Annotated in this window: 105 protein-coding genes and 6 pseudogenes (2 of these 111 running past the window's edge); 31 read left to right on the top strand and 80 right to left on the bottom strand. The window is 61.9% G+C overall.

Translation table 11 applies throughout. The features are described from left to right. Together ACFFDA_RS09555 and ACFFDA_RS09550 are read left to right on the top strand one after the other, a co-directional pair. A protein-coding gene (locus ACFFDA_RS09555; protein WP_404478456.1) for a sugar phosphate isomerase/epimerase family protein crosses the window boundary here: on the top strand, positions 1-64 show its 3' portion. 989 nt of this gene lie to the left of the window's left edge; the window shows 64 of its 1053 coding nt (coding positions 990-1053); its start codon lies beyond the left edge, outside the window; it ends in the stop codon at positions 62-64. A gap of 24 nt (positions 65-88) precedes the next feature. Then, positions 89-1285, top strand: coding sequence for a DUF1080 domain-containing protein (locus tag ACFFDA_RS09550; RefSeq protein ID WP_404478455.1), 1197 nt, complete (start codon positions 89-91; stop codon positions 1283-1285). A gap of 15 nt (positions 1286-1300) precedes the next feature. On the opposite strand, the gene ACFFDA_RS09545 is transcribed toward ACFFDA_RS09550, so the two are convergent. From ACFFDA_RS09545 to ACFFDA_RS09535, 3 genes are read right to left on the bottom strand one after another with little or no spacing between them, the layout of a single operon-like run. Then, positions 1301-2287, bottom strand: coding sequence for a DUF4432 family protein (locus tag ACFFDA_RS09545; protein ID WP_404478454.1), 987 nt, complete (start codon positions 2285-2287; stop codon positions 1301-1303). Between the two features lie 46 nt (positions 2288-2333). Further along, positions 2334-3101, bottom strand: coding sequence for an SDR family NAD(P)-dependent oxidoreductase (locus ACFFDA_RS09540; protein WP_404478453.1), 768 nt, complete (start codon positions 3099-3101; stop codon positions 2334-2336). Continuing rightward, positions 3098-3826, bottom strand: coding sequence for an SDR family oxidoreductase (locus ACFFDA_RS09535; protein WP_404478452.1), 729 nt, complete (start codon positions 3824-3826; stop codon positions 3098-3100). Before ACFFDA_RS09535 ends, ACFFDA_RS09540 begins: the two co-directional genes overlap by 4 nt. Before the next feature lie 130 nt (positions 3827-3956). On the opposite strand from ACFFDA_RS09535, the gene ACFFDA_RS09530 reads away from it, so the two are divergent. Next, positions 3957-4850 (top strand): SMP-30/gluconolactonase/LRE family protein, encoded by an 894-nt coding sequence (locus ACFFDA_RS09530; RefSeq protein WP_404478451.1) that lies wholly within the window; start codon positions 3957-3959, stop codon positions 4848-4850. 3 nt (positions 4851-4853) lie between these two features. On the opposite strand, the gene ACFFDA_RS09525 is transcribed toward ACFFDA_RS09530, so the two are convergent. The 3 genes from ACFFDA_RS09525 to ACFFDA_RS09515 all read right to left on the bottom strand — a co-directional run bounded on the left by ACFFDA_RS09525 (position 4854) and on the right by ACFFDA_RS09515 (position 6149). Beyond that, a complete protein-coding gene (locus tag ACFFDA_RS09525; protein WP_404478450.1) occupies positions 4854-5489 on the bottom strand; it encodes a hypothetical protein in 636 nt (211 codons plus the stop codon). Positions 5490-5583: 94 nt separating this feature from the next. Beyond that, positions 5584-5970, bottom strand: coding sequence for a hypothetical protein (locus ACFFDA_RS09520; RefSeq protein WP_404478449.1), 387 nt, complete (start codon positions 5968-5970; stop codon positions 5584-5586). Continuing rightward, a complete protein-coding gene (locus tag ACFFDA_RS09515) occupies positions 5970-6149 on the bottom strand; it encodes a hypothetical protein (RefSeq protein ID WP_404478448.1) in 180 nt (59 codons plus the stop codon). Before ACFFDA_RS09515 ends, ACFFDA_RS09520 begins: the two co-directional genes overlap by 1 nt. Before the next feature lie 126 nt (positions 6150-6275). On the opposite strand from ACFFDA_RS09515, the gene ACFFDA_RS09510 reads away from it, so the two are divergent. Both ACFFDA_RS09510 and ACFFDA_RS09505 read left to right on the top strand, forming a co-directional pair. After that, the gene (locus ACFFDA_RS09510) at positions 6276-7148 is read left to right on the top strand and encodes a fumarylacetoacetate hydrolase family protein (protein WP_404478447.1); all 873 of its coding nucleotides are present in this window, start codon (positions 6276-6278) and stop codon (positions 7146-7148) included. Further along, entirely contained in the window at positions 7145-7891 is a 747-nt protein-coding gene (locus ACFFDA_RS09505; RefSeq protein WP_404478446.1) for an SDR family NAD(P)-dependent oxidoreductase, read from the top strand. Before ACFFDA_RS09510 ends, ACFFDA_RS09505 begins: the two co-directional genes overlap by 4 nt. Here ACFFDA_RS09505 and glcF read toward each other — a convergent pair. The 19 genes from glcF to hisD form a co-directional block, all read right to left on the bottom strand. Next, positions 7885-9186: a glycolate oxidase subunit GlcF gene (glcF, locus tag ACFFDA_RS09500; protein ID WP_404478445.1), complete on the bottom strand. Its 1302-nt coding sequence runs from the start codon at positions 9184-9186 to the stop codon at positions 7885-7887. The two genes, ACFFDA_RS09505 and glcF, sit on opposite strands and share 7 nt — an antisense overlap. Before the next feature lies 1 nt (position 9187). Beyond that, the gene (locus ACFFDA_RS09495) at positions 9188-10294 is read right to left on the bottom strand and encodes an FAD-binding protein (protein ID WP_404478444.1); all 1107 of its coding nucleotides are present in this window, start codon (positions 10292-10294) and stop codon (positions 9188-9190) included. Positions 10295-10296: 2 nt separating this feature from the next. Beyond that, complete coding sequence (locus ACFFDA_RS09490) at positions 10297-11790, bottom strand: FAD-linked oxidase C-terminal domain-containing protein (RefSeq protein ID WP_404478443.1); 1494 nt, start codon at positions 11788-11790, stop codon at positions 10297-10299. A gap of 15 nt (positions 11791-11805) precedes the next feature. Next, on the bottom strand, positions 11806-13596 hold the full coding sequence (locus tag ACFFDA_RS09485) for an IlvD/Edd family dehydratase (RefSeq protein WP_404478442.1): 1791 nt from the start codon (positions 13594-13596) through the stop codon (positions 11806-11808). After that, a complete protein-coding gene (locus ACFFDA_RS09480; RefSeq protein ID WP_404478441.1) occupies positions 13593-14351 on the bottom strand; it encodes a FadR/GntR family transcriptional regulator in 759 nt (252 codons plus the stop codon). Before ACFFDA_RS09480 ends, ACFFDA_RS09485 begins: the two co-directional genes overlap by 4 nt. Positions 14352-14463: 112 nt before the next feature. Continuing rightward, positions 14464-15420 (bottom strand): DUF1080 domain-containing protein, encoded by a 957-nt coding sequence (locus ACFFDA_RS09475; protein WP_404478440.1) that lies wholly within the window; start codon positions 15418-15420, stop codon positions 14464-14466. 125 nt (positions 15421-15545) lie between these two features. Beyond that, positions 15546-16601 carry an alpha/beta hydrolase fold domain-containing protein gene (locus tag ACFFDA_RS09470; RefSeq protein ID WP_404478439.1) on the bottom strand — a complete coding sequence of 352 codons (1056 nt, stop codon included), beginning with the start codon at positions 16599-16601 and terminating at the stop codon, positions 15546-15548. Next, a complete protein-coding gene (locus ACFFDA_RS09465) occupies positions 16594-18192 on the bottom strand; it encodes an L-lactate permease (RefSeq protein WP_404478438.1) in 1599 nt (532 codons plus the stop codon). Before ACFFDA_RS09465 ends, ACFFDA_RS09470 begins: the two co-directional genes overlap by 8 nt. An 88-nt stretch (positions 18193-18280) precedes the next feature. Then, on the bottom strand, positions 18281-19066 hold the full coding sequence (otnI, locus tag ACFFDA_RS09460) for a 2-oxo-tetronate isomerase (protein ID WP_404478437.1): 786 nt from the start codon (positions 19064-19066) through the stop codon (positions 18281-18283). Between the two features lie 73 nt (positions 19067-19139). Continuing rightward, positions 19140-20021 (bottom strand): 2-hydroxy-3-oxopropionate reductase, encoded by an 882-nt coding sequence (locus ACFFDA_RS09455; RefSeq protein WP_404478436.1) that lies wholly within the window; start codon positions 20019-20021, stop codon positions 19140-19142. A gap of 45 nt (positions 20022-20066) precedes the next feature. Beyond that, a complete protein-coding gene (locus ACFFDA_RS09450; protein ID WP_404478435.1) occupies positions 20067-21377 on the bottom strand; it encodes a glycerate kinase in 1311 nt (436 codons plus the stop codon). Positions 21378-21715: 338 nt separating this feature from the next. Then, on the bottom strand, positions 21716-23983 hold the full coding sequence (locus tag ACFFDA_RS09445) for a TonB-dependent receptor (RefSeq protein ID WP_404478434.1): 2268 nt from the start codon (positions 23981-23983) through the stop codon (positions 21716-21718). A gap of 457 nt (positions 23984-24440) precedes the next feature. Next, positions 24441-24689, bottom strand: coding sequence for an antibiotic biosynthesis monooxygenase family protein (locus ACFFDA_RS09440; RefSeq protein WP_404478433.1), 249 nt, complete (start codon positions 24687-24689; stop codon positions 24441-24443). 51 nt (positions 24690-24740) lie between these two features. Next, positions 24741-25385 (bottom strand): O-methyltransferase, encoded by a 645-nt coding sequence (locus ACFFDA_RS09435; RefSeq protein ID WP_404478432.1) that lies wholly within the window; start codon positions 25383-25385, stop codon positions 24741-24743. Then, the gene (locus ACFFDA_RS09430; protein WP_404478431.1) at positions 25366-25788 is read right to left on the bottom strand and encodes a VOC family protein; all 423 of its coding nucleotides are present in this window, start codon (positions 25786-25788) and stop codon (positions 25366-25368) included. Before ACFFDA_RS09430 ends, ACFFDA_RS09435 begins: the two co-directional genes overlap by 20 nt. Beyond that, on the bottom strand, positions 25781-26812 hold the full coding sequence (locus tag ACFFDA_RS09425; RefSeq protein ID WP_404478430.1) for a Rieske 2Fe-2S domain-containing protein: 1032 nt from the start codon (positions 26810-26812) through the stop codon (positions 25781-25783). Before ACFFDA_RS09425 ends, ACFFDA_RS09430 begins: the two co-directional genes overlap by 8 nt. Further along, entirely contained in the window at positions 26812-27963 is a 1152-nt protein-coding gene (locus ACFFDA_RS09420) for an alpha/beta hydrolase (RefSeq protein WP_404478429.1), read from the bottom strand. Before ACFFDA_RS09420 ends, ACFFDA_RS09425 begins: the two co-directional genes overlap by 1 nt. Positions 27964-28032: 69 nt before the next feature. Continuing rightward, on the bottom strand, positions 28033-28794 hold the full coding sequence (locus ACFFDA_RS09415) for an SDR family NAD(P)-dependent oxidoreductase (protein ID WP_404478428.1): 762 nt from the start codon (positions 28792-28794) through the stop codon (positions 28033-28035). Further along, positions 28791-30122 (bottom strand): histidinol dehydrogenase, encoded by a 1332-nt coding sequence (gene hisD, locus ACFFDA_RS09410; protein WP_404478427.1) that lies wholly within the window; start codon positions 30120-30122, stop codon positions 28791-28793. The genes ACFFDA_RS09415 and hisD overlap by 4 nt, the downstream gene beginning before the upstream one ends. A gap of 160 nt (positions 30123-30282) precedes the next feature. Here hisD and ACFFDA_RS09405 point away from each other — a divergent pair. The 5 genes and pseudogenes from ACFFDA_RS09405 (at position 30283) to ACFFDA_RS09385 (ending at position 33035) form a co-directional block, all read left to right on the top strand. After that, positions 30283-31227: pseudogene (locus ACFFDA_RS09405) on the top strand (fumarylacetoacetate hydrolase family protein). After that, positions 31224-31772, top strand: a complete 549-nt coding sequence (locus ACFFDA_RS09400) for an amidohydrolase family protein (RefSeq protein WP_404478426.1) — start codon at positions 31224-31226, stop codon at positions 31770-31772. The pseudogene ACFFDA_RS09405 and the gene ACFFDA_RS09400 overlap by 4 nt, the downstream one beginning before the upstream one ends. After that, on the top strand, positions 31769-32284 hold the full coding sequence (locus ACFFDA_RS09395) for a cupin domain-containing protein (protein ID WP_404478425.1): 516 nt from the start codon (positions 31769-31771) through the stop codon (positions 32282-32284). The genes ACFFDA_RS09400 and ACFFDA_RS09395 overlap by 4 nt, the downstream gene beginning before the upstream one ends. Before the next feature lie 32 nt (positions 32285-32316). After that, positions 32317-32592 carry an SDR family NAD(P)-dependent oxidoreductase gene (locus ACFFDA_RS09390; protein WP_404478424.1) on the top strand — a complete coding sequence of 92 codons (276 nt, stop codon included), beginning with the start codon at positions 32317-32319 and terminating at the stop codon, positions 32590-32592. A 191-nt stretch (positions 32593-32783) separates the two neighbouring features. After that, positions 32784-33035: an SDR family oxidoreductase gene (locus ACFFDA_RS09385; protein WP_404478423.1), complete on the top strand. Its 252-nt coding sequence runs from the start codon at positions 32784-32786 to the stop codon at positions 33033-33035. A 35-nt stretch (positions 33036-33070) separates the two neighbouring features. Here the strand turns inward: ACFFDA_RS09385 and ACFFDA_RS09380 are convergent, their stop codons facing one another. From ACFFDA_RS09380 to ACFFDA_RS09370, 3 genes are all read right to left on the bottom strand, one after another. After that, positions 33071-33763 carry an alpha/beta fold hydrolase gene (locus ACFFDA_RS09380; protein WP_404478422.1) on the bottom strand — a complete coding sequence of 231 codons (693 nt, stop codon included), beginning with the start codon at positions 33761-33763 and terminating at the stop codon, positions 33071-33073. 101 nt (positions 33764-33864) lie between these two features. Further along, positions 33865-34647 carry an alpha/beta fold hydrolase gene (locus tag ACFFDA_RS09375; RefSeq protein WP_404478420.1) on the bottom strand — a complete coding sequence of 261 codons (783 nt, stop codon included), beginning with the start codon at positions 34645-34647 and terminating at the stop codon, positions 33865-33867. A gap of 97 nt (positions 34648-34744) precedes the next feature. Then, positions 34745-37000 (bottom strand): TonB-dependent receptor, encoded by a 2256-nt coding sequence (locus tag ACFFDA_RS09370; RefSeq protein ID WP_404478418.1) that lies wholly within the window; start codon positions 36998-37000, stop codon positions 34745-34747. 210 nt (positions 37001-37210) lie between these two features. Here ACFFDA_RS09370 and ACFFDA_RS09365 point away from each other — a divergent pair. After that, positions 37211-37345, top strand: a pseudogene (locus ACFFDA_RS09365) (DUF5131 family protein); the annotation flags it as partial. A gap of 133 nt (positions 37346-37478) precedes the next feature. On the opposite strand, the gene ACFFDA_RS09360 reads toward ACFFDA_RS09365, so the two are convergent. Continuing rightward, a complete protein-coding gene (locus ACFFDA_RS09360; protein WP_404478416.1) occupies positions 37479-37748 on the bottom strand; it encodes a hypothetical protein in 270 nt (89 codons plus the stop codon). A 110-nt stretch (positions 37749-37858) separates the two neighbouring features. Here ACFFDA_RS09360 and ACFFDA_RS09355 point away from each other — a divergent pair. From ACFFDA_RS09355 to ACFFDA_RS09345, 3 genes and pseudogenes are all read left to right on the top strand, one after another. After that, positions 37859-38101 (top strand): annotated as a pseudogene (locus tag ACFFDA_RS09355) (transposase); the annotation flags it as partial. A 219-nt stretch (positions 38102-38320) separates the two neighbouring features. Then, positions 38321-39301, top strand: a pseudogene (locus ACFFDA_RS09350) (IS110 family transposase); the annotation flags it as partial. Positions 39302-39335: 34 nt separating this feature from the next. Further along, complete coding sequence (locus tag ACFFDA_RS09345) at positions 39336-39971, top strand: hypothetical protein (RefSeq protein ID WP_404478414.1); 636 nt, start codon at positions 39336-39338, stop codon at positions 39969-39971. Between the two features lie 51 nt (positions 39972-40022). Here the strand turns inward: ACFFDA_RS09345 and ACFFDA_RS09340 are convergent, their stop codons facing one another. The 4 genes from ACFFDA_RS09340 to ACFFDA_RS09325 form a co-directional block, all read right to left on the bottom strand. Continuing rightward, the gene (locus ACFFDA_RS09340; RefSeq protein ID WP_404478413.1) at positions 40023-41570 is read right to left on the bottom strand and encodes an IMP dehydrogenase; all 1548 of its coding nucleotides are present in this window, start codon (positions 41568-41570) and stop codon (positions 40023-40025) included. Between the two features lie 40 nt (positions 41571-41610). Then, entirely contained in the window at positions 41611-41763 is a 153-nt protein-coding gene (locus ACFFDA_RS09335; RefSeq protein ID WP_404478412.1) for a hypothetical protein, read from the bottom strand. Between the two features lie 147 nt (positions 41764-41910). Continuing rightward, positions 41911-42624, bottom strand: a complete 714-nt coding sequence (locus tag ACFFDA_RS09330; protein ID WP_404478411.1) for a siderophore-interacting protein — start codon at positions 42622-42624, stop codon at positions 41911-41913. A gap of 127 nt (positions 42625-42751) precedes the next feature. Beyond that, a complete protein-coding gene (locus ACFFDA_RS09325) occupies positions 42752-43480 on the bottom strand; it encodes an AraC family transcriptional regulator (protein ID WP_404478410.1) in 729 nt (242 codons plus the stop codon). A 204-nt stretch (positions 43481-43684) separates the two neighbouring features. Between ACFFDA_RS09325 and ACFFDA_RS09320 the strand changes: the two genes are divergently transcribed. The 4 genes from ACFFDA_RS09320 (at position 43685) to ACFFDA_RS09305 (ending at position 46863) form a co-directional block, all read left to right on the top strand. Next, positions 43685-44077: a Fur family transcriptional regulator gene (locus ACFFDA_RS09320; RefSeq protein WP_404478409.1), complete on the top strand. Its 393-nt coding sequence runs from the start codon at positions 43685-43687 to the stop codon at positions 44075-44077. Positions 44078-44154: 77 nt separating this feature from the next. Further along, on the top strand, positions 44155-44967 hold the full coding sequence (locus ACFFDA_RS09315) for an aldo/keto reductase (RefSeq protein ID WP_404478408.1): 813 nt from the start codon (positions 44155-44157) through the stop codon (positions 44965-44967). 101 nt (positions 44968-45068) lie between these two features. Next, entirely contained in the window at positions 45069-45800 is a 732-nt protein-coding gene (locus ACFFDA_RS09310) for a 3-oxoacyl-ACP reductase family protein (RefSeq protein WP_404478407.1), read from the top strand. A gap of 28 nt (positions 45801-45828) precedes the next feature. After that, positions 45829-46863, top strand: a complete 1035-nt coding sequence (locus tag ACFFDA_RS09305) for an aldo/keto reductase (protein WP_404478406.1) — start codon at positions 45829-45831, stop codon at positions 46861-46863. An 85-nt stretch (positions 46864-46948) separates the two neighbouring features. Here ACFFDA_RS09305 and ACFFDA_RS09300 read toward each other — a convergent pair whose 3' ends face one another. The 7 genes from ACFFDA_RS09300 to ACFFDA_RS09270 all read right to left on the bottom strand — a co-directional run bounded on the left by ACFFDA_RS09300 (position 46949) and on the right by ACFFDA_RS09270 (position 52512). Continuing rightward, the gene (locus ACFFDA_RS09300) at positions 46949-47218 is read right to left on the bottom strand and encodes a DUF5661 family protein (RefSeq protein ID WP_404478405.1); all 270 of its coding nucleotides are present in this window, start codon (positions 47216-47218) and stop codon (positions 46949-46951) included. Positions 47219-47365: 147 nt separating this feature from the next. Further along, positions 47366-48103, bottom strand: a complete 738-nt coding sequence (locus ACFFDA_RS09295; protein WP_404478776.1) for a sulfite exporter TauE/SafE family protein — start codon at positions 48101-48103, stop codon at positions 47366-47368. Between the two features lie 93 nt (positions 48104-48196). After that, positions 48197-48976, bottom strand: a complete 780-nt coding sequence (locus ACFFDA_RS09290; protein WP_404478404.1) for a transporter — start codon at positions 48974-48976, stop codon at positions 48197-48199. Between the two features lie 156 nt (positions 48977-49132). Then, positions 49133-50410, bottom strand: coding sequence for an amidohydrolase family protein (locus ACFFDA_RS09285; protein ID WP_404478403.1), 1278 nt, complete (start codon positions 50408-50410; stop codon positions 49133-49135). Between the two features lie 59 nt (positions 50411-50469). Beyond that, complete coding sequence (locus ACFFDA_RS09280; RefSeq protein WP_404478402.1) at positions 50470-50853, bottom strand: DUF1636 family protein; 384 nt, start codon at positions 50851-50853, stop codon at positions 50470-50472. Between the two features lie 9 nt (positions 50854-50862). Beyond that, positions 50863-51630 carry an alpha/beta fold hydrolase gene (locus ACFFDA_RS09275; protein WP_404478401.1) on the bottom strand — a complete coding sequence of 256 codons (768 nt, stop codon included), beginning with the start codon at positions 51628-51630 and terminating at the stop codon, positions 50863-50865. Positions 51631-51633: 3 nt separating this feature from the next. Further along, positions 51634-52512: a fumarylacetoacetate hydrolase family protein gene (locus tag ACFFDA_RS09270; RefSeq protein WP_404478400.1), complete on the bottom strand. Its 879-nt coding sequence runs from the start codon at positions 52510-52512 to the stop codon at positions 51634-51636. 204 nt (positions 52513-52716) lie between these two features. Between ACFFDA_RS09270 and ACFFDA_RS09265 the strand changes: the two genes are divergently transcribed. Beyond that, a complete protein-coding gene (locus tag ACFFDA_RS09265; RefSeq protein WP_404478399.1) occupies positions 52717-53370 on the top strand; it encodes a FadR/GntR family transcriptional regulator in 654 nt (217 codons plus the stop codon). A 519-nt stretch (positions 53371-53889) separates the two neighbouring features. On the opposite strand, the gene ACFFDA_RS09260 is transcribed toward ACFFDA_RS09265, so the two are convergent. The 4 genes from ACFFDA_RS09260 to ACFFDA_RS09245 form a co-directional block, all read right to left on the bottom strand. Beyond that, on the bottom strand, positions 53890-55263 hold the full coding sequence (locus ACFFDA_RS09260; RefSeq protein WP_404478398.1) for a transposase: 1374 nt from the start codon (positions 55261-55263) through the stop codon (positions 53890-53892). Between the two features lie 178 nt (positions 55264-55441). Next, entirely contained in the window at positions 55442-56872 is a 1431-nt protein-coding gene (locus tag ACFFDA_RS09255) for an IS1182 family transposase (protein WP_404477461.1), read from the bottom strand. A gap of 75 nt (positions 56873-56947) precedes the next feature. Then, positions 56948-57343, bottom strand: a complete 396-nt coding sequence (locus ACFFDA_RS09250; RefSeq protein ID WP_404478397.1) for a ribonuclease E inhibitor RraB — start codon at positions 57341-57343, stop codon at positions 56948-56950. Positions 57344-57417: 74 nt separating this feature from the next. Then, entirely contained in the window at positions 57418-58338 is a 921-nt protein-coding gene (locus ACFFDA_RS09245; protein ID WP_404478396.1) for a recombinase family protein, read from the bottom strand. A gap of 3805 nt (positions 58339-62143) precedes the next feature. Between ACFFDA_RS09245 and ACFFDA_RS09240 the strand changes: the two genes are divergently transcribed. After that, positions 62144-62329, top strand: a complete 186-nt coding sequence (locus ACFFDA_RS09240) for a hypothetical protein (protein ID WP_404478395.1) — start codon at positions 62144-62146, stop codon at positions 62327-62329. Positions 62330-62832: 503 nt separating this feature from the next. Here ACFFDA_RS09240 and ACFFDA_RS09235 read toward each other — a convergent pair. From ACFFDA_RS09235 to ACFFDA_RS09225, 3 genes are all read right to left on the bottom strand, one after another. Then, the gene (locus tag ACFFDA_RS09235; RefSeq protein ID WP_404478394.1) at positions 62833-63969 is read right to left on the bottom strand and encodes a replication initiator protein A; all 1137 of its coding nucleotides are present in this window, start codon (positions 63967-63969) and stop codon (positions 62833-62835) included. A gap of 92 nt (positions 63970-64061) precedes the next feature. Further along, entirely contained in the window at positions 64062-65126 is a 1065-nt protein-coding gene (locus ACFFDA_RS09230; RefSeq protein WP_404478392.1) for a ParB/RepB/Spo0J family partition protein, read from the bottom strand. After that, positions 65123-66319, bottom strand: a complete 1197-nt coding sequence (locus tag ACFFDA_RS09225; RefSeq protein ID WP_404478391.1) for an AAA family ATPase — start codon at positions 66317-66319, stop codon at positions 65123-65125. Before ACFFDA_RS09225 ends, ACFFDA_RS09230 begins: the two co-directional genes overlap by 4 nt. 516 nt (positions 66320-66835) lie before the next feature. Between ACFFDA_RS09225 and ACFFDA_RS09220 the strand changes: the two genes are divergently transcribed. Both ACFFDA_RS09220 and ACFFDA_RS09215 read left to right on the top strand, forming a co-directional pair. Further along, on the top strand, positions 66836-67174 hold the full coding sequence (locus ACFFDA_RS09220; RefSeq protein WP_404478390.1) for a helix-turn-helix transcriptional regulator: 339 nt from the start codon (positions 66836-66838) through the stop codon (positions 67172-67174). Then, complete coding sequence (locus tag ACFFDA_RS09215) at positions 67164-68474, top strand: type II toxin-antitoxin system HipA family toxin (protein WP_404478389.1); 1311 nt, start codon at positions 67164-67166, stop codon at positions 68472-68474. Before ACFFDA_RS09220 ends, ACFFDA_RS09215 begins: the two co-directional genes overlap by 11 nt. Positions 68475-69076: 602 nt before the next feature. Here the strand turns inward: ACFFDA_RS09215 and ACFFDA_RS09210 are convergent. The 20 genes from ACFFDA_RS09210 to ACFFDA_RS09115 all read right to left on the bottom strand — a co-directional run bounded on the left by ACFFDA_RS09210 (position 69077) and on the right by ACFFDA_RS09115 (position 90364). After that, positions 69077-72748 (bottom strand): conjugal transfer protein TraG N-terminal domain-containing protein, encoded by a 3672-nt coding sequence (locus ACFFDA_RS09210; RefSeq protein ID WP_404478775.1) that lies wholly within the window; start codon positions 72746-72748, stop codon positions 69077-69079. A 76-nt stretch (positions 72749-72824) separates the two neighbouring features. After that, positions 72825-74252 carry a conjugal transfer protein TraH gene (locus ACFFDA_RS09205; protein WP_404478388.1) on the bottom strand — a complete coding sequence of 476 codons (1428 nt, stop codon included), beginning with the start codon at positions 74250-74252 and terminating at the stop codon, positions 72825-72827. A gap of 62 nt (positions 74253-74314) precedes the next feature. Next, entirely contained in the window at positions 74315-74779 is a 465-nt protein-coding gene (locus ACFFDA_RS09200) for a hypothetical protein (protein ID WP_404478387.1), read from the bottom strand. 134 nt (positions 74780-74913) lie between these two features. Next, positions 74914-75774 (bottom strand): conjugal transfer protein TraF, encoded by an 861-nt coding sequence (locus ACFFDA_RS09195; protein WP_404478774.1) that lies wholly within the window; start codon positions 75772-75774, stop codon positions 74914-74916. Positions 75775-75803: 29 nt separating this feature from the next. Further along, positions 75804-76400, bottom strand: coding sequence for a S26 family signal peptidase (locus ACFFDA_RS09190; protein WP_404478386.1), 597 nt, complete (start codon positions 76398-76400; stop codon positions 75804-75806). After that, positions 76372-77241 carry a type-F conjugative transfer system pilin assembly protein TrbC gene (locus ACFFDA_RS09185; RefSeq protein WP_404478385.1) on the bottom strand — a complete coding sequence of 290 codons (870 nt, stop codon included), beginning with the start codon at positions 77239-77241 and terminating at the stop codon, positions 76372-76374. Before ACFFDA_RS09185 ends, ACFFDA_RS09190 begins: the two co-directional genes overlap by 29 nt. Position 77242: 1 nt before the next feature. Then, positions 77243-78343: a conjugal transfer protein TraN gene (gene traN / locus ACFFDA_RS09180; RefSeq protein WP_404478384.1), complete on the bottom strand. Its 1101-nt coding sequence runs from the start codon at positions 78341-78343 to the stop codon at positions 77243-77245. Beyond that, positions 78340-80262: a hypothetical protein gene (locus ACFFDA_RS09175; protein ID WP_404478383.1), complete on the bottom strand. Its 1923-nt coding sequence runs from the start codon at positions 80260-80262 to the stop codon at positions 78340-78342. Before ACFFDA_RS09175 ends, traN begins: the two co-directional genes overlap by 4 nt. Before the next feature lie 284 nt (positions 80263-80546). Further along, complete coding sequence (locus tag ACFFDA_RS09170; protein WP_404478773.1) at positions 80547-81500, bottom strand: TraU family protein; 954 nt, start codon at positions 81498-81500, stop codon at positions 80547-80549. A gap of 59 nt (positions 81501-81559) precedes the next feature. Further along, entirely contained in the window at positions 81560-82207 is a 648-nt protein-coding gene (locus tag ACFFDA_RS09165; RefSeq protein ID WP_404478772.1) for a conjugal transfer protein TraW, read from the bottom strand. Next, positions 82197-82565 carry a hypothetical protein gene (locus tag ACFFDA_RS09160; RefSeq protein ID WP_404478382.1) on the bottom strand — a complete coding sequence of 123 codons (369 nt, stop codon included), beginning with the start codon at positions 82563-82565 and terminating at the stop codon, positions 82197-82199. Before ACFFDA_RS09160 ends, ACFFDA_RS09165 begins: the two co-directional genes overlap by 11 nt. Further along, positions 82562-85087, bottom strand: a complete 2526-nt coding sequence (locus ACFFDA_RS09155) for a TraC family protein (protein WP_404478381.1) — start codon at positions 85085-85087, stop codon at positions 82562-82564. The genes ACFFDA_RS09160 and ACFFDA_RS09155 overlap by 4 nt, the downstream gene beginning before the upstream one ends. Then, positions 85084-85707 carry a TraV family lipoprotein gene (locus ACFFDA_RS09150; RefSeq protein ID WP_404478380.1) on the bottom strand — a complete coding sequence of 208 codons (624 nt, stop codon included), beginning with the start codon at positions 85705-85707 and terminating at the stop codon, positions 85084-85086. Before ACFFDA_RS09150 ends, ACFFDA_RS09155 begins: the two co-directional genes overlap by 4 nt. Beyond that, positions 85707-87017, bottom strand: coding sequence for a TraB/VirB10 family protein (locus tag ACFFDA_RS09145; protein WP_404478379.1), 1311 nt, complete (start codon positions 87015-87017; stop codon positions 85707-85709). Before ACFFDA_RS09145 ends, ACFFDA_RS09150 begins: the two co-directional genes overlap by 1 nt. Further along, complete coding sequence (locus ACFFDA_RS09140) at positions 87014-87784, bottom strand: type-F conjugative transfer system secretin TraK (protein ID WP_404478378.1); 771 nt, start codon at positions 87782-87784, stop codon at positions 87014-87016. The genes ACFFDA_RS09145 and ACFFDA_RS09140 overlap by 4 nt, the downstream gene beginning before the upstream one ends. After that, positions 87771-88361: a TraE/TraK family type IV conjugative transfer system protein gene (locus ACFFDA_RS09135; RefSeq protein WP_404478377.1), complete on the bottom strand. Its 591-nt coding sequence runs from the start codon at positions 88359-88361 to the stop codon at positions 87771-87773. Before ACFFDA_RS09135 ends, ACFFDA_RS09140 begins: the two co-directional genes overlap by 14 nt. A 56-nt stretch (positions 88362-88417) precedes the next feature. After that, the gene (locus ACFFDA_RS09130; RefSeq protein WP_404478376.1) at positions 88418-88684 is read right to left on the bottom strand and encodes a type IV conjugative transfer system protein TraL; all 267 of its coding nucleotides are present in this window, start codon (positions 88682-88684) and stop codon (positions 88418-88420) included. A gap of 118 nt (positions 88685-88802) precedes the next feature. Beyond that, positions 88803-89117 (bottom strand): hypothetical protein, encoded by a 315-nt coding sequence (locus ACFFDA_RS09125; RefSeq protein WP_404478375.1) that lies wholly within the window; start codon positions 89115-89117, stop codon positions 88803-88805. A 180-nt stretch (positions 89118-89297) separates the two neighbouring features. Continuing rightward, entirely contained in the window at positions 89298-90095 is a 798-nt protein-coding gene (locus ACFFDA_RS09120; RefSeq protein WP_404478374.1) for a DsbC family protein, read from the bottom strand. Further along, on the bottom strand, positions 90092-90364 hold the full coding sequence (locus tag ACFFDA_RS09115) for a hypothetical protein (protein ID WP_404478373.1): 273 nt from the start codon (positions 90362-90364) through the stop codon (positions 90092-90094). Before ACFFDA_RS09115 ends, ACFFDA_RS09120 begins: the two co-directional genes overlap by 4 nt. A 385-nt stretch (positions 90365-90749) precedes the next feature. On the opposite strand from ACFFDA_RS09115, the gene ACFFDA_RS09110 reads away from it, so the two are divergent. Continuing rightward, positions 90750-91145: a transcriptional regulator gene (locus tag ACFFDA_RS09110; protein WP_404478372.1), complete on the top strand. Its 396-nt coding sequence runs from the start codon at positions 90750-90752 to the stop codon at positions 91143-91145. 390 nt (positions 91146-91535) lie between these two features. Beyond that, the gene (locus tag ACFFDA_RS09105) at positions 91536-91823 is read left to right on the top strand and encodes a MarR family transcriptional regulator (protein WP_404478371.1); all 288 of its coding nucleotides are present in this window, start codon (positions 91536-91538) and stop codon (positions 91821-91823) included. A gap of 101 nt (positions 91824-91924) precedes the next feature. Here ACFFDA_RS09105 and ACFFDA_RS09100 read toward each other — a convergent pair whose 3' ends face one another. Next, on the bottom strand, positions 91925-92284 hold the full coding sequence (locus ACFFDA_RS09100; RefSeq protein WP_404478370.1) for a hypothetical protein: 360 nt from the start codon (positions 92282-92284) through the stop codon (positions 91925-91927). Between the two features lie 559 nt (positions 92285-92843). Here ACFFDA_RS09100 and ACFFDA_RS09095 point away from each other — a divergent pair. From ACFFDA_RS09095 to ACFFDA_RS09075, 5 genes are all read left to right on the top strand, one after another. Further along, positions 92844-93155, top strand: a complete 312-nt coding sequence (locus ACFFDA_RS09095) for a sigma factor-like helix-turn-helix DNA-binding protein (protein WP_404478369.1) — start codon at positions 92844-92846, stop codon at positions 93153-93155. A gap of 378 nt (positions 93156-93533) precedes the next feature. Then, complete coding sequence (locus ACFFDA_RS09090) at positions 93534-94115, top strand: sigma-70 family RNA polymerase sigma factor (protein WP_404478368.1); 582 nt, start codon at positions 93534-93536, stop codon at positions 94113-94115. Then, a complete protein-coding gene (locus tag ACFFDA_RS09085; RefSeq protein ID WP_404478367.1) occupies positions 94108-95115 on the top strand; it encodes a FecR family protein in 1008 nt (335 codons plus the stop codon). The genes ACFFDA_RS09090 and ACFFDA_RS09085 overlap by 8 nt, the downstream gene beginning before the upstream one ends. 93 nt (positions 95116-95208) lie before the next feature. Next, positions 95209-97740: a TonB-dependent receptor domain-containing protein gene (locus ACFFDA_RS09080; protein WP_404478366.1), complete on the top strand. Its 2532-nt coding sequence runs from the start codon at positions 95209-95211 to the stop codon at positions 97738-97740. A gap of 10 nt (positions 97741-97750) precedes the next feature. Next, positions 97751-99910, top strand: coding sequence for an Atxe2 family lasso peptide isopeptidase (locus ACFFDA_RS09075; protein WP_404478365.1), 2160 nt, complete (start codon positions 97751-97753; stop codon positions 99908-99910). On the opposite strand, the gene ACFFDA_RS09070 is transcribed toward ACFFDA_RS09075, so the two are convergent. Genes ACFFDA_RS09070 through ACFFDA_RS09060 form a run of 3 tightly spaced genes read right to left on the bottom strand, consistent with a single transcriptional unit; the run spans position 99891 to position 102478 of the window. Continuing rightward, entirely contained in the window at positions 99891-101630 is a 1740-nt protein-coding gene (locus tag ACFFDA_RS09070) for an asparagine synthase-related protein (RefSeq protein WP_404478364.1), read from the bottom strand. The two genes, ACFFDA_RS09075 and ACFFDA_RS09070, sit on opposite strands and share 20 nt — an antisense overlap. After that, complete coding sequence (locus tag ACFFDA_RS09065) at positions 101630-102286, bottom strand: lasso peptide biosynthesis B2 protein (RefSeq protein WP_404478363.1); 657 nt, start codon at positions 102284-102286, stop codon at positions 101630-101632. The genes ACFFDA_RS09070 and ACFFDA_RS09065 overlap by 1 nt, the downstream gene beginning before the upstream one ends. A gap of 54 nt (positions 102287-102340) precedes the next feature. Beyond that, positions 102341-102478, bottom strand: a complete 138-nt coding sequence (locus ACFFDA_RS09060; RefSeq protein ID WP_404478362.1) for a benenodin family lasso peptide — start codon at positions 102476-102478, stop codon at positions 102341-102343. A gap of 337 nt (positions 102479-102815) precedes the next feature. Between ACFFDA_RS09060 and ACFFDA_RS09055 the strand changes: the two genes are divergently transcribed. Then, the gene (locus ACFFDA_RS09055) at positions 102816-103784 is read left to right on the top strand and encodes a nucleotidyltransferase and HEPN domain-containing protein (RefSeq protein ID WP_404478361.1); all 969 of its coding nucleotides are present in this window, start codon (positions 102816-102818) and stop codon (positions 103782-103784) included. 174 nt (positions 103785-103958) lie between these two features. On the opposite strand, the pseudogene ACFFDA_RS09050 reads toward ACFFDA_RS09055, so the two are convergent. The 3 genes and pseudogenes from ACFFDA_RS09050 to ACFFDA_RS09040 form a co-directional block, all read right to left on the bottom strand. Beyond that, positions 103959-104147 (bottom strand): annotated as a pseudogene (locus ACFFDA_RS09050) (IS701 family transposase); the annotation flags it as partial. Then, the gene (locus ACFFDA_RS09045; protein ID WP_404478771.1) at positions 104081-105043 is read right to left on the bottom strand and encodes an IS701 family transposase; all 963 of its coding nucleotides are present in this window, start codon (positions 105041-105043) and stop codon (positions 104081-104083) included. The pseudogene ACFFDA_RS09050 and the gene ACFFDA_RS09045, both read right to left, overlap by 67 nt. A 188-nt stretch (positions 105044-105231) precedes the next feature. Beyond that, positions 105232-105990, bottom strand: a pseudogene (locus ACFFDA_RS09040) (IS5 family transposase). A gap of 176 nt (positions 105991-106166) precedes the next feature. On the opposite strand from ACFFDA_RS09040, the gene ACFFDA_RS09035 reads away from it, so the two are divergent. After that, positions 106167-107975: an ATP-dependent nuclease gene (locus ACFFDA_RS09035; RefSeq protein ID WP_404478360.1), complete on the top strand. Its 1809-nt coding sequence runs from the start codon at positions 106167-106169 to the stop codon at positions 107973-107975. A gap of 56 nt (positions 107976-108031) precedes the next feature. Here the strand turns inward: ACFFDA_RS09035 and ACFFDA_RS09030 are convergent, their stop codons facing one another. From ACFFDA_RS09030 to ACFFDA_RS09005, 6 genes are all read right to left on the bottom strand, one after another. Further along, positions 108032-109243: a TIR domain-containing protein gene (locus ACFFDA_RS09030; RefSeq protein WP_404478359.1), complete on the bottom strand. Its 1212-nt coding sequence runs from the start codon at positions 109241-109243 to the stop codon at positions 108032-108034. 154 nt (positions 109244-109397) lie between these two features. Further along, a complete protein-coding gene (locus ACFFDA_RS09025; protein ID WP_404478358.1) occupies positions 109398-110060 on the bottom strand; it encodes a hypothetical protein in 663 nt (220 codons plus the stop codon). A gap of 424 nt (positions 110061-110484) precedes the next feature. After that, positions 110485-112731 (bottom strand): restriction endonuclease, encoded by a 2247-nt coding sequence (locus tag ACFFDA_RS09020; protein WP_404478357.1) that lies wholly within the window; start codon positions 112729-112731, stop codon positions 110485-110487. Between the two features lie 84 nt (positions 112732-112815). After that, the gene (locus ACFFDA_RS09015; protein ID WP_404478356.1) at positions 112816-113745 is read right to left on the bottom strand and encodes a nucleotidyltransferase and HEPN domain-containing protein; all 930 of its coding nucleotides are present in this window, start codon (positions 113743-113745) and stop codon (positions 112816-112818) included. A gap of 298 nt (positions 113746-114043) precedes the next feature. After that, on the bottom strand, positions 114044-115087 hold the full coding sequence (locus ACFFDA_RS09010; protein ID WP_404478355.1) for a tyrosine-type recombinase/integrase: 1044 nt from the start codon (positions 115085-115087) through the stop codon (positions 114044-114046). Between the two features lie 182 nt (positions 115088-115269). Continuing rightward, on the bottom strand, positions 115270-115343 hold the 3' portion of the coding sequence (locus ACFFDA_RS09005) for a site-specific integrase (RefSeq protein WP_404478354.1). The gene runs 400 nt beyond the window's last position; 74 of the gene's 474 nt are visible here — the last part of the coding sequence; its start codon lies beyond the right edge, outside the window; its stop codon occupies positions 115270-115272.

The following is a 115343-nucleotide window of genomic DNA, read 5'->3' as shown; positions in this document are numbered from 1 at the left end:
CTTCGATGATTTTGCCGACAGCGGCACCGATCATGCCGCTAACCGCGCCATGCTCGGTCTTTAAGAGGAATTCTCCATGCGTACCGCTTTGAAGGCGCTTGCCGCCGGAACCATTCTCGCATCGTCGCTGGTGGCGACCGCCCATGGCGAGGCGGCCCCCACCGCTCCTGCCCCCGCCGAACCTGCCCCCGAGGCACCTGCCCCCTCGCCGACAATGTCTATCGATACCCCCACCGGCGATATCTTCCGTTCGCCCGAAGCCACTGCCGTAGTGGCGCGCTACAGCCCGGAACTCGTCGCGGATAAACTGGTGCGCGCCAATCCGATGGTGTCGATCCGGTTCGTTCAACACTTCTTTCCCAACCTCACCGACGCCGCAATGAAGGAACTCAACGCCGAACTCGGCAAGTTCGCCGCTCCGCCGCCCGATCTCAGCGGCCCGCTGGGTGACCCCGCGTTCAAACCGCAAAAGCTGGTGCTGGCCAAGGTGCCCAAGCCCACTGGTCCGCGCACCGCGCTGTTCAACCGGCGCGACCTCGTTGGCTGGGACGTCTGGCTGGGTCCCAAGCAGCAGAACGTGATCACCGCCGGCGTCGCGGCGCAACGGCCGATCGGGCTAAACAAGGACACCTACGGCATCTTCACGGTCCGCTCGCTCGATGGCGGGCCGGTGATCCGCGCCGATGGCAGCATCTGGGGCACCCTGACCACCAAGCGCGAATTCGCGAATTACCACCTCCACCTGGAGTATAAATGGGGCGAAAAGCGCACCCCGGCGGATAATCCCAAGCCCCGCAATAACGGTGTGCTTTACCACTCGTACGGCCCGTTCGGCGCCCTAACGGACACGTGGATGAATTCGGTCGAACTCGAAATGGTCCCCGGTCAGGTCGGCGGGCTCAACCCGGCCGGCCTGGGCGTGAACTTCCGCACCTCGGTGGGCCGTGACATGTCCCTGCCCAGCCAGACCAAACGCCACTACATGTTCAATGGCCGCGATGTGAACATCGGCCTTGCCGGGTTCGAGTTCGTCCAGCAGGCCGGTGATCCTGAAAGCGCCATCGGCACCTGGAACAGCATCGATCTCTACGTCGTCGGCGATAGCGCGGTGCACGTGGTCAATGGCACGCCGGTCATGGCGGTACACGGTATCCGGTCGAACCCCGAAGGGGCCGTGCTCGACCGCGGCAAGATCCAGCTGCAAAGCGAAGGAGCGGAAACCTTCTTCCGCAACGTCACGATCGAACCGATCAAACGCTTGCCCGAAATCCGCGTGGCCAAATAGCCCGCAGGGCGAACCTCAGACCGACCAGTCGAGCGTCAGCGACTGGTCGTACCCGCGCACCTCACCGGCCCCCAGCATCGCCATCGGCAGATCGGCATGCTGGGTGGCCGGCTCGATCCCCAGTGCATAGATGCCGGGCTCGAACGCCTGCCATTTGTACAGCACCGGCAGCTGTTCCGCCCGATAGCGCAGCACCGCCGCCAGCCCCAGCTCAGGATTGCGCACGGTCACCGCCACACCGCCATCCATCCCGGCGGCAGGGTCATACGACTGGACCTGTTCCCCATACCCATCAACCGGCCCGCTGGCCGTCATCGGCGTGGCGCCCGGAATGGCGATCCGAGTCCCCTCGGCCAGCAGCGGCCAGCCGAAATTCCAGTGATACAGCAAGCCGTGCGGCGTCGGCCGGCTGCCGCGATTTTCCACCCGGTCCGCCACCCGCAAGGCGCTGCCGAACAACGGCAGCTCGATCCGCCGGATCAGCGCCAGGTGCTCACCGAACACCATGTGCTGGACCTGTTCGCCTTCTGCCCATACCACGCGTCCGGCGGCCGTCTCGGCAATCCCGTACCCGCGCAGCGTGGCCGGCAGGAATGCTGCCCGCCCGTGCATCGGATGCACCACCTCGGGCCGTACCGGATAACCGAAACCCGCCGCGCTTTCCCGGCTGGTCTTGCCGAAATGATCCAGCCCGCACGTCGCCAGCGCGCCCGAGAACGAGCGCAGGAACCCGCACTGATCGTCCTCGGCATGTTCGTGCAGCGCGGGCGAGCGCAGGTGCCCGGGCGATGCCCAGCCAACCGCCACGCCCCGGCTCGTGATCTCGGAGATTTCGAACCCACGGTCCACCGCGATCCGCACACTCAGGTCGGGCCCCGCCACCAGGTCCAGCACCCGCGTGCCCCGCGCGGCACCGTCCAGCCCTTGCAGCAATGTTGCGCCGTGCCCGGCTCCGCCATGCCGTCCGTGTCGCGCCAGCCAGGCTCTGCCGTAATCGTTCAAGGGAAACCTCGCGCACTGGAATGCTGCAGCTGTGCTGCGGGAAAATTCAGTCGTCCTGTTCGATATGCGGCCAGTTGGGCCGCGTAAAAGCGCCCCCGTCCACCCACAGCGTTTGCCCGGTCACGAACGACGCGGCCGGGCTGGCGAAGAAAAGCACCACGCCGACCACATCCTCGGGATTGCCCGGCCGGCGCAGCGGCGTGATGGGAGACCAGATCGCCGTATGATCGGGATCGTCACGCAACGTCCGCTCGGTGGCGATCGCACCCGGCGCGACGCAGTTCACTGTGATCCCGTTCGGCCCCAGTTCCACCGCGGCCACCTTGGTGAACTGCTCGATCCCGCCCTTGGACGCGGTGTAATCGACCAGCCGGGGGAACCCCAGCTTGTTGCAGCCCGAGCCGATATTGATGATGGAACCGCCGCGTCCGCCCTCGATCATCCACCGCGCCGCCGCCTGCGTGTTGAGGAAGCAGCCCTTCAGGTTCGTCCGGATGACGTTGTCCCAGCTTTCCTCGGAAAGGTCGACCAGCTTGGCATGGGTCTGGATGCCGGCGTTGTTCACCAGCACGTGCGGCGCTGCGGGATGCCATTTGGTGGCAGCGGCGAAAAACGCGTCGACCTGCGCTTTGACGCCCACATCGCACTCGATCCCCAGCACGGCCTCGCCCAGTTCGGCGGTCAGGCTTGCGGCCGCTTCCGGCGCGCCGCGATAGCTGAACGCCACCGCATAACCTTCCCCGACAAAGCGGGTCACCAGATGGCGGCCAATCCCGGTATTGCCCCCGGTGATGATCGCAAGCGGCTTGGTCACAGGCTCCACCCTCCGTCGATGATGATGTTGGTGCCGGTCATATACGATGCCTCGTCCGACGCGAGCAACACTGCGCTCCCGGCGATCTCGTCGGAGGTCGCCAGCCGGCCCATCGGCTGCCGCGCGACGAACGCCTTGCGCCCCGCCACCTCGTCGCCGGTCGCGAGGATGCGCTCCTGCAAGGACGGTGTCTCCACCGTGCCGGGGCTGATCGCGTTGCAGCGAATGCCATGCTCCAGGTAATCGCGCGCCACCGACATCGTCAGCCCAAGCACCGCCGCCTTGCTGGTGCCATAGGCGAACCGGTTGGGCGCGGATTTGATCGAAGACACGATCGACGCAATGTTGACGATGGAGCCGGCTTTGCGCGCAATCATCGCCGGCAGAAACGCCCCCGTGACGATCATCATCGACCGAACGTTGATCGTGATGCTGCGGTCGAAATCCTCCAGTGCGCAATCCAGCAGCGACCCGTTAACAACATACCCCACACAGTTGACCAGTACCGAAACTTCGGGATGTGCCGCAGCAGCAGCCGCAACAGCCGCCGGATCGCACGCATCCATAACCACACAGGTCAGCGCGGGATGGCTCGGCATTTCACCAAACCGCAAGTCCGCGCCGATCACGGCCGCGCCCTCCGCCAGGAACTGCTCCGTAATCGCGCGGCCAATCCCTTGCGCCGCGCCGGTCACAAAACACGTCTTGCCTTTAAGCCGGTCCATCTCTCACCCTGTCGTTGCGTCTGGTCTACCTTCGTGCAGCATGGCGCACGGCAGGCTATCCCCCCGGACTATCAGCCCCGCCGTGATAATCAATGAAAATGCTATTATATGATAATTTGATGAGCCTGAAATGGAATCACGCGTGAACCCCGCCGCACCTGCCCAATCAACCGTGAAAGTCATCGCCCGCCCGCAGCATGACCAGCTCGGCGAAGGCGTCTGTTGGTCGCCCCGGCTGGGCGCGGTGCTGTGGGTGGATATCATCGGCAAGGGACTGTTCCGCTATGACGTCGCCAGCCAGCACGTCGACCACTGGCCCCTGCCCGAAGCGACCGGTTGGATCATCGAACGCCGCCGGCGCGACGATTTCATCATCGGCATGAAAAGTGGCTTTGCCCGCCTGTCGCTCGATCCGTTTCAAATCGAACACATCGTTTCGCCCGAACCTGATCGTCCCGGCAACCGTCTCAACGATGCCAAGGTCGATCCGGCCGGGCGCATCTGGGCAGGCACGATGGATGCCAGCGAGGCCACGGTCTGCGGCGCACTCTACCGGCTCGATCCGGATTTCAACTGCTCGCGGCACGATGATGGTTACACAGTCACCAATCGCCCCACTTTCAGCGCCGATGGCCATACGCTCTACCACACCGACAGCGTGCGGCGCATCGTCAGCGCGTTCGATCTCTCCGCCGATGGCACATTGTCTAACAAGCGCACCTTCCTCACTTTCACCGACGACCAGGGCTACCCCGACGGGATGACCACCGATGCCGAAGGCGGCATCTGGATCGCGCACTGGGCAGGCGGCCGGGTTAGCCGGTTCTTGTCCGATGGAACGCTGGACCGGTCGATCGCGCTGCCCGCCTCGCAGATCACCAACTGCGCATTCGGCGGGCCAAACCTTGACCGGCTGTTCGTCACCTCGGCAGCCAAGGGCCTCGACGATGAGCCGCTGGCCGGAAGCCTGTTCGAAGTTGATCCCGGCGTTCGGGGGCTCCCGCCGATACCCTTCGCGGGCTAGGCATCACGCCGCAACGGCCCGCGCCGCGCCCACCGGAAAACGGCCGCACAGCCGCGCAAAGTGCAGCACGCAGACATAGCTTAGCAGTGGCAGCACGAACGCGATCCTGATCCCGAAACGGTCCGCCACCACGCCCTGCAGAACCGGCAGCAAGGCCCCGCCGGCAATCGCCATGATCAGCAGCGCCGATCCCCGCGCGGTCAACTTGCCCAGTCCCTCGATCGCCAACGTGAAGATCGTCGGAAACATGATCGAATTCATCAGGCCGACCAGCACGACCGACCACAGCGCCACCCATCCGGTGGTCAGGATCGTCGTCGCCAGCAGCGCGCCCGCGCCAATGGCCACGACTGCCAGCACCCGGGCCGGGGCGATCTCGCGCATCACTCCCGCGCCGATGAAACGCCCGGTCATCGCTCTGCCCCAGAACAGTGTGACATAGATCGCCGCATCCGCGTGCGAGATCACCACCACGCTGGGCGAGGTCAGGTAGTTGATCAGGAAGCTGCCAACCGAAATCTCGGCCCCTACGTAGAAGAAGATCGCGCCCAGCCCCCAGACTGGCCGGGGATGGTGCCATACGCCTGCCGCGCCCAGTTCCTGCCGTTCCGGCTTGGTTGAATGTCGGGCAGGCGCCACACGAAGATCACCAGCGCCAGCACCGCCAGGAACAGCGCAATCCCCATATAGGGCGCGCGCACCGCCAGGACATCCTGCATGCGCTCCGCCATCGTCAGCACCGCGCCGCCGTCCGTCGCGGTGCCGGACGCCGATTGCGACAGGATGAGCAGCCGCCGAACAGGGGCCGCACCGTGGTCCCGGCGGAATTCAGCACCTGCACGAGGTTGAGCCGGCTCGACGCCGTTTCCGGCGGACCCAGTAGCGCGACATAGGGATTGGCTGCCACCTGCAGCGAAGTGATCCCGGTCGCCAGCACGAACAGCGCGCTCAAGAACACGGCGTAGGAGGCGGTGTTGGCCGCCGGCACGAACATCGCGGCGCCGATCCCTGTAACCAGCAACCCGACCGCAATCGTGTTCTTGTAACCCAGCCATTCCAGCACCTTCGCCGCCGGCAGCGAAATCACGAAGGCCGTGCCGAAGAACACGAACTGGATCATCAACCTCTGGGTATATAATTCAGCTCGAACCCCGCCTTCAGGTGCGGGATCAGAATGTCGTTCAGGACCGTGATGAAGGCCCACATGAAAAACACCGTCGCCAAGATGGCGAGCGCGGCGTGGTGCTTGCCGCCAAGGGCTTCCGGCCCGTCCGGCGCTGGTGCTGACACGATGGCCATCTGCTTTCCCTACCCAAGTTTCGGCGGCTTGTCCGGGCGTTCACCGCACGATCCCGGTTGACCCTCAAAGGATAAGTAATATAATATGAAATAGAACAAAATCTTCCAAAGCCTGAAAGACAGTTGATGAAACTTCTCCGCTACGGTCCTCGAGGCCTTGAAAAGCCTGCCATTCTCGATGCTGACGGCGGCATCCGCGACTTGTCGGGTCATGTGGCCAGCATCACCCCCGACCTGCTTTCGCCCGCCGGCCTCGCCCGGCTCGCGGCGATCGACGTGGCGGTCCTGCCGCTCGTCACCGGCAGCCCGCGCATCGGCGTTCCGGTTGATGGCATTGGCAAGTTCATCGCCATCGGGCTCAACTATGCCGATCACGCGGCCGAATCGAACCTGGCGATCCCGTCGGAACCGGTCGTGTTCATGAAGGCCATCAGTTGCCTCAACGGCCCGGACGATGAAGTCATGCTCGCCAAGGGCTCGGTCAAGTCCGACTGGGAAGTCGAACTCGGCTTCGTCATCGGCAGCACCGCCCGCAACGTGACCGAGGACGCCGCGCTCGATCACGTCGCCGGTTACGTCCTGGTGAATGATGTGTCCGAACGCTATTACCAGCTCGAATGCGGCACCCAGTGGGACAAGGGCAAGGGCTGCGACACCTATGGCCCGGTCGGCCCGTGGCTCGTCACCGCTGACGAAGTGGCGGACCCGCAGGATCTGAACATGTGGCTCGACCTCAATGGCGTGCGCACCCAGACCGGCAACACCCGCACCATGATCTTCACCGTCAGCCAGATCATTGCCTACCTCAGCAAGTTCGTGACGCTGTATCCCGGCGATGTCGTCTGCACCGGCACGCCCCCGGGCGTGGGCATGGGAATGAAGCCGCCGCTCTACCTCAAGGCCGGCGACACCATGCGCCTCGGCATCAACGGCCTTGGCGAACAGACCCAGGTCGTCGTGCCCTACCGCGATCTTGGCGATGAGGTGTCCACGGCATGACCTTTGCCGGGCGTTTCACCGATAGATGCGCCGTCATTACCGGCGGCGCTTCGGGCGTCGGGCTCGACGTGGCCCGGCGCATTGTCGCAGAGGGCGGCCGCGTTGCCCTGTGGGACTGCAACGAGGCCACGCTCGCGGCTACCGGGGCGCTTCTGCCCGACGCCGTGCTGGTGCCGGTCGACGTAACCGACTGGTCCGCCGTGGCCGCCGCCGCGCAGACCACGTTCGACGCCTTTGGGCGGATCGATGTGCTGGTTGCCGGCGCCGGGATCACCGGACCGAACGAGACCGTGGCCGACTATCCGGTCAAAGATTGGGCGCTGGTCAACAACGTCAACCTGATCGGAATCTTCCACAGCTGCCGCGCGGTGGTGCCGTTCATGCAGCGCGCCGATTACGGCCGTATCGTCACGATCAGCTCGGTCGCCGGGAAGGAAGGCAATCCCAAGGCCTCGGCCTATTCGGCCGCCAAGGCCGGCGTGATCGCGTTGACCAAGTCGCTCGGCAAGGAACTGGCCACCACCGGCATCCGCGCCAACACCGTCACGCCGGCGGTGTTCCGCACGCCGCTGCTCGATCAGATGGGACAGGAGTTCAAGGACTACATGCTGTCCAAGATCCCGATGGGCCGGTTCGGCGAATCGGAGGAAATCGCCGCGCTGATCTGCTGGCTGTGCAGCGAAGAAGCATCGTTCAGCACCGCCGCCGTGTTTGACGCCTCGGGCGGCCGCTCGACCTACTGACTGCCCGCCGCCACGGTCGCCGCCAATGCGGCGGGCATGGCGCCGCCGGTCGCCCAGTCCAGTAGCTGCGCGATATGCACCACCGGCCGCGCCTGCGCCCGGCCGATCTGCACGATGCAGCCAATGTTGCCGGTCACGATCACGTCCGGTTCCAGGGCGCCCAGATTGGCCACCTTGCGCGCAGCCAACTGATCCGCCAGCTCCGGCTGCAGGATATTGTAAACCCCAGCGGAACCGCAGCACAGATGCGCCTCGGCCGGAATGCGCACGGCAAACCCGGCCTCTTCCAGCAGTTGCACCGGCGGGGTCTTAATCTTCTGGCCATGTTGCAGCGAACACGCCGCGTGATATCCCACGATCTCGCCGCGCGGCTGCGCCACCGGCGGCAGCCCGATGCGCGCGATCCACTCCGTTATGTCGCAAGTCCGCGCAGAAACCCGCGCCGCGCGCTCGGCATAGTCCGGATCGTCCGCCAGCATATGGCCGTAATCGCGGATAACCGTGCCGCAGCCCGAAGCCGTGATGATGATAGCGTCAAGGTCGCCCGCCTTGCTCCACCCGTCGACCACGCGGCGCGCCATCGCCAGCGCCTCCGCTTCGCGGCCCATGTGGTGCGACAGCGCCCCGCAGCAACCTTCGTGCGGCACCCGCACCACCTCGCAGCCGGCACGTGCCAACAGCCGTGCCGTGGCGGCCTGAATTTCCGGATCGACCACCGGCTCGACACAGCCTTGCGCCATGCCAACCCGGTAGCGCGTCGGCGACGTCGCTGCGGGATCCGCGGCACCCGCCCGGCTACGCCGCTCACCCATCCGGACCATCACGCCCAGCGGCCGCAGCGCCGGCACGGCATCGAACAGGTCCGCGAACGGACGCGCGATTGCCGCCAGCACCAGCGCCGCCCGCAGCCGGCCGGGATAGGGCAACACCCCTGCCAGCAGTGAACGCAGCGCCCGCTCCGCCACGGGCCGGCGGTAGTTGTCGGCAATGTAGACCCGCGCCTTGTCGATCACCCGGCGGTAGCTGACGCCCGATGGACAGGTCGTCTCGCACGCCAGGCATGACAGGCAGCGGTCGACATGCTTCACCACGTGCGCCGATGGTAGTGCCTGTTGCTCCAACATGCCCTTGGCCAGATAGATGCGCCCGCGCGGACTATCCAGTTCATCGCCGCGCAGTACGTATGTCGGGCAGGTCGCGGTGCAAAACCCGCAGTGCACGCAAGACCGGATGGCCTGCGCCGCGTCCGCCGTCGCTGGCTCTGCCAACTGCTCGGGAAGAAACCGCGTCTGCATCCTAAGCCGCTCCAGCCATATTGATTCCGGGGTTGAGTTTGCCCTGCGGATCGAATGCCAGCTTTACCCGCGCGTTCAGCGCGGCAAGCGCACCGCCACCCTCCGCCGCCACCGCCGGGCCATTCACGCGAACCGGCCTTGCGTGACCGCCGAACGAGCGTGCAATCCCTGCCACATCCGGCGCGGCCGGTCCCTCGACCCAGATCAACCCACCGCCCCAATCGTAAACCCTTCGCCCGCCCAGCGCAGCGCCCGCATCGGCTCCCGCTGCCGGCGGCACGATCACCCGCCACAGCGGTTGCGTCGGATCGCTCCACCCGAAGCTCGCCAGCCGCGCCCACCAGTCACGGCTCTCGCTCCCGGCGATGATCGTGCCCGGGCCAAATCCGGCCAGCGCCCGCCCCAGCGCCGCGATCCGCGCCACCACCGATGGTGCAAACCCTTCAATCCGCAGCGCCGCAACCCCGTCCATCAGCGCCGCACCCGAAACCGATGCCGGCAGGCTCAACGCCTGCCCCATCGCCGCAACCGCGCGCGCTTCGTCCAGCCCGGACAACAGCAGCGTCTGTTCCGCCTTTGCTGCTGGCAGCACCCGCAGCGTAATCTCGGTCAACACGGCCAGCGTGCCCCACGATCCTGCCAGCAGCTTGGGCAGGTCATAGCCGGTCACGTTCTTGACGACCTTGCCCCCGCCCTTGAACGCTTCGCCCTGGCCCGATACGGCCTCGAACCCCAACACATGGTCGCGCGCCGCGCCCGCGCTAACCCGGCGCGAACCGCTGACATTGGCCGCTACGATGCCGCCAATGGTGCTTGCCCCCGCCGCGCGCCCGAACAGCGGCCCGTGATCGAATGGTTCGAACGCCAGCATCTGGCCGCGCGCCGCCAGCACCTGCTCCACTTCGGCCAGCAGCGTCCCGGCGCGCACCGTGATGATCAGTTCATCGGGGTCGTGATCGATAATCCCGGCCATGCCCCGCATATCGAGTGCCGTCAGGTCAGGCGCCTCGCGCCACATGTCCTGCTTGGATCGGCCGCCATGAATGTTCAGCCCGGCCGATCCGGCCACGGCATCGATCACCTCGTCCACGGTTGTTGGCTGAACCATTGTCAGAACCGCGGCAGTTCGGGGTGCGGGAGGGCGCCGTCATGCACATGCATCCGGCCCAGTTCCGCGCAACGGTGCAGCGTGGGAAACATCTTGCCCGGATTGAGCAGCAGCCCCGGATCGAACGCACATTTCACCCGCTGCTGGTGCGCAAGGTCAACCTCGCTGAACATCGCCGGCATCAGGTCGCGCTTCTCCACGCCCACGCCGTGTTCGCCGGTCAGCACCCCGCCCAGCGCAACGCACAGCAGCAGGATTTCCTCGCCGATGGCTTCGGCTCGGGCCAGTTCTCCCGGCACGTTCGCATCGTACAGGATCATCGGGTGCAAGTTGCCATCCCCGGCATGAAAGACGTTGGCCACGCGCAAGCCGTGCGACTGGGCAATCTGCGCCATCGCCGTCAGCATTTCAGGCAGCTTGCGACGCGGTATCGTACCGTCCACACAGTAGTAATCCGGTGAAATCCGGCCGATCGCCGGAAATGCGGCCTTGCGCCCTGCCCAGAACGAAAGGCGCTCGTCCTCGCTGTTCGAAATGCGCGACGTCGTCGCCCCGTTGGCCAGCGAGATCTCCGCGATGAGATCGGTCAGGTAATCGCACTCGGCCGCCGGGCCGTCCACTTCCACGATCAGCAGCGCCTCCACATCGCGCGGATAGCCGATGTTCAGGAAATCCTCGGCGGCATTGATCGCCGGCTTATCCATCAGTTCCATGCCCGCTGGAATGATTCCGGCCGCCATCACTTCCGCCACGCAGCGCGCCGCCGCTTCCACCGATCCGAACCCAATCAGCACCGCCCGCGCACCTTCCGGGATTGGCAGCAGGCGCAACGTTGCCTCGGTCACCACCCCCAGCAGCCCCTCGGACCCGATCACCGTGCCCAGCAGATCGAGCCCGTCTGCTTCCAGTGCCTTGCCGGCAATCCGCACGACCTCGCCCGTCATCAGGACAATCTCCAGGCCCAGGACATTGTGCGCGGTCATGCCGTATTTCAGGCAGTGCACCCCGCCGCTGTTCTCGGCCACGTTGCCGCCGATGGTGCACGCAATCTGGCTGGACGGGTCAGGTGCGTAATAGAGCCCACGCGCCGCCACCGTCTGCGATACCGCCAGGTTGGTCACCCCCGGCTGCACCACAGCCACCCGGTTGGGATAGTCCAGCTCCAATATGCGGTTCAGCCTGGTCAAGACCAGCAGGATGCCGTCGGCCAGCGGCAGCGCCCCGCCCGATAGCGAAGTCCCGGCGCCGCGCGGCACCACCTTCACATCGTTGGCATTGCACCAGCGCAAGACCGCCGCCACCTGCGCCGTATTCTCCGGCAGCACGACCAGCATCGGCACCTGAGCATAGGCGGTCAGCCCGTCGGATTCGAAAGGTTGCAACTCGTCCGCATGGTCGATCACGCCCTCGCCCGGAACGATGGCACGCATCGCCTGCGCAATCTCGTGGCGGCGCGATAGCACGGCAGCATCGGGGGCGGGCATGCAGACGGACATCAAGTCAAACCCAGGTCAGTGATTGTCGCGCGGAACGCCGAATGTCTGGTCGATCCGCTGGAAAGATTCGGCCCCTTCCAGGATCGCCCCGGTGCTGAGCTGGCCCACGCGTGACCGCTGGATCGCCTGCCACGGCGTCTGCGAGGCAGGACAGGCATACCCGCCGGCCGCTTCGAGCGCGGCCCGCCGGTCCGCCAATGCGGCATCATCCAGCAGCACATCCACCCGGCCCGCGATCAGGTCCACCCGCAACCGGTCCCCGGTCCGCAGCAGCGCCAGGTTGCCGCCTGCAGCCGCCTCCGGCGATGCGTTGAGGATCGAGGGCGAGCCCGAAGTGCCGGATTGCCGGCCGTCGCCGATGCACGGCAGAGCCGATACCCCCTGCCGAATCAGGTAATCCGGCGGCTGCATGTTCACCACTTCAGCGGCACCCGGATAGCCGATCGGGCCGGTTCCGCGCATGATCAGGATATCCTCGGCGGTAATCCCCAACGCGGGATCGTTGATCCGCGCGTGATAGTCCTCCGGCCCGTCGAACACGATGGCGCGCCCTTCGAACGCGTCCGGGTCGCCGGGGGAAGAGAGGTACCGCTCGCGAAACTCAGGCGAAATCACGCTGGTCTTCATGATCGCGGAATCGAACAGGTTGCCACGCAGCACCAGGAACCCGGCTTTCTGCATTATCGGCTGGCCGAATTCGCGGATCATTTCGGGCAGCACGATCGGTACGTCGCGGCAATTCTCGCCGATGGTCCGCCCGTTCGCGGTCAGCGCGGTTTCATCGATCAGCCCCGCCCCGATCAGTTGCCCCACCACCGCAGGCACGCCGCCGGCATGGTGAAAGTCCTCGCCCAGATACTCGCCGGCTGGCTGCATGTTCACCAGCAAGGGCACGTCGTGGCCCTGTGCCTGCCAGTCCTCCAGCACCAGTTCCACCCCCATCTGCCGCGCGATTGCGGCCAGATGGATCGGCGCATTGGTCGATCCGCCCAGCGCGGAATTGACGACGATGGCGTTCAGGAACGCCGCCCGCGTCATGATCTGCGATGGCCGCAGATCTTCCTTGACCATTTCGACGATTCGCTTGCCCGTCGCATAAGCCATCTGCCCGCGCTCACGGTAGGGCGCGGGGATCGCCGCCGAACCTGGCAACTGCATTCCCAGCGCTTCCGCCAGCGAATTCATCGTCGTGGCGGTGCCCATCGTGTTGCAGAACCCGGTCGACGGATTGGACGAGGCGACCAGTTCGAGGAAGCCGGCATAATCGATCTCGCCGGCCGCCATCATCTGCCTGGCCTGCCACACGATCGTGCCGGAACCCGTACGCCGGCCCTTGTACCAGCCATTGAGCATCGGCCCGACCGACAGCGCGATCGCGGGAATATCCACCGTCGCGGCCGCCATCAGGCACGCAGGTGTGGTCTTGTCGCAACCGATGGTCAGCACTACGCCATCCAGCGGATAGCCGTAGAGCGATTCCACCAGGCTCAGGTACGCCAGGTTGCGATCAAGCGCGGCGGTCGGCCGCTTGCCGGTTTCCTGGATCGGGTGAATCGGAAATTCCATCGCGATTCCGCCAGCTTCGCGGATGCCTTCGCGCACCCGCTTGGCCAGTTCGATGTGGTGGCGGTTGCACGGCGTCAGGTCGCTGCCGGTCTGCGCGATGCCGATGATCGGCTTGCCCGATTGCAGTTCCTCGCGGGTCAGCCCGTAATTGAGATACCACCCCAGATACAGCGCGGTCATATCCGGGTTGGCGGGGTTATCGAACCACGCGCGCGATCGGAGGTTGGGTCTCTCGCTCATGCGTTTTTCGTCACGGCGGCGGTGATCCGGGCGGTGCCAAGGTCGATCACCCACAGCATCGCGGCGGCGGCGGCCTCAACGTCGCCGGCCTCGATCGCGTCGACAATCGCCTCGTGCTGGTCGAGGCTGGCGTTCAGCACATCCGGCTCCTCGACCGCGGAATTCAGCGTGAACGAGGCGTTCAGCGCCGCTTCGATAATCGTCGCGATGGACCGCATCAGGGGGTTCCCCGATGCCGCGCCAACCGCCCGGTGCAAGGCCAGGTCGGCGACGGCGAAACTCTTCGCGGTGTGCCCCGGCGCCCGCATCGCGGCAATCGCCTCGCGCAGCGCGGTGATGTCTTCAGCGGTGCGCCGCCTCGCCGCCAACGCGGCAGCGTGCGGTTCGATTGCGCGCCGAATTTCAGCCAGATCGTCGCGGAACTTCGCGTCATATCCCACCGCCAGTTTCCACGACAGCACATCGGCATCGAAATAGCTCCAGTGCGCCGATGGCAACACCTTGGTCCCCACCCGCGTCTTTGACACCACCAGCCCCTTGGCCGTCAGCGTCTTCAGCACCTCACGCAGCACCGTCCGCGATACGCCGAAGCGCGCCAGCAACGTTGCCTCGCTCGGCAGCAATTCGCCCTCGCCGATCGAGCCCGACAGGATGTCCATGCCGATCGCGCGGGCAATATGCAGGTGCGTCGATGGCCAAATTTCTGTAGGTACCGGCGCGCTGTCGCTGTCTTTCTTGCTGGCGTTCGCTGTCACTTGCGGTGCATCCTGATACTGGCCCGCCCCGGATCCAAGCGAACTCTAAAAAGCATATTATATTAACAATGGAGCCGCGCAATTCCAATCTGACGGCCGCAATGCCAGCCCATTACTTTGCGAACACCTCTGGCACCGTCCGGATCGGCACGATCCGGATGTCCCGGAAGAAGATTTCCGCCCCTTCCGACTGCAACTGGATCCGTCCCCGCGTCAGCGGGCGAACCGCGCCGTCCGGCCCCTTCAGCGTCAGGTTCGACAGTGCCATCACCGGCACACCGTTGACCACGTGAACCGCTCTGTCGCCCGCCACGTAAAGGTCGAGCCGGTTCCATTCGCCCACCGGTCGTTCGGGCTTGGTTGCCGAATCCACCATGGTCGGCATCCGCAGAGCCGCCAGCTTGCCGCCGCGCATGTAGCGATAGGGCCCGCCGCCGAACATGCTCTTGCCGGGATAAGTGCCGATCTCCACGCTTGCGCCTAGTTCGCGGCCAACCGGCAGCATCATCCCGGTCATTCCCTCGGCCACCTCGAACTCGATCGCGCTCATCCAGGTCCCGGCAAAGGCACCGGCCGGCCCGTAGGAATGGTACAGCACGCCGCTGTTGGGCAGTACGCCCGGCTTGTGATCACGGGCAAACTTGAACGACAGGCTGAGGTGGTAATTTTCGTATTCACGCCGCGTGGTGATGGCGCCCCAGATGCGTCCCGACACCCGGATCGCCGGGCCGCCGTCCACTTCGACGACCTTGAACACATCGCCGATCCCGGCCTGCCCGATGGGTTGGTCGTCGGGTCCGGCCGGCTGCAACCCTCCGCCGGGATAGCCCAGCCACGGCGTGAACGCCGCCAAGTCGCGGCCGTCGAACAGTACCACCGGTTTGCCGGCTGGCTTCGGCAGCTTGCCCAGCACCAACCGCTGCGCCAGGGCTGCGGGCACATCGTCGATCACCTGCGGTGGCGGAAAGTCCTTGAAAAACGATGGCACCGCCGGTGCCTGCGCGGCCGCAAGCGATCCCACGCCGCCCAGCACTACCGCCGCCATCAGGCCGATCTTGGAAAAACTCATTGTGTCCATCCCACCCCTAGGCACCCTGCCCGGTCAGTTTGCGCCAGTTTGTGATATTATAGTATTTATCTAGAGCCAGGACACAACTTGTCAATGCGCCGCACCCCACCCAAAAAGACGTATGTTCAGCGCGGGCGAGCCCCGTCCGACCCCACCGTCCGCCGGATGAAGGCCGTCGTCACGCGCAGCGCCTCCAGCGTCGCCGCTCGCGTTTCGGCCAGCGTCTTGCCGTTGAACCCATGATTCACGCCGGGAATGAACGCCGTTTCCACCGGCACCCCTGCCGCGCGCAATTCGCAGGCCATACGGTCGGTCTGGGCCGATGGAACCAAGGTATCCGCCAATCCGTGGATCAACAGCATCGGCGGATCGCTCCGGTCGACATAGCTGGTCGGGCTCGCCTCGCGCCCTTTGTCGGCGCACCAACCGGTGCAGCCCAGAAACGTCGCCGTCAAGTCGGCCAGCGGTCCCGACGGGCTGGCGGCATGCAGTTCGGCAAAATCGAAGATACCGTACCAGGCAACCACGCCCTGCACGCAATCGGATTGTGCAGGGCCTGTGCTGGCCGGCTTGCCCAACCGCCGCTCCGGATCGGGCGCAAACACAGCCTCGCCGCATGTTGTCCCTGCCAACGCAGCCAGTTGCCCGCCGGCCGATGCGCCCCACACCACCACTCGCTCAGGGTCGATGCCGTATTGCGGGGCGGCGCCGCGCAGGTACTGCACCGCTGATTTGACGTCCTTCAACGCGCCCGGAAACGGCGCCTCCCCGCTCAATCGATAGTCCATCGACGCCACGACATAACCCTGCCGGGCCAACCCCGCCAACGCGGCCGGAAAATCCGCAAACGCCCCGGATGCCCGGGCATTGCCCACCGACCAGCCGCCGCCATGAACAAACAGGATCAGCGGCAGCCGGCGCTTCCGCGTGGCCCCGGCATGCGCATAGACATCCAGCTTCAGCGGGCGGTATCCTGCCAGCGTCCGATAGACCACATCCGGAGTCGTGACGATGCCGCCCGGATAGGCGCGCAACGGGCGTGGCGGATTGTCCCCGTCGGGGTGCTCGGCAATCGCCGGGCCGCCCGGCTGGGCGGTCGCCGGCAGACCGCCCAGCAGCAGTGCACCGGCAAGCGCGAGCCCGGCCGGGATGGCCCACCATGTTCGCAGGCGTTTACCCATGCGGGATCATTCCCGGGGCGACATACTGCTGAAACAGCACCAGCAATCCCAGCAACAGGGCCAGGATGACGCTGTGCTTGAATGTCCGCGCCAGAACCGTGCCCTCCAGCCCCTTCTCGCCGCTCGTGGCGCAACCGGTGGCGATGTTCTGGGGCGAGATCATCTTGCCCATCACCCCGCCGGACGAATTGGTCGCTGCCATCAGCACGGGGTGAAGCCCCAGCTGGTTTGCTGCCACCACCTGCAAGTTGCCGAACAGGGCGTTGCCCGAGGTATCGCTGCCGGTCATGAACACCGCCACCCAGCCCAGGAATGCCGATAGCAAAGGGAAAAATATCCCGACCGAGGCAACACCCAGTCCCAGCGTATAGGTCAGCCCGGAATAGTTCATCAGATAGGCCATGCCGATGATCGCCATCACCGTCAGGATCGCCAGGCGGATCTGCACCCAGGTTGTCCTCACGGCCTTGAAATAGGCCGCCACGCCAAGCCGCACCGAAACCGCGGTTATCACGCCGGCCAGCAGGATCGCGGTGCCAGTGGCCAGCGGCTGGAAATCCCACAAGGCGGCATAAGGCTTGCCGTACAGCGTCACGAAGACGGCGTCATGCAGGCCGGGCCATTCGATCTTGATATCGCCGAACTTGGCAAACCTGAGGGTGGACCAGACGATCACGACCGCCGAAATGACCACCCAGGGAATCCAGCCCTGCCACAACGGAACTTCGCTGATTGCGACCTCGGATTGCTTGTCGACCAGGAACTCGTCGTCCCGCGCGGGCTGCCATACCCTCAGGAACAGGATGCTCGACAGCAGGGATGTCAGCGCCGAACCGACATCGGTCAACTCGTAGCTGATGTAGTTGGACGTCACGAACTGCGCGGCGGCAAACGATCCGCCGGCCACCAGCAGCAATGGCCAGATCGCCTTGACCGAACGCCAGCCGCCATAGATCGCAATGGCGTAAAACGGCAGCAGCAGCGCAAAAAACGGCAACTGACGGCCGATCATCGCGCCCAGTACGGTATCGGACAACCCGGTCACCGCACCCAGCGTGGTCACCGGCGCGCCCAGCGCGCCGAACGCCACCGGCGCGGTGTTGAACATCACCGTGAACACGATCGCCTGGACCGGGGGAAACCCCAGCGCGATCAACAGCGCGCTCGTGATGGCGACCGGGGTCCCAAATCCGGCCACGCCCTCCAGCAATGCACCGAAGCAGAACCCGATGATCACCAGCACCACACGGCGATCATCCGGCAGGTGCAGGATCACCCAGCGCCGGAACGCGTCGAACCGGCCCGAAGCGACTGCTATATTATACAGCACCAGCGCGTTGAACACGATCCACATCACCGGCCACAGCGCAAAGGTCGATCCGGCCATTGTGGCGTTCAGGGCCAGCCCCATCGGCATCTTCCATATCAACAGGGCGATCAGCATCGTCACGGTGAGACCGGCCAGCGATGCTTGCCACGCAGGGCGGCGGGCCACACCCAACAGGATCAGGACCACGGCGACCGGAATCGCCGCAACCAGAAACGATCCAAGCAAACTCCCGCCTACTGGCGTAAGCAATTGATGAAACACTGCAAACACTCCGCACCGGTATCACTCAGGATAATTTGGGGGGCTGAACAGCTGAGCCGCGCGCTTTATGCGCCGCGGCCCGAATTGCTCAATCACGGCTGAGGTAAGGCTTAGCCCAGCCAAGCCCCGCAACCGTATCGCCCAGCGGGCGATATTCGCACCCGATCCATCCGGCGTAACCCAGCCGGTCGATCTCGCTGAGCAGCCAGTCGAACCGGATTTCGCCGGTGCCGGGCTCGTTCCGTCCGGGATTGTCGGCCAGCTGGATATGCGCGATCTGCGGCAATAGCCGCGCGATCGAGCGGGCCAGATCGCCCTCCATGATCTGCATGTGATAGATATCGTACTGCAATCGCAGGTTGGGCCGTCCGCACGCCTCCAGCACCGCCAATGCCTGCGCTGTTCCGTTCAGGAAGTATCCGGGTATATCGACCCGGGTGTTGATCGGCTCGATGATCACCGTCATGTCGCAGGCAGCGGCGGCATCTGCGGCAAACATGAGATTGTCCAAGTAAGTATGGTGCGCTGCTGTCTCAGCACCTGCCGGCGGCATGCCGGCCATCGCGTGGATCATCGTGCAGCCGGTGGTGCCGGCATAATCCAGCGCGCGCTGCACGCCGCCCCGAAACTCGCCGTCGCGCCCCGGAACCGCCGCCAGACCGCGATCCCCCCCGGCCCAGTCGCCCGCCGGCGAATTCAGCAGCACATGGCGCAGTCCGTTGGCGTCCAGCCGGGCACGCACCTGCTCGGCGGGCACATCATAGGAAAACATGTACTCGATCGCGGCGAACCCGGCCTTGGCGGCGGCGTCAATCCGATCGAGAAACGGTAGGTCCTGAAACATCATGGACAGGTTGGCGGCAAGTTTGACCATCGGATCGTCCTTGGTTGAAGGCATTGTGACAAATGCCGCGCAGCCGGGCCCAGCCGGATCGCGCGGCGCAATTTCAGGCGCCCAGTTCGTGCCCGGCCAGCAGTTCCAGTGCCTTCACCAGCGCGGAATGATCCCAGTCGAACCCGCCGTGCGCCACGCAGGCGCTGAACAGCGATTGCGCGTTGCCAGTATTGGGCAAGGCCACGCCCAGCGCCCGACCTTCCGCAAGCGCCAGGCTCAGGTCCTTCTGGTGCAATCCGATTCGGAAGCCGGGATCGAAGGTGCGTTTGATCATCCGTTCGCCGTGCACCTCCAGGATGCGTGACGATGCAAATCCACCCATCAGCGCCTGCCTGACCTTGGCCGGATCCGCGCCGGCTTTTGAGGCATAGACCAGTGCTTCGGCCACGGCCTCGATGTTCAGCGCCACAATGATCTGGTTGGCCACCTTGGTGATCTGGCCCGATCCGGCGGGGCCGATCAGGGTGATATTCTTGCCCATCAGTTCGAACAGCGGGCGCACCCGTTCGAACGCCGCTTCTTCGCCACCAACCATGATCGTCAATGAAGCGGCTTTCGCGCCCACTTCACCGCCCGAAACCGGCGCATCCAGGTAGTCGCAGCCTTGCGCCGCCAGCCGCGCGGCGAATTGCTTGGTCTGCTGCGGACTGATCGAGCTCATGTCGATCACGGTTTTGCCTGCCGAAAGCCCCGCCGCGACGCCGGCCGGACCGAACAGCACCGCCTCCACGTCGGGCGTGTCGGGCAGCATCAGGATCACGATCTCGCTGCCCGCAGCCACTTCAGCCGCCGTTCCGCACACTTTGGCACCCCCCGCAACGATCTCGTCCGGCAGCGACTTGCGCTCAACGACCAGCAGATCATGGCCGGCAGCCTGGAGGTGCCCCGCCATCGGACGGCCCATGATCCCAAGGCCTATAAATCCTATCTTCATTACGCCCTCCAGTAACGTTATATATAAATATATAATCAAATTAAACTAATCGGCGATCCCTATAACTACATCCATGACGTTAGTGCCGGTACTCCCGGTTACAAACACATCATTTATGCTATCAAGAAAATTATACGAGTCGTTCCGAACGACAAATTCGTGAATTCTGCAGCCCTTGGACTCAGCACGCTGCACGGTTGACCCATCAACAAAGCCGCCTGCTGCAGTCGTCGGACCATCCGTGCCATCGGTCCCCGCCGCGAGCGCCGCCACGTTGTCCACCCCCTCCAGTTCCTCCGCGATGACCAGCGAGAACTCCTGGTTGCGCCCGCCTTGCCCCGATCCGGTCACCACCAGCGTCGTCTCGCCGCCCGCCAGGAACACCGTAGGCCGCCCACCACCCGCAGCCGCACGCTCTCGCATCGCCGCGCCGAACTGCCGTGCGGCCGCATGGGTATCGCCAGCCATCCGCCGATCCAGCACGACCACCTCGTACCCCAGCGCCTCGGCCCGCGCGGTCATCGCATCCAGCGCGGTGTCGATGTCCGCCAGCACGATGTGCTCCGGCGAGGTCCGCTCCGCCGCGCGCGTTGATCCGCCTTCGCTGGGGCACGCGATGACTGCGGGAGGCACTTGCTCCAGCCCGCCATACCGTTGCAGGATCGTCACGCAGGCGGATGGCGTCAACTCATCGGGTGAGGACGGGCCCGAGCCGATCAGCCGCTTGTCGCCGTCTGGGATGTCCGAGATCGACAGCGTGATCAGCCGCGCCTCCCCGATCTGATCCAGCAATCGCCCGCCTTTAACCTTGGAAATGTGGCGCCGCACGGTGTTGATCTCCTGGATGGAAGCGCCGCACCGCAACAGGAATTCGGTGGTCGCGGCCTTGTCCTCCAACGTCAGCCCATCGGCCGGCGCAACCAGCAACGCCGATGCGCCGCCGGTCAGCAACAGGAACACGCGGTCGTTGGGCCCAAGGCCTTCCACAGTGCCGAGCAGCCGCCGGGTCGCCGCAACGCCCGCCGCATCCGGAACGGGATGCCCGGCCTCCAGCACCTGAATGCGATCCAGATCCTCGCCGTGGCCATACTTCACGATAACGCAGCCGCCATCGATCCGCTCACCCAGCACCTGCTGCAGCCCGAGCGCCAGGGAAGCCGCAGCCTTGCCGGCACCAATCACGATGACGCGGCCATCGTCTGGCAAATCGAACCTCACGGTCCGGCCGCCATCGCGATACGTCCAGACACCCCCCTCCAGCCGCGATCGTTCTGCAATCAGCCGGTCGCCCCGCACCGCATTGATCGCGGCATAGAACAACTCTGCTAGGCGATCACGATTACGCGCCAAGCTCAACGGCCAAGTCCTTCACTGAATAGCTCGCCCGGCGTGCGCCGCCCGGACCATCGCATCTGCCGGTACGGCGCGGACGTTTGATGACCAAACGCAGGTTGGCCCGTGGTCTCGGTCACGCGTGAAGGCGTCACAAATGCATGGTATGGTTGGATGCAATCGAGCCGAACGTGGCTGCCGCGGCAGTGCGCAGATAAGCTCGCCGGTCGTTGGGAAATCTCGACAAGCCCGTGCACGGAAACTGCTGCGACAGAACGCAGCATGTTCATTTTGCACCGGGGATGGACCGACAGCAATCCGAACGCCCCTCCTGCGGTTCAGGAGGGGCGCTCGTTTTATCATCAGTAGCTGAAGCTGAGCGACAGGCCGACCACTCGGGCGGTAATGCCCGCAGCGGGCCAGGCGCGAACGCTGCCGTCGTCGCCGCCGAAGAAGTCACCCGCCAAGTAACCGAGCGGCTCGCGCTGCTTGGTCAGGTTGCGAGCAAAAAGCGCAGCACTCCACTTGCCGTCCGCGTTACGGATGCCGATCCCGCCGTTGACCAGCGCGTGCGACGGATAGCGATAGCGCGGATCGCCATATTGACCTAGCAGCACGCTGCTTTTCCACACCACATTGGTGTTCAGGAACACTTCAACCGACTCCGTTACGGGTTGCGTGAATTCACCCGAGAACGTGATCTTGTGCTTGGGCGCATTCAGGAACTGCGTTCCGGCGAGGCTGATCTTGTCATTGCCGAAGAACCCTGCGGGGAACTTCACAACATTGAACTGATAGCCCGCGTTGACTGAAAGGTTGGAAAAAACCTGACCGAACACGCCGACTTCAAAACCCTTGGACACGACCTTGTCAATGTTCTGCGGCGCAGAAACCAGCGCGCCCGTCGCATTAATCGCAAAGGACTGGGTCTGGAAGTTCTTGACCTTGCTGTAGAACGCATTGCCTGAAATCTGTAGACGCCCAACCTCGAACTTGGCGCCCAGTTCGAAAGCGTCGGCCAGTTCAGGCTTGAGCACGACAACGGGGTCTGTCGCGATGGTCGGTACGACGACTGCCGGCGGCTTATAACCCCGCGAGTACGAACCGAAGAGGGTTGTACCGGCATTGGGCTTGAAGCTGAGGCCAATTCGGCCTGACAGATTGGTGTCGCTGATATCGACAGAGCGCGTCGCCACAAAAGTGTTCACGCCGACGCCAGTCTCGTTCTTATAATCCGAGAACCGCAGACCACCGAACAGGTCCAACCGATCGGTAAGCGAAACAGTCGCATCCGTAAATGCGGCAAGCGTCCGGTTAGTGGTGTCTTCATAGCCCAGCGAGGTCGGCACGACACAAAATGTCCCGGCGTTGTTGCAAACGCCGAAGCCGGTTCGCTCGCCCGGCAAGTTGCTGCCGAACCCAACGCTGCGGTCGATGGGAGTGGTTTCAAGATTGAAGCGCGAATAAAGACCGCCAAACACGACATCGAGACCTTCGCCCTGATACGACAGGCGCAGTTCCTGGCTGAACTGGTTGGACTTGTCCTGATTGTTTTCATCGCGCGCGGCAATGTCGGGACGGCGCGAGAAGTCCACTGTGCGTGTTTCACGCCGCAGCTTGCGATACGCGGAGACCGAAGTCAGAGTCAGCGCGTCAGAAAGCTCGAAATCGATAACCCCCGAAACACCACCGGCGGTGTTGACCAGTTTCGCCTGATCCGCTTCGCAGTAGAACTCAACGCGGGTCGAAATGCGCGGCATGTTGCAGCCCGTCGGATCGAGGAAGGCCGCCAGCGAACCGGGATTCGTAGGGGTCGTTGCGACGGTATAAAAGTTCCACCCCTCAGAATTCTGCTTGGCATATTCGCCACTCAGATTGATCGTTACAGTGTCGCTAGGCTTGATGAGGGCGCGCAGGCGAAGACCCAGTTCCTTGATTTCATTGTCGCGTCCAAGCATCGTGTTACGCTGCAGACCGCGTTCACGCTTGAACTGCGAGGCCAAGCGGATCGCCACCTTCTCACCAAACGGCAGGTTGAATCCACCACGCAGAGTCATTTCACCCACTTCCGAACCGCCAGTGCCCTTGTCGGCAAAGTCGATCCCGCCCGAAGCGTGAATGCCCGACATGTTCGGCGCCACGGTCGAGATGTTGATCACGCCCGCCGATGCGCCTTGGCCGAACAGCGTGCCCTGCGGGCCGCGCAGCACTTCAACCTGACCCAGATCGAACAGGACCGGGAAGGTGAGGTTGCCCTGCGGCACCTGATCGATGACGAAGGCCACCGACGGCGAAACCGTTGCGTTACCAATGCCGGTGCCAAGGCCGCGCAGGCGGGCGCCGCCGTTGACTTCCCCGCCGTTGGTCTGGCTGATTTCAAGCGCAGGCGTCACGCGCTGCAGATCGGTGATCGTGCGGACCTGATCCCGGTTGAGCTGGGCGGAAGTAGCCACTGTAACCGGCAGAGGCACGTCGATCAGGCTTTCTTCACGCTTGCGCGCGGTCACAATGATTTCGTCCGAACGGTCGTTGGCAGCACCAGCCTCGCGGGCCTGCTGTGCAAATGCCGGCACGCAGAAGGCTGTCAATGCCACCGATCCTAGAAATGCGATCTTGCGAAGATTTTGCATCGTTCTCCCCCTTGGTTTGGTTTTAGCGGTTTCAGGCGGTTTTTCCGCGCCGATTGTGAGCTAACCTTGCCCGTCCGCTCTTCGGATGTTCAATCTCATTCTGTGAATGCGAATACATCCATGGCACGGATAAGATATCGCTTGTCGATGTTTGAATTCCGTTAAACGGAATTTCCCTAAAGCCATATCCGAACGGCTTCGCATGGAAATGGACGAAACGAATTTCCGCAGAGTGGGCAAGAATGGCGGAAATGCTGCGCGAAATCGCAGTCGGTTGCGAGGCAGCGTCGAACCCCCGGGGGCGTTAGGCATAGAAACGGCGCGAGCGGCCGAGCCGCCCCCCCATCGTTTCACCCTGCCCAGACCGTCAAAACAAGTGTTGCGCCGATACAATACCTGCTTCGTATTGAGAAAATTGCCTGGATTCTCCGCGGAGATTTGGGCCCTCAACAGGCCATCAGAAGACGGTAGAAACGTGTTCCACTTCCGGTGGTGCCGTGAAGAACGGGCTCGCCAACGCGCGCCACGCCTGGAAGTCGGCCGATTCCCGGAAATCGATGGAGTGTGCCTCGACAGTGGTCCACCCCACGACCAGCCGATAGCGCTCCGGGTATTCGATTGAGCGCTGCAGTCCCAGCGAAATGAAGCCCTTTGCAGCCTCGAAAAGCGGACGCGCCGACGCTACGGCAGCCTCGAAATCAGCCACACGAAAAGGATCTATCGTCAAATGGCGATTTCGTAAATCATGTCAGTCCTCTCAGAGCTTCGGGTTTGCGCTATTCCATCTGACGGTCAGTTCGATCCCCTGCCCGATCGGCAGGAGTACGGACTGCAAGTCGCTCCGCGCACGAACGGCTTCGCGATAAACGCGGACCTCGGGGCGGGCCATTTCCGGCGCGATCATATTGTCGGCCGCGATCACGGCTTCGTCGCCAAGCTTGGGATAGAGCGCTTCGAAGCAGGGCAGATAGAGCTCTTTCCAGATATCCAGCAGCGCGAAGTCGAACGTGCCGGGATCCGCCTGAACCATGGCCACCGCATCGCCGCAGCGGAATTCGACATGCTCGGCCAAACCCGCATCGGTCAGCATTGTGCGGGCGAATTCCTGCTTGTAACCGGCCAGTTCCATCGTCACGACACGCGCGCCGACGGCGCGGGCGGCATCGGCTAGAAACAACGTTGAATAGCCGTAACTGGTGCCCAGTTCCAGGATGCGGCGCGGGCGCCGCGCCAGGATCAGGCTGTGCAGAAAGCGCCCGACCTCAACCCCGACCGGCAGCAAGAATTCGTCCCGGATAGCAAACCCGGCAGACCCCATGCTGGCCATCCGCGCCGCGTCCGCCGCCTCGCGTTCCCGGTAGCGGGCGAATACCGCACTGACTTCAGGCTGATCGAACATCATGAGTCTTTTTCTGCACGAACTCGATCAGATTGCCCGCGCAATCGCGAATAAAACAGCCCTGCCCGAAGGCTTCGCGCACAACGAGCGCCACGTCGGCCTGCTTCGCCGCCATTTCATTCAGAAACGCATCGAGATCATCGATCTGGAACGCCACGTGCTTGTTGCCGTGGGTCAGCAGATCGTTCACCGGATGGCGACGGCCTTCCGGCAAGGCGGCGGCCCCGGCGACTTCGAACAATTCGAAACGGAGATCACCACTGCGAACCATTGCCGCATCGGCAGCAGCGGCTTCGATCCGGAACCTGCGTTCCAGATGGAAGCCAAGCACGCGGCTGTACCACTCGATCGACTCATCAAGGTCGGGCACGCTGACGCCGCCATGGTGAAACGTGAGTTCAGGCATCCTGTACCTGTTCACGCTTGATTAGCGTTTCGAGCATGCGGCGCGCGCGCGTGCCGCCTTGATCGATGCCCAGCGAAAGCGGCTTTTCCTGCCAGAAGTCTTTGCCGCGCACATTCTTGTATGCCGCCTCGATGATCGGCTTGTCTTCCTTGTCGAAGGCCTCGCCGAACAACTGCTTGAGGAAACCGTCCACCTCGGGCGAATCAGTATCGTGATCCCGGCTGGATGACCAGAAATAGTGGGTTTCGTGATCGTTGGCCGGGGTGAGAATGTGGGCGAACGGAACCGCAAATCCGGCTTCACGCGGCTCGCCGTGCGGGCAGGCGCCCACAAACAGGCGCATTGTAGCCGGAGCATACCACTGCATGTCGAACCAGTGATCGACAATGGCATCCTCGGCCACCCGGCCCTGGGCCATCGACGGCGGAGGAATGTTCGGCATCCACCAGTTGGAATGCAGCGTGTCGCCTTCCTGGATTACCTCGTGCTTGCCGGCGAAGATCACGCCATCACCCGCGAACGTTCCTTTGTGGACGAACTCGATATGGCTGAGGTCCATCAGGTTGTCAGTGCCGTATTCGTAGTTGGCCTGCATCAGGGTGTACCCCGTGACAGTCCGCCAATTCGGGGCATCGGGCACGAAGGGGAACGGCGGAATGAGGCTGGGGTCCGCTTCCTCAGGCTTGCCACCCCACATCCACACGATCTCGTCGCGCTTTTCCACGGCAAACGTGGTGATGTTCGCCCCGACCGGGATCTTGTCCGAGAACGGGTTGTGGACGCAGTGCCCATCGGGCGCAAACGTCAGGCCGTGATAACCGCACACGAGATTGTCGCCCTTGCGGGTCCCGCACGAGAGCGGTGCGAAACGGTGCGGGCAGCGATCGACAATCGCGTTCAGTTTGCCGCTTTCGAGCCGGTAGAAGTACATCGGCCGGCCCAGGATTTCGCGGGTCAGACCATTTTCGCCGATCTCATTGGCCCATGCCGCCATGTACCAGCAATGTTTCAGATACCGTTCCATCACTTCATCTCCGCAAAAGTCTCGGCGCACCAGTCAGCAATATAATCGCGCATGCCGGTGCCGTTATCGGCGCCACAGTGCTCCACTTCGAAATCGGCCTTGGTGAATATGCGCAGGGTCCGCTTCGGGCTGTTGACGGCCTGATCGTAGCTCATCTGTGCGTTAAACGCCGGAATCTGGCGGTCGTTTTCGCCGTGGGTGATCAGGAAGGGAACCTTGATTTTTTCAACTTCACCGTTGAGGTTCACCTGATCGGCGTAGGCGAGAAACGACTCCCGATCATCGAAGCCGAACACCCACATCACGTGATCCCAATAATGCGGGACGGGATTCTCACCTTCGTTCTTGAGCCGGTCGCGCTGACGTTCACCCCAGACGTGGTTGGCGCCCATCACGGCGCACAGCGCATAGCGCGGATCATTCGCGGCGATACGCGGCGCATGATAGCCGCCAAAAGATAGCCCGAAAATTCCGATCTTGGACGCGATCACATCGCTGCGGCTGAGCAGGTAATCGAACGCCGGGGTGCCCCAGCGTTCGCCGTCGTAAATCGCCGGCAAGTTGCGTTTGCGGATCGCTTCACCCGTGCCGGGCTGATCGACGAACAGGGTGTTCATGCCCCGCTCCAGATTGGCCAGTCCGTGCCCGGCCATGTTGACCTGTTCCTTCATGGAATCGAGGCCGTTGACCGACACCAGCGCCGGCCGCGGCGTACCCGAACCATCGTGAACGAAAATCGCCGGATAAGCGCTGCCCTCATACGGGATCTCGACATAATCGACATGCAGGCCGCGTAGTTCCGAGCCTTTGCGGTAGAGTTCCAGGCCCTTGTCGTAAGCGGCCCAGCGGGGAGCATAGTCTCGGCTTTGCAGGCGTTCGGCGGCAAGATAATAGCCCGCAGCGCGCAGGAACTTGGCTCCCGCCGAAAGGCTATAGCCCGCCGCTTCGTCGGCGGCGGCATTGGCTGCGACCTGATCGGCCACCGCGATCCAGCTTTCGAACAGTTGGGCCGAACCTGCGTCCGCCCCCTGGCGAGCGGCCTCGCGCACCGGGCGGCAGACTTCATCCAGTTCGCCATGGTTGCCGCCGCAGATCAGCGCAAGATTGATCCCCAGGTTCCACACGTAGTTGCCGGGAAATGGCTCAAACATACCGCGATTCCTTCAATTTCAAACGCCGCACCCGGTGCGGCTCGGGCCCGCTGGCCCGGGCGAACTATCTCAGTCGGCGGCCCAACCGCCAACCACGACAAGGCTAGTACCGGTCATCAGCGCGGACGCGTCGCTGGCCAGAAACAACACCGCGCCCATCAGGTCCTCGACCTGGCCAATGCGGCCCAACTTGATCTTGCTCAGCACACTGGCCTTGAAGTTGGCATTGTCGAACATGGGCTTGGTCATCGGCGTTTCGATTAACGTGGGCGCGATCGTGTTTGAGCGGATACCGTGGGCGGCAAGATCCAGCGCAAAGCTTTTGTTCAGACCGTCGAGCGCCCATTTGCTGGCGCAGTACAAGCTGCGATTGGGGCCGCCGACGTGCCCCATCTGGCTTCCCATGTGGATCAGGCTGCCCGCCCCCCCTGCCGCGATCATCCGCCCGGCGCAGGCCGGCGCCACGAAGAAGGCCGATTTGAGGTTGAGACCGAGCACCGCATCGTAATCGGCCTCGGTCACATCCCACATCGGCATGGGCCGATTGGTGCCCGCATTGTTCACCAGCACGTCAAAGGCCGGACGCTCGGCAAAGAAATGGGCGACCGCGGCCAGATCGGAAACGTCGAGTACCGCCGCCTGCGCGCCGTGCCCGATCTGCGCCGCCGCGATCTCAATCTCGCTGGCGGTCCGCGCAACCGGTGTGACTTCCGCGCCAGCCTGAGCCAACGCCGCGGCAGCGGCCAGGCCGATCCCCCGGCCAGCCCCCGTCACCACCGCCCGGCGGCCGTCGAGGCGAAAGCTTGGGGTTTGCGGCAGCGTCAGGCTCATACGCGGGTGAGTTCCGACGGTTCGGCCTGCCCGGCATAGGGCACGTTACGGTGGCCATAACGCCGCACCCGGATGTTGGCCTGTTCTCCGTGTCCGGCAAACCCTTCCAACGCGCACAGCCGGCTGCAGTATTCACCGATCAGGGTCGAGGCTTCATCGGCCATCACCTTCTGGTACGTGCACGTCTTGATGAACTTGCCCACCCACAGGCCGCCGGTATAGCGAGCGGCCTTTTTGGTCGGCAGCGTGTGGTTCGTACCGATCACCTTGTCACCGTATGATACGTTGGTCCGCGCACCCAGAAACAGCGCGCCATAATTGGTCATTTTGTTCAGGAAGTAGTCGGGATCGGCGGTCATCACCTGCACATGTTCGCTGGCGATCTCATCAGCGATGCGGACCATTTCCTCGTAGCTTTCGGCCACGATCACTTCGCCGAAGTTCTCCCACGCCTTGCGCGCATGCTCCGCCGTCGGCAGGATTTCCAACAGCCGATCGATTTCGACCATTGTGGCGCGGGCGAACTTTTCGCTGTTCGTCAACAGCACGCCGGGGCTGTCCGGGCCATGCTCGACCTGGCCGAGGATGTCGGTGGCGGCCAATTCGGGGTCGCAGCCGATCTCATCAGCGATGATCAGGGTTTCGGTCGGCCCGGCAAACAGGTCGATCCCGACGCGGCCAAACAGCTGGCGCTTGGCCTCCGCCACGAAAGCGTTGCCGGGGCCGACGATGATGTCGACTGGATCGATGCTCTGCGTGCCAAGCGCCATCGCGCCAACCGCCTGCATCCCGCCCAAGGCGTAAATAGCGTCCGCGCCGGCCATCGCCTGTGCCGCAACGATCGCGCGGGCCGGCTGGCCCTTGAACGGCGGAGCGCAAGTGATCACGCGGGGCACGCCGGCAACCTTGGCGGTGATCACCGACATGTGCGCCGAAGCCAGCAGCGGATATTTGCCGCCGGGTACATAGCAGCCAGCGGAATTGAGCGGCAGGTTACGGTGGCCAAGAATGACGCCAGGCAAGGTCTCGACCTCGACATCGGTCATGCTGGCGCGCTGGATCCGTGCGAAGTTCCGAACCTGCGTCTGCGCGAACTCGATGTCCTTGCGCTCCTGCGGGGTCAGGCTTTCGACACAGGCGTCGATCTCGTCCTGGCTGAGGCGGTAGTCCTCGCGGTCCCAGCCATCGAACTTGTTGGACAGTTCGCGTACCGCCACGTCGCCGCGTTTCTCGATATCGGCCAGGGTGGCTTCGACAATATCGCGCACCTTGCGGTCCGCATCGGCCTTCGCTTCGGCGGTGGCGCCGCGCTTCAACCAGAATGCCATGGTAACTCCCGAGTTCTACGCCAGATTGATCGCGCCCCTGCCATGCGGACCGGGTTCTGGACCATCGCATAGTATCGATGGCCTGCTATCGATCAAATGCCGTTGCTGGGACCGGGAGCCAGCGGTCGCGGACGTCCACCCGCGATCGGAGAGGACCAGGATGCGCCTTGCTACGCTTAAAGATGGCACCAAAGACGGGCAATTGGTGGTCGTCTCGCCCGACGGAACGTCCTTTGCCGAAGCTCCCGTCCGGACAATGCAGGAAGCGTTGGAGCGGTGGGATGATACTGCCCCGCAGCTGACAGCCATTTCCAGCTTTCCCGAAACAATCGATCCGACGCAGCTCGCCGCGCCGCTGCCCCGTGCGTGGCAGTGGCTCGATGGGTCCGCGTTTGCCAGCCACGGCGCGCTGATGGACAAGGTGATCGGGATCGAACCGATCAAAACCGGCCTGCCGCTTATGTATCAAGGCACGTCCGACAAGTTTTACGGCCCGACCGACGATGTCCGCATGGCCAGCGAAACGCTCGGCATCGACTTCGAGGGCGAGTTTGGGGTGATCGTGGACGCCGTCCCGATGGGGGTCTCGCCAGAACTGGCCGAGGCACACATCAAGTTGATCGTCCAGATCAACGACTGGTCGCTCCGCGCGCTGGCCGGACCTGAAATGAAGACCGGGTTTGGGTGGGTTCAGGCCAAGCCGCCCTGCAGCATGGCCCCGTTCGCCATCACTCCCGATGAACTGGGCAGCGCGTGGCGCAACGGCCGCGTCTGCCTCGATCTCGTGGTGGACTGAAATGGGCAACGCTTTGGCGCCGCCAATGGCGAACCGATGGGCCATTCCTTTGCCGAACTGGTAGCCCACGCCGCCCGCACGCGTGATCTGGTGGCCGGCACGGTGATCGGCTCAGGCACCGTTTCGAACGAAAATTTCCGCGAAATCGGCAGTTCCTGCATCGCCGAGCGGCGCGGTATCGAGATCGTCGACGAGGGCGCGCCAAAAACCGAATTCATGCGCTTTGGCGACCGGGTGCGGATGGAAGCCGTAACGCCTGACGGACAGGCACCGTTCGGCGCGATCGATCAGCGAGTAGTGTCGGCATGATCCTGACGCTGGAGCAGGCATTGCTGATCGCCCGCCAGACCTTGAGCGAGGGCGCAGCGCGCGGCTTCCTGCCGCTGGAAGCCAATCGCGACCGCCTGTTCGTCGCCCCCGCCCCCGGCCTGCTCTGGGCTCGGATGCACGCCGCACAGGAATTTGGCATCGGCCCCGCCGAGCCCGAAGCCATGGGTGCAACGTCCGGCTTTACCGCCATGGTCCGGCTAGTACCAGAAATGAAGCGGCGCGGCATCCGGGTCCTGCCCGGCGGTGACTACGGCTTTCCTTACAACGTGATCGGGCACAATGCCCGCGACCTCCAGATTTTCGTCGAACACTTCGGGTTCACCCCGGCCGAAACGCTGCGGGCCGCAACTCTTGAGGGCGGTGAACTGATGGGCATGCAGGTGGGCCGGATTGCCCCGGGTTGGCTGGCCGACCTGCTGCTCGTCGACGGCGATCCCATGACTGATATTACCGTTCTGCAAGATACGGCCCGGATATGCGGCGTAATGCAGGGCGGCCGCTGGCATAGATTGGAGCATTCATGACCGACCTGAGCGATTCCGGGCTGCCGCCCGTCCAGCGCGTTGTCACCGGACACGAAGCTAACGGACGCGCCGTATTCAAGTCGGAAGACGTCGAACCGACCCGGATGATCCCGACCGGTGACGCCGCGTTCCTGCTGGTGTGGACCACCGCAACCGTCCCAGCCGACAACAACGACGAAACCGATGGACGTCTGCGCGAAGCTGGGCTCACGATCAATCAGGGTTCGGTTATCCGCATCGTGGATATGCTACCGGGTAAGGAAAGCCCGATGCACCGCACGAACAGCATCGACTACGGCATCGTCATGTCCGGCGAGATCGAGCTTGAACTGGATGATGGCTGCAAGCGGACCGTGCACGAGGGCGGGATCATCATCCAGCGCGGCACCAATCACATGTGGCGCAACACCAGCGACAAACCGTGCCGCATGGCATTCATCCTGATCGAGGCGCCGGCATATCTCCACAACGGCGTGCCGCTTCCGGAGGACAAGCCGGAGGACCAGCACTGAGCCTGTTCGGCCTCTCGGGCAAATCCGCGCTGGTGACCGGATCGACGCGCGGGATCGGCCGGGCGATCGCCGAAGGGCTGATCGCGCAAGGCGCGCGTGTCGTTATTTCGAGCGAGGACGCCGCTGACACGGCCCGGGTCGTCGACGAACTTAGCATTCCGGGCATCGCCGCCGACGCAACGTCCGACAATGATCTTGCGGAGCTGGCGCAACAGGCCCGCACCGCTCTCGGCGGGATCGACATTCTGGTCTGCAACGCCGGCATCACCAGGGCAGCCCGGCCCCTTCGCGGGTATCGACCTGGATGATTATGCCCGCGTCATGCACCTCAACCTGCGCAGCCAGGTAGTGCTGTGCAACCATATCCTGCCTCTCATGGCCGCCCGCGGAGGTGGTCCGGTGATCTGATTTCCAGCATTTCAGGACTTCGCGGCAACGGACGGATCAGTGCCTATGCGCTGGCCAAGGCCGGGTTGGACAACTGGCCCGCAATTTTGCGGTGGAATGGGGGCCCAGCGGCGTCCGTGCCAACGCCATTTCGCCCGGTTTCATCGCAACGGATTTATCGGCGCCGATACTGGCCGACGAACGTTTCATGGCCCGGAGAATGGCAATGACCCCGCTTCGGCGCCCCGGAACCCCGCAGGAAATTGCCGGTGCGGCGGTGTTTCTTGCCTCCCCAGCGGGGGCATTCGTGACCGGGCAGAACCTTGTGGTCGATGGCGGCACCCTGATTACGGATGGGTACTGACGTCCGACAAGCCCGCCAGCGGCGGCTGCCACCGTTCAACAAAACGTCGAAATTGCTGCGGCCACAGCCTCTGGCGCTTGCCATGCCATGAGATGACCGGCCCGTGCGATTACCTTGAGCTGAGCGTAGGGCGCGCCTCCCAGCATCGCGCGGGTTTGCTCGGGCGAACGAATATCGGCATCGCCCGCCAGCACCAGAATTGGCATGGCCAAACCGGCCAGGCTTGCTTCGCCCGCCGCAAAGGCGCGGTTGGCTAAGGCGAAACCAACCGGGTCGCAGGCCAGGAACCGCATGCGATAGGTCTCGAACCACTCATCCCGGATTGCAGCAGGATACATTCGATCCATGGCCGCATCGACGATCGTGCGCATCCCTTCAGCCTGAACAGCATCGGCCCGGCCCAGCGCATTATCGCGTGCTGACGGCTCAACGATGAGTGCCGGTGCGCACAAGACAAGGCTTTTCACCCGTTCGGGGAATTTCTGTGCAAAGGCGGCCGCAACCGCGCTGCTGCCAGCCGCGGCAACGAGGGTTACTGGTCCCGTCCATTCCGCTTCTGCCAGGATCCGGGCAAGATCATCGACCAGATCAATCGTGCCGTGTTGAGCGCGTACTTTTTCGGACATGCCGAACCCGCGCTGGTCGCATGCCAGCAGTTCGAAACGCGATGCCAGCAGGGGCCCGGCTCGGTCCCAGCTGCGACTGGAACCACCAATCTCGTGCAGCAAAACCAGCCCGCCAGTCCCGGAGCCGCTGGTCTCATAATGAAGCGTGGGATTTCCATCGGCCCATGGCACTGATCGAAATTCCTATGTCCCGTAGACGGGGGTCACGCCAGGAACTCAAGCACCGCGCTGTTGAAGGCTTCGCTGGCTTCGATATTGCTGAGGTGGGCAGCATCGAGAATGACGGCCTTGGCGCCCGGTATGCGCCCCGCCAAGCCCTCGATCACTTCGGGAAGCGGGCCCTGATCATGGGTTGCGCCGATCAGGAGGATCAGCACGGCGATGCCGCCCACGCTGTGACGCAAATCAAGATCACGGATGGCGGCGGTGCAGCCCAGATAGCCTTCGAGGCTGGTCGCCATGAAAGCCGAGTGGATAGCCTCGACCAGCGCCGGGTTTGCCGCGGCAAAGTCCGGCGTGAACCAGCGCGAGATGGTTCCGCCCGCCACAGCCGCCAGGCCGCCTTCCGCTGCCGCCTGCAATCGGCCGGACCACGCCGGCGCACCGCCCGCGAACGGCGCACCATTGGCGAGTACAAGCCGTTTGAGCCGGTGCGGCGCATTTATCGCCAACCAGAACCCAGTCATCGCCCCAAGCGACACGCCGCAGAAATCAAACTGCTGCCATCCCAGCGCATCGGCCACAGCCAGAGCATCGCGGCCCAGGCGCTCAATCGAATAATCCCCCGCCGGTCCATCCGATTTGCCGTGACCGCGGATATCGTAGCGCGCAATGCTGAACCTGTCCGACCAAGCCGGCAGCTGCCGTTCCCACATCGACAGATCGGTACCCAGCGAATTGGACAATAGCAGGTGCTCACCGTCCTGGGCGCCATCGACACGGACGTTGAGGGTGACGGCATCATCGGTAACGGCAGAGGTGGTCACGCAGCTGATCCTTGTGATTGATGGAACGAAGGCCGCCAGCGGTACGGCCGCCGGCAAATTGATTCGGTCAGACATGCCGCATCGGCAAAAGGCATGGTCAGAAGTTTACCTTCACTCGCGCGCCAAACGTACGCGGCTGCCCGATCGCGGCGGCAGAGGTGCGACTGGCGCCCGATGCCGGCGCAATCGAGCTCAGGTTCGACGCGACAGTGTACACCACCTTGTCGGTGATGTTGCTGACAAATCCTTGCACCGACCAGCGATTGTTCGGCGCGGTATAGGCCAGGTCGGCGTCGAGCAGGGCATAGCCTCTCTGGCGGAAATTGGGACTGGAGTAGTTGATGCTCAGGTATTGCAGCGACTGGGCCTTGACCGTCGCGCCGACCGTCACATCCCCGCCACTCGACAGATCGAAACGGTGGGAATAGCGAGCATTGCCGCTCCACTTCGGAGCCCGCATCAGGGGCCTGTCCGAGCAGTTTTCAAAAATCTGGCCCGGCAAGGTCGCTGGTCCGTTGCTGACGCAGCCATCGGCCAGCACCGCGCCGGCCGGCGAACCGCCCAACGTCGCATAGATGAATCGGTCATAGTTCGTGTGCAGGTATTCACCGGAGGCTGAGAATGTGTCGTTGTCGGTCGGCCGCCAGGCAATATCGGCGCTGAGCCCGTAGATTGTCGATTGACCGGCGTTACGGGTCACGAACGAGGTCTGCCCGGTGGAATCGGAGCCCAGAAACGAGACCTGCTGATCCTTGTACTTCCAGAAGAAGCCTTCGAGGTTGAGCGTCAGCTTGCTGCCGAAGAACCGGTTCTTGAGGCCGACGGTATAAGCGGTCACGTGCTCGGGCCCATAGGTATCGGCGTCGGTCGCATCGAACCCGCCGGTCTTGAAACCCTTGCTGACGGTGGCGAAGGCCATGTTGTCCGGCGTGATGTCGAATTCAGCGCCGGCCTTCCAGGTTACCGCGTTGTCTGTGAATTTCTGCTTGAGCGCGAGGATGGTCGCCGGGCCGCGGACACCCGCCGTCGATGTGTAGCTGGTGATGGCGCCCGACCGGTCGCGCGCTTCGTCCGTATAGCGAATGCCGCCGATGACCCGGAATGTGTCCATCAGGCTGACGGTCGCTTCGCCGAAAACCGCTGATGCCTGGGTGTCGAACGAAGTCCAATCCTGGTACTGCTCAAGTCCGGTGAAAGTCGTCGCGTTGCGCTGGTCGGTGTACGCGTGGATCTCGAGATCCTCCTTGAACGTGTACCCACCAATGACCCATTTGACAGGTCCGTTATCGCCGCCAAGACGCGCCTCGAGGCTTTTCTGCTTTGAAACGTCGTAGTCGGTGAACAGGTAATCGGTCCCCGCGAAATAGTCGGTCTTGTTGTAACGATAAGCCGGAATCACGGTCAAAGTGATGTCGGAGCCGAGGTCCGCATTCAGTTCGGCTGAAAACCCGCGGCTGTCGATCACGTTTCGACTGGGATAGCGGACCTTGAGCAGGGGGAACGCCGACGGCGTGATCCGGGGGTCCTGCGGTCCGGTGTACGCGTCACCGAACAGCGCCGGCCGGAACACCCGATTAAAACCCAGCCCGCGCACGTTGGCGAAGTCCGTGTTGATCAGCAGCGAAATTCCAGAAGCTGGCTTCCACAATGCCCGGAACCGGCCGGCAACCGATTTGTCGTCGTTGCTGCCATCGCTCAGATAACCATCGCGTGTGGTTGCCTGCACCGCCGTGCGGATGGCCAGCGTATCCGATACCGGAACGTTAACGATCGCCTGACCGCGGAACAGGTGATAGTTCCCGACTTCCCCTGAAACACTTCCGCTTACCCCGTCAAAGTTGGGGGCGTTGCTGATGATATTGATCGCACCGCCTGACGAATTGCGGCCGTAAAGTGTACCTTGCGGCCCCCGCAGGACTTCGACCCGCGCAACGTCGAAGAACAGTGGACCGAATGCGGTGCTCCGCGCGGTGTAGACACCGTCAAGGTTCAGCGAAACCGAGGCTTGAGTGTAGGGATTGGCCGCTGGATCGCCGACCCCGCGGATGAACACCTGCACCTGGGCGCCGGTGTAAGTGATCTTGAGGCCGGGCACGACGCCGTTCAGGCTTTGCGAATCCACGACCCCGCGTGTCGCCAGAGTGTCACCGCTGACCGCGGCGATCGAAAGCGAAGCCTTCTGCAAGCTTTCCGAACGCCGCTGCGCTGTCACGATTATTTCGCCGGCGGCAACACTGCCATCGTCCTGGGCTTCAACCGAAGTGCTTCCGCTTTGCCCGTCGGCCGCCTGAGCAGCGCTTGCCCCCATCAGTGCCCATACGACTGCGCTTGAAGTCAAAATTCGGTCGCGCATGCAGTCTCTCCCATAATTCCATTATACGGAATCTCTTATCGTTTTTAGGAAAATGCCTCACCAAGGGTTTCAATGCAAGTGCATTGCGGGCGAAATCAGCGATGGATGGGATCGGAAGTGATCTGGTAAGTCAGCCGCAGGCTTTACCTGTGTGCACGGGCTCGGGTAACTCATCGGCCACTCGTGCTGCGGATTGTCCATCATCAGGTCGAGGACCAGACCCGCGCCGCAGAGCGCATCCCCGACCTGCTCGCCACCTCCGCCGCCGTCCGCTTTATCAGCGCGGAGCCGCTGCTGGGGCCGGTGGATTTGACCGAAATCAGTGCCACAAGCGACGGTCTAACCTGCGCCTTCATTCCCTTTCTGGTGTCGCGCGGCACAAGTGGCACAGCCAGTTCGCCGGACCAGGATACGATCCCGGCAAGTACGGGATGATCGACAGCACCAAGAAGGGCATCGACCGGGTAATCGCAGGCGGCTAGAGCGGCCCCGACGCCCAGCCCAAGGACGATGACGGCACCGCAAGGGCACCGTCCTGGTCAACTCCCGCGGTGGGCAGTGGACGGAAAGCGGCCTCGAAACAGTTTGGCAGCGCCGCAAGCCCACCCGCTTCGATCGCACCATCCACGATCTGCGCGTCACCTTCCTCGCGGGCAAGAGCCTGACCGACGAAGAGATCGCCCGTATCATAGGCTGGACTGCCAAACGCATCGCCGAAATCCGCGCCCGCTACGTCGACGAAGCCCACACAATAATCAGCCTCGCTGACCGCCTCTCAACCTGAAAGTTTACAGCACTGTGAGTAGCCCTTAGATTTCTGGACGCCTTCTATCCTAATTTTGAGGACAGGAGACGACGATGGGGAAGCCCAATTTCAGCGATGAGTTCAAGCGTGATGCGGTGGCCCAGATCACCGAGCGCGGGTATCCGGTAGCGGAGGTTTCTGAACGGCTCGGCGTCAGTCAGCATTCGCTGTACGCATGGAAGCGGCAACTGGCGAAGGTGGTGTCTGGCGATGCCAGCAAGGATGCCGAGATCCGCCAGTTGAAGCGCGAGCTGGCCCGGGTGACCGAGGAGCGCGATATACTAAAAAACGGTCGCGGGTTCAGCCCGCCTGTGCGCGGTAGAAACGGGCCGTGCTATACTGCTTGCATGGAGGGTCGCGGCCGTTCGCTTATTGGTGGCATGATACCCCGTTAAAAAAGCGTGGCCCGTGGGCAGTTGCGCACTTGAGAGTGGTGGCACCGCAATGCGGTGACCCCGGTTAGGAAGATGACGGTTTGCATCGTCCATGTCCTCCCATTCTGGAGGAAATGAGGAATGAGTAGATCAAAAGCGGCGAAAGTTGGCGAGACGCCCATGATTATGCCGGGCGCGGCGGCTATCGATATCGGTTCGACTATGCACATGGCAGCGGTCAATCCCGACGCTGACGATCGGCCCGTGCGCGCATTCAACACATTCACCGGCGACCTGCATGATATGGCCCGCTGGTTCAAAGCGTGCGGCGTCACAAGCGTGGCAATGGAATCCATCGGCGTCTACTGGATCCCAGCTTTCGAAGTGCTGGAGGAGCACGGGTTCCACGTCATCCTCGTCAATGCGCGGTATGCAAAGAATGTCCCCGGCCGCAAAACCGATGTGAATGATGCGTCATGGCTTCAGCGGCTGCACGGCTACGGTCTCCTGCGTGGCAGTTTTCGCCCAAAGGCCGGGTTCGCCACGTTGCGCGCCTATATGCGGCAGCGTGAGCGACTGATCGAGTACTCGGCATCGCATATCCAGCACATGCAACAGGCACTGATGGAAATGAATGTGCAATTGCGCCACGTTGTCTCCGACATCACCGGCGCCACGGGCATGCGTATTATCCGGGCCATCGCCGACGGCGAGCGCAACCCCGCCACCCTTGCCCAGATGCGTGACGTTCGGTGCCATGCCAGCACCGAGACGATCTGCTCTGCCTTGACCGGCAACTGGCGCGATGAACACATCTTCGCGCTGTGCCAATCGCTTGCGCTGTTCGACTTCTACCAGGCCAAGATTGTGGAGTGCGACCGAAAGCTGGAGATTGCACTCCGGGACCTCGAAGATGGTGGCGGGCACGACACTGCGGGTTTGCCCAAGGCTCGGACCAAGAACAAACAAGTGAACGCACCTGATTTTGAAGTTCGGTCGGCGCTCTATCGCGTGCTGGGAGTAGACTTGACCCAGATCCACGGCAATGGACCATCGCTGGCCCTCAAGCTGGTCGGGGAATGCGGCACCGACCTTGCGGCGTGGCCAAGCTCGAAGCACTTTCAAGACGCCCGCGCGCGAAGACGATCCACGCCTGATGCCGCCAAACTTCTACTACGATCAGGAAGACCTGCTGCGCGACCGCCAGCAAGGCAAAGGCTGGTCCTTCACCGCGCTTCGGCCTGAAGCGGTGTGCGGCTTCGCCACCGGCAATCCGATGAACCTGCTCACGGTCATCGCGGTTTATGCCGCGATCTCCAAAGAACTGGGCGTGCCGCTGCGCTTCCCCGGCACGATGGCGGCCTACACCGCGCTCTATCAGGTCAGTTCGGCCGATATCCTCGCGCAGGCGGCGGACTGGGCAGGAACCAGCGGCGCTGCGAAGAACGAGATCTTCAACATCACCAACGGCGATTATTTCCGCTGGCAGCACATGTGGCCCAAGATCGCCAGGATGTTCGACATGGAATGGGCCGACCCCATACCCATGCCGTTGGCAACGTACATGACCGACAAGGGGCCCATCTGGGGGCGCATGGCAGCGCGCGGTGACATCAGGCCGATCCCTTACGAACTGGTCGCATCGTGGCCTTTCGGCGACTTCATCTTCGCCAGCGGATTCGACAATATCAGCAGCACGATCAAGGCGCGTCAGGCCGGATTCCACCCCTGCATCGATACCGACCAGCAGTTCTCCCAGCTGCGCGCGGACAAGGTCATCCCGCCGCTGTAAGATTCAAAAGCGGTGCCGGCATGCCTCGTGACTCCGGCACCGCGTCAGCCATCAGGGGGTGTCGCTGTCCCCGCATCCATCTCGCACCACGACGTCGTGGGCACCGCCTTCGCGAATGCTGATCGCCGAGGCGACGGTCAGGCGCGCGCGCGCCTGCAGTTCACCGACTGACAACGCGCCGCAGTTGCACAAGGTCGACCGCAGCTTGGCAAGGGTCGCATCGAGATTGTCCTTCAGCTTGCCCGCATAAGGGACGTAGCTGTCGACCCCCTCTTCGAAGATCATCCGTTTCGACGGGCCTTCACCGGCACCATGGTCGTATCGCTCCCAGTTTCGCGCCCGGTTGCTGCCCTCGCCCCAGTATTCCTTCATCATCTGGTTGTTGACTTGCACCTTGCTGCCGGGTGCTTCGTCGAACCGCGCGAAATAGCGGCCGAGCATCACGAAATCGGCACCCATCGCAAGCGCCACGGTGACATGATAATCCTGGCTGATGCCGCCGTCCGAGCACAACGGCACGTAGACGCCCGTTTCGCGGAAATAGGCAAGGCGCGCTTCCGCCACGTCGAGCACCGCGGAGGCCTGGCCTCGGCCGATACCCTTCTGCTCGCGCGTGATGCAGATCGAACCGCCACCGATACCCACTTTGACGAAGTCAGCGCCGGCGTCGACCAGGTAGCGGAAGCCCTCCTGATCCACGACGTTGCCCGCCCCGACGTAAGCGCGGCCCGGATAAGTCTCGTTGATCCAGGCGATGGCATCGGCCTGCCATTCGGAATAGCCGTCGGACGAATCGAGGCAGAAGATGTCCGCGCCGGCCGCCAGAAGCGCCGGCACGCGCGTGCGATAGTCGCGGGTATTGAGCGCGGCACCGACGATCAGCCGCTTGTCGGCATCGACGTTCTCGAGCGGATGGTCGCGATGCGTGTCGTGATCCTTGCGAAACACGAGATGGAGAAGCCGACCTTGACCATCGAGGATCGGGAGGCAGTTGACCTTGTGACTCCAGATGAGATCGTTCGCCTCCGACAAGTCGATCCCGGCATGCCCGCAGTAGACCGCTTCGACTGGCGTCATCAGACGGGAAACGGGCGTTTCGGGAGACGTCTTGCTCAGCCGGTAGTCGCGACTGGTCAGGATGCCGACGAAGCGACCGTTCGCTCCTCCATCGTCAGTGACGGCTATCGTCGAATGACCTGTGTTTCGCGTGAGGGCCACGGCGTCGGCCAAAGTGGCGTTCGGCGCGAGGTTGGAATCGCTGACGACGAAACCGGCCTTGTAGTTCTTCACCCGCGCCACCATCGCCGCCTGGGCCTCGATCGACTGCCCGCCGTAGATGAAGGACAGCCCCCCGGCTCGCGCCAGGGCAATGGCCAGGCGATCGTCCGACACCGATTGCATCAGCGCGCTGGTGAAAGGCACGTTGATGGTCAGCGGCGACGCGGCGACGTCGCGCAGGGCCTCGTCCAGTGGCGTGAAGTAGCGGACCAGCGGAACCCGCAGGTCGACGTTGCCCGGTACGCACTGCCGCGTCGTAAGGTTGGGAATGAGAAGGTACTCGCCGAAAGTCCTGCTCGGCTCGGGGTAGATGGTGGGCACTGGATTATCCTGGCATTATTCGAATTGGGTGAGGGATCGATCAGACTTTCTGGCTGATCGCGATCGCCGTGCGGCAACCGAGCCGGATGGCGCGATAGAGGAACTGATACCCCGGCGCGTCCTGCGCCCCGCCGGCGACGGCATCCGAGCGTCTCGACGACGCCAGCCACGTTCGCCCCGGTCCCGCGCTCATGATCGCAGCATGTTTGCGAAGGCCATTCCTTCGCGATCGGGATTGGCGATGAAAGCGACGAAGATATCCCTGTCCCCTGCCCCCAGGATCAAGCCGAAACGATCCAGAGGACCGATTTCGGTCCGATCCTGTCGGCGATCGCGCCGTTCAGTAGTCGCTATCATGGTCGACATGCTCGATTGCCCCCTTCTTCCAGTAGCCCGATGCATGGAGCGTGGTCTTGTCGAACCCGAGCGCGCGATATCCGGTTCGCAGGGTTCGCGCCGCAGCGCACTCGCAGCCGATCCAGATTTGCGCGGATTCCGGCCCAACGATGAGACGGCGGACATAGTCGACCAGCGGCGCGCCAGGCTCCCCGTCCGCGTTCACGATCCAGTGCCACCGCACGGGCGCCGCGGAATGGATCTCCTGCTTCGCAGCCCGATCGGCAATCTCGATCACCACCATCGCCCATGCCGTGGCAGGCAGGTCCTCGACGATCGCCGATATTGCGGGAAGCGCGGTCTCATCGCCGAACAGGAACAGCTGCCGGCCGGGTCGATAGCGGAAATCGCTGCGTGGACCGGCCAGCCGGACGATGGCACCCGGCTTGGCGTCCGTGAGCCAGCGGCCCGCCGGACCATGCCCGTGGCGAACGAAATCGACGACCAGTTCGCGGGTTTCGGGGGACCATCGGCGGATGGTGAAGGCACGGCCTTCATCGCTTTCACCGAAGAAGAGCTTGATCCATTGTCCGGGACGGTCGCTGTCGAAATCCGCAAGGTCCGCGCCGGACAAAGTGACTCGACGCATTCGCGGCGTCACATCCTCGATGCGCGTGATCGCTGTGTTGTACATGCGATAGACCGGGCGCTGGTGCATGATACTCCTTTCCTGGGACGCATCGATGCGTCGCCACGTCAGGAGTATTGATAATCATTCGCAGGTAGGATTGCATGGCGGTATCGTGCCATCAAATAACGCCATTGCGCCAAAAAAGGGGTCTTGCTTAAGCGGCGGGGCTTTCCTGGAAATAGGTGCCGGGCGTCTTCCCGAACATCGCCCGAAACGCCGCGATGAAACTCGAAGGGTTGTCGAAGCCGACGTGGAAGCTGGTCGAAGCCACGCTTTCCCCTGCCGCCAAATACTCGATCGCCGTCATCAGCCGATGTCGGGTGCGCCACATCCCGAAACTCATGCCGGTTTCCGTGGCGAACAGCCGCTCCGCGGTTCGCATGCTGGTACCTACAAGCGGTGCCAGAACGGCCAGCGGGCGTCGATCCGTCACGTCCTCTCGCACGAGTTGCGCGAGGCGGACGGCACGCGGATCGACCGGCTCGGGCAGATCCACCGGCGCTTTCGCCATGGCGGCGAGCTGATCGACCAGAACACCGGTCAACCGGGCCTCCTCGGAATCGGGCGGATAATCCCAGGCGATCGCCATGCTTGCCGCGATGAGTTCCCTCAGCAGGGGCGAAACGTTGACCACCGTACAACCGCGCCAGGTCGGCAATCCACGCATCGAGGGCTTGAAGAACACGTTATGAAGCACGACGGGGCGGCGCACCACAAGCCCGTGCTGCGTACCCGCGGCGATCCAAAGCGCGCTTCCCGCAGGGAGAATCCACCTGCCGGCGGGCGTGGTGACGTTGATCATGCCGCGCACCGCATACATAAGCTGGGTGCGATCATCGTGGACATGCGTGTCCATCGTGCCCGGCAGGTGGTTGGTCACCATGCCGACAAGCGGGGCCCGAACCTCGGCCAGAGGGGTTTGGCGAGTTTGCGACATTGTCTGTCTTTATAGGCCTAACAGTGCGAGCGCGTCTCGCTCTAATTCGCATTCATGACATCTCACAGCAGACTTCCAACCGAGCCGCGCCCGCAACAGCGCTTCACTATCGCAGCGCTTGAAGAAGCCTGCGCCCGCCGGGGGGCACGCATGACGCCGCCACGAAGGCTGGTGGCCAGAGTCCTCCAGGAGTCGCTCGATCACCCGGACGTGGTAGAGATTTACCGCCGTGCCCAGGCTATCGACCCTCGCATCAGCACTGCGACCGTCTATCGGTCCGTCAAGTTGTTCGAGGACTTGAAACTCGTCATCCGCCACCGTTTCGGCGACGGGCCGGCGCGCTATGAACTCGCACCGCCTCATCCGCACGACCATCTGATCGATGTCGAGACGGGCCAGGTGATCGAATTTCGCGATCCACGCATCGATGCGATCCAGAGCCGGCTTGCCAGAGAGCTGGGCTATGACATTGTCTCCTATAAGCTCGAAATCTTCGCGACTCCGGCACGTAGGCGTGTTGGCAGAAGGCAGATCAGCAGGTGACGTCGTCGCTATTGGCAACCGAGAACACGCGCGCGATGGGTAAGAATTCTCCCGCTGTTTCGGTGAGCGCATTACCGATGGCGACCCGCGCAATCCCCTCGTCCGGGGAAATGCTGCCGGTCATCGGATGCGGCACGTACCGGGGCTTCGACGTACCGATCTCCGGACTGGAAACGCTGGGCAACGTAGTGGCCACCCTGATCGATGGTGATGCCGGTATGCTCGACACGTCGCCGATGTATGACAAGGCCGAAGCCAACCTCGGCCGTGTCCTGTTCGACTTACAGGCCCGCCCCCGGACGTTCATAGCCACGAAAGTCTGGACACGCGGACGCCGCGCCGGGATCGCGCAGATGGAGCAATCGCTCCAGCTTCTGCGAACCGACCACGTCGATCTGATGCAAGTCCATAACCTCGTGGATGCCGCTGTCCATCTCGACACGCTTGCGGGGTGGAAGGCCGACGGCCGGACGCGCTATGTCGGCGTCACGCATTACCACAATGGCGCTTATCGCGAACTCGAGGACGTGATGCGCCGGCACCGGCTCGACTTCGTGCAGCTCAATTATTCCCTGGCCGATCGAGTCGCGGAGGAGCGCATCCTCCCGCTTGCGAAGGACAGGGGCATAGCCGTCATCATCAACATGCCCTTCGGCGGGGGTCGGTTCCTGAAGATGATCGGCGAAGAGCCGCTGCCTCCCTTCGCAAGCGACATCGGCTGCGCGACATGGTCGCAAGTCCTGCTCAAGTTCGCGATTGGCCACGAAGCCGTGACCTGCGCCATCCCCGGCACCGGCAATCCGGCGCATATGGCGGCGAACCTTGTCGCCGGTAGGGGCGATCTCGTCGAGGATCGTCGGCATATCCTCGATTGGTGGGACGGGCGTTAGGCGGCGACGCGCCGAGGTGCGAGCGACGAGAACGCGTCCGGCCACTCGTTCATCGGGGGACGGTGAAATAGTGGCCAAGGAATATCAAGCAAGGACGAGTGATGGACAGCATCGAAGGCAAAGTCGCGCTGGTGACGGGCGCATCGCGCGGGATCGGACGGGAAATCGCGCTGGCGCTGGCCGATGCCGGCGCCGATGTCGCCGTCGGCTATCGCAGCGGCGCCGAAGAGGCTGCAGCCGTGGTCAGCGAAATCGAGGCGCGAGGCCGTAAAGCCATCGCCATCCCGGCCGATCTCTCCGACCCGGAGCAGGCCGCCGGCCTGGTGACTGCGGCCACAAAGGCGCTGGGGACGGTTGCGATCCTGGTCAACAATGCCGGGATCAACCCGTCAAAGCCACTCGATCAGGTCACGCCGGCCGACTGGGATGAGACGATCAGGGTCAATCTCAGTTCGGTATTCTACGTCACCCAGGCCGTGCTGCCGGGGATGCGGGAACGTGGCTGGGGCCGCCTCATCATGCTGTCATCGGTCGCGGCCCAGACCGGCGGCGTCATCGGGCCGCATTATTCCGCGAGCAAGGCCGGCATCCTCGGCCTGGTTCACAGCTATGCCAGCCTGCTGGCGAAGGAAGGCGTGACCTGCAACGCGATCGCCCCGGCCCTGATCGAAACCGACATGCTCAAGGGGAATGACCGTATAAAGCCCGAGCTGATCCCGCTGGGCCGGTTCGGGCAACCCGACGAAGTGTCGTCGATCGCGCTGCTGCTGGCGCAGAACGGCTACATCACCGGCCAGACCATCAACGCCAACGGCGGTTGGTACATGAACTAGACGTTCCCGACAAAACAAGGATACGAAAATGGAATATCGGCGACTTGGCGCCTCGGGGCTGCGCGTCCCTGCCCTCAGCTTCGGCACCGCGACGTTCGGCGGTAGCGGCGACTTCTTCAAGGCTTGGGGCTCGACCGACGCCGGCGGCGCGGCGCGCCTCATCGACATCTGTCTCGATCACGGCGTGTCGATGTTCGACAGCGCCGACGGCTATTCGGACGGCCTGGCGGAGCGGATCCTGGGCGAGGCCATCAAGGGCAAGCGCGATCGCGTCCTCATCTCGACGAAAGTGACTTTCCCGACCGGCGAGGGACCCAACGACTACGGCTCGTCGCGCCATCACCTCATCGCCGCCGTCGAAGCCTCGCTCAAGCGGCTGGGCGTCGATCACGTCGACCTGCTGCAGCTGCACGGGCAGGACTACAACACGCCGGTCGAAGAGACTTTGTCGACCCTCGACCAGCTCGTGCGCGAGGGCAAGATCCGCTACATCGGCGCGTCGAACTTCTCGGGCTGGCACTTGATGAAATCGCAGGCCGTCGCCGACCGCTATGGCTATGCCCGGCACGTTGCGCACCAGGTCTACTATTCGCTGCTGAACCGCGACTACGAATGGGAGCTGATGCCGCTGGGGCGCGACCAGGGCATCGGCGCGACAATCTGGAGCCCGCTGGGTTGGGGGAAGCTGACCGGCAAGATCCGCCGTGGTCAACCCGCGCAGCCCGGCACCCGCGCTCACGACATCGCCGGGACCGGCCCGCATTTCGAGGAAGAGCGGCTGTTTGCGATCGTCGATGCCCTCGATGTGGTGGCCGAGGAAACCGGCAAGACCATCCCGCAGATCGCGCTCAACTGGCTGCTGCGCCGTCCGACCGTGGCCAATGTCATCGTCGGCGCACGAAACGAGGAACAGCTCGTTTCCAACATCGGTGCCGTCGGATGGGCGCTTACGCCCGAACAGGTCGCTCGCCTCGACAAAGCCAGCGAGGCGCCGGCTTCCTATCCCGTCTGGCACCAGCGCGGCTTCCCTATGCTCAACGAGCACGGTGCAATGGGGGCCTGACCACGAAGCGCTTTCGGCAATATAGCCAGGAATGCGCAGAGATCCGGCACGATGGCCGTACCGTCTGATGACAGTACGGCCATCGTCAGCGAACGGTCGCCTCGTACCCGGCTTCGGCGAACATGCGGTAAAGCCGGGTGTAGTAGTCGGGGAGATCGTTGAGGTGGGCGATCGCGATCTTGGCGGTGACGTCGAGGTCGTCGTTGGTCACGTTGGTCGCGGGATTCTCGATCCCGTGCTCCAGTTCCACGCCAAGACCGAGGCGGAACTGCTCGACGTCGTACCGGCTCCAGTCCACCGCCAGACGGTCACCAATCGCGATGGCTTCCTCGCGCGTAAAAATGTGTTCGGCCATGGGTTCTCTCCTGCTGTGCCGGGCAAGTGGCCCGCGAGATCGGACCATACCATCGCACAGCGCGGCGATGTAGCGATACCACGCCGATCTATATGGCATTTCCGCCATCCCGCCAGATTTCTCTCGGTACGTATTCTCTTCAGATGTTCAGTATGCGCGAATGAAGAGCGCGATCGTCAAGACCATCCCGATGCACATGACCACGATGCGCAAGGCCCGCTCCGGCACGCGTCGCAGCATCCAGCTACCAGCGACACCGCCCGCCACCGCGCCTGCCGCCAGCAGCAGCGCCGGAACCCAGACGAGGCCGGGCGAGAACAGGAAGACGATCAGCGAACTGGTGTTTATCACGGCCGCCAGCGCATTCTTGTTCGCGGATGCGGCACGGGCCGTCAGCCCCACCAGGCTGAGCGATGCGACCATGAGAAAGCCAAGCCCTCCCCCGAAGTAGCCACCATACACGGAGATCGTGCCCTGGAGCACGATCGCGACCCACCGCGCGACCGGTTGACGCGGGGTCTTGGTTTGCGCGCGGCCGAAAGCCGACCAGCCGAACATGGCCGTTGCGAACAGCACCAGCCAGGGCAACAAGCCCTCGAACGTTGCTCCCGGCGTCAGCAGCAGCAATGCCGAGCCCAGCGCGCCACCGATCAGGCCGATGACGGCCATAGCCCGGAACGACAGGGTGGACGTCCCCGCGACCATCGACCGCCCCGAAACCCCGGTGGCGACTTGTCCGGGATAAAGCGCCACCGACGACGTGATATTGGCGGACCGGGCGTCCAGACCTGCCAGCATCAAGGCCGGAATGGTGATGAACGAGCCGCCGCCAGCCAGGGCATTCTGGGCTCCCGCCCACAATCCGGCACCGAGCAGCGGTGCAATATGGGCGGGATCCAGGGGACCCTCCTCTCTCTCAAGTCGAACTTGTCTCCCGCGATGCTGCGAACAGCACCGCAGGTGGCGGCGCTTGAAAACCTACTTCGCCATGAATAGAGGAATCGCGATGGTGGACCAGATACGCTTGTCGCTCCCGCCGTAATTGCGCTGGTAGACGTCGGCGGTAGCACGAAGCTGCACCGAGATTCCGCTCTTGAAATCGTAGCCGAGCAAAGGCCCTACCGCGACCTGCCGCTGCTTGGCGTAGCCGTCGAACGGGCGATTGAGATCGGTCGAGCCGAACGCGACCGCGCCATATTCCACCGGGCCGGCATGGCGTGAATACGTAACGTCCAGGTTCATGTAGTCGGGGGCGGTCTTGACCTTGCCTTCGAGCGGCCGGCCGTAGTTGAAATTGGCGGTGAAATGCGTGCCGTTCTTGAGATAGGTCGCGCCAAACCGCGTGTCGAGCGTGGTGAAGTGCTTGGCGAGCTTCCCGTCCTGCTCGATGAACGCGCCTACGCGGGCGCCCGCGCCCCACCCTCCGCCCAGTTGCCAGGTCGCCTGGACACCGCCGTAAGTATTGTAGAAGCCCGAGGTGCGCGGGCCGTTCTTGACCTTCACGTCGAGGTAGATCGGCGAGAACACCGGCGCGATGCGGGCCCCGGCGATCTTCAGCGGCGACTGGTAGAAGAAGAAGGGCGTCAGCGCGGAAAGCGTGACGTCAGGATCCCCATCACGCACACCGGTTTCCGGGATCATGGCCAGGTACAATCCTTCGGGCAGATCCGCATAGACAGGAAACCCGAGCGTGAATCCGGGCTGGTTGACCGAATCCGCGTGGGCCGTTCCGAGCGAAGCCAGCATTGCAGCGGTCACGGCCGCAGCTTTCCATCGCATTCCAGGCATAGTTTCTCTCCCATTGATGGCGCTGTTGTCAGCGCGCGTGTTTCCAGGACCTGCGGGTCGCTCCCGCAGGCCAAGGCCATTGTTTCGACGTGTGGATGGCCGGCAGCGGCGCTGCCGGCCGGATCTTCAGCTCGCCAGTGCGAGGCGGCTCACCGCCGGAACGCCAGGCTCGCGGTGGAACACGCCGTCCTTCATCACCGACATGATGCGCGTGCGATCCTGGAGGATGGTGATGTCGGCCAACGGATCGCCGTCGACGAGGATGAGGTCGGCGAGGAAACCGTCCCTCACCTGGCCCAGCTCGTGACCCATCTTCATGACTTCGCCGCCCAGCGCCGTTGCCGAGATGATCGCTTCCATCGGCGTGAAGCCGAACAGATCCACGAAGTATTCCAGGTCCTTGGCGTACGTGCCATGCGGGGTCCAGGCGAAGCCGTAGTCGCCGCCGGGCACCAGCCGCACGCCGGCCGCCTTCATCTTCTTGACGCCCGCGATGCACGCCTCGAGCTCGCGCGGATAATCCATCGCGAGTGCGACTTCGGGGGTCACGCCCCAGTCGGAGGCATTGTAGCAAGTCTGGTAGAGCCAGGCGACGCCGGGCCCGACGAAGTGCTTGTCGCGCGCGGCTGCCAACAACTCGATCGTCTCGTCGCTGACGAAGCTGGCGTGATAGATCATGTCGATGCCGTACTTGAGGCACTGCAAAACGCTCTCGTTCGAGCGGGCATGCGCGCAGATGCGCGTGCCCGGCTTGCGGCGGGCCTCGGTCACGGCCTCGTAGACCTCGTCGTCGGCCATGGGCGTGCGCTCCGCTTCCATGCCGGTGATGTTCTCGCCCGACAGGTTCAGCTTGATGTTGTCGACGCCCTCCTTGAGGAACTTGCGGACCGCACGCCGCATTTCCATCGGGCCGTTGATGACCTCGACGAAGGTATAGGCCGCGACATGGCTGGGATTGAGGTCGCCGAGGCCCCCGATGGTGGCGATCTCAGTGCTGGCCGCGTAATAGCGCGGTCCGGGGATCTTTCCGGCGTTGATGTAGTTGCGGATCACGACATCGAGACGCGGCTTGGCAGCGGCCGCCCCCATGCACATGGTATAGCCCATGTCGAGATACGTGGCCGCCGAGCGAGCCGCTTCTAGGATATGCTCCTCGACCGGCAGCATGCCGATCGCATCGAGCGTGGGTTGGTCGATCCAGCTGAAATGCGTGTGTGCATCGCACAGGCCGGACATCAGCGTCATGCCATGCCCTTCGATGACACGATGGTTTTCGCCGGTGATGACGTTGAGATTGCGCTCGACCTTGGCAATGCGATTGCCGTCGATCAGCACGTCGCCAGCGTAAGGCTTCTCTCCGGTGCTATCGAGCACCCGGACATTCTTGAACAGCGTGGTAGCCACTGCATCTTCTCCTTGGGCGCTGAATTTCCGATCTTTTCCGTCGGAGTATTCGCTGCGCGTTATCCGCTTGTAGGGCGGGGTTTGATGAAAGTCGCCAGATGCCCCTGGAGCGCCGGCGGCCAGTCTTCTTCAGGGACGTCGCCCGTGGGCGACGCCGCGTAGAGTTCTGCGAGGCGTATCAGGTCTGCGGCGTCCTCGGCCGTGACTCGATTGATCCTCATCTTGACCTTGGCGGAGGCGCCAAGCGCGATATTTCCCGGCTGCTTGCATCCGGAGAGACACGGCACCCGCCTGAAGGACAAACGCCCTCCAGCGGCCATTTCCTGCGACGCGCGTTCCAGCGCGTCGGCCAGCCGATCGCCTATGCCCCCCTGGACAGGGGCATAGCGATCGCAGGTGGTGCAAACCTTCAGCCATGCCGGTGGCGGGACAAAGGAGGCCACCGGCTCGCATCACAGCTGCTGGGAAAAGAGGAAGTTGACGATGGCATCGCTCACCTCCCCTGCGCGTTCGAACGTCGTCCAGTGTCCCGTGCGTCCCAGGATGACCAGGTCCGCATCGGGAAATTTCGCCGTAAGCGCCGTGGAGGCGGGTGCCGGCGAGGTATTATCTTCGTCACCCGTGACCAACAGCACCGGGACTTCGATCCGCGCAACATCGGCTGCTTGAGCGCCCGCAAGCGCCTCGCAGTGCCGCGCATAGCCTTCGGCATCCTGGCGCATGATGATCTCGCGCACGAAAGCCGCGACCTCGGGCCGGGCCGCGCGGGTTTCGAGCGACGTACCACCAGTGACGATCGCGTCGGCGATAGACGCCATGCCATCGGCCCGGACTTTGGCGGCCCGGTCCCTGATCGCCGCGCGACCTGGGTCGCCGGGAGCGTGGACCGGACCGATCAACGACAGGCTTGCGACCCGGTCGGGGACCTTGAGGGCGAGATGCTGGGCGACCACGGTACCCATCGAGTGGGCGACGACATGGACCGGGCCCGAAAGCGCGAGCGTGTCCATGACGCCGATCGTCGCATCGACCAGCGCTTCGATGGTGTTCTCGCCCGACGAGGGCGAAAGCCCGGCGCCGGGAAGATCGAACCGGTGGCAGGCGAAGAACCGGGAGAGAACCCCCACCTGCGGGGCGAACACGTTGCTCGTTCCTCCAAGGCCATGGATGAACAGGATCGGCTCGCCCGCGCCGGTGCTTTCGATGAAAATGCCAGCCATCGCTCAGACCAGCACGTTCGATAGACGACCAAGACCGGAGATCTCGATTGCTACTTCGTCGCCGCGAGCCAGGTACTTGGGTGGCTCGAAGCCGATGCCGACGCCGGCAGGCGTGCCGGTGGCGATGACGTCGCCCGGCTGCAGGGTAAGCCCGGCCGAAAGCGTCTCGATGAGCGTGGGCACGTCGAAGATCAGGTCAGCGGTGTTGGCATCCTGGCGCAGCTCGCCGTTGACCCAGCACTTGAGGTCGAGGTTCGTCACGTCCACTTCATCCGCACTGACAAGCCACGGGCCCATCGGGCAGAAAGTGTCGAGCGACTTGCCGATGAACCACTGCTTGTGCTTCGACTGCAGGTCACGTGCGGTCATGTCATTGATGATGGTGTAGCCGAACACGTGATCCAGCGCGTCGGCCTTGGAAATACCGCGCCCAGCCTTGCCTATGACGACGCCCAGTTCCGCTTCGTAGTCGATGCTGTCCGACAGGCCGGTGGGATAGCGCATGTCGTCGCCAGTGCCGATCACCGTCTCGGGAGCCTTGGTGAAGATGATGGGCGCGGCCGGGATCGCCTCGCTCATGTCCTTGGCCGAGCTGTCGAAACCGCTCTTGGTGAACTCGTGGGCATGCGCGAAGTAGTTCTTGCCGACGCACATGATGTTGCGCAGCGGCAGGATCGGCGCGTTGATCTTGACCCCGGCAAGGCTGCGTGCGCCGCCGTTGGGCTTGAGCTGAGCCTTCACCTCGTCATAGGCGCGGATCAGGTCGACCATGGTTGCAATGGGTCGCCCCACCAATTCCTCAAGCGGCCAGTAGTGGTCCGCATCGGGCGAAATGGCAGCGACGATCTCCTGTCCTTCGACAGTGAGGGTTGCGAACTTCATGCACTCTCTCCTAAACCAATAATGAGCCAATCAGCTTGACCTCGTGAACCAATATGCTCGCGATTCGGATATTTCGTCAAGTGGTTTAGGAATGGTATCTTGATTTAATGGCGGAACTGCCGTATTGGATCACGAATGGATCACGTCTTACCTGTCGCACCTAGCCATGTGAGAGCCCGCGCCGCTGAGGCGGTGTCGCAGATCGTGGGCCGCATCGAGAGCCGTATCGCCGACGGTACATGGCAGGCGGGTTTCCGGCTTCCGACCGAACGCGAACTTGAGGAAGAGTTCGGCGTTGCGCGCAATACCTTGCGCAAAGGCCTCAAGGCGCTTGAGGACCAGGGCAAGATCGTGCGCCACATCGGCCGGGGATCCTTCGTCGCCGATGTCCAGACGCGACCCGTCTCCGACGCGCAGGCTTTGCTCGACCGGGTGATCGGCGCCAGCCCTGCCGAAGTCATGGAAGTGCGACTCGTGCTTGAGCCATGGGCCGCCTCGCTATCCGCAACCAGGGCATCGTCGGCGGACATAGCGCTGATGCGTGAATGCCTCGACCGCGCGGAGGCCGCGCCGAACGTTCCCGAATTCGAGATCTGGGACGGAAAGCTGCACGAAGTGATCATCGCCTCGGCGAAGAACGAACTGCTGTCCGGATTGTACGAAGCGATCAACATGGCTCGCCATCAGCCCGAATGGATGAAACTGAAGGAGCGCACGGTCACTCCTGACCGGCGCGAGACCTACCAGCATCAGCACCGGGGCATCGTGGAAGCGCTGGGCGAACGCGACGCAGCCAAAGCTGCCGATCTGATCAAAGCGCATCTGCTAGCCGTGCGTTTGTCACTCGTCGGATATTGAGGCGTTCGCGGCAAATGCGAAAGTAAGACCGTAATACTTCGAGAGGCGACGATCGCCTTTGTCATCAGGCAAAATGATCTGCCCCCACTGAGTGGCCCAGAGACTATGACTAACACTCCAATCGGTACAATCGGTGGGGGCAGATCAAGAACCATGGCGCTCACCACGCCCTGTCTCGGCCGAATGCACCTAGTTGGAAGCGACAGGCCTTCGCGGCGGAGTGGCATGGGCGAACCTCAGCCAGCCGATGACTGCCCCAAAGGACACCGCCGCAGAGCCGATTGTGTAAAGCGTGACGAACCGCCAGTTCCCGCCATTCATGCGGAGAAGGAGCGTCGCGGCCATCGGCGCCGTACCGCTAACCAGCGCCGCGCCGATCTGGTATCCGAGCGTTATCCCGGTGAAGCGAATCCGGGGAGTAAACATGTCCGACATCATTGTCCCGATGCCGTTGGAAAAGTCGCTTTTTGGTCGATACGGTTGTTGCTGATTGAAGCGGACCAGCGCAGATGCCGGACCTCATGTCATCGCCGGCTGCCCGGCGAGGCTGATCTTGGCGAGCTTGCGCAGGTTCTGGGCGGCGGCAGCGAGGTGGAATTCATCCCGGGCACCGTTTGGTCCGCGTAATCGCAGCCGGTCGAGCCGCATAATCCGCTTCAGGTGAGCAAACAGCATCTCGACCTTCTTGCGCTCGCGGCGCGAGGCGATCCATTCGTCTTCTTGCGACAGGGTCCGAGCCAGATCGCGTGCGCCTTCGTGGATCGACCGGGTCACCTTGCGAGACGGCAGGATGGGCGTGCATCGCGGCTTGAGAGCGCAACCGCTGCAGTCCTGCTGCCGGGCTCGGTAGCGGATGAAGCCGTCCTTGTCGGCCTCTGGTCGTGGCGAGGCAAAGTTGCGGTTGCGTGGACGCAGGCGCTTGCCGGCCGGGCAGGTGTAGCTGTCATCCTCGTGATCGAACGTGAAGTCGCTGCGCTCGAACGCACCATCGCTCCTGGCAGACTTGCCGAAGACGGGCACGTGCGGCTCGATGCCACGCTCGTGCACGAGCCAGGCGAGCATGCCGGCAGAGCCGTAGCCGGTGTCGCCGATCAGCTTGCGCGGCCATAGGCCATGGTGGTCTGCCGCCCGCTCGATCATCCGCTTGGCGGCGGTAACCTCCGCCTGGCGCACCGCCGTACTCGCCTCGACATCCACGATCACCGCGTTGTCGACGTCGATCAGGTAGTTGGTGGAGTAGCAGAAATCGGCGCGCCCGCCGTGCGCCGCAGTATAGCGGGCCGCTGGATCGACAGGCGAGACGCGCTTGGGCTCGACCGGAGTTGCCCCGCCGAAGACTGCATCATCGAGAACGGCGAGGTACTCCTCAACGGCCCGCCTTGGCTGATCGGCGGGTAGGCCCTGCGTGCCCTCGACATAGATTTGCCGATTGGCTTCGGCCCGGATCAAGCTGGCATCGACAGCGAAGCCGTCGCCTCCGACCAGTCCTTCTTCGATGCAGCGCCGCACGGTGGCTTCGAACAGCTGGCGGAACAGATCACTCTCGCGAAACCGGCCATGGCGGTTCTTCGAGAAGGTCGAGTGATCCGGCACGTCGCCCTCGAGATCCAGGCGGCAGAACCAGCGGTAAGCCAGATTGAGATGTACCTCCTCGCACAGCCGGCGCTCCGACCTGATGCCGAAGCAGTACCCCACGATCAGCATCCGCAGCATCAGCTCAGGATCGATCGAGGGGCGACCGATCGCGCTGTAGAAACCCTGCAGGTGCTCACGCATGGCCGACAAGTCCACGAACCGGTCGATCGCCCGAAGCAGATGATCGGCAGGGACGTACCGATCCAGGCTGAAGTCGTAGAACAAGGTCTCCTGCGCGACTCGGCGCTCGCCCATCATCGCTTGGCATCCTTCAGCATCCAGATGCTGAATCAGACGCTCACCGCGAGCGCAAGACCAACTTTTTCAACAGCATCGGGCGTATCCGGAACTTCGCTGATCGGCAATTTTGGGTGGAGGCTGTGTGAAAACGCGTTGTCTGTTTTTGAAGTAGCAGGCGCGTGGTGGCTCCTTCGGCTCAGCCTTTCATCGCCGCGATCATCCTCGGGGCGCCGAGCATGTTGATCGCGCGCTTCATGTTATAGGCGAGGACGTGGAGGCTCATTTCAGTTCCGACCTTCTCCAGGGTCCGGGTCTTGAAGTGGCTTCTTCCCATCCAGTCCTTGATTGTGCCGAACACGTGTTCGACGGTTCGTCGTCGGACGCGCATGGCGTCGGGCATGCGCTCGAGCCTTGCCTGCATCGTCTCGATCACGTGTTCGTGCTCCCACCGCTTGATCCGCCGTTCCTTGCCGGTCGTGCATTGCGGCTTGATCGTGCAAACGCCGCAATGACTGGACCAGTAGGCATGGAGCCGCAGGCCATGTTCGACTGTGGTAAAGCGGCGGGGGAGCGTTTCTCCCGCAGGGCAGCGATAGCTGTCTGTGGCCTGCTCGTAGCGGAAGTCCTGCTTGCCGAACCGTCCGTCAGCCTTGGCTCCGGAGGTAAGCGGCCTGGGACAGATCGCGGTAATGCCTTCTTCCTCGCAGGCCAGCACCTCGACGCCTGAGAAGTAGCCGCGGTCGGCAAGTACGGTCAGTTCGTTCGATCCGATCGCCGCGCGTGCCTTGCGGCCCATGTTCGCCAGTTGCGAGCGGTCATGACCGACATTTGTCACCTCATGCGCCACGATCATGTGACTGTCGGCATCGACCGCCGCCTGGAGGTTGTAGCCGACCAGCCCCGTTCCCTTCCCGGCACTTGCCATCGCCCGTGCATCCGGGTCGGTCAGCGAGATCTGACGGTCAGGTGCGTCCGCCACCACACGCTCCATCTCCTGAAGCTCGCGCATCTGGCGACGTAGCGCCTCGAGCCGTTCGCCAAGTCGCTTGGTGCGGACCTGCGCCACCACGTCCTCCTGCCGGTCAGCAGTGTCGAGCAGGCCGAGATAACGCTCGATGCTCGCCTCGATCTGCTCCATCCGCCGTCGGATTGCTCCAGGGGTGAAGTTCCTGTCGCGCGTGTTCACCGCCTTGAACCGGCTGCCGTCCACCGCCACGGTGCCGCCAGCGATCAGCCCCAGCTCGCGGCACAACACCACGAACCGGTGGCAACTCGCCCGGATCGCCTCGCCGCTGTTGCGGCGGAAGTCTGCGATTGTCTTGAAGTCGGGCGCCAGCTTGCCTGTCAGCCACATCAGCTCCAGATTGCGTCCAGCCTCGCGTTCAAGCCGGCGGCTCGACTGCACCTGGTTGAGATAGCCATAGAGGTAGAGCTTGAGCATCGTTGCCGGATGGTACCCCGGACGGCCTGTCGCCGCCGCATCGCCAAAGCCTAGCGCTGACAAGTCCAGCTCGTCGACGAACACGTCGATCACCCGAACCTGGCTGTCCTCGGCAACGTAATCGTCAATGCAGTCCGGCAGAAGCTGAACCTCCCGCCGATCACAACCCTCGATGAAACGCCCCATCTCACGCCTTCCCAAACAGGCATAAAACATAGCAGATCACCGCGTTTTCACACAGCCTCGGTGGGAAGCGGACGTTTACCGCTTAGTGGCGACGGTGCCCCAGCCATCGTATCTCACCGCAAACTGCGCTTCGAGACTCAGCGCCGCTTTCGTCAGCATTAGTATCGCCGCCCTGTCCGTTGTCTGATCTCGCTGCACGTCGAGAGCTTCTTGGCCACCATCGAGGGGTACCCGCTGAAGGATACGCCATCCCAAAGCGCCTACCGCGTTCTGCAACCTACCAATTTCCGCAGCGCCGCCCACGAAGCGAACGTCCACAGGACGGGAGATGCTGGGCACATCACCATTTTCATGAAGAGAACGCAGCACATCGGCGTCGGCTGCCTCTTCTGCCTCGATGCGAACCGCGTCAATCGGTACAGATCGCACGGTCATGATCTCAGCAAGCATGAGGAAAAGCATCGAGTTCATGCTGCTTGATTACAGGTCGATGGAATGACTGCAATGGGGCGTGTCCGGAAAGACCGCTCCCGGCGCGATAGATCTCAATCATGGCCATTCATGGCGTTTTTCGGCTGAGCGAGCAGTAGGCCGAGGCCGCGAGCCCGCGCAATGACGCGCCGAACGCCTTCAGGTGACCAGGTCATCCCTCCTCGCGGCGTCGGTTCCCGTAAATCCTTGCTCAGCCACGCGGCGATCTCGGCCAGGGTCGCTTCCGGATCGGTTTTGACCCTGTCGGCAACGAGAAGCGCCACCCGGCTGTCTGGCGAAAGCCGCGGAGCGGGTTGCAGGATTTCAGGACTGGCATAGCCGGCCTCGACCAACGTTCGGCATGCCTTCACGAGCGTGCGTTCGGTAAATGTCCGGACCGGCGGCCTGACTGCCCGAACATGGCGCAGCACTAATGCCCAAGGCAATGCGGGCCGCAGTCTCTGGACGAGAGGGAGCCAGCGAGACCGTCCGTCGATCAGCTCATGGAGATGACGCGCCTTCAAAGTGTGCCGCAGGTCGTCAATGGCTCCGGGATCCCGAGCACGCATCTTGGGGTTTCCGGGTTTGGCGCCCCTTGCCACCGCCGCCTTAAGGCCGGCGCGCGTGCGCTCTCGGATCAGCGCGCGCTCGAACTCTGCAAAAGCGCCCAGCATCTGCGTCATCAGCATCCCCTGGGGGCTGCCCGTATCGATCGGATCGTTGATCGAGCGAAAATAGGCGCCCTTGGCCCGCAGCGTGTCCACGATCTCGAGCAAATGCGAAAGCGAGCGTGCGAGCCGGTCGATGCGGACGACCACCAACGTATCCCCCTGCCCCACGGCGGCGAGCGCTCGAACCAAGCTCGGCCGGCTCCGGCTTCCACCGCTAGCCCGGTCCTCCAGGATCGTCACGCAGCCTGCCCGCCGCAGCTCATCCAGCTGCGCCGCCGTGTCCTGTTCATCGGTGGATACGCGGGCGTAGCCAATCAAAGTCATTTTTCACAATCCATATAACGGGAGCAACCGTTCGGTTGCCCCCGTATGATAAGTGCTTTGGCGGCCGATGACCATCGCCCCAGAGCGGATCGGGCCTCTAACACCCATCCATTTGAGCCAGGCATTCAGACGTTCAGAAAGGCCCCTGCCCCGTCCCGTCGCAGCCTGCGGATACGGTTAGGTAGGGTCGCTGAAAACGCCGGAACTCTGCGGCGAAGGGTGCAAGTGTCCGACGGTATTCTTCCCGGAATCCGGCCGTATTCTTCCAGAGCAGCTGCCCAAAAATCAGCGGTGACGGAGAGTCCGGTCGTATCCTGAAACCGACAGCCGGTTTGGAGCTACCTAACCCGTGCGATATGGTTCTGCAATAAGTGCAATTATCACATGTCCGTATTAATAGCGTCCAAGACGATGTATATCGATATGGGTTTAGCTTATCATCACGGGGAAAAGCGCAGATTACCGCCCTTTTTTGGCATGTCGAGGGTACAGCATGGGGCCAGCATGCACGATGCGTCAGCTGACATCGGGACGATAGCCCGCATCGCGATATGCTAGCACCGATGCCCAAAGACGCGGAATGCCATCACCGGTGGATGCGGCCAGCCTCCGACTGACTTATCGCCGAATGTATAAGCGCGGGGAGCGCGCAGTGCTGTAACGGATCGCGAAAGTTGCCCGATGATTTGCGCGCGCACACGCCTTCCGACACGACGCCATCCCTGTCCGCACAAAAGACCCTCCTCTCTTCGAAGGAGAACATCGCTCCCACGCGGTCAGCCGCGAGGTCCTCCCGGTTCGTGTTCGCCCTGTCGGCAGGATAGACCCTCGCGGAACGCTAGCCCCTTCGCTATTCGCACTCCACGCGGCGCAATACCTGGGTCATCGCTCGGAGATGGCCAAGGTCGCTGTGATATCCCAGCAAGCGGCGAGATCAATACCACATTCATGCGGGCGAATGGCACGTCGCAATGGAGGTGTCAGGTCATCGTCAGTTCCGGCGTCTTCAAAGGGCATCCATGTGGAGTTCTCGGTTGCCGAACGCTACGGGGTTCGATCATGCCATCAAGTCAGACCTGGGAAGGCCAGGGTGGCTCCACTGGTCCCACATTCGCAACTTTGGGATTTCCCCGGCCAAATCCAGTTATCAGCGTGCTTGAGGCTGCGTGTCCGGGTTCGAGCGCCATTTCAACCCATTTTTGGCGAACTCACCATTCCCCTGAGAAGCCCGCTGGGGCGCTTTAGAGCGGATAGATGACCTCGGATGCATAACGCACCCCTGATGCGCTCAGCGCAGCTCCTGGGGCAAAATAGCGCTATTTCCCGATTTGTTCCGCCGAACCTATCTTCCTCTAAGTCGATGCCTCAGTCCTTTCGATTGCGTTGCGTTTCCGCAGGCGAGGTGGAACCTACCTCCATAGATTGCCAAGCGCTTTGGCGCCCTCCCCAAAGGGAGGAGCGAGCCAATATCAAGGCGGAGCCGTTCGCACTTTACACCGCAACTCAGTTTGCAGAAAAAACGTTCAGGAAGATCGCCTTCCGGTCAGGGTCGCTGGTGCGCTCGATAAGCTTCCAAATTCAACTGGTGTCTGACGAGAGCGCAAGGCCACATCGACAGACCTCCAGCGGCTGTCGTGCGTTTCGGTCTGGCATTCGTCGATAATCGGGAGCTCATCGCGGGGGCGCGGCAGTTGTTTGCTTTCTGGCAATTGCCAACACCGCATCCCATTTGGCCCCCTTGAAATCCTGTGCAGAAACCATGCTAAACGCTACGCAATTGCCATGTCGTCGGTCCGCGCAGTTGGATTAGGGGACCGAGGATCCTCTTCCCATATCTCGCGGCAGTCCCGCTGCTGCATCCAGATCTGCCGGCTCGGGTACCTCGATGTCCCCGCGGGCATGATGCGTTCGAACCCTTTGCCCCTTGATGGCACGCAAAAAACACTCTCCACATATGATCCGCTCCTGGCTCGCGAGGTTGAGCAAGAGGAGCAAATTCATCGAAGTCCTCACACGCGGCAACATCGAGCATCAGGTCTCCGGAACCGTACGGGTAAGAAAATCGCAGGCTCGAGATCAGTGGACGTCCTGCGGCGTTCTACCCCGCACCCCAGTCATTGGCAGCACCTCACCCCGGCTCGGCTATAAGCGGATCGAATTTCGGTTATTCATGCGGCGACGGATGTCGCGTTTGACGACTGCCTAGTGAGCTCGGGCGGCCGAGGTTGGGGCCCGGTTCAGAATATTCTCATGCTTGCCGGCCGGAAACGAGATCTTTCGGATGACGTGGATGTTTGTGATCTCGGGGACTTACAAGAGTGCGGCCGGATACGCACTCATGCAGGGCTTTCTGGGCCACGTTGTCGGGAAAATTCCAGTGCGGGCACAACTGCTTTCTCGAGGAGCGGTCGCAGATCGTCGCATCCAGGCCCCGTCGTCGTGGAGGAGGGTCGGTACGGCTTCGGCCCTCCACGAGAACGGATATCACGCCGAGGAGATCCGTTGCCGCCTGGCCCCTCCCCTGCCCTTTCGCGACTGTCGAGAGAGAAGATCGGATTGCGCAATTGGAGGAACAACATTTGCCTCATCGTGCCGCCGACCAGTCCGAAGTTTACACTAGCTACCGTGAGCGCCCTGACCGACGATGCCTCCATTGTAGAGGTTGGCGGCTCAGGTGCTGAGATTTGACAGCCCAGGCGATATTTTCCTGTTACCAGATCCAGTCCATTTTTCCGGAAAGGATAGTGCCGCAGGCACCGTTAGTTCCTTTAGAGATAGGGATAGAAGGTTAGCGCAGCCGTGAGATGCCAGCGACTCGTGATTTTATAGTGAGTCGCGAGAATGCCTCTGTTCCTGAAATACCGTCGAATCGTTCCTGAAGTACCCGTTGCCTGTTCCCAATCACCCGTGATTCGGTTCCTGATGTACCGAGCACGCGTTCCCGAAGTACCGCGATTCCGCACGTGGCATAGGTTTTCTCCCGTTCCCGTTGTACCGTGTTGTGACGCCCGGGGATCGGCGCTCACACCCTCGTAAAATATCTTTTACGAGGTAAAGTCCGCTGCGCTGAGCGGCACATTTTCGGCATTCTTCCGGCCTTTGGCAGCTAAATTTGCTCCTTTTCTCCATCATTTGGAGCGCCGGCTTACGACGTGGATTGAGAGGCTGAACGCAAAGGTCCAATGCGTCTCGGTATTTCAGGAACGCAAGCCAGAGGCTCGCGAACAGGCACTGCTCCAGTAGTGTGACTACGAGCATGTTTTCGCCTCCAAATCGGCTCTGGAGCAGGGAGGCGCGGTCTTTTTCAGGCAAACGATCGGTACTTTGGGAACCGGACCGGATGCACCCGACGCATATTGAACGGTCCGGACCGCAAATTGAACGTGAGAACAGGAACCACCGCGGTACTTCAGGAACGGCCCGGTGTCGGCTTCATGGATCATGATGCAGCTTTTCCGGTCCAAGAATGCTGGCGCCTATTTCAGCGACCCACGCAATGAAATTCCACCCGAAGTAACCTTGCGGATGTGCTGGCATTTACCGTTGCCAAACACGAGGCGGAGCTTGACTGCTGCCCTGCCCTGCCCTGCCCTGCCCTGCCCTGCCCTGCCCTGCCCTGCCCTGCCCTGCCCTGCCCTGCCCTGCCCGCCGGCTTAGAACTCGCGCGCCAACTCAACGCTTTCCAAAAGATTCCTTCCTGCATCTGCGCGCATCGCCCATGCCGACCCATGGCTCTTCGATCGTTCGTTTCAGGTCACGTCGTCCGTGGGCACAGCCCACGCGCCCCGTTGTGGACTTCTGTTGCTTGACCGACCCAGCGTCATGGCATTCTGCGGGCGAGGGCGAGGGCGAGGGCGAGGGCGAGGGCGAGGGCGAGGGCGAGGGCGAGGGCGAGGGCGAGGGCGAGGGCGAGGGCGAGGGCGAGGGCGAGGGCGAGGGCGAGGGCGAGGGCGAGGGCGAGGGCGAGGGAGGGGGAGAGGGGGAGGGCTGATGCGGTCTTCGGTATATCGGGAACGGTGTGAGTTTGACCGATTGGCTCGCTAGAATGCTCAGTTCTGAAGGGCCTGTTTCTCGCAACATGAGGTGGGGCGCAGTGGTCCGCTAGGGTACGTCGAGGTGGCACTCCATCTGGGGGCTTGTCTCCCGCACGCTGATCCTCTGGGATCAAGTGGATGCTGGAGCAGCGGCACGCGTGCACCCAGCGTGGTGGGGAGGGAGGGCAGGGGGCTAGCCCACTCTCCTAACTGCCTCGAGGTCGTTGGTGGTGATCAACGCGGTACTTCAGGAACGTGTAGCATAATCATGGAATGGTGAGGGTCGCAGGCTTGCGCGGGCATTCGGCCCGCGGCGTTACACGGAGCCCTGGCCCATTGGGGTGCGTGAGTGTGCCCCTCAGAGCCGTTCCTGAAGTACCGTCTAGTGACGCCCAGTGGTCCAGGCGATCGGCGCGCTCGATTTCAGGTCTATCAACAGATTCGGTCGCTTGCCGCCCAATCAGCTGGCCGCGCGTTGCTTCGAGCAGAAGGTCGCAAATATTTGCGCTATGTTCGGTGCATCTCTGGCGATGTCACGTTGGCGCATAAACGCGCGAAAATCATCAGCGACAAGGCCATGGTCCCGCTGGGGGCTCGGCAGGCTCGCGCGAGCAATCGCGCCGAAGGCGGTGTACGCAATATGGCCTTCGGGAAACGCTGGGGGAGGGGGCGAAGCGGCAGGTTGAGAATTATGATCGCCGCGTGCTGTCTTGGAAGGAGTATCCGATGGGCCCGAATGCCCGATGGTTGCGCCGGCCGACTGCTCCGTGTCCTTGCTGCGCTTCACCATACGCAACATCGGCTCGCCGGTGCTGCGCGCCTCGATTTTCAAGGAAAAGCCTGGCAGTGCGTCTTCCCTGGCGATCTTTGCTATCTCGAATTTAAAACGGCGATAGTCACCCTCAGCTCCGCTTTTCTCGAACAGCGTTGGCATGGAGATCGCAAACCCGTCCGCACCTGCACCGCCTGCATGCTTGCGGGCTACGCGATAGAGCCAGCGCTCTCTGCCCCCCGTCAGTGAAAAGTACGCAGGGTCGATGGCAAGAACCCCGCCTTCCATGAGCACGCCATCGTAGAACCATTTGGCCAGAGTGATCCGCATGCCACGGATCGATCCCTTTCGGTCGCGAATTTGACTGTGGCTGTCGATCCAAGAGAAGGTCGTCTCGACAGCATCGCCCGATCGTATGTTCGTCTTCACGGTTGTCGACTGAAGACGATCCAGCGTGTTGCTGAGCAGGTCGTACGCGCGTCCGCCCACGTCACGCTTCAGCGTCTTGAGCATGTCGTGTGGAACGACGTGGAGCGTTTGCGGAATGTCGTTGGTCCCGCGGCGCTTGTGTTCAATGAGAATCGAGGCGCAATAGATCAATATGTCGAGATCATAGATCGTAGCCAGACCATACTCGGAGTTCGCCGAGACATGGACCGTAACCTTGCCATCGGGGCTCACGTAATCGATTGGCTTGAGACGCTTGCGCTTTGACAGCGAGAAAAAGGGCCGCTCCATCGTCTCGCGCTGATCCCTGAGGGGCAGGGTGGTCAGTTGCGGGAGGAAGAGATCAACTTGCCGGTCTTTTCGCTCATCCTTCGACATTTTTCAAATCCAGCTGGCGCGTAAAAGATATTTTACCAGCGCATAAGTTATTGTTTTATAGGGAATAATAGGAAATTCAGGATTTCCCGATCTCATCGAGAGAATTTGGCCTTCTCGATAACCGGACGCAATGCTTCCAGAATTTCGTCCACCGTGCTGACGGCTTGCGGGTTGATGTTGAGCGTGAGACCCTTGGCTTTGCTATCGGAGAGCACCTCTGCAATCCGGCCGCCGGCCTGGCTCAATACCGCGGGCCTGGAACGGGGCGCGGTCTTTGGTTTCTTCTCCGCGGATGCTGCGACGAGACGTTCGAACACGCGGGCGCCCTCGATTCTTGCGAGACCAGCGTCACGGCGCTCCTGTTGTTCGGCGAAAATGATCCGCGCGGCATCGAGAATCCCGCTCTTGCGCGAGGCGTCCTTGAGCATGGGAGACAGCCGCATCCCGTGATGGACTTTGAGATCGCCCGGCTCAGCAAATGCGCTGATCACCTCTTCGGGCAGTTCGGCAAGCTGCAGCAGGTTGTGCAGGTTTTGACGCGGGATCGCCAGGCGCTCAGCCATCTGAATGCGGCCGCCGTTGTAGTATGCCTGGATGGCATGCTGATAGTTGCGCGCTCGCTCCAGGTCAGTGACGTCTTCGCGTTCCCGATTTTCCAGGTCTGCCAGCCTGAAAGCCGCTTCGTCATCGAGGGTTTCGATACGGGCGATCAGCTCGATTTCAGAGTGATTGTTGGCGTTGAGCCACGAGATCGAGAAGTGGCGGCGGGTTCCAACGATCAGTTCATAGGGCGCGGCGCCGTTCTTCGTACGCCGGATGACGACCGGTTCCCGGTTCGTGCCTTCCTCGCGGATGGAATCAATGAGGCTAGCGCAACGCTCGTGAGTCAATTGCGCATAATCGCGGGCATTACCCGGCCAGATCGTGCACTCGCTCGGTTTGATCCGTATCGTGAGCTTCTTGACCGTCTTCGAGAGCTCGTCGAGGCCCGCGCCGCGGCGCTCGAGAAATGAGGTCGCGGCGGCAGTTTCGCTAGGCCGCTCCTCGACAACCGGAGCCACGGCGGGCGTGGATTCGTCATGCCCGACCGGCTGAACGGCACCGATGCTCTCGATCGCGTTGGCGAGGAGGCTGCGTCTTTTTCCACCAGAGCTCATGCCGCCTCCGTCAGCCTGTCAGTGCCCAATTGGCCAATGCGTGACGGCCATTGCTTGCAGATGTCCTTCTCGACCTCTCGGAACACCATGTTGAGGTTATCGCGGCACCGCACGTAAGTCTGATGAGAGCCGTAGGGCTTATTGATTTCATAGATAGAGGACATCTGCAGCCCGGCGTTCTTGATTTCCTCCGACAGGAGGATGGGTGTCGATAGCAACTGACCGGCGTAAGTCTTTTCCATCACCCGTAGCATCTGGGCTTCATTCGTCCGGTTGGGCTGGAACATGGTGCAGACGACGCGGATAAATCCGTAATCGATCGAGGTGTCGAAGCGTGAAACGAGGCTCATCGCCTCGCGGCAGGTCTGCATGAAATGGATCGTTGAGAGATAGTCCAGCTGGCGGGCCGGCACCGGGATCAGGAGACCATCGGCTGCGGTTAGCGTGTTCACCCCCAGAAAGCCCATCGCTGGCGGCGGATCGAGTATAACGACATCGTAATCGTGGCGCACTTCCTCAAGGCCGATGCGCAGCATGCGGAACGCACCGGCGATTGCGTCGGGACCTTCCTCGATTGTGGCGGTCAGTTCCCATTCGGTGTCCTGGAGCCCGAGATTTGCCGGACAGATATCGATGTTCGGCCACGCCGTCTTCTGGATCGTCTTGCGGAACGAATCAGCGTCGTCCATTCTTGGAGACAGGAAATTGGAAAGCGTGTGGGTCTCCTCAACCATGGCCTCGAGGTTGACGTCGAACATCACGCTCATCGATGCCTGCGGATCGCAGTCGACCACGAGCACGCGATAACCGCGCAAACCAAGATAATCGGCCAGATGCTTGGCTGTGGTGGACTTGCTCACGCCGCCCTTGAAGTTCTGAACAGCAAGGACCACGGCCCGCTCTTCGGGAGCCTTACCCATCTTGATGCCAAGCGCTTCGCGAATGGCGATCAGATCTTCGACAGTATAGTACCGGCGGCCATTGCTGGCAGTCTTGGGGGCTGGCAGGCGTCCACGCGCTTCCGCCTTCGATAGAGCTTCAGGCGTCCTGCCGAGCATCTCGGCAGCGACAGTGGCCCCCATGGAGATATTGAGTGTCTTGCGATCGGAAGGATCGATGGCAGCCTGACGCAGCACGCTCTTGGCGTTTTCGCACGAACTGATCATTGCATCGAGGATCTGACCCGACAACATGCATGTGTCCCCTTCCGCACCTCCCGAATCAACCTGGTTCGGGAAAAAGGCAGCGAATTGACCGATAAACCCGGACACGTATTCCAAAAAAGTGGTAGTCAGTCAATTTCCATCTCCGCAAACGGGTCAAGGGCGACATTTGCGCCGATCGAACGGATGTCCGGGAGGTCCCTCCTGACGCTCGGGAGCGGCGGCCGCTCCGTTACCAGTCGCTGATGCCGCCCGGGAATGCCCAGGCCGGTTTTCAGACTACTTACGCTCAATGAGACCGATGATCTCCGAGCCATTCCATCCACGCCGAGATTTGCCATCCCGCCACCGCCGATCTGATGTCGCCTGATCGTCTCTTGCGCGCTGGAAGACCCGATTTGGTTTAACCCGCCGTTATGATGGATGTGTCCTGCTTTAAGCAGGTTAAGGCGGTATCCATTCATCAGCATGCTTTGAAGATCATAAATCTTGTGATATGCCGTATGGAACCGGCATCATGTCGTTTAACGCCGGATGGAAACAACAGTGCCTGCCTCACGGAAGCGCTCCTACGCACGTTACACACTTGCAGCAACCGAACTGCTTGGCGCTCTGGTGGCCATGGAGCGCAAAACCCGCAGGATGTCTGTGCTTGAGCTCGCCGAACGGCTTGGCGTCGATCGCGGGACCTTGAGCCGGCTTGAGCGTGGAGACCCCAAGGTTGAGCTTGGCGTGGCGTTCGAGGCATGTGCTCTGCTGGGCGTACCACTTTTCAATGAGGATGCTCAGGGTATCACATCGCGGCTGGCAGAGATAAACAGCCGGCTTGCGCTCCTACCTGCTCGTGCGCGCGCGAAACGTGTGAGCATCAGCGATGATTTCTAGGGCTCCTCATCCGCGCGAAGTATTCGTATGGACGTGGCTGCCCGGGCAGGTTGAACCGGTGATCGCCGGTCGGCTCGTCGTTGATGGCAGGCGAATTCTGTTTGCTTATGGCCGGACCTACCGTGAGCGCGCCGATGCGATCCCGCTTTACCTTCCGGAATTGCCGATCAGATCCGGGCCGATCGAGCCGCCGGGCGCTATGATCATGGCGAGCGCCATCCGCGACGGGGCGCCAGATGCTTGGGGGCGGCGCGTCATCCTCAACAAGACTTTCGGCGAAAAAGGGACCGAACTTGAAGGTCTCGAACTCGACGAGCTGGTATTCCTGCTTGAATCCGGCTCGGACAGGGTGGGCGCTCTCGACTTTCAGGTCGCTGCTGACCGATATGTACCGCGTGGCACGGGCCATGCGACACTGGAAGAGCTTCTTGCCTCAGCGGAAAGGGTCGAACGCAATATCCCTCTCACGCCCGAACTCGATCAGGCACTGCATCACGGCAGTTCGATCGGCGGCGCACGGCCCAAGGCATTGATCAGCGACGGCACGAGAAAACATATCGCCAAATTCTCGAGCAGTGGTGACAGCTACTCGGTGGTGAAGGGTGAATTTATTGCCATGCGCCTCGCTGCGCTTGCAGGCCTGCACGTCGCGCCCGTTCGTATCGTCCATGCGTCGGGGAAGGACGTGCTGATGGTCGAACGTTTTGACCGTATTGCACGGCAGAATGGCTGGTCGCGCCGCGCGATGGTCTCGGCACTGACAATTCTGGAACTCGATGAAATGCAGGCGCGCTATGCGAGCTACCAGGATCTTGCCGAGAAGGTCCGTTTCCGGTTCACGAAGCCCAAAGAGACGCTGCGCGAGCTTTTCTCACGCCTGATATTCAATGTCCTGGTCGGCAACGTCGATGATCATGCCCGCAATCATGCAGCCTTCTGGGATGGCTCGCAGCTCACGCTCACGCCTGCCTACGACATTTGCCCGCAGAACCGGGTGGGAGAGGAAGCGAGCCAGGCGATGTTTATCTCCGGCCAGCATCGCTCGAGCCAAATCGCGACATGCCTTAGCGTTGCAGGCGATTTTCATCTTCGGGAGGAAGAGGCGATCGCAATTGTCGCAGGCCAGCTCGAGGTGATCGGTGCGCACTGGGGGGCGGTTAGCAACGAAGCGGGGCTGGGCGAGGTTGACCGGGCACTGTTCTGGGGGCGGCAGTTCCTGAACCCTTATGCTTTCTACGGGCTTGAAGGAACAGCATCCCGCTTGGCGACGCGCGCCTCGGTAATCCGCGCAGCGATCTGACTCTTGTCGCGGCCTACAATGAAGCCGTGATGGACCGGCGGCGTACCTGGCGACTTCTGCGCCGCGTCCTGGACATTTGGCGCGGGTGAGGGGGCGGGAAACATCAGCCGGAAGATGAGCGTGCCCTCCCGAAACATCGCCACTGAATTGTTCTTTCCAAGACGAGGCTGTGCTAAAATTGATTGCATCATGGACAGTGAAATTCCACCGGTAGAAGAGGCAAATCGCGGGATGATCTCGCGGCCGCCCCGGTTGGCACATTGGCTGTGGCGGCCATGGTACGCCCGGGTCTGGTGGGCCGGCGCGTCGCTTTACTGGCTTGGAAAGCTGGGGTCGTACTGGAGCGAGGGATTGAACGCAGTCTTTACGACGGCCCTTGCCGGCTACCTCAATGTGGCGTTCTTTCCGCCTTTGATCATTCTGGTTCTTGCGAACGGCTTCCTTCGGCCATGGATGCAGTACCATGGGTGGGAGCGCTGTGACCCGACGCATGAAGAGATAATCCCAAAACGATCGGATTGGGGCTATCGGCATATTGATGATGACCCGTTTGATATAAGGTCTATCCGGAATAGGAACCGACAGAAAATACCTTAGTCGTCTTAATTCCCTTCTTTGAAAGTCGGATCGCCGTCAAAGATTCCGTGATCGAGATCGTTGGAGAAGCGTCCGCTCCTCAATATCGAACCTTGTTCGATGGTAGAAAGGGGGCTTGTGATATCTGCCGTGCCTCGACCGGCGTCGGCGTCGCGAAGGTACTTGTTTCGCAGTCCGTTCGGACCAACGATGTTTTCGCTCAGCGAACGGGTAAAGGCCGCAGCCGGGTTGTCCGATTGCGCGGCATCCCGTTCCGCGTGCGCAATTGCGGACCTCACATCGTAATTCATAATGTCCAAATGTGCGGATGCGCTTTCCGTGGTGCCGCCCCGGTCTGTGCTCGAGAAGCTGAGCGATCCGCTTGCCCCTCCTTCCGTCGAGTTGCGGCCGCCTCCCTTGTTGCCAGATGACTTGCCGCGCCTGGCGCTCGCTGAGATCGATGCATTAAGCTCGGTGCCCATTGCATTGCTTTCCTCAGCTGATCTTGAAAGCGTGCGAGACCATCCCGTCTGCGCCATGATCGCCTGCACGTCGCGTTGCAGAGTGTCGGCAACCTGCGGCTTCAGGCGCCATTGCCCTTTCCGGTCCATCTCGAAACCACCGCGCAGCCAGTTCTCCATCGCGCTGCGACCTTCTGCCCCGCCACCCATGAAATGCTCGACAGTGTCGGGCCCTGCCTGCTTCCCGGCCTCGAAGCGTGTGCTCGTGTCGTTGCGGGCAGACTTCTGAAATCCCGTGCTGCTCGAGACGAGCAGGTCGTTGTGCGCAAAGCTGAACCGCGCGCGCCCGCCATTGGCGACCGCGCCGAGCTGGCTTTCATTGATGAGACCGGCCTTCCACATCTGCGCTGCGGTTCGCGGGTTGAGATTGAGGTTGAAGTCGCCGTTCTGGTCCATGGCGATCTGGCGCTTGCTGAGCCCGACCCCTGCCTCGCGCAGCATGCGGTGCGCGCGGCTCAGCCTCTCGGTCTCGACCACGCGCGTGAGGCGCTCGTTCCTGGCCCGATCGGCGATGCCGGCGGCCCCGCCTTCTTGCATGTCGACCTGGTTGCCGGCTGTTCGGGAGAGGGCCTGGATAAAGCTGTCGAGCCGTGCCGCCTCGCGTGTCGATGTGCCCGCAGCCTCTGCACCGTCTGCGAAGCCGAAGTTTTCCGACTGCCTGCGCTGTTCGGCAATGCGCGCAGCATCGCGCGTACCCGAATGCCCGACCTCGCGCTGCGCATCGAGCTTTCCGGCGCGTTCCGCAAAATCGTAACCGGCTGCCTCCCTGCTGCGAGCGTAGATGCTGGTCCCTTCTCTCGCCGCTTCGGCGGTGGCCCCGTCGGCAGAACCGAGCTGCACAGCAGTATTGTATCGTGCGAGCGCATGCTCGACCTGTGCCTCGTTCCGCCCCGTCGAGCGGGACAGCTGGGAAATCGCAGACGATCTCGCTTCGCCGGAAAGGGCATTTATGAAAGCGATGCGCCGATTGGTCTCGTCCACCGAAAGGCCGAGCATGGCTGCGGCCTGGCGGTGTCCCTGGTTGCCCCCGGCGCGGCGTGCCTGTTCTGTGGCGACATTCCCCCGCTCATGCTGCGCGACCGCGTCACCGTCATGATCGCGCCGTCCCTCCATGGCACCCGTCTGGACCTGCGCCGCGGTCAGTTCGTTGCGCAGCATGGCCTCCTGGTCGAACCCGTTAGCGATCACCTTCGCCATCGTCGGATCGGCGGCTGCGTCCGCGATGATACTTGCGGATTTAAGTTCGGCATCCGCGCTTCCATAGCCCATTCTCTCGAAATGACGGGTCGCCGCCTTGTGCATCATTTCATAGGCGCGCTGGTCGCCGAACGCGCGCCATTGAACCATGTTCTGTGCGAACGAGGCGAAGGCTCGTTCGCCCTGTTGCCCGTCACCAAAATAGCGGTGCCCCAAAGAGCGCAGCGCGTCTTTTTCGGCGAACTGATGGATAGCCGATGTTGCAGCATTGTCGCGCATGGACTGGCGCGCCGCAGGGCTCGAGAGATCGCCCTTTGCCATGACAGGCACGAGCGCACCTGCCTCGCGAGCGGCATCAAGCCCTCCCATTGAGAATGCGGCTTGTCCGGGAACCGTTCCGCGGGCGGATTCCATGAGCCCTTGCGCAGACGCGAAACTGCGGTTTGCGGCAAACGAAGAGCGTTCCCCAAAATCTCCAAAGCCGGAGGAGGCGGACTTGCGGGTCATGGCGCCCGAAGCCGAGGCCTGGGCCTCCAACGCCGAGGCGTATCCTTCGCTGGTCGCCAGCGGCGCGGCCTGGCTGCTGGCCTGGCCCTGGACCCCAAGCGCTGTTCCGGTGAAGGAGCTGAACACGTTTCCGGAAAAACGAAACATCGTGAACACGAACGCGCCAGCAAGTCCCGCAGCGGCGGTGCGGAAACTTCCAAAGATGGCGAGGCCCTTTTGCGCGGATGATGGGGCAAGAAGCCAGGCGTTCGCTGCGACGGCGTTGGAGCGCATTTCGGCGAGGGCATCCATCGCCCGGGCAAGCGTCAACTGGTGGATCCCGGCATCGACGACCCCCCACAGGGCGACAAAGACAAAGAGGCCCAGCGCGAAACTGGCGACGCGAAGGTTGATCGGCGTAAGAATGAAAAGCAGAGCGAGGGGCAGCATGAAGAGCATGATGCCAAAGACGACCGCCCGGATCGTTGGCATCCATTCGTTGGCGACCGACATTGTCGCCAGGCCGTTCGTCATCACAGCGCGGTTTGCCAAGACCCTGGCCGCCGAAGCCGGGCTGTCCTCGAACAGCACGTCCCCGATCGTGTTGCCCAGGAGAATGTCGGTCATCAGGGACTGGAGCGAAAGCGGCGTGCCCATCATCGAGGCGCCAAGCTCGCCAAGCTGGCTGCGACAGCGCTGCAGCTGGGGAGCCTGATCCGGATCGAAGCCGGTCCGCTCGCACACCCGTCTTGTGTAATTCTCAAACAGTAAAGGATCGGAAAGGCGCGCCGAGATATGCTGCCATGCCTCGTCGCAGCTCACGGTAGCGCCGGCCTTGTCCGAAGCTGTGTAGACGGTTGAGAAGGTGGCCGGTCCCGCCATGGCCGCAAAGGCGGCAGGCAGATCGGTGGATGTGCGAAACAGTGCGTCGTCATCGACCCCGTAGGCGCTCGAGACGCGCGCGACGGGATAGCACCGGCGAACGTAATCCTTGATGGTGGCATCGAGGAACATGTCGGTCATGGGGCCATGCGGCGAGACGGCGTTGAAGAAAAGATCAAGGCTATGCCCGCCGGCGCCGAACTCGATTTTGCTCGCCGGATCCAGAGTGCTGTCGTCAATCGTCTCGACCAGAGCGCGTTCGATGAGATTGGTGGTGCCCGCGACCAGGACGATGAGGTTGGGAACGCTTCCGACCGGTTCATAGGCGTTGCGAACCCTGTCGTAGACATGGACCGTGCCGGTGGTCGCAATCATGCCGACAAAAAGTCCGACGCCGACCAGGATCTGGAATCCGAAAGCGACAAGACCCATTCCCTGGCCGCGCAGCCCGGCGAGAAGCGCACCGATCGCGATGCCTGCGGTCGCGATGACGACAACCAGCGTCTCGTACCGCGCATCGGCGAAAATGAGCGAGACCAGGCGGAAGGCATCGACCGTCTCGGAAAACCCGTCGTACGTATAGAAACTCGCGTCGATTGCCCATGCCGGCATCGGCGCCAGCCAGCCGAGTATACCGGCGAGCGTAGCGGCGAGGGAGCGGGCGGTGGTTTTGAGCCACGGCGGCATCTCAGCGCTGCCTCGCTGCGGCGGCGCCCGCAGCGTCGCGCGCATCGCGGTCGCGCTGGCGCATGAGGCCTGCGTAGCTCGCGGAGAGGTTGGCGGTGTTGAGCGCGGCAAGATAGGATTGTCGCATCTGCGCACGCTGGCGCAGAACCTCCTCGCGAAGCTCGCGCAGTTGCTCGATGCCCTTGCTCAGTATGCGGGTCTGGCAGATGCCGCTTCCTGCAGCGTCGAGGGAGCCTGCGGCCGAGGTTGACCGCTCTGCGTTGCCGATGGCGAAATCGATCGAGCGCGTCAGGTCATTGAGCATCTGGTAGGCAAGGGTGAGGGCGACCAGCTCGTCGGTATCGCCGATCACCGATCCGGTCACGCCCTGGCGGACGCCCCATTCCAGCATGCGATAGACAGGCAGCGTTCCGACGTTCGCCACGAACTGGCGTTCCTCTGCGTCCAGCGTCCCGCGGTTACGTATCTTGGCGGCGATCGCTTCCATTCTTGTGCGGGCAAGTTCGAGGGCGCCCCGGCCACCGTCTGCGACGCAGTCCGATGCGGTCGCCGGGATGTTCAGGACGCGGCGCTGCACAGTACCGGACAGGAAGTCGTCCGGGCTGTCTGTGTCCTGGTGCGGGCAGGCCGGTATGGCGGAGAAGAGGGGAACCTTGTCCGCCTCGTTCCAGCGCATGTAGACGTCGCCGACCCGGGCACGCATGACCTCGGCCCAGTCGCCCGCACCCACTCGCGATGCCGCGTGCGAGAGCAGGGAGCCGGTGCGGAAAATATCGGTCACTTCGCTGGGGCAGTTGGCGAGCGCATCCTTCAGATCCTCGGTCGGGTTGTTGTTGTTCGCCTGGATCTTCTCGCGGCTCTGCTGGTAGCTCTTGGCAAAGCCCTGCTTCACGGACCGGTAGCCGGTCATCTCCTCGATGATACCCGACATGTTGTCGTCGCCCTTCGCTATCTGCACCATGCGATTGGCGAGGCGGCAGTCGTTCACCTGAATTGAGTTCAGGAAGTTTGTGGCCGCCTCCATCTTCGAGATTATATTTCCCATCTTCTCGTCGAGCGTTTCGAGCAGGTACTGGAAGGCAACGGCAGGAGCAGCCTGAAGAATGCTTTCAAGCTTCTGCACCAGATAGTCGGGATCCAGAAAGGACATGCCCCCCAGGAACATGTCGATGCCGCCGCAGCCCGCCTTGACCTTGGGCAGGGTGAGCGACATCAGGTAGTCGTTGTTCACATCGACCCGGCCGGACATGCCTCCCGCAGTCACGTAGCCGCGGGTCTGGTCCTCGAAGCTCCCGGGCGAGATATAGGTCACATTGTCGAACCAGCTCTCGGCCCAGCTCTGCGCGCGGGCCGGTGCGGCCGTAGCGCATGAGAACGCGATGGCGGCGAGCAGGAGGCAGCAAAAAGAGAGTGAGCGGCGAAGCAACATGGGCGGTCTCCTCGTCAGGTCCGTGAGGGTGCGAGCTTGCGCTGGGCAGATATGAAGCGCGCTCAGTCGGAGGCAGGTCTTCGGCCGGGAAGTGCTTGTGACCCGGCGCCAACGATGCCCGTAAACCTTGCCATGCCGCGCACCGCGATGGCAGGCCGCACGCCGCGTATCATCTTGAAGGCAAGATAGACGTTGCGCGCGATGTTGGCCTCGTGATCCGTGCCGATCGCTACTGGCACTGTCCGCCTCTTGTCAGCGCGGGCTCGCACCCAGACGACCGGATGGCCCACCCATGGCAGGCCGAATTTTCCCGAACGCACCGTAGCCTCCTCGCGGCTCAGAACCTTGACCTGCAGTCCGTAGCGGTCAGCCAGATCCTGCAGCTTTGCCCAGGTATCGGCGCACGGAATGCAGCCCGGCTCACTCGTGGTCTCGATGAGATAGGCCGGGCCCTGGGACTTGAGCGTCTCGGCAAAATCGGGCGGATACTGGCGGGTGAGAGGAACGAGGGCCAGCCTCGCTTCCATCGCGGCCGGGTTTGCGACAGGATGTATCGCACGCGCAGCATTGACGTCGGCGGCGTCACTGCTGACGGAACAGGACAAGCCAGCAGCGAGAGCCGGCAGCAACCATGAGGGCAGGGGTGGCCGCATGACCCGGGTCATGGCTCGAGGCCTGCGCCGGAGTTCGAATTGCTGCGCAACAAAGCGCCACCCGCAGCACGCGGATCACTCGCCGATACGGGGCCGAGGCCCAGCGCGTCGAAGAAGCCGCCTTCCTCGCCGGCTCCGGTCATGAACTGCTCGGGGCGAATGTCTCCTGAAAGCAGACGCACGGCCTGATAGGTCATCTGTGCGAGGGCCGGATAGGCTTCGACACCGCTGGCAACGATCATGCGCTGGTTGGTGCCGCGCCGTATGAGCAGCGTCACAGGCGTTGCCTCGATACCGAAGCGCTCGCCGAGCTCAGGCCTTCGGTCGAGGTCCATGAGCGAGACCTGCCAGCCCATCTCTTCCTGGAAGCGCTGAACGATAGGCCACTGGATCCGGCAGTAGCCGCAGCTTTCCCGGCTGAACATGACCAGCGCGAAATCCGCTGCCCTCGCGCGCAAATAGCGCCGCCTTGTCTCATCCTTGTGCGCGAGGAGGCGATCCCTCGCATCGCCCACCATCGGGTTCGCGCTTCTCGAGTTCAGCTCGGGGTTCTGCAACATGGCGAGCTGTGTCACGCCTGCGAAGGCGCGCGCCTTTCTCCTGGCAAAATCCTCCAGGCGCCAGAAGTCCGCGACAGCTTCTACCGTGAGAACGGTCGCAGCATAGTCGCGCTGATCCTCGATCAGCTTGCGGATGCGCGGCGGAGGCCACGCGGCAAGTTCGTTCATGGGGGGAATGCGAGGGCGCGAAGGGATGGCGATGTGCTTGGGCTCCTGCGCTGTGGGCTCGGCTTTTGGAGCGTACCACCAGTAACCGGGCTTTGGGTCAGGCGCTGATGCAACGGCGGCGACGGGTGTGTAGAGCAGCAGGACGAGGAGAGGGGTGGTTCCAAGCCGGTTCACAGCACGCGCTCCATGCGAACGAGGCGGGAGAGGGCGATGAGCCCATAGTACCGACTGTCGAACCCATCGGGATGGGCAGAGCCTATGAAAGCATACCCTGCAGGGACCCTGGGGTGCGCAGGCGTGAAATGGGCCAGGCTTTCGCCGTTCCTCGTGCGCGGCTTGCTGACCGAAAGCAGCCGGCCATTGCAGTAGTACCATCCGTCCTTGATGCCCGGGTAGACCGACTGCTTCTCGATCACCTCAAGGCGATCGCCAGGCAGGCAAAGCACGTGCTTGGTCACATTGACGGGGCGGGGTCCGGCGAGAGGATGGCTCAGCACAAACGAGACGAGGTCGCCGCGGCGAAGCGCACCCGGCGATGCGCGAACCGCCCATGCATTGATGGACGGGCTGATGACCCAGGTGATCTGGGGAATTGCCCACGAGGTGGCGAGCCCGACCGGTAACACGATCATGCAGGCAAGTGGCAGCCGGAGGGGGCGGGCGGGTTGTCCCGGCCCTCCGGACCCGAGCGAGACCGCCGCGGCGCGCGGCAGGGCAGCGAGGGCGAGGCCTGCCATTCTAGCGGATCTCCAGGCGAGCCTTAGCATCACGCACCTCCGTGTCGTCGCCCGCCAGGCGGGCATATTCCTCGAGCATTCCGGCGAGCGCCGCATCACCCAGGACCAGCTGCGTGGCTCTCGGGCTCTCGGCGTCGCGTTCACAGTAAGGCTGGGAAGGATCTCCCGGGATCATCGCGAGCGCGGGCACCCGGGTGACGCCATGCTGGCGAAATACGACCGGATCGACGATCAGCTGCACATTGCGCATGCTGCAGGCAGGCCCTTCGCACCCGGGATCGAGCCTGAGGATTTGCGCCGATAGTCTCGCCATTGGAGCAACCCTCGCGAGCCCACCGGGCATCCCCCTGAATGCCAGGACGCCTCCCACCCTTTCCAGCTGGCTGGCATAAGTGCGCAGCGTGGCGATCGGCATCGAGGACGATACGAAAAGAACCGGCACGCGGGCTGAGGAGGCACGCGCCACTGCCCCGGCGGCCAGGGCTTCGGTCGACGGTGCCTCCAGGCCCAGCGCCTGTCCAAGCCTGCGCGCCATGGCCTCGCGCTCCTGCGCAAAGCCGGCCTGTCCGGCCTCGAGGGCCGATCTGGCACGGCCCTCCATCGCCGGCATTGCCGCACGCGAATGCATCGCATCGAAGGCGCGGCGGCGCGAGCCGGAGTTCGGCTCTTGCGGGAGAACGGGAGCGTGGAGCACCTGCGCCTTGCGGGCGCTGACGGCCTTCTCGATACGGTCGAGCGCGGCCGCCCCCTCGCTTTCGATACCGGCGCGGGCTGTGACCGAACTGTTCTGCCCGTCGCCCCTGGTGCTCTCCTGCGCACCGGCACTCGCGACCGGGAACAAGAGGGCCAGGATGGCGAGCGGGACACGCACGTCAGCTGCCGATCTGTTGCATGTAGGCATCGATCCGATCCTTCATGTCGACCTCGATCTCACCCTGTGAGCGGGTCTCGATGTCCGTGTAGTATTCGGAGAGATCCATCCGGCTGAAGTCGAGTGCCTGGAACTCTTCGGCCGTGAAACCCCGGCACGCGGGGTTCTTCGCGCTCCCCCAGCCTGTCGCATTGAATGAAGTGAGCTGAGGGCGTCCCTGCTCCTGGATGATCCGGCCCAGTTTGGTGTTGAAGCAGCAATGGCCCCGCGATTTCTGTACGCAGATGCCAAGGACGCTCGAACTGCAATAGCTGCCGATCTCGTGGCACATTCCTGACCCGCGCAGCATGCCGGTTTCCATGTCCTGGGCGTCGCAGCCCTGGAGGAGCACCTCGACCATGAAGTTGATGGCAAGGCTGACGGCGATCGAGGTGGGGTCGATCCCCGCGATGATGGCATTGGCCCCGGCGGATGCCGCCTGGCTGGCGGTCGCGCCCGCTTTGAAAGCGGTGTAGGCCGCCTTCATTCCCGTAAACACGCCTTTCGCCACGGCAATTTTCGTCGAGAGCGAGGCGAGTGACGAACCCATGCCGTCCTTGACGATCTCGCCCTTGTCCTTGCAGCAGTTCTGGAAGGTCGTCTTCAGTCCCGCCGGTCGGCAGCGCATCGCGCGGCCCGAGAATATCTCGATGTTGGCCGTGCAGTTCCCATCGGCATCCACGCTTCCGTCGGCAGGCGTGCCCGGGTCTTCGACGACCTCCTCGTCTTCGATCGGAGACATGGCCGTATCGATGCAGGCGACGGGCGAGCACGCCGGGGCACCGCCGGCCGCCGTGCTTTCGCAGGCGTAAGCTGCGCCCAGGGGACAGGTGTAGGAGCCGGTCGATGACATGACACATGCCGCGCGCTGGATCGGGCACTGCGAGGCGCCGGAAACCGTCGTCTCGCAGGCGGCGGTTTCGCCTTCTTCTGCGGCATCTCCGTTTCCGTTGAGGTCGAGAGCGCAAAGGTGCTCGGCGTGTGCCGGCACCGGGAGCGTCAGACCCGAACATCCGAAGGCCAGCACCAAAGCCAGTCCGCCGATTGCGATGAGCCGGCTCATCGCACCACCCTCGTGCAGGTCATATCGGCACCCGCAAGTCGTACCGACTGCATCATGACAACCGCTTCCGGAAAATCGTCGAGGCAACCGCAGCCCGTGATGATGCTCTCGCCCGCGCCGGCCGGGCAGACGTTGTCCGCGCCGCAGATGTGGTAGAACGTATCCCAACCGGACGGATCGTTCTGCTGCGAACCGGTGACGCCGGTGGGCGTCGCCTGCGTGTTCACCTGCGGCGCGCGGGTCTTGCAGACGGCCTCGCAGGCTGGCACCGAACCGCGCGGCGGCATCGAGAACGGGTTGGTCGTCTGAACCAGCGTTCCGTCCGCCGCCGTGCGCTGATCTGCCAGCATCGTCTCGGTCGAGTGATCGATGATAAACGCGCCCCGGGTAAGATCCGGCTGCGTCAGGCCGGAGGTGTCGGTGAGACAGCTGTAGGTGCGCTTGCGCGTGAAGAAATCGCGGGTCAGCGAGACAGCGCAACGGTCCGCGCCGAACTGACGGGTCTGCGCAAGCGGACGCAGCCCCGTCGCCACACCGCTGCGCAGCGTGACGACGCCATCGACATCCTCCTCCGCGAGATTGCACTGGGCATCCCCGGCATAACCGGCGCACTGGTTCGCGATGCTCTCTTTTGTGCTGCAGCTGTCGTCGGTCTGGACATGGATTTGCGCGAAGGCCTCGCCGCCATCGGCGACCGCCGCGCGAAGCCAGATCTCGTGATCACCGGCGGTCAGGAAGCCCCGCAGATCGAAGTCCGGATAGACGTGGAAGGTGGCCTTGCGTTCGCACTTGCCGGGCGGGAGGCCGCTCGAGGTCCATGCCGATGGTCCCGAGGCGATGAGCTGGCCATCGATGCGGATTTGAGCCCAGTCGTCGGCGAAATAGTGCGTCAGCCTCGCCGCTGAAATACGGTCGGCATCGCTGACGTGAAGCGTCATGCGAAAGTCGAAGAGAGAGCAGGATCCCCCTGACAAGCTGTCGTTTGAGGGCGAACCCATCAGGAAGTCGATCGATCCGGATCCTGTGCGGTTCTCCGCGTATCCACCGGATACGCGCTGGAGGATATCGTCTATGCCCGGGCTGGCGATCGTGACCACGCGTTCGATCGTGCAGCTGCGCGATTGCTGTGCCCGTCCCGTCCCGGCGGGTGAGGCTGCCACCTGCTGAAAGATGGTGCTTGCCGATGCGCTGGCAGCCGCGTCCGACTGGATCAACGCCGGGCTTGCCCGATACCGCGTCTGGGAAACCTGCGTGTCGCTCGTGCAGGCAGTGGATTGCGAACCCACATAGCTGATGGTGGGCGGGCTGACCTGAGCTACAGCGATCCCGATCCTGGGGTCAGCGGTCGTAAGCGCACCGACCATACCTCCGCCGATATCCTTGAGGACATCGGCGATGTTGGACCAGGCAAGATTGGCGCCGCAGCTGTCGTTGATGCAGTAGCACCCTGCAAGCTCGGGAAGCTCGACTTCCCGCAAGCTGAGGGCGCCCGCGTTATCGATGGCCCAGGCAAAGTTCCTGCACTGGTTCCAGGTACCGGGATCGCAGGAGATCACCCCGTTCGCACATACTCCTGAAATCGGACGGGTGAGGGTGCTGGTCCGGTCGAACGATCCATCCATGTCGGTATCCTGCGACACCTGTACGTGATGTATGTCGCCGCCGTTGCCGGGCTGGATCATCACCTGGAGCAGCGTCGCGGTGGTCTGGCAGCTGAGGGAAGGGGTGAACGACACGCTCTGGTCGATCGTCGAGACCGCACCGCCGCCAAGGCCGGGGGCGATGTAGTTGCCCTGAAGGCTCTCGCTCGAACCGGTCCTCGCCCGGGAGGCATCCGCGGCGGCCCGCGCACGATCCTCGAGCGACTGAGCCTGCGCCACGTTTGCGAGAAACAGAATACCGGCGATGCTGGCGAGCACACTTGCCGCATGCCGGGCCCCGGGTCGTAGCGCGGATCGGGCCGGGAGATCCGATGGGGTGGTCAGCGCGGCCGCGTCCGGTTTCCCGTGCCAGGCCGTAGCATGGGGACGACTTCGGCCGGGTGAGGGATTGACGCGTACCGCGCTGACCTGGGTTGGGGCGGCATCCTGTCGGGTAAGGGATGCCGCCCCCGTATCCTGCCGACCGGACCTGCCAGTGAGGCTGTGGCGGGCAGGCCGGACGGAGCGCCCGGACGGCAGGAGCATGAATGATCCAGGAGCGCTCACGGCGCCGGGACGCCCGCGCAGCAGATTACCTTCTCGAAGACCATGAACTGGGCGTTGTCCTTGCCCGGTGCATGCTTGGCGGACGACCACAGCGAGCCGGGGCGCCCCACATTGACGCAGGCGCCGCCTTTGACCGGCTCCATGAGCTGGTACTTGTAGCGCGACTTCGTCCAGACCGGCGCGGCCTTGAAGGAGCAGCCATCGGCCGCACTGATCGTGGCCGCGCCAAGCCGCCCCATCATGTAGGTACCGCGCGCGGCAAGACCCGCCCAGGCCTCGACGGAATCGTCGAAATGGATGTCGCCGGCGATCGGATAGGCCGCGCCCCAGGAGCCCATGCACCAGAAGAGCGGGTCTATCACCTTGCCGGCGGCGGCCGCGGCACTGTCGGCCATGCATGCCAGGCCCGCGGCCGGGTTGCCGAACAGGATGCCTTCAGGCTGGATGATCGCGCCGAGCGTTCCCGACTGCCAGGTCGGCAGTACTTCGGTGATGAGGGCGACGTCGAAGCCGTCGTCCTCCATGCAGGGGAGATCGGTGAACATGTCGAGCATCGCCCAGACAGGCGCGATATAGTAGTGCATCTGGGCGAACATCTTTCGGGTATTCGTCCCGTCCGCGATCGAGGACTGGCTGCCCTGAAGCCTGCCGTGTGTGGGCAGGATGTCGGTTCCCAGCGCCATCATGCAGCCAGGTTCGGTCACGACGTCGATCATCCGGTTGGGTGACCAGAAGCTGACCTTCACACCGAACCAGAAGGTCGCGCCCTTGCGGCAGGCGCACAAGGGCTTGGAAGAGGATTGGGCATCGAGCTCCTTGGAGAGCTTGTCGACCGTGCCGATACGCACGCCCCCGATGGTGATCGGAAAGATGCATGTCCAGCGCACTTTCGTGATGGGATTGAATACCGCGCCGGCGGGGCAGGAGGAGGCCCAGGAGGCCTTTGGCATGAGCGTCAGGCAAAAGGCCGCCACGGTGGCCGCGACGAGGATCAGGAAGAGCTTTGGCTTCACGGCGCTTGCCTCCCCTTCACGAGATGGACCTCGCGCAGTTCAATCCGCTGGGCGACCTGGCTGACGATGACGGGCGCGACCGTCAGCCCGAGCCGCTCCTTGACGTGATCCTCCAGGATGAAGATTGTCCGGCCGACCTTCTCGCCAAGTTCCACCGGGTCGCCGGTTCTGCCGGCACCTGAGGCAAGCACAATCCAGTCGGTGGGAGCTGCCGTCGTAAGCGCCCAGGCCAGATCCCGGTCGTGGACGACGACCAGACGCTGCGGAAGGGATACGTAGGTCAGGGGATTGAAAGTGAAGCCCTTGGGATAGAGCGTGCGCCCGTCGGGAAGCGTAATGTCCATGTCGAGCGTGTAGAAGGGCACCAGGCTGCGCACGCGCGTCTGTGTCGCAGGCGCGAGGCTCGCGGCCCTCAGCGCCGGCCAGCGCGACCTGGGACCAAACCGTGCTGACATGTCGGCAGGCAGGGACGCTGCCTTGGCTTCGATCTCGGAAAGCGCGTCGACCTCGGCGATCGGCCAGGTGCGGCCGATCGTCGAGCTTTCGGCGTGGGCAGCAGCTACCTTCAGGCCCGCGGCGCACAATTCAGCAGCGATCCAGACCACGGCTCGCGGCCATCCTGGCCCATTCCCATCACTGACCATTGTCGCCATCCATACGAGCGAGGGGGTGTTTCAGTCGATGCCGGCGCGTCGCGAACCGGCGCCCGAGGTGCATGGAAAGGGCAGAGAGGCCGACAAGGATGAGGCCGCTCACAAGACAGCCGCCTCCGGCCAGCAGGGCACCGCGAATGACGATCCTACCCGGTTGTCGCAGTGCAAGGCCCGCCGCAAGAACAAGCCCGGCGAGCATGGCGGCCTCGATGCAAAGGAGGCGAAGCCGCCAGCGAATGGCCTCGTTCTCTGCCCGGATAGCGACGCGCGCCTCGATCATGCGCTCCAGGGCGGCGTCGCGGCCAAGGTCGAACGCAAGCTGCTCGGGTTGGGATCGTCCGCGCCTCATAGCCGTGTCTCCTTGATAGCGAACCTGTGTCCCAGCACCTCGTCCGGATCGACGCCTGCCAGCTCGCAGACCGCCTCGATGGGGGAGAGACCGGCGCGCAATTTTGCCTCGAACGCTGCGACTTCGGTCGGCGCGCTGGTGTTGATCCAGTAGGAGAAAGGGTCGACGACGAGCCGCGCGATCCCCAGGCCAAGCGGGGAATCGATGAAGACCTCGGAATAGAAGGGTTTGGAGTTGCGGACCGATTTGAGAAGGTCGAGCACAAACCCGGAATAGTCGAGGATCTTGTTCTCGACCGCCTTGTCGTACGTCGATCCCTGCAGAAGGAAGCGCGTGGCTGCATTCTCGAGGATGACTTGGCCGGTCCCGCCGAACAGCAGCAGGTCGTTCATCGACTGCAGCACGATGCCGAAGCTGCCCTGGTATTTGCGCGCGCGCCTGTAACCCTGGCCAAAGGCTTCCGCGAGGCGGGAGAGATCCTGTCCGTCGCTCTTCGACATGAACTGCGCGGCCTCGTCGCACAGGACGAAGCGGGGGCGGTCGCGGGCGGAAAGGTAGAGCTCCTGCGTGACCGCGTTGACGACAACCATGACGATCACATTGAACAGGTCCGGCATGGCCTTGAGGCGCTCGAGTTCAAGCACGACGAACTCGTCCGCGCCGATGTCGAGTGTCGAGGGGCCATTGAAGAAATGGCCGTAGACACCGTCCGACCCGAAATCGCGCAAGTTGAAGGCGAGCTCGCGCGCTGTCGGCACCAGGTGCGAGACATTGTCGAGCGCGCTGGCGGCAAGATCGGGATAGGTGCCCAGCCACCGGCGCACCGCATCGATGCCCAGTTCCGCCCGGCCGCTGTCGATCGTCCACTGGACCGCCGACTTCAGCAAGTTCCATTCCGAGGTCGAGACACCTTTGCGCGTGGCCGCGTTGGCCATTTCCGCCACGATCGCGACCGCCATCGAGATCGCCGACTGCTTGTCCTCGCCATCGAGCGCGAAGCCCATGTCGAAAGGGTTCAGGACGATGCGCTCCTCGCCGATGTCTATGTATCGGCCCGAGCACAGCGTACACAGCTTGCGGTAGCTGCCGCCGATATCGATGACGCGGATGAGGGCGCCTTGCGCGAAGTATTGCTGGCACAGGTTGTTGAGGAGGAAGCTCTTGCCCGCGCCGCTCTCCGCCGAGACGATGAAGTTGTAGTTGTTGATGCGCGGATCGAAGAGGTCGAGCGTGATGAGCTGGCCCTTGCGCCCGACGTAGAGGAGAGCCGGGCGGCCGCCGCCGCGAAAATCGGTCTGGACAGGCGCCATCAGCACCGCGGCCTTCACCGGCATCCGGAAATCGCGCTCGAGCATGCGCAGTGTCTTGCCGTCGGGGTAGAGACCGAAGGGCAGGCTCATGGGCAGCAGGACCGGATTGAGGTAGCTTTCCTCCTGCATCATGAAGGGCAGCGGCTCCGATTCCCACAGCCGCTTGGCCCTTGCGGCCATCTCTCGGGCATGGTCGGCGTCACGTCCGAACACCCAGATGGTCGGTATGACGCGAACGAATTTGCTGTTGCCGGCCTCGTCGAGCACCCAGCCAATTTCGTCGATCTGCTTGCCGACCTCGACCGCGAAGCTGCCGGCTGCCTTCTGGGCGGACAGCACCTGCGCGCGTTTGTGGATCTCGAAGGAGGAATGATCGAACAGGACATTGAGGGTGTAGAGGAACGGTCCCCCGATCTGGTCGCTATCCTCGGCCGCGCCGCGCATACCTCCGGTGAACCGGTTTGCACGTTCAGCGGAGATGCGCCGGGCTGGAGCCTTGGGGGTAAGGCAGCGTGCGACCTGACCGCCGAGGTGCACCTCGGCGCCGTCGAATACCAGGTCGGGGCCGGCATCGATGATCTGCTTGCGGATGGGCGGGGCAACGCCGCCGCCAGCAACCAAGTCGGTGAAGACGCCCGACGTTCGCTGCGAGACCCCGTTGAAGACCCGGCGATAGAGCGCCACCGTTTCTTCAGGAGCGAGGCGCCGGATACCAAGCTTTGCGAGCTGTTCCTCGATCTGACGCTTGACGTCGCCTGGCAGGGGATTGCGCGTCTTGACGGAGAGGAACGTGCGAAAATCGCGCAGCGGGATCCCATGCAGGGACGCAAGGCCATCCCGGCCATCGCTCAGGTACCTTGCGGTGCGGCGCGCGGACGCCTGGATCAGGGGATCGGGCCGGTTCTTGAGATCGAGGTATGCGTCGAGCGCGGTGTCGAGCGAAGGGTCGGCAAAGCTATGCAGCTGCAGGACCGTGCCGGGCGCGAAATTGATGTTGAGCAACCCGACAAGTGCCTGGTGCACATGCACGAACATGTAGGCGCTCGGGACCAGTTCCCAGGCATATCCAAATCCATCGTCGATGCACAGGAAAGCCTCTTCCTGCGGATTCCAGGCGACGAGCGGGAGAAAATCGGAGAAGCGGTCGCGCGCGACGCTGCTGCGCAGCCGGGCGTACGACATACCGCCATTCGATCCGGACCGGCGGCTCATGGCTGGGCCCCCGGGGCGGCCGCATTCGCCTGCGCGTCCGCGGCTCCCCGGACCTGGCCCAGGATCGGCGCCTGCACAGCCGTCGTAGCAGGTTCGACAAGATAATCGCCCACCACCCAGCTCGGAGCCTGAAGGATGGAGTAGACGTAGCGCGGCATATAGAGCCGGTCGGGCCGCTGACGGTCTGCATAGGGAAGGATGAGTGTCCTGACCGTTCGCGGCGAGGCGAGCATCGGCGTCACCGGGTCGTCGATGAGTCCCCGCAGTTCGCGGTAGACGCTGTCGCGGTATCCGGGAAAGGCTGAGGCCTCCGCGCCCCTGGCGCGGCTCCTTGCCGTCCCGGCGCTGTTGCGCCCCGCGCGCTGCTGCGCGCGCAACAGCGACTTGTCGCTGGTGACAGCGGGGTCCGATCGGGACTGGCGGCCGGCAACGGCATCCTCGTAGGCCCGGTCGGGATGGATACACTGGCCATGATCGCTGTTCTTGCAGCTGAATTTTTCGGAGTAGGGTGACATGAGCGAGCCAAGGCTCGCGCAGCCAGGCAGCGCGGCGAGCATCGCGAGCAGTGCGGTGACCGGGACGAGAGGCCGGGGGCCATGGCAGGACTTCATGGCAACCATCAGAATTTGCTCCCCGCGGTGGGCCTTATTTCCAGCGACACGCCTTCCTGGATGACGACGACGACGTCCTTGGCGGCGCCGACCTCGACGATGGGGCCAGCCTGGCGGGCGAGGTCGAGGTAAAACTCGGTCAGCTTGTCCGATGATTTGCCGAGGCCACCGGCAATGCCGGACTTTGCGGCATCGCCGGCGTCGAAAGTCCGGACCGTTCCAAGCGCGGATGTCGAAGTATTCCCGAAGGTGGTCTCGACCGTCTGGGAAATCCCGCTGATCGTGCCGGCAATGAACGAACGGGCGAGCGCGGCACCCGCCCGCGTGACCACCTTTCCGGAAAGACCCTTCTTGCCGTCAGTATCGACGAAGAAGCCCTTCACCTGCTGATCGACGACCGAACGTTCATCGAAATCCACGCAGCTGAGCGAGACCAGCTGCACCTCGACGCGCTCCTTGGCGAGGCTGCCCGTAGCGTTTCCGATGACGAAGCAACCGGCAAGGTTCGCCTTCACGTCGTTGGGAAGCACGGCAGGTGCCTGGACGCGGGCGATGATGGGCTCCGGATTCGAGGTCGCATCCCGGCTGGCAAGCGCATCAATTCCCGTCATCAGCCGCGCCTTCATGAAACCAGGCGGCAAATAGATCGTCCGGTTCTTTTTTTTTGAGCCTCCCGCCGCCGGGGCGTCCTCTTTTCCCGCTAGGGGCGTCACAGCCTGGCCGATGGCGCCGATGACCTTTTCGACAGGAGGAGCAGGCGGCGCAACCGGAGCGATGCCGGCAGGGGGCGGGGGTGGCAGGCCGGCGTTCAGGCCTTCCAGCTCACCGGGCGCTGGCGGCGCCGGCAGATCCGGAGCGCTCCCAGGCAGGGCAGGGGGCAACGGTCCTTCCTCGTTCGGGGTAAGACGAGCGCCGGTCGGTGGCAGTTTGCCTTCCTCGATGGCGGTAACGCGGTCGCCGAGCATGTTCTGACCGTCCAGAACCTTCTTGAGATCGCCGCGCAGTTTCTCTTCCAGGCTGTCGCCGCGAAGGCCCGCGCCCATGTCCAGTTTGGATGCAGCCGGCGGGGGAGCGGCGGGTTCATCCGCATGGCTGGCGGCGTATAGGCCGTAGCCAAGCACAGCCACCGCGGCGAGTACGCTTCCCTGCTTGATGCGAAGCTGCGTGCCCGATTCCAGTGCGGCCCATCGCGCCCGCAAGGCAGCGGGCGTAAGGACACCACCCGCATCGATTTCAACAGGGACGGCGTACTCCTGTGCGGCGCCTGGCTCATGCGAGTTGCCGTGCGCAGGCGGCTGGTCCGCGATCTCGCCGGTCATTGCCCTTCTCCCCGGCGCACGACGATGAGGCGCGCGGTGTCGCCCAATGCGAGCTGGATCCTGTCCAGCGTGACGGAGAAGATATTGGAGCCGAGCGCGGAATCGAGGAAACTGCGCTCGTCGAGGTTCATGTCGCTGGCGGCGGTGACCAGGTACTCGCTGGCCGAAAGACCCGCGCCATCCACGGCGATCCTGCGGCGCTCATGCAGCGCCGCGTGTCCGAGCGAGGCTATGGTGATATCCTCAGTGGCTGGCGCTACATCCGCGAAACTTGCCGGCACCTGGTCGCGGAGCATCGAGAGCGTTATCGAAACCGCGCGTTCCTCTTCCACCAGCGGGCCGAGCAGGTCGGCATTTGCACGCGCGCGCTGGGATACACCTGTCCCCAGCATAACAGTCTGGGCCGGGATGTCGGAGGGCTGCGCATAAAGCGGATAGATCGCGCCGTTGCACGAGACGAAGAATTCGGCTGGCGCCGTCGCATATGTGCGCGTCGGTACGACCTCGCCCTCTATTTCGCGCACGAGGAACTTGACCCAGGCATCCGAACCGGCCCGTTCGACGGAAATTGCCTTTTCGGCAGAGAACCTGACGTCCTCGATCTCTCCGCCCTGACACACCAAGTGGTTCAGGTCGTGGTTCGAAAGCCGGATATTGCTGGTCTGCTCCGGCAGGGCGATGATCGCCTGCGCCTGTGCGTGCCCAGCCCCTGCAAGGACGCACAGGGCCAATACCCATGGCGCGGATCGGCGTTCAGATCTTCGCATCGAAGTTCTCCTCGTGGAGCGATGTGAGCCAGAAGCGGCCATTCTCGACCGCAAAGCCTATCCGCAGATTGCCGCGAAACTTGCGGATGACGCCGCCGATCACGCGGACCTTTTCGACCGGCACCAGGATGTCCTTATTGGAGATCATCACCGGCTGGTCGGTGCGGATGTAGGTAGCGATCGCGAGCGTCGGATTGTTCGACAACTCGTCAAGGACAGCGTTGAGGCTGTCGCGCAGCGCGTTGAAAGCACCGGGATGAGCGATGCCGAGCAATTCCTGAAACTGGCGATCCGCGGTGTAGGCCGAGTATGTGCTCGACAGATTGACAATGTTGCGGGTCATGGATCGCAGGTATGAAGAGGACGGCTTGTCGCCGGTGACGTAGAGATCGCCCCCCGCACCAAAAGGCACGACGACGGTGCGCTGATTCTGGTTCGAGGTGTAGATGACGGCGCCCAGAACAGCGCTTATGCCGAACAGTCCGAGGACCGCGAACTTGAGAAGCCGGTTTTCCTCGAACAGATTGGACGAGCCCTGCAGGTAGCGATGGATGCCCCAGCTCGCAGGTTTGCCCATAAGCGGATCGTGCTTGCGCGTAGCGGATCGTCGTGTGCTGAACACCGGCGAGCTCCTCACTCGTAGAAGCGGGTCTGGGTCGGGCCCGGGTAGTGGCGGAAACGCACCATTCCCCAGCGCCAGGCCATGTGCGGGATAAAGCCGCGCGGCTTGCTGCGCTTCCAGGGGAGAAAAAGGAGAAGGGCCAGGACCAGCGCCCATCCGATCAGCCCGCCCACGACGACGGCCACGAAGATGGTCGACATGACGAGGATGAACTCGTCGGCACCGAACCACAGGATCTGGACCGGCTTGTGAAGGTACTGGGGAAGACGTTCGTCCATGTCCCTTCTCCTTTCCTTGCTTCATTGACAGTCCGGCCGGGCCGGATTGTCGGTTTTCCGAGCCGTAGGGCTGGCCCGGGTCGTGAGGCGGAGCGGCTGGCGCCGTCCCGCCAATCGCTCAGATCACCATCCCGAAGGTCTGGAGGATGGTGTCGGACTTGATGAGACAGACGGCCGCGACGATCGTCGGTATGCCGACCATGATGTTGGAGAAGAGGCGCGAGACGCCGAAGAGGAAGGCCGCTACTCCTGCGACGAAGCCGAGCGGACCCTTGACCCCCTGGTTCACGACGATGTCGTAGATGTCGTAGCCGAGGTCGCCGGCGGCCGGCGCGGTGAAGGCATGCGCCGTTCCGGCGACCGCAATCATCAGAACAAGAGGGACGCCGATGTCAGCGAACGAGAGCATCTGCTTTCCAAACTTTCGGATCATGACCATTACTCCTTTGCGCGTCGGGCGTCCGGCAACGGGCTTGACCACCGGCCGGGACCGGATTGGTCGACGGCAGCGCTGGACGGCCCGACAAACGAGCTCGCAACCGTCTGGATCTTTTTGGGCTCGGCTGGTCGAAAACGCCCGGCTTGGGCAGCGTACCGAGGCGAGCATGAAGGGTCAGGGCGGCGGGGTCTGGTCACCGTTGCCGGCGAGTCCCACGTGCACGGGCTGATCGAGAAATTCGGCCAGTTCGGCCTGCTGGAAGCCGGTGATCACCTTGCCATCGGCAATAATGGTCGGGGTCCCACTGATCCCCATTTTCCTGATCGCTTCGGCATCGGCTTCCACTTTCGCGCGGCCCGCCGGGCACTTGCGCAGGTTGGCAGGCGCATTGCCCTTGTAGAGCACTGCAAACTCCGCAGCTGGGTCAGGCGAGCATAGGATGTGCTCGGCCTTGGCCGCAGCCTCCGGGTGGATCTCGCTCACGAAATAGATGAGGCGCCGGACCGGCTTGCCTTCCGCAGCCTTGCTCGCCCAGAATCGATCGAGCGCACGGCAGAACGGACAGTCAGGATCAGTGAACTCGATTACGGTGGGCGCGCCTTCGGGACCGATCGCGAGAGCCTTTGCCGGGTCGATGGTATCGATCTTGCGCCTCGCTGTCGCGTCCTGCGCCAATGCCGTGAGGTTGACGCCGTTCTTGTCGTAGACTGCGGCGAACAGGATCATCTCGCTTTCCGGCGCATAGTAGATGACCTTGCCGCCGGCGATCGCCTGATAGATCGGTCCTTTGACTGGCGAGAGTGCAAAATCCTCGAATTTGAGGTGTGTGAATGTCTGCATCAGTCGCTTCTGGGCCTGTGCCGCACTGCCGGCGAGGTCCGGCGAATTGGCATCTTCTCGCGCGAAGACGGGGTGTGATGCGATCAACGCCGCTGCAAGCGGGAGCGATCTCGATAACATGGCACGCTTCATCTTGGATCCTTCATGCTGCGAGGGGAATGATCTGGCATTACCGCCGCGTCGATCTGCACATTGGAGCCAACCGGCATGGTTCGGGCCCTGCTGCTCGCGGCGCTTTGGCCTGCCGGGCCTCTCGGCCGGATGATGAAGCCACCGCCTTCCTCGCGGATTTCCAGATATTCGACCGGGAGCGTTACGGTGTCGCCTCCCGCCCTGTCAGGTTCACCATGGACCGCACCCGGCAAGAGGGTCGCGAGAGCGAAGATGGTACTGGACAGCATGGCTGCAAACTCCGGCTCCGTCTGCAGAGGGGCGAACGACCATGCTGCAGGTTGGTGGAATGGTATCGGGCAGCAAAGCGCCGTCGCTTCGGCCTCGCCCCAAAGTGTGGGCGTTGACGATACCGCACAAGGCATCAGGGCACCTGTGCTGCCGTGCAAGGCACCGCTTGCGCCGCAGGAGGCTCTGAGAAAACCGGTTTCGGAAACGAGGCAACCGCTCCAGTCCGATAAAGAGGCTCGACGGGGCTGAGAGGCTCGGGCAGGGATAATCGGAATCATTTCATTATGGGAACGAAACGGATTGACCGTTGGCATTAACCAAATGAACTTTAACGCAAACAATTGCGGGAGAGGGTGCCGGTAGACGCTTCAGGGGGTGCTGAGCATGCTGACGCGAACGAACGCCGGACGAACCGATCCCGCTCAACTGGACGAAATCAAGACCTTATCCGGCCGCCTGATCGAGGAGAGGCGAAAGCGGCTTCGAATGACACAGGGCCAGCTCGCCTTGAAAGTAGGTGTAGGCGTCCGCTGGTTGCGCGAAATCGAGGCGGGCAATCCGAAATCGACGATGGAGAACCATATGCGGTGTGCTTTCGCACTTGGCATGTCTGCCTCTAACCTGTTCGTCCCAGCCCTGTTCTCTGAGAACAACATCGCGATACCGTTCGACATGCTGGTCGAAGACCCTGCCGGAATTAAGTCACGATGTCTTGAATGTATAGCTGACTACTGCATGGAAGCCCTCTCTGTACGTCTTGGCCGCCCGATTGTGCGCTGAATGCAATGACTGGTTGTCATATGAATGCTCGGGAATGGGCAGCGCAACGCCGCGGCTGTGTTTTCGCCCGAACAAGAGCGCTCCAGAGCCTGCACTGCGTGACGATCGCGACACCCCATGGAGTTTCGATACGATGCGTGCGTAGCCGCAAGCCGCTAATGAAGTCGTGTTCACGCCGCCCTGCAGAGCCGTCAAAGACACCGTGGTATCCAGCTTGCCGCGCCTGCGCTGGAACCACGCGAATGCTACGAAGCGACTCCATGCGGCGTTGGCGAGCCGCGCACGTATGCTTTTTTTGAAATGACTGGACGGATAGGTTCGGATTCGGACCCTACGATCCTCGCTTTCGCGAGGCGCCTCCTGGATATGGATTCCGCCAGGCGGACGGTCATGGGCGTTCGTCCGGCCTCGTTTGTTCAGTGGTACGTCATCCTGGAGCTGTTCATTGCGCAGGAGGAGGGTCGCAAACTTTCGATAACCGACCTGATTCATTGTGCAGGTACCCCGCGAAGCACCATTCTTAAAGCCATCGCCGATATGGCGGCATCAGGATTTCTTCAGCGGACGCCCGATCCGCAAGACCGGCGCCGGGTCTATTTGACACTCGAGGCCGCCTTCCATGAAAGGGTTTATGGCCTGTTAGGCGACATCATGAGCCGACAGGGCGAGACCCGTTGATCGAGGCTCAGCCGGAGCGAGTGCCTGTTCATGCCTGGCATCAGAGAGAGGCAATTTCGGGTTCTGCGAATCTACTGGCTGCAAGGTGTGAAAATATCGGGTTACCCCCTGGCGAACCCTGCGCACAGCAGATAATCTATGACGGCCTCCATCGCGGTCTGCCCTTGTTTGGTCAGGTTCACCAGTATCCTGCGATGATCGCGCGGATCGATGCTAGTCGCGATAAGGCCCAGAGAACGCAGTCTGCTGGCTATCCTGTGCGCATTTGCCGGCACCTCCGGAGCGAACCATGACTGCAGGAATTCCTTGCGCTCCAGCGTCGCAAGATAGAGCCGCTGCATGGCATCCCAGCTGCGATCATGCGTTAGTACCCCGCGAAGATGTTCCGCAGCAAACGCACGTGCCGCGATGAGTTCGCGGCATGCGGCAATCCGGTCCCTTTCCAAATCGTCGAACGTCATCGCGTGCGATCACCTGATAGCTGGGGCATGACTGGCAACGCCAGACTGCATCTTCGCATCGCGGGGGCTCCGGATCGACAGGAAGATGGCCAGATCCTGACCTAACGAGGGCGCATTTCATGTGAGCGCTGCGTTGGCTCGCATCATTTCCGATTTGCAACTGCAATGCAGTTTTAGCGCCATCCCGCAATTCGAACGGCCGGGCGCGTGGACATTAAGGGCATCCGCAGCACGTTCGAATATGGCGGCAAAGGGAGGGAAGGAGGGGGGGAAGAATTGCCTCGGGCGCTGGGTTCGGGAGCAATTCTCAAGGGGATGTTTCATGGCGATAGGTTGGGAACACGGGCGCGCCCTGCGCCTGAGGGCAGAGGCAACCGGCGCATGTCCCGCATTTTAGCTGCCGATTGGCGGCGGCTGCACACAAGGTCGACGACGGCCTCCCTCTGCTCCGCTGCGCCGTGTCCCAGGGCTTTGCACGCGCAGAACCTTCGCGAGAGCCCAGATGGGCGAGGTCATCTCGGCATGAAAAGTCGCAAGCGGAGCTTCGGGGAGATTCGCAATGTTTGACCTTTTTGCGCGGCTGCTGGGTTGTGTCGTACTCCGAGCTCGATGCCTCAGGCGGAATACGTCCGCAGACCCATCGGTCCGAGCGCCGATCCCCCGGGGCGTTTTCAGGCGCCGCGGTTCAAAGGCTCTGGAGGCGATGTCGCCGTTGCAGCGCGAAGTATTCCTGCGACTTCGCCGGGATGAGGTCAGTTACGGCGCGCTTGCGTCGGATCTCGAGGTGTCCGTGCCGGAGGTGGAAGAGGCATTCCACCAGGCGCTCGTCATCTTTTGTGATGCATTCGAAGGGCTCGATTTCGGTATTTGATGATTTTGCCCGTTGAGAGGAGAGGCTGCGAAGCCCAATCCCCGGAGCGCGTTCGAACCCTCGCGCAGGAAGGATCCGGCAATCCGAAGGCGGGCGGGTTGCTGGAGTGTCGGTGATAGGCGGGGGGCGGCGGGTTTCCCGATCATACACCTCCGGAGTTGTACCCGGCCACGGTTCGGGGCGCTGTCGTGCAATCTACCTTGTATGATTTTGCGATGACAGGCATTGTCGAGCTCCCGACCGGCAGGAGCTGGCCGGGCCCAAGAGCGTTCGTCCGTTTCGAGGTCGACCGTCACATCGGTGAGCATCGGACTGTCCTGCAAGGGATGGACCCGTGTGCCATCTTGACGGATGAGCTCTAATGCAAATCGCAACTGCATGTATGAGGACATCGCCGATATCCCCGGCGCGGCGACCTCGATGAATGACATGGACAACGACTGTGCAAGCACCCAAGCCGTCGAAGATCGCACTCTCGACCGGCTGTTTCGCGCCGAGGCCCCAAGGCTAGCGCGCTTTCTTCGGCGTTCCATCTCAAATCACGATGAGGTTCACGACCTTGTTCAAGATACGTTCGTCAGCTTCGTATCGGCGAAGGCTATCTCCAGATTGCGCTCGCCCGAAGCCTACTTGCGCACGATTGCGCGGCATTTGTTATGGGGCCGGGTCAAAGGGCTCAGGCTGCGAGACAAGGCGGTTCATCTCTCCATCGACGACGTCGATCTTGCCGTTCTTCCGCAACAGGAATGGATGATGGAAGCCAGTGATTTCCTGCGCCGCTACGAAGAAGCTCTCGCCGAACTTCCTGAAAGGACGCGGACGGTATTTCGTCTCCATCGACAGGAAGAACTGACCTACCACGAGATAGCGGATCGAATGGGGATTACGGAGCGCGGCGTCAAATATCACATGAAGAAGGCGCTGATCTATCTTGATCGAAGGGTCTATGCCGATGACTGAAACCCAAAATCCCTTCCAGAAAGGCCAGCTCCGCTTGGAAGCGACAGATTGGTTCGTCCTCATGCGAGGTCCGGACGCCGAACAGCACCGTGTCGCCTTCGAGCAATGGCTCGGCCGGGGCGCGCTGCACAGAGCAGCGTATAACCGCGTCGCTCAACTCTATTCCGCCGGCAAGCAGGTCAACTGGGATACCTTGCCTGAACCGCGCCGGGTTCGCGGGGCAATGATGCGGACGAAGTTCGCCGCGCTTACCTGCGTGGCTGTCGTCGGCTTCATTGGCTGGCGCATTCTGCCCGTATCTGTCGACCTTCCGGAAAAAGCCTCACCCCCTGTCGTTCTGGCGACGCCCAAGCCGGCGACCGCATATCGGACGGGGCCCGGCGAGATGCAGAACGTTCGGCTCGCGGACGGGTCAGGCCTGACCCTGGACGGCAATACGTTGCTGATTGTCACGTACGGAGCCGGGCAGCGAACCTTGCGCCTCGAATATGGTCGCGCGCGCTTTCAGGTTGCGCATGAGAAACGCCCTTTCGTCGTCGAAGCCGGCAGCAGCAAGGTCATTGCGCGTGGAACCGTGTTCGACGTCAGTTTTGAACAGTCGGGTTCGACCCGCGTGCAGTTGCTGAAGGGTGTCGTCGATGTCATTTCCCGCCATGCAGGCAATCCGCTGGATCCCGTTCGCCTCAAGCCGGGAGAAAGGGTCAGCTTCCGCGATCAATCACCGCCCGGCCCTGTCCTCAAGGCGACGCCGGCCGAAGGGAACTGGGCGCTGGGGCTAACGGAGTTCAACGCCGAGCCGCTTGCGAAGATACTGGCGCAGGCAAATCGCACCGCGCCGCTCCGAATCGTCCTAACAGATCCTTCCCTTGGCGAAACCCGTGTCTCGGGAGCATTCAGACTCGACGACCCGGAGAAGCTGGCACAATCGCTTGGCATGTTGCTCGATCTGCAGGTCCGCAAAGAGGGCAACACCATTACCCTTGCGGTAGAGCGAAAATAAATTTTCACCTCGCAGTGTCCCTTGGTCGGGCAATGCACTCATCTCCTTGTGAAACGGGCCGCTTCAAGCCCGTGAACCCAAGGGGGGTCATTCATGGAATTTCGCAACTATGCGGCGAGCATCGCGCTCGCCGCAGCAACCAGCCTTGTCCTGTCGGCGCCTGCCACCGCCCAGTCCGTGAAGGTTCACCTCGAACTGCCGGCACAGGGGCTTGAGATGACGCTGAAAGCGATCGCACGCGCTTCAGGTCGGCAGATCCTGATTGCAGCAGACGTTGTCGCCGGAAAAACCGCGCCGGCGATCGTCGGGGATTTTGAGCCCGAAGAGGCTGTCCGGATGGCGACGGAAGGCAGCGGCGTACGATTCCGCTTCGTCAGCGGCACGATCCTCATTGGCTCCGCTGACCCGGAGCACCTGGACAGTCCGGGCAACGACATCACTGTCACCGGATCGCGCATCAAGGGCGCGGCCATCGCCTCGCCAAGGATCACAGTGACGCGGGAAGACATCGTGAACAGTGGCGCTCCCGATCTGGGCGCGGCGATGCGGGCGCTACCGCAGAATTTCGGGGGTGGCCAGAACCCGACGCTGGGGCTCGGTGCCGGTAACAGCGGCATCGCCAATCAGAATATTACGGGCGGCTCTGGGGTCAATCTGAGGGGGCTTGGGCCTGACGCTACCCTCACGCTGCTTAATGGGAACCGGCTATCGTACGGAGGGTTTGTCCAGGCTGTCGATATCTCGGGTATTCCCATCGATGCCATAGAGCGCGTTGAGATCGTGCCGGATGGTGCATCGGCTATTTACGGATCGGATGCTGTTGCGGGGGTCGTCAACGTGGTTCTGCGCTCGGACTTCGACGGTCTGACCATTTCCTCGAGGCTCGGTAAGGCGACGGATGGGGGCAACTTCAGTCAGCTGTACTCGGCATCCGGGGGCACGCACTGGTCGAGTGGCAGCATACTTGCGACCTACCGGTACAACGCTTTTGAGAGCATCCAGGCGCGTCAGCGCGACTACACTGCAGGCTTGGGCGACCCCTATCAGCTTTTCCCGAGTCAAGCAGTACATTCCGGCCTCTTGCGCGTTATTCAGGATGTGGGATCGAGCCTGCGCTTCAATGTAGACGCCCTGTACAACAGGCGAGCATTCGATATGAACCTTACGCTATTCGGCGTAGATATGTTTAATAATAGCAGTTCCGAATCATTTACAGTGGCACCATCATTCGAAGCGGCGTTAGGTGGGGGCTGGACATTGACCGCCAAAGGTTCGTACTCGCGTGACGATACGAACTTTCGCTCGCTGGAATACGTACAAGGCATCCAGACCTACAACGTGGGCACTTGTTACTGCAACTCGCTTCTTGGCGCAGAAGCGTTCATGGAAGGGCCGCTGGCCAATGTGCCGGGGGGTCAGATCCGTCTCGTCGCCGGCGCGGGACATCGGGTCAATCGCTTTCGCAGTGAGAACGTGGACACCGGTGTAGCTCGGGGAGGCGAGCAGGGGGACACGTTCGGCTATGCTGAACTCTATGTTCCACTTGTATCCGATATCAATTCGCGCGCAGCGCTCCGCGCGCTTTCGTTGACCCTGGCCGGTCGATATGACCGCTACACTCGCTTCGGGGCGATCGCGACGCCGAAGGTCGGCGTGATCTATGCTCCGTCTGACATTCTCGACCTCAAGTACTCCTGGGGGCGCTCATTCAAGGCGCCCACCTTGATGCAGCAGAACTCCAGTCGTTCTGTCGCAGTGATCAATACCTCGATGATCACTGGTTCGAGCGATCCTGTCGGGACCACCGCCCTTTACGTCTATGGCGGGTCTCCAAGCCTGCGTGCGGAGCGTGCGACGACCATGACCTGGAGTGCCGGAATACATCCCGGGGACCGGCTGGAGCTCGACCTTTCGTACTTTCACATCAAGTACAAAGGGCGTGTCATGGAGCCGATCGGCACCTACCGAAACGCATTCAATGACATCTATTCGAATTTCATCACTACGAGCCCTTCAGTCGCACAGATTCAGAATGAGATTGCTTCAGCAACAAGACCCCTTCAGTCCTTTTCCGGAGCCAGCACGGATCTGAGCAGAATCGCCTATATAATCGATAACCACTACACGAACGTCGCTGTACAGAGGGTGCAGGGGATCGACGTCGGCCTCTCCTATCGCCAGCCTCTGGGCGGAGGGACCGTCTCGACTTCGCTCAATGCGAGCTGGCTCGATACAAGGCAGCGCAATACGGCTACCTCGGATGAGTTCGCTCTTGCAGGCACTGTCTGGAACCCTCCCCGCTACCGCGGGCGCGCGAGCCTCGGATGGGAAGGATCTCGTTTCCGGGCCTTTGGCTACCTCAACTATACCGGGTCCTTGCGGGACAATCGCTTCGTCGAGCCGCCCTTGATCCCCTCGACCGTTACTGCCGATGTCGTGCTGTCCTACAGCACCGTAGATGAGCCTGGACTGCTCGGCGGCATGACGTTCGGTCTGTCGGTCGACAATGCCTTCAATACAAAGCCACCATTCATCGATGGAAGCGGCTATCTGGAGCCTTACGATTCCACTAACTACTCTCCGATTGGCCGCTTCGTAGCTATCTCAGCCAGCAAGTCCTTCTAGGCGTCCTCCCATGTACGTTACGATAATGCGCAAGGCCGCATTCGCTGCCTGCATAACCTCGCTTGCGTTCTGTTCGGGTCCTTCGGTAGGCCAGGGGACCAACGCAACCGGCACAAATGAGAGCGTTGGCAAGCAGCAGACCGGCGAGAGCGGAAGCCCGGCTGGAGTCGGACCGCGATCTGCCAAGACTGAATGTTCGGGTCTAGTAATTCCGGAAAGTGTAGGACTGTCAGTCAGGCCCGTCGCTGTCAGCGACCTTGTGTCCATACGCGACTTCGGCAGTCCGGTGCTTGATGCAACTGGGCAACCTGGCTTTTCGGTTTCGCCTGATGGGGGGAGGCTTGCCGTGCAGGCGAGGCAGGCCAACGCCCAATCCAACGGCTATTGCCAGGCCCTTTTCATTTTCGATCTCAGGCGCCCGACTCTGGCACCGATGATGCTCTCGTTCGACGCTGAACTCGCAAGAGAGACTATGGAATTGGATGGCCTTGCTGATTTTCCAACAGGGATGCCACGGCCGCTAACACCACTTTGGTCGCCTGACAGCCAAAGGGTGGCCTTTGTCGCGCGCCGCGGTGGCAGTGATCAGGTGATTGTCGCCGACCCCCACGATGGAGTGATAACTCCCGTGAGCCGCGCACCTCACATCGCTGAGATGCGCTGGAGCGATGACGGTGCCACGCTCCAGTATGCGGCTGATGACGGATACGCTGCTTCGCGCAATGCGCTTGCCGAGGAAGGGCGCAAGGGCTTCAGGTTTGACGAGCGTTTCTGGACGTTTTCTGACACCACGCCGTTTCCGGCCGGTGCGCCCGTCTCCGGGCGGTATCGCGTTGCCGTGCCCCCTCGGGGTCATCCGATCGGGTCGGCGCCCGATAACGAGACCATGCCGCAAAAGGAAAAACAGGCACTTTCTCCGGATCGCGCCTGGACTCAGCGTGATCCGGAGCCGGCCTTTGCCGCAATCTCCCGCTTGCATGTCGTGAGGAACGGGCGTGAGGAAGCCTGCCAGGCAGCAGAGTGCATGAATGCAGCCGGGGCATGGGTGCTCCCGGGTACAAAGGATGTTGTGTTTTTGCGACGAGAAGGTTTCGCCAACGCCGATACGGGTTTGTACCTCTGGAAGGAACATGGCGGGCGGACCAGGCTTGCTCTCACTTCAGACATCCTCGTCGGCTGCGAAACGACACCGTGGCATCTCGTTTGCGGTCGTGAACGTTCGGGATTTCCTCGCGATATCGTGACGGTCGACCCGAAAACCGGAGCGATCCGACAGTTGGTTGACCTCAATCCCGAATGGAAGGCGCTGCAGATGCCAAGGATCGAGAGGCTTCGCTGGCATAACAGCTATGGTATACCGTCGATCGGCGACCTGGTCATGCCTGTGGTCGCCGATCCCGCCAAACCGCTTCCACTCGTCGTCGTTCAGTATGACACACGGGGCTTCCTGCGAGGCGGAACGGGTGACGAGTATCCTATCCGCGCATTGGCAGCGCAGGGTTTCGCTGTGCTGAGCATCAGTCGTCCTTTAGATTATCACACTTGGCTTGCCCGGAAGGGAGTGGCGTTCGAGGAGCGTGACCTGATAAAGGACTGGACTGATCGCAAGAGCACTCACGATTCCCTGATGACGGCGCTGGATCTCGTCGAGAAGCGGATTTCAATTGATCGGGATCACGTCGCGATCACGGGGCTCAGCAACGGATCCTCAACTGCCGTCTATGCGCTGATACACTCCAGGCGTTTCAGCCTGGCCTTGTTGAGCACCTGTTGCGAAGACCCGGGAGTTTCCACGGCTGCCGGCGGAACGGTCTACAAGAATTCGTTGGCAGACAGACATTTCCCGTTCCCATGGGAGGAACAGAGAGCGAGTTGGGAAGCCATCAGTCTGGCGATGAACGCAGCCAATATCTGCGCAGACATCCAGATCCAGGCGGCGGATCGTGAAGCGCGGCTCGCGCTCGAGACAATCGCGGCACTGCATCAGGCGGGAAAGCCGGTTTCATTTTATGTGTTCCCCGATGAACATCACATAAAGTGGCAGCCTGCCCATCGGCTGGCAATTTATGAACGCAACATCGAGGCGGCGAAGGCTTGGGCCAGCACTCGACCTCAATCCTGTGGACGCGCGGAACGCGAAGCAAGCAGCATCAACGCACCCATTGATTAGCCCAGCCTTCAAAGTAGCAGAGGCGAAGCAGGCGGCCAATTTTGTCGGAATGCCATTGGCCGGCTGGCGATAGGTGACCCTCGAGTTCCGAGCGATCGAGAATGCCGTGCTTCTGCAGATTGCCGTCCATCAACATTTCGCGAATAACGGCGCGATTTCCAAGGAAAAGGTCTCGCTGCAATTGCCCGGGACCACCCTTGGACACGCGCCATGCGACCTCATCGGGTAACCACTTCGAGGCCAATTCACGAGCCAGTACCCGGTTGTTGCCTCGACCAACCCACAGCCAGCTAGGCATGCGGAGGCACGCTTCTACAAGCGGCTGCGACAGGAGCGGGAATATTCCTTTCAAGGTGATGCTGCGCGAGAAGCAGTTTGTGCTCCGAGCGCTCATATAGAGGCCGTAGACCTGTTCCAGTTTTCCGACACGGATTTCTTGCGGGGGCGCCTGCCATGGCAGTTCAAGATCGTTGACGTCACATGTCTCAAAGTCACGCCGAACGAAGTCCCGCTCGCGGCGCAGATTTACTTCTTGCGATCGCTTTGCCAGCTTCGTGATGCTCATGCGTAACGCAATCCAGAAGCTACAACGCGCGGAATGGGCAACCTCGCTGACGGTCCGAAGAAAGCTGTTGCCGTCGAGCATTGCATCGACGGCCGGCGCTGACGTCTGCAGGTGACAAAACACAGCATCACCGCCTCCACCATTGACGAACGCACGTGCGCCGGGTGCCGAGGCTAATGTGATACGATCGATGGTCTGAAGGTATGCGCGGGCGTAAGGCCGCGGCAGATGAGGAAGCGCACACCCCGCAATATTGACGTGGTCCGGTTGAAGAGGGACTTCAGCGAGCGGCATTGCCAAATGCTGCACGACCATTTGGGCAAACCTGCGCTCGTCGCCTTCCGTTTGCGGGCTGAAGAAGTTGGCTGCTTTAGGAACTATTGCGTTCCGGGAGCACATCGCTGCAAGAACGGATGAGTCGAGCCCACCGGAGAGGTCGAGGAGCGGTTCGTCAAGATCTCGCAACCGTGCTGTCGCGCATCTGATGATTTCGCGCTCCAGCAACTCGCTGGCTTGCTCGCGCTCCGTGATCGCTATGTCGGGATGTGCGTACGTCCAGGCGTTCCAATTAGGGAAGACGTGAGGAGCGTTGTCAGGGGTGATCCGAAGAGTTTCGCCACACCGCAGTTCTCTGATGGCCTGAACGCATGTTCGTGCGAAACTCAGGTCGTCTATCACAAGGTGTGTACCAAGCGCCTGCCAGTCAATCTTCGGCTGCGCACCTGTGAGATCGCATAGCGATCTGGCATCAGAAGCGATTAGCACCGTATTTCCCTGCACGGCGTAAAACACGCAGAGAGATGACATGGGTGAATGCAGAAATTCGGTCTCACTGGTGCCCTTATCACGGATCGAGAGAAATGAGCCCCAGCATCGCTCGCTCACTGCACCGTCGCGATAAGCGGATACGAAAAGATCTAGATCCGCGTCAGCACCGCTATAGACGCGGGCTGGGCCATGCCGGAAATATAGATCACCGATCAAGATGCCGTCGCCTTGCGGAACCGCGCACCATTCTACCCCGCTCGCTGCTACAAGCAGTCGGTCGCTCTGGAAAACAACGTCCAAACCCTTTGCGTTTGCTTGTCGCGTGCTTCGCGCCACCCATTCCGGTTCAAGGCCGTCGCTGCGCGCGATCGCGAAGAATGACCGCATCAGCTGACCATCCTGATAGGCGTGAACATTCCTGTCCGCTCAAGCGTGTCGTTGATGAGCATGTCGCCTTGCTGCAGCCAGCAATGCGCCTCGAACGGGTAGAGCTTCACACCGAAGAGGAGCTGTGACGGCAGGCCTGCACGGGCGAGAACAGTTTGCATCGCTATCGACCTGATCAGGCAGACGTTGGGGCCAAGTATGTACCGCTCTGCCCAGTTGAATCCGCCAAGAATTTCCTGCGGCGATTGCGGTGAATGTTGTCGACTAGCCTGAGCATTGCGAATGCCGATCATGTCGAACGACCGTTCGAGGCCGTAAATCGCCAGGGTCAGGCGCGTTGATACCAAAGCGCGAGCCACTTTCACCCGCAGAGGCCAGGAAACATAAGCCTCCGTGCCCGATATGGCCAATTGCCGGGTCGGACCGATTGGCGCACGGAGCGTGGTTTGCGCTGGCTGTGCCGGATCGGCGGAACCAGGGAGTATCCATCCCTTCCGCTTAGCCGTTTTCAGAATCGCGGGGTTAATCTCATCGAAGCGGCCGGCAACCAGGGCATTCATGGTAACGGTGCTCAACGCGGAATAGCGGTTGCGCTTCGCGTCGAGCAGGATTGTATGGTCCCCGATGGTGCAGTGAGATATCCAGGGCTGCAGCATATTACCTCGCTCATTGAGGTGACGGGCCGACCTTCCGGACGGCCCGCCGTGTAATCAATCGGCGAGAATGCCGATATCCTGCCGGCGCAGGCCGACATCGTCGGGATTGTCGCCACCGAAGCCGTTTGTTTCGGTGGTAACCGAGCCCAGATCGACGAATTCTTCGTCGAGGCGATCGTGTTCATTGTTCATGATCGTTACTCCGTCAGATTGTCGCATCATTGCGACCTCTGGATCATCGATCTTTATTACAGTTGGCAAAATCTTATTCGCTTCCATATCTGGAAAGATATTGAGAAGGCGGTATTATATCGATGATTTGGCGGCATTTTGTGCCTGAACAACTCTCCCATTTTGGGAAGAATTCTTACCTGTCTTCAATCGACGACGTTCGCTACACGGGCCGTTGGCCGATGTCGAGATCTGTGAACTAGAGCGATTCGTCGGACCCACCGGTCAGAATACTATTCCATGTCGCTGGGACCTGGCGCTTGCCATCGGACGATCGACGGGGCAGAATCCGAGAGTGATGCGTACTGATTTCGACCACCTTCCAGAAGCCAAGAAGCGCGAGCTCGAGCGCGTGGTGCAGATGATCTTCGAAGAGTTCGAGGATGCGACCGGTCTCGCAACCAACGACTGGAAGAAAAAGGGACGAATTTTAAAAGTCGTGCTTTATGGATCCTATGCCCGGGGTGGCTGGGTGGATGAACCGCACACTGCGAAAGGATATCAGTCCGATTACGATCTCCTTATTACTGTCAATGATGCAAGGTTGACCGACAGGGTCGAGTTCTGGAGCAATCTTGACGACCGTCTCAACCGGGAGTTCGCGATCAGTGGATCGCTCCATACGCCTGTGAACTTCATCGTGCACTCGCTGCAGGAGGTGAACGATGGGCTGGCGCATGGTCGCTACTTCTTCATGGATATCGCCCGCGACGGGATCGCGCTGTATCAGAAGGAAGGCAGCGATCTGCTGGAGCCACGTCCCCGTTCACCGGAGGCCGCGCTCGACATGGCAAGGGAATATTTTGAGGAATGGTTTCCGAGCGCGGCGCGTTTCATGGCAGCGTCGCGCTTTCTCGTTGAACAGGGCGGGTTGAAGGAGGGGGCATTTAATCTGCACCAAGCTGCCGAACGCCTTTATCACTGCGTTCTGCTCACGGTCACCTTCTATACGCCCCACGTGCACAACCTCGGGTTTCTGCGCACCCAGGCAGAGCGCCTGGACAGACGCCTTTGCTATGTCTGGCCGCAGGATCGCCGAGCCGATCGCGCCATGTTCACCAAGCTCAAGGAGGCTTATGTTAAGGCGCGGTATTCTAAGCACTACCAGATCAGCACCGAGGAGCTGGACTGGCTGGCAGGCCAGGTCGCCGAACTGGGCAGGGTAGTGCAGGAGGTGTGCCAGGATCGGCTGAACCAATTGAAACTCAAGGTCGACCAGTCAGCAGAGCACCGATCGGGCGATGGACCGAAGGGTTCAACGTCTTAGGTTAGAAAGGGCCGCAAGGTCCGCAGCAGTTGGGGCTTAAGCCCTACACCCTGCCGGCGCGGTCGGAAGTTTGAAATTCCCTGCTAGCACTACTTTGGCAGAAGTTCGCTGGGGTGTCTGATGAGGCTACATCCGCAGTGAGGGCTTTGCTGCGGCGGTGAGCGAGACAGGCGGTCAAGGATGGCCTGGCGCACTGCCGGCAAGGTGGGTTGGGGAGGCGGGCCAAGGGCTCTTTTTTTTCCGGCCCGCCTGAGCGAGCCTTCGGGACTGCAGGAAGGCGTAGGCCATCATCGACATCAAGGCATGGCGGTGAAGTCCGGTCCAGGATCGCCCTTCGAAGTGATCCAGCCCCAGTTCCTCCGTACGCGTCCGGCGAAGGCCCTCTGTCGCTGATCGGCGCGGCCTGAGAGGTTAGCCATGTGGCAAGCACTGAGGTTTGCCACATGGCTACGGGATGTGCAGTGGGTCAGGTGACGGTGTTTTCCGGCGCGCAGAGGCGGCGGCGGTGGAGTTTGGTTCCCTTGCGCCAACTGACCTGCCGCCACTTCGCGCTTTCGAGCATCGCGTGCGCGGCCATAGATTTGACGTCCGGCACATGTCGTACCCGAGGACGACCGCTGCCTGCGACCGGGAAGATCAGTTGCACGTTTGGCCGGATAAACCTTCTGGTGCCTGGGGATGCCGACAGCCCAGCGGAGGCCGCGTGTACTCAGCGCCTGCCGGAACGGAGCTGACAGCCCGTAACCGGCATCGGCCAGCACACAGCCGAAGCGCACGCCGGCAGCGATGATGCGATCGATCTCCTCGATCGCGATCTCGGGCTTGGTACGATATTCCTGCAAAGGAGCAGGCACGCCCGACTTGTCCATGCGAGCGGTATCGCTTGTCCAGCTTTCCGGCAGGAACAGCCGCAAGCTCAGCATGAGCGGAACTTCGCTCGAAGCCAGTGTCACCGACACCAGCGTCTGGCAGTTGGCATTCTTCCCGAGTGCCGTGGCATACTGCGGCGCGACGCCAACCGAGGCCTTGCCCTTCTTGGGCAAGGCAGTGTCGTCGATGATCAACCAGGCTCTGTCGCCACCAACCAATTCATCCGCCTGGCTCCACAAGGTCGCTTGCAACGGGGCGCTGTCCCACAGACCGGCCCCGATGAAATGATGAAGCCGGTCATAAGGGATCGCATCCGAGCGAGCTGCCATGGGCTGGATACTCTTGCGATCACCGGGGCCGATCAGACCTGCAATATAGGCTGGGCACATTCGACGCCGCGTCTTGTTACCCAAGGCTTCCAGATAAGGCGCGAGCCAACGCTCAAGATCCGCCTGCCAGTCCTCGTCCATCGCCAGCCTCCGTCAAAGCTGGCTCCCCATGAATCACGCAATCAGCGACATGGGAATCCCAAAAATCACACTTCTGCCAAAGTAGTGCTAGGCTCAGGACTCATTGATCAGAGCCAGAAGATGACGGTGGCAGCGAGAGCGATAGCGGAGAAGAAGGCCGTAGGGCACCGATCGTAGCGGGTTGCGACGCGGCGCCAGTCCTTGAGGCGGCTGAACATGATCTCGATGCGGTTGCGGCGTTTGTAGCGACGCTTGTCGTACTTGATGGGATCGAGACGAGATTTACGCCCAGGAATGCAGGGCTTGATCCCCTTTTGTTGAAGGGCATCCCGGAACCAGTCGGCGTCATAGCCGCGGTCCCCCAGCAGCCATTGCGCCTTGGGGAAGGTCGTCGAGTAGCGCGGCTGCGCCGGTATAATCGCTGATCTGGCCTGCGGTCATGAAGAAGCTGAGCGGCCGGCCATTGGCATCGGTGACGGCGTGGAGCTTCGTGTTCATGCCCCCTTTGGTGCGGCCGATCAGCCGTCCAAGATCCCCTTTTTTACCCGCAGGCTCGATGCCGTGCGGTGCGCCTTCAAGTAGGTCGCGTCGATCATGACCGTCTTTGGTTCGGCCCCCTCGGCAGCCAACCCCTCCATCATGCGGAGAAAGACACCCATCTCGCCCCACGGCTTCCATCGGTTGTAGAGTGTCTTGTGCGGGCCATACTCCTTCGGCGCATCACGCCAGCGCGACCCGTTGCGATTGACAAAGATGATCCCGCTCAGCACCCGCCGATCATCAACCCGTGGCTTGCAGTGGCTCTTGGGAAAATACGGTCGGAGCCGCGCCATCTGCTCGTCCGTCAGCCAATACAGGTCGCTCATACTCAGTCTCCTTGCGGAGCCTGAATCAGATCACGCCTTTCGGATCAATGGGTCCTGAGCCTAAACCGATCACTGAAAACGCAGCGCAAACCTTTTTCGTTGCCGCTCAATAGTTAGTTGATCGCGGCGACAAAGGCGGCCTAGGTTCCCGGTCTTCGGGGCGGGGAGCGTGCGCAATGCGGTTAGTCGACGCGAGAGTAATAGGTTTCCAGTCTTTTGATGATACGGGTGTCATCGAATTCCAGCCCGGCATCAATCTGCTTGTGGGCCAGAACAATGCTGGCAAAAGTGCTCTCCTGCGCGCGCTTCAGGCCTCGATCCTGGATGACAGACATCGAACCCCGGCTGAATGGCTGGACGGCGCTCTGCCTGTCCCGATGACCGAGTTCAGTTTCGAGGCGGAAGAAGCGGAAATCCTGCAGGCGGTTTTTGAACGAAAAAGTGCGACGGTGATTCCAGCCGAAGGTCAGGACCCTGAACAATATGTTCGGGCGATGTTCGGTTCAGGAGCGGTTCCCTGCTTCGTTAGCCGGCGAGCAAACGAAGCCTTCCAGTCGGTGTATCCGTCGCATCGCAAGTTCCGTTCCGAGAACGGCGCGCGAAAGACCGGTGCTCGCTTGTTCCCTCGAGCGGGCAGTGTGGCGATAGAGGCGTATAACGATGATCAGGATACCTTGCCTGAACTGTATTATCATCTTTGGCAGACCAAGATGTTCTACTTTTCGGCGGAAAGACTAAGCGTCGGAGAGACATCTTACGAATATGTCGGTCGGCTCACACCTACCGCATCCAATCTGGCAGCCGTCCTCGCGACGCTCGCCGGCGAGAGGGGAAACGTCTTTCGCAAGCTCGTAGAGCACGTGTCCGAGATATTTTCGACCGTCGGCAATCTCAGCGTCCGGCCCAAGCCGACCCAAAGCAATACCATCGAGATACGGGTGTGGCCGACGTTCGATCAGGACAGGGTGGAACTGAGTTTCCCGCTCAACCAAAGCGGAACCGGCGTTGCCCAGACGATCGCCATCCTGACGGCTGTGATGACGATCGAGACCTCGGTCATCATGATCGACGAGATCAACAGTTTCCTCCACCCGTCAGCAGTAAAGGCGCTGCTGCGCATCTTGCAGACCGAATATGCCCAGCATCAGTACATCATCTCGACCCATGCGCCCGAGGTGATTGGCTTCTCCAACCCGTCGACGATACACCTCGTGAAAAGACAAGGGTACAATTCGACCGTTCAGCCGTTGGATGTTGGCGAGATCAGCACTTTGCGCGAAGTAGCCGGGCATCTCGGCGTCTCAATGGCTGATGTATTTGCCGCGGATCAGGTGATCTGGGTGGAAGGCGAGACGGAGGAGACCATGTTCCCTTTCCTACATCGCAATTCAACCGGGCCGCTGCCATCGGGCACCATATTCACCGCCGTGGTGGCGACAGGCGATTTCGGAGCGAAGCGGCGAGACAAGACGCTGGTCTATCAGGCTTATTGCCGGTTGAGCGCATCGGTGGCGACTTTGCCGGTGCGGGTTGCCTTCGGGTTCGACACTGAGTTGCTGTCCGATTCGGAAAAAGCGGAAATGGTCAGGGACTCAGGCGGATGCTTGCATTTTCTACCCCGCCGTCATCTCGAATGCTATTTGCTCGACCCAGATGCGATCGCCACGCGCATCGCGCAAAAGGATCCTGCGGCTACGTGTGACGGTGCGGCGATCACGCAAATGATGCAAGACCTGGCCTCCAAACAGTCATATTTTCAGGGAAAAGCCACGGTCGACATTTCGGATCCGGAATGGCTCGCAAAAGTCAATGCGGCAAAGCTTCTGGGAGCGGTATTCTCGGAGGCTAGCGATGCTCGTATAGAATACGACAAGACGACCGATGGGATTGAAATTCTCAAGATCATCTTACGGGATAAACCCGACAAGTTGACGGACCTGATTGCCTATGTCGCGGGATTAGTCGGTGCCGTTCAGGACGGCTGACACGGTCGAGGGCTCCTATAGGTCATTTAGCTGATTTTTTTTGGTCCAGTGACCGGTCATTCGTCAATATCCGAAGAGCTCGTTGCCTGGTCTTCAAAATGAGGAGCGTTGAAATCTAAATAACTGGCATTCAATGCCTCTTGATAATCCTGATGCAAAAAGGCGGCGATGCGGTTGTATGGAACAGTTGCGAAATGAACGCCTGTCACATAGGATCCCACCTGATAGCTGCCAAATGCAAATTCGATGCCTGCGCTGGTAAAGACGAAGTTTTTCAACGCCTCCCAATCCTTGATACCTGCTTGGATGTCATTGGGATCGAGAAGCGGCTGCTCCTCCTCTTCACTTGAGGACCATTTAATGCGAGACAATTCTTGCAGAAGACAACTCTGAATCTCAACTAGTGCATTGGTTTTATTATCAAAAATCGATTCTAGGGAACGGATGTGGAAGAATGGCTCAATGAAGAAGGAAAAGGTCTTGAAACCGGAATTTCCATGAGCGGCACCCGCGCCATACCAATAAATACTGTAGCGAAGGCTCACCGTCTGCCCATGGACGATCGGATCGGAACAAGCCGCATCCCAAGTATGCGTACGTCGAAATCGACTTTGGCCAAAGCTCCAATATTGCCCCTGTGAGAGCAGGCCTGATCGATATTCGCTCAGGCCCTCTTTGATCCAGCCTTTGATAATGTCGGCACAATCGCCGAGATTCTTATATTCGGTGGAGAATAAATGGGGCACCTGCGCTGTGAATGAGTAACCAGGAACTCCTATATGTTCCTCGGCTATGACCGATTTGCTCCAACCGATCCCAGATTCATCGATGGTGATTTCTGTTCGGTTCTCTGCTGCAGTTAGTTGGTGTTGAATTGATAGGATGAGATGGTCGCCAAATCCTTCATCTGTTGCGTCGAGGAACTGAAGATCTGATAAAAGTTCTGGTCTGGCTGCGTCAGTATCTAAAAGAACAGGTACAATATATATGTCACTTGCGAGCTTTTCCTCAAGCTTGGTTAAGGCCAATCTGATTTCCCGCTGAACATAGCCGCGCCGATTGACCGAATGGTTGGAAATGAAAATAACGATAAGAGCAGCCGAATTCAGGGCTCTACGGATTTCGTAATCCCATTGCTGTCCTCCAATAAGCTGTTCCTTGTCCATCCATGCGTTGAACCCCTGCCTTTTGAGGAAGTCATACCAAGGCGCAACGCGCGGACGATCGGCGGTGGTGTAGCTTAAGAAGATAAGCGGCGTGTCAGTCATTTGGGAGGCCAATTCGATTTTTAGCTATGTTGATCGTCTCAGGTCACGCTGCCGCTGTAAACCCGAAACGCCGTTGTTGTCAGCTAGGTCTGTTCCCATACTTACTCGCGTGTGAGGCGTCAGTCCGCAATCGGCCCCTTTCCGCCTCTATACATCATGCGAGGTCGACCAGCAGTGCGCCGCCGAAAACAGCGGCCAGAACAGCTACCTTATCGGCATCGGGGTCGAAACTTAATTCGATTGCAGGGAATGCCACGAGCAACCAGACGCAGAGCGCCGCGATGGCAACCATCCGCTGTCGTACCATGTCAGGGCTGATGTCGACGTCGATGACGGCGTCCCGATCGATCCGGCTCGGGTCGAGCGTGCGCGAGATGGGCCGGGTACTCATCGAAACCGCGCAAGCAAAGGTGTAGGCGCCAAACCACGTTGGCAGATCGTCAAAAAATGGCAGCCAGCCTTCGATCAAATACCCTAATCCCAGCAACGCACTGACCAGAAGACACCCGAAGGCGGCAGACGTGCCTTTGCGCCAGATCCGCGCCGTGAGGCTCGGAACTTCCTCGGCGGTGATCATCACCGGCGGCATGATCGCCGTCTTCGTGATCATTCCCACCGCGAGGCTCGAGGTGACGGCGGCGAGCGGAGCGCCGGGATCAGACAACAGCACCAGCGCCGACGCTGCGGCACACGCGAGCCAGAGTTTCCAGGTTGCCGTCGGCTTCGGAAATTGCGGGTCGAGCTTGGTCCAGCGCAGGCTGAAAAAGCCGGCGATCGTCAGTATCAAGAAGATCATCGCTGCGAATGCGTAGCTCAATGCCCGTACCCCAAAAGCATCTCTTCCGGCCCGATCACCGCGCCCGCAATCTATAACACTGCGCTACCCGCTGGCCATAGGGACTGAGAGCTCGCATAAACGCGGTCCGGCAGCAGCGGTCGTAGGGGCCGCAATCCAAAGGTCCCGTTTGGAATCTTTCCCGGGGCGCATTGCGGCGGCTTCGACCGCTTCCCGGTAGGAGTGTCCTTGTCTGGAAGGGCTAAGACGCGCATCTGGGGGTCTTTTTAACTTTTCGCGCCTGACATTCCTGCCGGACCGCTTTCCCGGGACCGGTTCTTCGCCCGTCGGACAGCCGCCGGTCGGCCACGCGCTCAAAGCTTTTCGCCACCAGCCCGTCCTGCGATCTGTCTCAGCTTGCGCTCAGGCGTCCAAACTGCGACGAATGGTCAGACGTCTCTGTTTTTTACCGAAGGCTGTCAAAGAGGGTTCCGAGTGCCTCGTCATCAAATGTTTCGTCGTCGGGCGTGTCGGGAGCCTCAAACTCGGGATCGACTGACTTGGCTTGCCTGACTTGGACCTCAGATATGCGCTCTTCAACCGCATCAAGAGCCTGCTTAACGATAACCTCAGGCACCAGTGCCCTTGGCGCGAGCTGCCTGAGCACAATTGCGTGATCTTCAAGTTCAGATTCAGAAGAGTAGTTCCAGAGTGTGTCCTCAAGTTGATCGAATTCCCTAGCGATGGCGGCATGTGAAGCTACCCGGAGCCTGTTCGAATAGCCGTAATCGTCTTCCACCGTGTCAGATATTCGTTGGAGGTCGTCCGATCCCATGCCCTCTTCGAGCATCGCGATCATCACGTCCTCGATAGCGGTCGCAACCGTTGTGGTCAGCGGCCCTGATTGGTAGTGCCCTTCGTCGGCAAGTTCGGCAAGTAGTGCAAGCAACCTCGGGCCGTCGCGCCATGGCGAATAATCACGGCCAGGCGTTCTGACAAAGCTGAGCGCGGCTTCGGCGTAGCTGTCGTCCCCACTGTATCTCCAGAGTTCTAAGATAAGCGATATGCGATCCGAGTTGTCTAGGGTAGTGGAGCTGCCGGGTGACGCAAGTACCGGCAGAGCCGGCTTTAATGCCCGGGCGACGTCCGGCAGATCTAGCCAGTCGACGTGCTTCTGCGCGAACGTCCAAATTTCCCTCACGGAGTCCCCAGAGGAACAGCTGTTCGCGATCGCAAGGAGCAGCATGCCGTCACTGAGATATGACGCGATGTAATCACGGACCGATGGATTTATAAAGTCGACATCGCCATCCTCGATGGCGACGAACCCACCCTCGACATGGCGCAGACTGTTCTCGAAATCCTTTGGATCGCGCGCCAAACCCAGGTCCGAGCACATTCGAGCATGAAAGCTTTCAAAGATCATTCGCAGGTTTCCAACACCTCCACCATGCCGCCCGGTGAAGAACAACGCTATCAGGAGATGTCGGGCGGCGGCGGTGATATGCGTACGAAACGCACGATCCCAGAGCCGCGACGGGTTTGCGAGCGCCTCGACGAAAGCGGTAGGGTATTCGGCCGGAGGCACCTCATCCACTCGAAGCACGTCCGTCATCCACTCAATTATACGGGGGCTGTAATTACGGTGATCGATGATGGCGGGGAGCAGCCCACTTTCAATCAGCGCAACGACATGGGCTCGGGGCATGCCACCCAACGCTAAATGATTGTAAAGTATGCGGGCCCTGATCGCTCGCGTGTAACTTGAGAGGTCTAGGACGTAGGTCGATAGCTCGACGCGCCTATCGGCCAGCCGTTCGGACCATTGCCTCGCCTCGTTCAGGATGTAGGCGCGGGTCGTAAGCACGAAACGAGCGTTAGGGCTCGACCGCACCCGGTTCATAAAACGTGTGAGCTCAGAATCCTTTGCCGACAGCGCTCGCTGATCGAGTGAGATAGTGCCAAGGAAGTCGTCAAAGAAAAAAATCTGTTTTCGTCTATCGTCGATTCGCGCGAAGCCGTCATCCAGCGATCGCAGAGCGATTAGCTCCCACCCTTCCCGCAAATATGCAAAAGTTAGGATTTCAGCGAGCGTAGTCTTGCCGACGCCCGGCGGCCCAGAGACGATCAGAACGTGGCGCCTCTCCAGCACTTCCCGCGCGTATGGAAGGCTCGGGTTCGGCGCATAAACTTTTACCTTGGCCTCAATCTCGGACCTGCTACTGGCCGTGAAGGCATGAGAGCCTGAGTTTGCGATCGCATCCAGTATGGTTTCGAGCACGGAGGTACTCGACAGCCAAAGCTTCAAGTGCGCGCGCTCGACCTCCGGATGATTGAGCAGAATCGAGTTTAGGTCACCCTGGCCGAGGATGTCATCCTGCCTCTTCAGTGACGGCCCAATCGCTGCCGCCAGCGACGCCTTGGCCGTCGGGCTCAGATGCCGCGACGTTGCGAGAAGATACCGTGCAGGGGCTAATCGGTCGATTGCCTGCCGCTCTTTTCGCATTGCGGCCAGAAGCTGCGGGGGCGACGACCCGACATAATGCTTGGCTTGTAGGATGATGTCACCCTCCGCGGTGGTGTGGCGTCCGTCCATACCCCCGTCGGGCCCTGGCCCGAAAGCTTCGAAACGCACGTCTAGCGCCTTCCCAATCAGGTCACGCGCCAGGTCTTCAAAGTCTGCGGGTAGCAACGAAGTAAAGTCGTAAGGCAAGGGTTTCTCCGAAGGGGCGTAACCGGGAGTTTGGATGCTGCTGACCCGCATAGGTCTATATTGCACCTTAATATCAGGTATTCCCTAACCAACGCCCTTCGTCGCGCCCTCAAGCCCTGCAATCCGCTCAAGACATATCGCCTGCACGACTCGGCCGAGTTCGTTGATGTGAGCGGCGAGCCAGTTCAGATCTGACACGCTGATCTGGTAGTGCTTTGAATAGCGCGCCTTGACGTAGGCCTCCTTTAGTTTGGTAAAGCGCGCGCGGTCATCCCGCGTGTCATCAGGCCAAACATAACACAGGCGACGATCAAGCTTTTCAGCCTGGCCGCGTAAAAATCCGATGTTGTGAACATGAGGAGTATAGAACGTCACTGTTAAAATGGCACAATGATAAAGCGTTTCTGCGGTTTGATGCAAATCAAATGCTGCTTGCTTTGAATACCCCTTGTCGATCAGAAACTGTGCACTCTCGAAACGCCTCATTGCGTTCGCCGACCATTCCTCGAAATACTCTTTTGCCATCGCCAAAGCGGCGTCGGGCGTCTTCGGTCGAGGCGCGAGAAGTGGTGTATCATCGGACTGGTACAGTGCTATTCCGTCACGCGCGATATCCATGAAGAAGTAGCGTCCCTGAGCGAGCCCGTCATTCACCTCCTGAAGTGAGTGAACGATGAAGTTGACCGGCGTGCGCAACGCTCCGGTGATGGAAAACTCCCGGCTCAGGTGGTCGTCGAGCTTGCTCCAGAACTCGACGCGGTCAGTAAGCCGCTGGTCGTTGACGACGATAAGCAAATCGTAGTCGGATTGGTAGCCCTTTGCCGTATGCGGCTCATCAACCCAACCGCCACGCGCGTATGACCCGTAGAGGATTATCTTGAGGATGCGGCCCTTCTTCTTCCAGTCGTTCGTGCCCAGCGCCAGAACATCATCGAACTCCTCGAAGATGATCTGGATTACGCGCTCCAGTTCGCGCTGCTTGCTGCCGGGAAGGTGGTCGAGGTCCGTTCGCATGTTACGCCCATTTCTGGAGGTTTGCCCGCTCGATGGCAAGCATCGGCGCCACTAAATCCTCACCACCGCAAGCGCTTCCACCACGGGAATGGCCGTTCAAGTTCTTGATCCAAGATCACCAAGGCCGCTGTGAAGGCTTGGCAAACCTCCGCCTCGGCGACGCCGAGCGCGGCGGCAACATTCGTAGAGCTGGTCTCATCAAACCGCAGCTGCCGCATTACGTCGCGTTGCAAGGGAGTCATACGCGCTGACGCCCGTTGGAGGCGTTGCCGAAGCTCCCTCTGCCTCAGGCCATCGATCATGCTTCTTCTCCATGGCTCTCGGTAACCACGCCGTTAGGCAGCAAATCCTTCGCGCCAGTCAGCGCCACGAGCAGCGCGCCTATCGCTTCATTGGCTTCCCGTGCTGTGCTGTCGTCCAGATGTGCGTATCGGGCGGTCATCCTGACGTTAGCGTGTCCGAGCAGCCGCCCGATGACCGGTAGAGTTTCCTGTGACCGTAATGCGAAACTCGCGAAACTGTGGCGCAAGTCGTGTAGGCGAAGGCCCTTCAGCCCCGCCCTTTCACGGACTTTGCTCCAGACATTGGATAGCCAATGATCCCGATCCCGATTGCTGACGGGGAATACATCTATGACACCCCGTTTCCGAGGAATGCCCTGCAATACCTTTCGGGCGTCGGTACCCAGCCAGACGGTTCTTGGGCCGGTTTTCGCATCTTCCAGCAGAAGCCGCTGCCCTTTGACGTTCGACCAGCGCAAATTGGCGATTTCAGACTTGCGACATCCCGTAAGCAGTATGAGGCGGATCGCCGCCACGCGTAGCGGTTCGGTCTGTGCGAAAGCCTCAAGTGCTGCCCCTAGACGGCCCAGCTCTCCGTGATCCAAAAAGCGCTCACACCTGCGCTGCGGGTTTCGCCTGACACCGCTGCACGGGTTGGTGTTCGGCTTTCTATAACCCCACGCCTCTGCCCGATTTAGCATCGCAGCCAATATTGCCAGTGTCCGGTTGGCCGCGCCCGGTCCGCCGATCTGCGTCGTCTTGGAGAACCATCGTATCACGTCCTCCTCCGAAACCTCGTCAATGAATGCAGCCGGGAACGCTCCATCAAGGTGTTGCCGCCGATAGATCGAATGGGTTCGGGCAGTGGAGGGCTTCCATGAAGGGGAAATCCTGCGCCAATACTCGTCAAGGAACTGACCCCACCCGGGCGCCGTTCGGGTGCGCGCGCGGTCCTGCGCAGGGTTCCCATGAGTCTGCGCTCGAAGAAGGACGCGGCGGGCGACATCCTTTGCGATTGAAGCGGACAGGACAGCGGTGTTGCCAATGGTGATCGTCCGCATCGCCCCTCCCATGCGAATCTGGACGATGTAGCTTGATCGGCCTGATGAATAAGTTCGCACCGCGAAGCCCGGAAGGTCCGCAGCGAACACCGTACGGCGTGACCGCCCTGCCCTTACTTTTTAAACGTTGCGTCCGACCCTCGCCAATTCCTCGGCGACGATGACGGCGAAAGACACACCCGTCATGCCTGTCCTCCCAGCGCCCGAGCGAGCCCGGAACACACCCTTTCCGCGCTGTCCGCGATCATATCGTCAG

This window comes from Novosphingobium sp. BL-52-GroH (assembly GCF_044813085.1).
In the GTDB taxonomy this organism is placed as follows: domain Bacteria; phylum Pseudomonadota; class Alphaproteobacteria; order Sphingomonadales; family Sphingomonadaceae; genus Novosphingobium.
The sequence above is the reverse complement of the archived record's forward strand: the minus strand, read 5'-3'. Positions and strand labels throughout refer to the sequence as shown.

What these genes read in the sequence shown, in the direction of transcription:
- ACFFDA_RS09470 (WP_404478439.1), bottom strand. Translation starts at nt 16,601, where the DNA reads ATGGGTAAACGCCTGCGAACATGGTGGGCCATCCCGGCCGGGCTCGCG.
- ACFFDA_RS09455 (WP_404478436.1), bottom strand. Translation starts at nt 20,021, where the DNA reads ATGAAGATAGGATTTATAGGCCTTGGGATCATGGGCCGTCCGATGGCG.
- ACFFDA_RS09250 (WP_404478397.1), bottom strand. Translation starts at nt 57,343, where the DNA reads ATGAACTCGATGCTTTTCCTCATGCTTGCTGAGATCATGACCGTGCGA.
- ACFFDA_RS09300 (WP_404478405.1), bottom strand. Translation starts at nt 47,218, where the DNA reads ATGGCCGAACACATTTTTACGCGCGAGGAAGCCATCGCGATTGGTGAC.
- ACFFDA_RS09430 (WP_404478431.1), bottom strand. Translation starts at nt 25,788, where the DNA reads ATGCCTGAACTCACGTTTCACCATGGCGGCGTCAGCGTGCCCGACCTT.
- ACFFDA_RS09080 (WP_404478366.1), top strand. Translation starts at nt 95,209, where the DNA reads ATGGAATTTCGCAACTATGCGGCGAGCATCGCGCTCGCCGCAGCAACC.
- ACFFDA_RS09105 (WP_404478371.1), top strand. Translation starts at nt 91,536, where the DNA reads ATGGGCGTTCGTCCGGCCTCGTTTGTTCAGTGGTACGTCATCCTGGAG.
- ACFFDA_RS09120 (WP_404478374.1), bottom strand. Translation starts at nt 90,095, where the DNA reads ATGAAGCGTGCCATGTTATCGAGATCGCTCCCGCTTGCAGCGGCGTTG.
- ACFFDA_RS09505 (WP_404478446.1), top strand. Translation starts at nt 7,145, where the DNA reads ATGACCTTTGCCGGGCGTTTCACCGATAGATGCGCCGTCATTACCGGC.
- ACFFDA_RS09065 (WP_404478363.1), bottom strand. Translation starts at nt 102,286, where the DNA reads ATGCTGCAGCCCTGGATATCTCACTGCACCATCGGGGACCATACAATC.
- ACFFDA_RS09055 (WP_404478361.1), top strand. Translation starts at nt 102,816, where the DNA reads ATGCGTACTGATTTCGACCACCTTCCAGAAGCCAAGAAGCGCGAGCTC.
- ACFFDA_RS09210 (WP_404478775.1), bottom strand. Translation starts at nt 72,748, where the DNA reads ATGCCGGCATGGGCAATCGACGCGAGTTTCTATACGTACGACGGGTTT.
- ACFFDA_RS09100 (WP_404478370.1), bottom strand. Translation starts at nt 92,284, where the DNA reads ATGACGTTCGACGATTTGGAAAGGGACCGGATTGCCGCATGCCGCGAA.
- ACFFDA_RS09305 (WP_404478406.1), top strand. Translation starts at nt 45,829, where the DNA reads ATGGAATATCGGCGACTTGGCGCCTCGGGGCTGCGCGTCCCTGCCCTC.
- ACFFDA_RS09140 (WP_404478378.1), bottom strand. Translation starts at nt 87,784, where the DNA reads ATGCGAAGATCTGAACGCCGATCCGCGCCATGGGTATTGGCCCTGTGC.
- ACFFDA_RS09400 (WP_404478426.1), top strand. Translation starts at nt 31,224, where the DNA reads ATGATCCTGACGCTGGAGCAGGCATTGCTGATCGCCCGCCAGACCTTG.
- ACFFDA_RS09060 (WP_404478362.1), bottom strand. Translation starts at nt 102,478, where the DNA reads ATGAACAATGAACACGATCGCCTCGACGAAGAATTCGTCGATCTGGGC.
- ACFFDA_RS09425 (WP_404478430.1), bottom strand. Translation starts at nt 26,812, where the DNA reads ATGGAACGGTATCTGAAACATTGCTGGTACATGGCGGCATGGGCCAAT.
- ACFFDA_RS09260 (WP_404478398.1), bottom strand. Translation starts at nt 55,263, where the DNA reads ATGATGGGCGAGCGCCGAGTCGCGCAGGAGACCTTGTTCTACGACTTC.
- hisD (WP_404478427.1), bottom strand. Translation starts at nt 30,122, where the DNA reads ATGGCATTCTGGTTGAAGCGCGGCGCCACCGCCGAAGCGAAGGCCGAT.
- ACFFDA_RS09130 (WP_404478376.1), bottom strand. Translation starts at nt 88,684, where the DNA reads ATGGACGAACGTCTTCCCCAGTACCTTCACAAGCCGGTCCAGATCCTG.
- glcF (WP_404478445.1), bottom strand. Translation starts at nt 9,186, where the DNA reads ATGCAGACGCGGTTTCTTCCCGAGCAGTTGGCAGAGCCAGCGACGGCG.
- ACFFDA_RS09530 (WP_404478451.1), top strand. Translation starts at nt 3,957, where the DNA reads ATGGAATCACGCGTGAACCCCGCCGCACCTGCCCAATCAACCGTGAAA.
- ACFFDA_RS09190 (WP_404478386.1), bottom strand. Translation starts at nt 76,400, where the DNA reads ATGCTAAGGCTCGCCTGGAGATCCGCTAGAATGGCAGGCCTCGCCCTC.
- ACFFDA_RS09420 (WP_404478429.1), bottom strand. Translation starts at nt 27,963, where the DNA reads ATGTTTGAGCCATTTCCCGGCAACTACGTGTGGAACCTGGGGATCAAT.
- ACFFDA_RS09010 (WP_404478355.1), bottom strand. Translation starts at nt 115,087, where the DNA reads ATGCGGACGATCACCATTGGCAACACCGCTGTCCTGTCCGCTTCAATC.
- ACFFDA_RS09510 (WP_404478447.1), top strand. Translation starts at nt 6,276, where the DNA reads ATGAAACTTCTCCGCTACGGTCCTCGAGGCCTTGAAAAGCCTGCCATT.
- ACFFDA_RS09345 (WP_404478414.1), top strand. Translation starts at nt 39,336, where the DNA reads ATGCCGCCAAACTTCTACTACGATCAGGAAGACCTGCTGCGCGACCGC.
- ACFFDA_RS09070 (WP_404478364.1), bottom strand. Translation starts at nt 101,630, where the DNA reads ATGCGGTCATTCTTCGCGATCGCGCGCAGCGACGGCCTTGAACCGGAA.
- ACFFDA_RS09370 (WP_404478418.1), bottom strand. Translation starts at nt 37,000, where the DNA reads ATGCGCGACCGAATTTTGACTTCAAGCGCAGTCGTATGGGCACTGATG.
- ACFFDA_RS09395 (WP_404478425.1), top strand. Translation starts at nt 31,769, where the DNA reads ATGACCGACCTGAGCGATTCCGGGCTGCCGCCCGTCCAGCGCGTTGTC.
- ACFFDA_RS09315 (WP_404478408.1), top strand. Translation starts at nt 44,155, where the DNA reads ATGGCGACCCGCGCAATCCCCTCGTCCGGGGAAATGCTGCCGGTCATC.
- traN (WP_404478384.1), bottom strand. Translation starts at nt 78,343, where the DNA reads ATGAGCCGGCTCATCGCAATCGGCGGACTGGCTTTGGTGCTGGCCTTC.
- ACFFDA_RS09125 (WP_404478375.1), bottom strand. Translation starts at nt 89,117, where the DNA reads ATGATCCGAAAGTTTGGAAAGCAGATGCTCTCGTTCGCTGACATCGGC.
- ACFFDA_RS09095 (WP_404478369.1), top strand. Translation starts at nt 92,844, where the DNA reads ATGTTTGACCTTTTTGCGCGGCTGCTGGGTTGTGTCGTACTCCGAGCT.
- ACFFDA_RS09495 (WP_404478444.1), bottom strand. Translation starts at nt 10,294, where the DNA reads ATGGTTCAGCCAACAACCGTGGACGAGGTGATCGATGCCGTGGCCGGA.
- ACFFDA_RS09205 (WP_404478388.1), bottom strand. Translation starts at nt 74,252, where the DNA reads ATGTTGCTTCGCCGCTCACTCTCTTTTTGCTGCCTCCTGCTCGCCGCC.
- ACFFDA_RS09310 (WP_404478407.1), top strand. Translation starts at nt 45,069, where the DNA reads ATGGACAGCATCGAAGGCAAAGTCGCGCTGGTGACGGGCGCATCGCGC.
- ACFFDA_RS09150 (WP_404478380.1), bottom strand. Translation starts at nt 85,707, where the DNA reads ATGGTTGCCATGAAGTCCTGCCATGGCCCCCGGCCTCTCGTCCCGGTC.
- ACFFDA_RS09090 (WP_404478368.1), top strand. Translation starts at nt 93,534, where the DNA reads ATGTATGAGGACATCGCCGATATCCCCGGCGCGGCGACCTCGATGAAT.
- ACFFDA_RS09200 (WP_404478387.1), bottom strand. Translation starts at nt 74,779, where the DNA reads ATGGAAGCGAGGCTGGCCCTCGTTCCTCTCACCCGCCAGTATCCGCCC.
- ACFFDA_RS09435 (WP_404478432.1), bottom strand. Translation starts at nt 25,385, where the DNA reads ATGATGTTCGATCAGCCTGAAGTCAGTGCGGTATTCGCCCGCTACCGG.
- ACFFDA_RS09045 (WP_404478771.1), bottom strand. Translation starts at nt 105,043, where the DNA reads ATGTGCCCAGCCTATATTGCAGGTCTGATCGGCCCCGGTGATCGCAAG.
- ACFFDA_RS09155 (WP_404478381.1), bottom strand. Translation starts at nt 85,087, where the DNA reads ATGAGCCGCCGGTCCGGATCGAATGGCGGTATGTCGTACGCCCGGCTG.
- ACFFDA_RS09230 (WP_404478392.1), bottom strand. Translation starts at nt 65,126, where the DNA reads ATGAGCTCTGGTGGAAAAAGACGCAGCCTCCTCGCCAACGCGATCGAG.
- ACFFDA_RS09165 (WP_404478772.1), bottom strand. Translation starts at nt 82,207, where the DNA reads ATGGTCAGTGATGGGAATGGGCCAGGATGGCCGCGAGCCGTGGTCTGG.
- ACFFDA_RS09490 (WP_404478443.1), bottom strand. Translation starts at nt 11,790, where the DNA reads ATGTCCGTCTGCATGCCCGCCCCCGATGCTGCCGTGCTATCGCGCCGC.
- ACFFDA_RS09215 (WP_404478389.1), top strand. Translation starts at nt 67,164, where the DNA reads ATGATTTCTAGGGCTCCTCATCCGCGCGAAGTATTCGTATGGACGTGG.
- ACFFDA_RS09325 (WP_404478410.1), bottom strand. Translation starts at nt 43,480, where the DNA reads ATGGTGACCAACCACCTGCCGGGCACGATGGACACGCATGTCCACGAT.
- ACFFDA_RS09475 (WP_404478440.1), bottom strand. Translation starts at nt 15,420, where the DNA reads ATGAGTTTTTCCAAGATCGGCCTGATGGCGGCGGTAGTGCTGGGCGGC.
- otnI (WP_404478437.1), bottom strand. Translation starts at nt 19,066, where the DNA reads ATGGTCAAACTTGCCGCCAACCTGTCCATGATGTTTCAGGACCTACCG.
- ACFFDA_RS09255 (WP_404477461.1), bottom strand. Translation starts at nt 56,872, where the DNA reads ATGGGGCGTTTCATCGAGGGTTGTGATCGGCGGGAGGTTCAGCTTCTG.
- ACFFDA_RS09235 (WP_404478394.1), bottom strand. Translation starts at nt 63,969, where the DNA reads ATGTCGAAGGATGAGCGAAAAGACCGGCAAGTTGATCTCTTCCTCCCG.
- ACFFDA_RS09030 (WP_404478359.1), bottom strand. Translation starts at nt 109,243, where the DNA reads ATGACTGACACGCCGCTTATCTTCTTAAGCTACACCACCGCCGATCGT.
- ACFFDA_RS09085 (WP_404478367.1), top strand. Translation starts at nt 94,108, where the DNA reads ATGACTGAAACCCAAAATCCCTTCCAGAAAGGCCAGCTCCGCTTGGAA.
- ACFFDA_RS09330 (WP_404478411.1), bottom strand. Translation starts at nt 42,624, where the DNA reads ATGCACCAGCGCCCGGTCTATCGCATGTACAACACAGCGATCACGCGC.
- ACFFDA_RS09015 (WP_404478356.1), bottom strand. Translation starts at nt 113,745, where the DNA reads ATGCGAACGGACCTCGACCACCTTCCCGGCAGCAAGCAGCGCGAACTG.
- ACFFDA_RS09445 (WP_404478434.1), bottom strand. Translation starts at nt 23,983, where the DNA reads ATGCAAAATCTTCGCAAGATCGCATTTCTAGGATCGGTGGCATTGACA.
- ACFFDA_RS09145 (WP_404478379.1), bottom strand. Translation starts at nt 87,017, where the DNA reads ATGACCGGCGAGATCGCGGACCAGCCGCCTGCGCACGGCAACTCGCAT.
- ACFFDA_RS09160 (WP_404478382.1), bottom strand. Translation starts at nt 82,565, where the DNA reads ATGAGGCGCGGACGATCCCAACCCGAGCAGCTTGCGTTCGACCTTGGC.
- ACFFDA_RS09535 (WP_404478452.1), bottom strand. Translation starts at nt 3,826, where the DNA reads ATGGACCGGCTTAAAGGCAAGACGTGTTTTGTGACCGGCGCGGCGCAA.
- ACFFDA_RS09035 (WP_404478360.1), top strand. Translation starts at nt 106,167, where the DNA reads ATGCGGTTAGTCGACGCGAGAGTAATAGGTTTCCAGTCTTTTGATGAT.
- ACFFDA_RS09320 (WP_404478409.1), top strand. Translation starts at nt 43,685, where the DNA reads ATGACGCCGCCACGAAGGCTGGTGGCCAGAGTCCTCCAGGAGTCGCTC.
- ACFFDA_RS09075 (WP_404478365.1), top strand. Translation starts at nt 97,751, where the DNA reads ATGTACGTTACGATAATGCGCAAGGCCGCATTCGCTGCCTGCATAACC.
- ACFFDA_RS09335 (WP_404478412.1), bottom strand. Translation starts at nt 41,763, where the DNA reads ATGAGCGCGGGACCGGGGCGAACGTGGCTGGCGTCGTCGAGACGCTCG.
- ACFFDA_RS09515 (WP_404478448.1), bottom strand. Translation starts at nt 6,149, where the DNA reads ATGGCCATCGTGTCAGCACCAGCGCCGGACGGGCCGGAAGCCCTTGGC.
- ACFFDA_RS09415 (WP_404478428.1), bottom strand. Translation starts at nt 28,794, where the DNA reads ATGAGCCTGACGCTGCCGCAAACCCCAAGCTTTCGCCTCGACGGCCGC.
- ACFFDA_RS09485 (WP_404478442.1), bottom strand. Translation starts at nt 13,596, where the DNA reads ATGAGCGAGAGACCCAACCTCCGATCGCGCGCGTGGTTCGATAACCCC.
- ACFFDA_RS09275 (WP_404478401.1), bottom strand. Translation starts at nt 51,630, where the DNA reads ATGGCTGGCATTTTCATCGAAAGCACCGGCGCGGGCGAGCCGATCCTG.
- ACFFDA_RS09520 (WP_404478449.1), bottom strand. Translation starts at nt 5,970, where the DNA reads ATGATCCAGTTCGTGTTCTTCGGCACGGCCTTCGTGATTTCGCTGCCG.
- ACFFDA_RS09135 (WP_404478377.1), bottom strand. Translation starts at nt 88,361, where the DNA reads ATGGGCAAACCTGCGAGCTGGGGCATCCATCGCTACCTGCAGGGCTCG.
- ACFFDA_RS09270 (WP_404478400.1), bottom strand. Translation starts at nt 52,512, where the DNA reads ATGAAGTTCGCAACCCTCACTGTCGAAGGACAGGAGATCGTCGCTGCC.
- ACFFDA_RS09170 (WP_404478773.1), bottom strand. Translation starts at nt 81,500, where the DNA reads ATGCCAAAGGCCTCCTGGGCCTCCTCCTGCCCCGCCGGCGCGGTATTC.
- ACFFDA_RS09245 (WP_404478396.1), bottom strand. Translation starts at nt 58,338, where the DNA reads ATGACTTTGATTGGCTACGCCCGCGTATCCACCGATGAACAGGACACG.
- ACFFDA_RS09225 (WP_404478391.1), bottom strand. Translation starts at nt 66,319, where the DNA reads ATGTTGTCGGGTCAGATCCTCGATGCAATGATCAGTTCGTGCGAAAAC.
- ACFFDA_RS09115 (WP_404478373.1), bottom strand. Translation starts at nt 90,364, where the DNA reads ATGCTGTCCAGTACCATCTTCGCTCTCGCGACCCTCTTGCCGGGTGCG.
- ACFFDA_RS09110 (WP_404478372.1), top strand. Translation starts at nt 90,750, where the DNA reads ATGCTGACGCGAACGAACGCCGGACGAACCGATCCCGCTCAACTGGAC.